Raw genomic sequence first — 111,147 nt, 5'->3', positions numbered from 1 at the left:
CCACCCGCCGGGCGCACAGGGCGAGCACCAACTCCTGTTCGCGGGCCGGGTCCTCGGCGCTGGAGCCGTTGATCAGCAGGGCGCCGTGACTGCGGGCGACTTCCTCGACGGCGCGGTTGAGCGGGCCGTAGAAGGGGTCGGCGAGGTCCTCCAGGACCAGGCCGATGCTGGCGGTGCGTCCCTTGCGCAGAATCCGGGCGGAGTCGTTACGGCGGAATCCGAGGGCCGTGATGGCCTCCTGGACGCGGCGTTCGGTGTCCGGGGTGACGCCTGGTTCGCCGTTGACCACACGGGAGACCGTCTTGAGGCCGACCCCCGCGCGCGCTGCGACATCCTTCATCGTGGGCCGGGTGCCATAGCGGCGGGACGTGCCCCGCGCGGTGTCGCTCACGGTGTGCGGTCCTGATTCTGTCGGCATCGGCGTGTGGCGTCGAGCATAGCCCCTAGACAACGTTGTCAATCGCGGGAAGACTGGCGTTCTCACGCCGGGCCGGTACGCTCGGCCCCCGGGCCCCACCAGGAGATTCCACACCGATGCAGACGGACCTCAGCGCAGCCTTGGACATCGGCGGCACCAAGATCGCCGGCGCTCTGGTGGACCCTCACGGCAGACTGCTCGTACGGGCCGCCCGGCCCACCCCCGCCGACAAGGACGGGGCGACGGTGATGCGTGCGGTGGCCGAGGTGCTCGGCGAGCTGGCGGCGGCGCCGGACTGGGCGCGGGTGGCGGCCGTCGGAATCGGCAGCGCGGGCCCGGTGGGCGCCGCCACCGGCACCGTCAGCCCGGTCAACATCCCCGGCTGGCGCGACTTCCCGCTCGTCGCCGGAGTGCGGGCGCTTGTCGGGGAGCGTCCGGTCGTCCTGGTCGGTGACGGCGTCGCGATGACTGCGGCCGAGCACTGGCTGGGCGCCGCACGGGGCCACGCCAACGCCCTGTGCATGGTGGTGTCCACCGGGGTCGGCGGCGGGCTCGTCCTCAACGGCCGGCTGCACCCGGGACCCACGGGAAACGCCGGACACATCGGCCACATCAGCGTCGATGTCGACGGGGACCCCTGCTCGTGCGGGTCCCGCGGCTGTGTCGAGCGGATCGCCAGCGGCCCCAACATCGCCCGCCGGGCGCTGGCCCACGGCTGGCAGCCGGGACCCGACGGTGACACCAGCGCGGCCGGCGTCGCCGCCGCCGCCCAGGCCGGTGACCCGGTCGCCCTGCGCTCCTTCGAGCGAGCGGCCCGGGCGCTGGCCGCCGGGATCGCCGCCACCGCCACGCTCGTCGAGATCGATATCGCGGTCATCGGCGGCGGGGTCGCGGGCGCGGGCGAGGTCCTCTTCCGTCCGTTGCGGGCGGCTCTGCGGGACTACGCGACGCTGTCCTTCGTGTCGGGCCTGACGGTCGTACCCGCCCAAATGGGCACGGACGCCGGGGTGGTGGGCGCCGCGGCCGCCGCACAACAGTCCCGCCTCGATGCCTTCGTCCCGGCGCCCTGACGTCACCACGGGGCCCCGTGCGCCCCTTAGTGTGGTGCCCATCGCGACGACCACCGTGACGCAGCCGGTGGTTGGCAGGGGCACGGGTAGCGAGGGGATCGGCGACGGTGACAGCGGGGGAGCGTGCGCAGGGCGGAGCGGACGGGGAGCCTGAGGCGAGCGGGGCGAACGGCGGTGAGCCGGCCGGCGAGCCGGCGCGCAGCGCCGACGGCGGGGCGGGCCACGGTGCGCCCGGAGCCGCCGCGGCCGCGAGCGGGCCGCAGCGCGGCGGTGACGCGGATCTGACCGGGCGGCTGCTGGGCGGCCGTTACCGCGTGACCGGCCGGATCGGACGCGGTGGCATGGGCGTGGTCTGCCGCGCCGTCGACGAGGTGCTGGGCCGCGAGGTCGCGGTCAAGGTCCTCCGCGCCTACACCGACGCCTCCGCTCCGGAACTGGCCGATCTGCGCACCCGGATGCAGCGCGAGGCGCGGGCCGCGGCCCGTATCCGGCACTCCGGTGTGGTGACCGTCCATGACGTGATCGACGAGGACGGCCGGCCCGTCATCGTCATGGAGCTGGTCGACGGCCCGTCGCTGGACGATGTGCTGGAACAGCACGGCGCCCTCGACCCGCGGGAGATCGCCCGGATCGGCGCCCAGGTGATGGATGCCCTGGAGGCCGCCCACCAAGTGGGCGTGCTGCACCGCGATGTGAAGCCCGGCAATGTGCTGCTGGACAATTGGGGGCGCCGCCCGGGCCGTTCAGGCACCGGGGGAGCGCGGGTGGTGCTCACCGATTTCGGCATCGCCAGCATCGAGGCCCCGGGCGACGGCGCGACCACGCACCTCACCCGCAGCGGCGAACTGGTCGGCTCGCTCGACTACTTGCCGCCCGAGCGGGCGCAGGGCCAGGACCCCACCCCGGCCTCGGACATCTGGTCGCTGGGGATGACGCTGTATGCGGCGGTCGAGGGCGGCGGCGCGCCGTTCCGCCGTACGTCGGTGTGGTCGACGCTCACCGCGATCGTCACGGAGGCGCTCCCCGAGCCCCGGCGGGCCGGCCCGCTCACCCCGGTACTCCATGCCCTGATGGCCAAGAACCCGGCCGACCGGCCCTCCGCCGCCCAGGCCCGGGACCTGCTGGCGGCGGTGGCCGAAGGCCGCGAACCCATGCCGCCGCCGGCGCCCGGGGCATCGCATCCGCCGACGGTGACCGATGTCCGGGCGGCCGGCGCACCGCCCGCGGTGGGGGAGGGCGGCCCGGGGGCGGGTGCGGGCGGGGCGGACGGTGTGAGTGCCGGTGCGGCGGGTCCCACCGGCCCTGCCGCGCCCGGCCCCGCCGCGCCCGGCGCCACCGGCCCGAGCCCCGCCGGCCCGGCCAACGCCGGTGTACCGCCCGTCGGCCGGCCTTCCGGACCGGGGGCTCAGGGCGGCCCACCGACCGAGCCCACGCCACTGCCAGAATCGCCGCCGCCGACACCGACACCGACATCGACACCGGCACCGGCGCCTCCCGCCCCGCACGCCGGCCACCCCGCCCCTCCCGCGGCGGCCACCGGCCCGTACCCGGCGGGCTCCGGCGAGCGGGACACCGCACGGGTGCCTGCCCGGGGACGGCGTCGGGTCCTCCCGGCCGTGGCGGCGGTGCTCGCCGTGCTCGCGGCAGGTGGTGGGCTGACGTATGCGCTGGTCGGCGGCGGGGCGAGCGAGACGGTCGCGGACCGCGGGCGGCCATCGGCCCGGCCGGCCGGGACGCCCAGCGGGCCGGATGGCCGGGACGCGGCCGAGGGCAAGGCCGGCGGGGAAGACGGCAAGGACACGGGTAACGGCGAGGGCAAGGGCGGCGGGAAGAGCGCGTCGCCGTCCGCGTCGGACCGGCCCTCGGACAGCGGCGGGTCCAAGGGCACCGAGCCCGGTGGCGCGGGCGGGAGTCCGGGCGGGCAGGACGGCGGCTCGGGAGACAGCCAAGGTGGCACCGACGACGGTGGCGGTGCGGACGGTGACCACGGCGGTGCGTCCGGGGGGACCGGCGGCGACGGTGGCAGTGACGGCGGTGAGCCGACGCAGGGGCCGTCGTGCGAGTCGATCGGCGGCGGCAAGGCCAACTGCGACGTGTGGCGCAGCGCGCACTCGTACACCGCGTCCTTCGAGCAGGTCGGCACCCTCAACATGGGCACCAACTACTTCTACTGCCAGGCGAAGCTGGGCCGCCGGGAGACGTACGGGAAGTGGACGAACGTCTGGTGGGCCAAGACCGATGACGACAGCGGCAATTCCGGTGTCTACATCAGCGTCGTCTACCTCAAGGGCGGGGCGAACGACCAGCCGGTCCCCGGGCTTCCCACCTGCTGAAAGCCCGGTAGACGGTTCGGCTGCCGGGCGGACCGGCCGGCCCGCCCGGCAGCAACTGCCGCCTCAGCAGCTGAACGTGGCGTCCGCCCAGTCGGCGTGGTCGTAGTCGATACCGTCCCCGGCGTCGGTCACGACCAGCCGGACGGTCTGCGCACCGGCGACCGGGGCGCTGACGGCCCGGGCGGGATCCGCACCGGTCACTCCGGCGATCCGGGCGACCCGCTTGCCGTCGGCCCACACCTCGAAGTCCACCGAGCCACGGTCGCCCACCTCGTCGTCGAGGCCGGTCCGGGCGGTGAACGCGGAGCACCGCCCGCCCGTGTAGAAGCTCACCTCGCTGGCGGCGTGTACCCCGAGGCCCTTCGCGAAGCCGGTGCCGCCGATGCTGAGCGGCCGGCCGTCGCCGGCCCCCTCTTCCCCGACGCTGGTGTTCTTCTCCACCGGGCCCCAGCCGTTGGCGGCGGTGAGCCAGGGCAGTGCGGCGGCGTCCGCGGTCCCGGCCGGCGGGGGCACCACGACATGGGCCGTGCCGGGCAGTGTGGTGGTGCTCCGTTCGCCGCGCGGTGAGCGGTAGTCGGCGGTGAGCGGCAGGGCGTAGGCACCGGGTGCGGTGCCGGCCGGTGCGGTGATCCGCCAGTTGGTGCGGAGCGTACGGCCGCCGGGCAGGGCGCGGGCCGACGCGGGCGAGGTGGCCTGGACCTGCCAGCCCCGCGGGGCCTTGAGCGTCACCGTGAGGTGTTTGGCGGGGGTGCCGCCCAGGTTGCGGACGGTGGAGCCGATTCCGGCGGCGGTGCCGGCCTCGACCAGCGGCGTACGGTCGGTGCCGGTCTCGACGGCCGGCGGATAGGTGGCCCAGCGCGGGTCGGCGGAGACCCGGTAGACGGTGGTGCCGTGCGCCGGGACGGTCGCGGAGACGGTGCCGGTGGTGTGGGTGTCCCGGTGCTGCCACAGATCGCGCAGCCGGTAGCCGTCGGCCTGCGGCAGACCGATGTCCTTGGCCGTGGTGGAGATCCGCTGCGGCCGGCCGGTCTCGTTGAACAGCGCCACCGCACGGTCCCCGTTGGCCAGTTGCCGGACCACCGTCCAGCGGCCGTCCTCGGACTTCAGCACGGTGGCCTGCTTGCCCAGGGTGTCCTGGTCGATGGCGATGAGGTCCTTGTTGGCCAGGATCTCGAACGTCTCCGGGGTCGCCTTGCGCAGATCGGACCCGATCAGCAGCGGGGCGGCCATCATCGACCACAGGGAGAAGTGGCTGCGGTACTCGGTGTCCGTCATCCCGCCGTTGCCGACCTCCAGCATGTCCGGGTCGTTCCAGTGCCCGGGCCCGGCGTGCGCGGCGAGTGGCAGATTCTGCTTCGCGATGGCGAGCATGCTCGACCACGAGTCACTGATGTCGCCGGTCGTGCGCCACAGATGCCCTACGTCCGACGCCCACTCCCAGGGCTTGTTCTCGCCCCATTCGCAGATGCTGTAGACGATGGGCCGTCCGGTGGCCTTGAGCGCGTCCCGCATGGTGCGGTACCGCTGCTGGGCGTCCACACCCAGGTTGTTGCAGTTGTCGTACTTGAGGTAGTCCACACCCCAGTCGGCGAACTGCTGGGCGTCGGACTTCTCATGGCCCAGGCCGCCGGGGAATCCGGCCGGGTTGCAGGTTTTGATGCCGGCGCTCGTGTAGATGCCGAATTTCAGGCCCTTGGCGTGCACATAGTCGGCGACGGCCTTGATGCCGTGCGGGAAGCGCTGCGGATCCGGTACGAGCTTGCCGTGCGCATCGCGGGTGGGCAGCGCCCAGCAGTCGTCGAGATTGACGTACTTGTAGCCGGCGTCCTTGAGGCCCTTGGTGACGAAGAGGTCGGCGATGCCCTTGACCATCTCCTCGTTGAACTCCGCCCGGCAGTGCGTGGAGTTCCAGTTGTTGAAGCCCATCGGGGGCGTCTGGGCGAGCCCGTCGGGAAGCCGGGGGGCCGGAGCGGTCCCGGTCGTACGGGCGGCGGGGGCCGGGGCGTCGGGTGTCCGGGCCGCGGCGGGCAGGGCGGTCACGCCTGCTGTGCACAGCAGCGCGGCGGACAGCGCTCCGACGATTCTTCGGTGTCCTCGCCGGTGGATGGTGCCGATATGAACGCGCATGCTTCGCGTCCTCCGTCTTCACGAGAGGTGTGGTGGGGGCATGTACCGGTCACTGGCGAGTGTTTACGGTAGGGCTTGTTGGAGTCTGTTGGAAGAGGAGCGGTAACGGTTCCTGCTCCGCCTGCCAAAACCCTTGACGCGCCGTGCCGTTCGGAGTGAGATCCCACCACTCGCGTTCGTTTCTGTTTGGTTCCACCCCTGAGGAGGGGGATATGGTCCCGTCAACGTTCAGCGGCTCGGCTGCACAGGGGGAAGCGGCAGGACGTCGGATGTCCCGCCGGACACTGCTGAGGGGCGCGGCGGTCGGCGCGGGGGCGGTGGCCCTCCCGTCCGTGCTCGCTGCCTGTAGCGGCGGCCCCGGCGGCGTCACGATGGGGTCCAACGCCTCGGACCCGGTGCCGAAGAGGGCCTTCGCCGCGGCCTTCAAGGCGTACGAGAAGAAGTCCAAGACGACGGTGCGGGTCAATACCGTCAATCACGAGAACTTCCAGGAGAACATCAACCGCTATCTCCAGGGCACCCCGGACGATGTCTTCATGTGGTTCGCCGGAAACCGTATGCAGTACTTCGCACAGAAGGGGCTGCTCTCCGACATCAGCGACCTGTGGCGGGACTTCGACGGATTTTCCGAAGCACTGAAGAAGCAGTCGACGGGCCTGGACGGCAAGCAGTACCTGGTGCCGTACTACTACTATCCCTGGGCCGTCTTCCACCGGAAGAGCGTGTTCCGGGAGAGGGGATACGACCTCCCCAAGACCTTTGACCAGTACCGGGCGCTCGCCAAGCAGATGCAGAAGGACGGCCTGGTGCCGTTCGCCTTCGGCGACAAGGACGGCTGGCCGGCGATGGGCACCTTCGACTACCTCAATATGCGCGCCAACGGCTACGACTTCCATATCGCCCTGCTGCGCGGCGAGAAATCCTGGAACAGTCCGCAGGTGAAGCAGGTATTCGACCTGTGGCGCGGTCTGTTGCCCTATCACCAGAAGGGCGCCAACGGCCGTACCTGGCAGGAGGCCGCACAGACCCTCGCGCAGAAGAAGGCCGGTATGACGGTGCTCGGACTGCCGCACCCCGGCCAGCAGTTCAGCGCCGCCGACCGGGAGGACCTGGACTTCTTCCCCTTCCCGGAGATCGACCCGGCCCACGGACAGGACGCGGTCGAGGCACCGATCGACGGATTTCTGATGTCGAAGAAGGCCAAGGACAGGGACGGGGCGAAAGAGCTGCTGAAGTTCCTCGCCACCCCTCAGGCGGAGGACAGCTACCTCAAGTCCGACCCCAACAACATCGCGGTCAACAGCGGCGCCGACACCGCCGCCTACACCCCGCTCCAGAAGAAGGCCGTCCAACTCGTCTCCGGCGCCCGGCAGATATCGCAGTTCCTGGACCGCGACACCCGGCCCGATTTCGCCTCGACCGTGATGATTCAGGCGATCCAGCAGTTCCTGAACAAGCCGGATGACATCGACGGACTGGTGAACGACATCGAACGCCAGAAGAAGCAGATCTTCTCCGCGACGTGACGCGCCGCCGAACGGCCACCGTGAAAAACGGGGAGCGAACCGCCGTGCCGAACCTCCGTGCACGGCGCGCCCGGCGACCGGGACCGCGCCGGTACACCCGCCGCGACCGCCTCGTCCTGGGCGTGCTGCTGGGCCTGCCGATCCTGCTCGACCTCGCCCTGATCTGGGGCCCGACATTCGCCTCCGTCGGACTGTCCTTCACCACCTGGGACGGTATCGGCGATATCCGGTGGACCGGCCTCAAGAATTACGACCACCTCTTCACCGGCTACCCGCAGTTCTGGCCGGCGGTCCGCCACAACCTGCTGTGGCTGGCCTTCCTGGGGCTGCTCGCCGCCCCCTTCGGCCTGCTGCTCGCCGTCCTCATCGACCGCGGTGTCCGCTTCAGCCGCTTCTACCAGTCGACGCTCTATATGCCGGTGGTGCTCTCGCTCGCCGTCGTCGGCTTTATCGCCCAGCTGATCCTCTCCCGAGACCAGGGCGCGCTGAACGCGGTCCTCGGCGACGACAATCCCACCGACTGGCTGGGAAATCCCGGAATCAACATCTGGATGGTGCTGCTGGCCGCCTGCTGGCGGCACACCGGCTATGTCATGATCCTCTATCTCGCCGGACTGAAATCCGTCGACCCGGGCCTCAAAGAGGCCGCCGCCCTCGACGGCGCCAGTGAACGCCAGACATTCTTCCGGGTCGTCCTTCCCACCCTGCGCCCGGTGAACGTCATTGTCGGTGTCATCACCGTCATCGAATCGCTGCGCGCCTTCGACATCGTCTACGCCGTCAACAAGGGTCGTAACGGCCTGGAACTGCTGTCCGTGCTCGTCACCGACAACATCATCGGCGAGGCGAGCCGCATCGGATTCGGCTCGGCGCTCGCCGTCGTCCTGCTGCTGGTCTCCCTGGGATTCATCGTGACCTATCTCGTCCAGGAACTCCGAGGGGAGCGTCGGCGATGACCGCCTCTGCCACCACCGCCCCGCCCGCCCTGCGGCCGGAACCCGCGGCCCCGGCACCGGCGCGCCGCCGCGGCCGGTTCGGTGTCCACCTCTTTCTGGGCGCCGTCTCGCTCGCCTTCCTCGCCCCGTTGCTGCTGGCCGTCTATGCCTCGCTGCGCCCCTACGAAGAGACCGCGCGATACGGCTATTTCTCCTTCCCCCGACGGCTCTCCTTCGACTACTACCGGCAGGCATTCACCGACTCCGGGATGAGCAAGTACTTCCTCAACTCGCTGCTCATCGCCGTCCCCGGGGTGCTGCTCACACTTTTCCTGGCCTCGTTCGTGGCCTTCGCCGTGTCCCGGCTGCGGATTCGCGGCGGCATCATCCTGCTGATGGTCTTCACCGCCGGGAACCTGCTGCCCCAACAGGTGATCGTCACCCCGCTCTATGCCCTGTTCAACCGGATCCCGCTGCCGTACTGGATGTCCGACTCCCTGACGATGTACGACTCCCTCTGGGCCGTCATCGCCGTCCAGACCGCTTTCCAACTCGGCTTCTGCGTCTTCGTCCTGGCCAATTTCATGCGCACCCTGCCGCAGGAAATCCTGGAGGCCGCGATCGTCGACGGAGCCGGCGTCTGGACACAGTTCTGGCGGGTCACCCTGCCGCTGTGCCGACCCGCGCTCGCCGCCCTCGGCACCCTGCAATTCACCTGGATGTACAACGATTTCCTCTGGGGCCTGGTCTTCCTCTCCGACGGCGACAAACTCCCGGTCACCTCGGCCCTCAACAATCTGCGCGGCGAATTCTTCACGGACTACAACCTGCTGGCCGCGGGCTCCGTCCTCGTCGCCCTGCCCACGGTCCTGGTCTTCCTGCTCCTCCAGCGGCATTTCATCGCCGGTCTGACCCTCGGCGCGAGCAAGGGGTAGGCAGGAACCGTACGGACCCGGCCGCCGGGCCCCACGATGGGCCGCCGTCATATGCGACGCCTCGCGGCCCGGCGCGGTTCGAAAACCCGGTATCGGGTGGGGGTTTCGGTACAGGAGGGGCGGGGGAGCGCTTGTTAGCCGGGGGCTACGCGACGGCGGATACGGTGACCGGCATCCGCCGCACGCGGCATTTCTCGATCGGCACGTCCATGGGTGAGCGACTTCCCCTGGCCGGGCCGATAGTCGAATGTGCAACGTTCCCGGTCGTGCGCGCGGCCCCTGGTTCCCGAGCGTTTCCGTGGCAGGGTGTTGCGGGCAACTCACCTGGGGTCTAGGGAAGAGGGGAAACCGTGATCGTCTGGCTGAACGGCACGTTCGGTGCGGGCAAGACCACTACGGCTCAAGAATTGCTCGACCTGCTTCCCGGAAGCACGCTCTACGACCCCGAACTCCTCGGCAGCGGACTGCGGTTGATGCTGCCGGCCAAGCGGTTCGAGGAGATCGACGACTATCAGGACCTGCCGGCCTGGCGGCGCATGGTCGTGGACACCGCCGCCGCCCTGCTCACCGAAGTGCCCGGTCCGCTGGTGACGCCGATGACGCTGCTGCGCCAGGAGTACCGCGACGAGATCTTCGGCGCCCTCGCCGCCCGCCGGATACCCGTACGACATGTTCTGCTGCATGCCGAGGAAACGATCCTGCGAGCGCGGATAGCCCACCGCGCGGAGACCTCCGACGGCCCCGGAGCCCAGGCGTCGATCCGCCGGTGGAGCCTGGAACACCTCACGCCGTACGCGGACGCCCTGCCATGGCTGCGCGGCGACGCCCACGTCGTCGACACCACCCGGCTCACGCCCCGGCAGGCCGCCGAGCAGGTCGCCGAGGCCGTACGCACCGGCGCCGGCACCTGCGACATCGTGCAGACCCCGGAACCGACCGCCGAAACCCTCGCCGCCGGTGTCCTCCTCTTCGACGACCAGGACCGGGTCCTGCTCGTCGACCCCACCTACAAGGCCGGCTGGGAATTCCCCGGCGGCGTCGTGGAACGCGGTGAGGCTCCCGCCCAGGCCGGCGTGCGCGAGGTGGCCGAAGAACTCGGCATCGAACTCCCCCGCGCCCTCAGCCTGTTGGTACTCGACTGGGAAGCCCCCAACCCACCCGCCTTCGGCGGACTGCGGCTCCTCTACGACGGCGGCACCCTCTCCCACGACCGCGTCAGCAAACTACAGCTGCCCGGCGCGGAATTGCGCGACTGGCGCTTTGTGACGGAGACGGAGGCCGAGACGATGCTGCCACCGGTCCGGTGGAACCGCCTTCGCTGGGCGCTGCGCGCGCGGGAGCGGGGGTGCCCGCTTTATTTGGAGGCCGGCGCCCCTTTGGGGTAATCCCCGCGTTTTTGTCTTTCCCGCCGTGGGTGTTGCTCGCCGTTTGTTGCCCGCTTGCGCGGTGCACCCGCCGTTGCGCCTGCGGCGGGCGGTGCCGCTGCGCGGGGCTGTTGGGGTGCGGTGACGGGCCTCCGGGGCAGGGGTGTGGGACTGCTTCGCTTTACGTCCCACACCCCTGCCCCTCCGGCCCGTCCCCTCCCGTGGGATGGGTGGAAAGAAGGCCGGTGGGGGTGCACGTAGCTGGTCCGGTGCGCCTCGTCGGTCGCAGTGACTGGGCTATCAGTGGCCGGCCCCCACTCACCTGTACTCATTCCTCCCACGGGAGGGGACGGGCCGGAGGGGCCTGGTGTGTGGACGTAAAGCGAAGCAGTCCACACACCAGGCCCCGGAGGCCCGTCACCGCACCCACAAACCACCCGCCCGCCGCAGGCGCAACGGCGAGAAACCACCACGACGGGACAGCCGAAAACGTGGGAAGCCTAAGCAAAACGCTGAAGGAAGAGCGCCTCCCCCAACGAAAGCCGCTCAAGTTCCTGCGGAGACACGCTCTCGTTGACCGCGTGGATCTGGGCCTCCGGCTCGCTGAGGCCGATGAGGAGGATTTCCGCGTCGGGGTAGAGCGCGGCCAACGTGTTGCACAGGGGAATGGAGCCGCCCATGCCGGAGGTCTGCATCTCCGCGCCGTCGTAGGCCTCTCGGAGGGCCTCGGCCATCGAGGTGTACGCGGGGCTGGTGGTGTCCGCGCGGAACGCCTGGCCCTGGCCGACCTGTTCGACCGCGACCCGGGCTCCCCAGGGAGCGGCGGTCTCCAGATGGGCGGCCAGCAGCTTGGTCGCCTCGGCCGCGTCGGTGCCCGGCGGTACCCGCAGGCTGACCAGGGCCCGTGCGCCTGCCTGTACGGACGGGGTGGCGCCGACCACCGGGGGGCAGTCGATGCCGAGTACGGTGACGGCGGGGCGGGCCCAGATCCGGTCCGCGATCGTGCCGTTGCCGAGCAGCCCGACGCCGTCCAGGACCTTGGCGTCGTTGCGGAAGTCCTCCTCCGGGTACTGGAGGCCGTCCCAGGTGGCGTCGGCGGCCAGGCCGGTCACCGTCGTCGAACCGTCCTCGGCGCGCAGCGAGTCCAGGATGCGGATGAGTGCCGCCAGAGCGTCCGGGGCCGCGCCGCCGAACTGGCCGGAGTGCAGATTGCCCTCCAGGGTGTCGACCTGGACGCGGACCAGGGTCATGCCGCGCAGTGTCGCGGTCACCGTCGGCAGCCCGACCCGGAAGTTGCCGGTGTCGCCGATGACGATGGCGTCGGCGGCGAGCAGTTCCGGGTGTGCCTCGGCGTAGCGTTCCAGGCCGCCGGTGCCCTGTTCCTCCGAACCCTCCACGATCACCTTGACGTTGACCGGGACGCCGCCGTGCTCCTTGAGCGCGCGCAGCGCCGTCAGATGCATGATCAGGCCGCCCTTGCAGTCCGCGGCACCGCGGCCGTACCAGCGGCCGTCGCGCTCGGTCAGCTCGAAGGGAGGGGAGACCCAGGCGTTCTCGTCCAGCGGCGGCTGCACGTCGTAGTGGGCGTACAGCAGGACCGTGGGAGCACCGGCCGGGCCGGGGAGGAAGCCGTAGACGGACTGGGTGCCGTCCGGGGTGTCCAGCAGTGCCACGTCCTGGAAGCCGTCCGCCCGCAGCGTGTCGACGATCCAGTTGGCGGCGGCCTCGCACTCGCTCCTGGGGAACTGGGCCGGATCCGCAACGGACTTGAAGGCCACCAGTTCGGCCAGCTCGGTCCTGGCGCGGGGCTGGAGTGCGGCGACGGTACGTGCGAGCGGGCTGTCAGGCATGGAACGCTCCTTGTGGGCGCGACGTTGTGCGTACGGGCCGTCCGGCCTCGTGAGCCGGACGGGCCGGACGTACGGGCATCAGTCACCCGATCTTCCCACAGGCCCCTTGCGCAACAGCGGCCCGTAGGATGCGGGTACACGCAGCCAGGCATCGAACGGGAGCAGACGCACAGGTGAGCAGCGAGCGGGCAGCGGAGGACAACCAGCAGGTGTGGGACGTCGTGGTGGTGGGCGCGGGGCCTGCGGGCGCCTCGGCCGCGCATGCCGCGGCCTGTACGGGACGCCGCGTCCTGCTCCTGGAGAAAGCGGAACTCCCGCGCTACAAGACCTGCGGCGGCGGCATCATCGGACCCTCCCGGGACTCCCTCCCGCCGGGCTTCGACCTGCCGCTGCGCGACCGGGTGCATGCGGTGACGTTCTCGCTGAACGGCCGGCTGGCCCGCACCCGCCGCTCCAAGAACATGCTGTTCGGGCTGATCAACCGCCCCGAGTTCGACGCCCGGCTGGTCGAGTCGGCCAAGGACGCCGGCGCGACGGTCCGTACGGGCGTCACGGTCTCCCGGGTGGAGCAGCACGGCGTCGAGGTGCCCGACCGGCGGACCGTCGCGGTGGTGCTCGGCGACGGTGAGGTGGTGCTGGCCCGTTCGGTGATCGGTGCGGACGGCAGCGCGGGCCGTATAGGAGCGCATGTCGGGGTCAAGCTCGATCAGGTCGATCTGGGTCTGGAGGCGGAGATTCCTGTTCCGCCGCCGGTCGCCGAGGACTGGGCGGGCCGGGTGCTCATCGACTGGGGTCCGATTCCCGGCAGCTACGGCTGGGTCTTCCCCAAGGGCGACACCCTCACCGTCGGCGTCATCTCCGCGCGCGGTGAGGGCGCGGCGACCAAGCGCTATCTGGAGGACTTCATCGGGCGGCTGGGCCTGGCCGGCTTCGAGCCGAGCATCTCGTCCGGGCATCTGACGCGCTGCCGCGCCGATGACTCCCCGCTGTCCCGCGGCCGGGTGCTGGTGTGCGGTGACGCGGCCGGGCTGCTGGAGCCGTGGACGCGGGAGGGCATCTCGTTCGCGCTGCGGTCCGGGCGGCTCGCGGGGGAGTGGGCGGTGCGCGTCTCCGAGGCGCATGACGCGGTGGACGCCCGTCGCCAGGCCCTCAATTACGCCTTCGCCATCAAGGCGGGCCTCGGGGTGGAAATGGGCGTGGGCCGTCAGATGCTCAAGGTCTTCTCGCGCCGCCCCGGTCTGATGCATGCCGCGGTCACGGGCTTCCGGCCCGCCTGGCAGGCCTTCGCGAAGATCACCCGTGGGACGACGACGCTGGCCGAGATCGTGCGCACGCATTCGGTGGCGCGGCGGGCACTGGAGGCGATGGACCGCGGCTGAGGCGGGGGCCGGGGCTGCCCGGTTCCTGGTGAGAGCCCGCCGGGCGCCTGGCGTGGGGGCCCGGCTGTTCGTGCGTGGCCTGCGGGATCGCGGGTCGCCCGGCCACCAGGGTCTCGACGGGGGCCGTGCCGTACTCCCGGGGGAGTACGTCCGGTCACCGCGCCGGGCTGACGCCGCCGGGCCCCGTCGCGGACTAGCGTGACGGCATGGAGAACGCACGGCCGCCATGGGCGCGGCGCTCCGGCGGCCCGGCGTGGGAGCGGTGGCCGGCCACCCCGCCCGGGGAACCGCGTGGGCGGTCCGGCACCCGGCTGCCCTGGCTGTCGACCCTCGTCGTGACGCTCGTGGTGACGGTCGGCTCCGGTTTCGCCGGCCACGGTCAGCCGGACCGTGTCCCGCTGGACTCCCTCGGGCGCGCGCTGCTGGTCCTCGGCGGGGCCCTGCTGCTGTTCCGGCAGCGCTTCCCGCGCACCGTCGCCCTCGGCACCGCCACCGCCACCGCCGCCTACCTGGCGGCCGGCTATCCGTACGGCCCGGTCTTCCTCATCCTCGCCCTCGGCGCCTTCGCGGCGGTCGTCGCGGGACACCGCGAGGTCGCCTGGTGGGCGCTGGGCGGGGTGTGGGCCTCCCATGTCCTGGTCGCCCACTGGCTCTACCGGTGGCTGCCGCCCCCGCACGACGGGCCCGCGCCCTGGGGCGAGGAACTGCTGGTCACGGCCTGGGTGGTGGCCGTGGTGGCCCTCTCCGAGCTGGTGCGGGTGCGCCGGGAGCAGCTGGCGAAGGCACGGGCCGAGCGGGCCGCCGCGGAACGCCGCAGGGCGGACGAGGAGCGGCTGCGGATCGCCCGCGAGCTGCATGACGTCCTGGCCCACAGCATCTCCGTCATCAACGTCCAGGCAGGCGTGGGACTGGCGCTGCTCGACAGCGACCCGGAGCAGGCGCGGAGTGCGCTGACCACGATCAAGGACGCGAGCAAGGAAGCGCTCGGCGAGGTCCGTCAGGTCCTCGACACCCTGCGTACGCCGGGCGACGCGCCGCGCTCCCCGGCCCCCGGGCTGGACCGGCTGCCCGAACTCACCGAACAGGCCAGGAGCGCCGGGCTCACCGTGGGCATCACCACCGAGGGCACCCCGGCCACGCTGCCGCCCGGCACCGACCTCGCCGCGTTCCGCATCGTCCAGGAGGCGCTCACCAACACCGTCCGCCACTCCGGCTCCCGTACCGCCCGGGTGCTGCTACGCCACACCCCCGGGGCGCTGGAGATCCGGGTCGACGACGATGGCCCGGCGACCGCCGGCGGGGGCGAGCCGGGCGGCGGCAACGGCCTGATCGGTATGCGGGAGCGGGCCGCCGCGCTGGGCGGCACCATCGAGGCGGGGCCGCGCCCGGACGGCGGCTTCCGGGTCCGGGCCCGTATCCCGCTGTCCGTTACGGGGACACCGGACCCGGGCCAGGGGGCGGATACGGTGGCGCCCACCGCCCCCGAGGAGGAGTCGTGATCCGGGTACTGCTCGCCGACGATCAGCTGCTGGTGCGGGCCGGTTTCAAGGTGCTGCTGGACGCCCAGCCCGATATCGAGGTGGTCGCCGAGGCCGCGGACGGGCAGCAGGCGCTGGCCGCGGTCCGCGAACACCGCCCGGACATCGTCCTGATGGACATCCGGATGCCGGTGGTGGACGGTCTGGTCGCCACCCGCCGGATCACCGAGGACCCGCGGCTGCGGGAGGTGAAGGTCGTCATGCTGACCACCTTCGAGCTGGACGAGTACGTCTTCGAGGCGATCCGCTCCGGAGCCTCCGGCTTTCTGGTCAAGGACACCGAACCGGAGGAGCTGCTACGGGCCGTGCGCGCGGTCGTCGCCGGTGACGCCCTGCTCTCGCCCGGCGTCACCCGCCGCCTGATCGCCGAGTTCGCGGCCCGCTCCAAGGAACCGGCCGCGGCCGGTTCACTGTCCGCACTGACCGAGCGGGAGCGCGAGGTGATGGCGCTGGTCGGCATCGGCCTCTCCAACGAGGAGATCGCCCGCCGGCTGGTGGTCAGCCCGCTCACCGCCAAGACGCACGTCAGCCGCACGATGGTCAAACTGGGCGCCCGCGACCGTGCCCAACTGGTCGTGCTGGCCTATGAGTCGGGGCTGGTGCGGCCCGGTTGGCTGGGGTGAGTCCGGACGCGGGCCCGGGCGGGGGCGCGGGCGGTGCTGCCCGGCGGTGAGCGCAGAGCGGAGGCCGGCGATACGGCCGGCCCGGCGGGGACGGGCGCGGGCCGGACAAGTGGCCGGGCCGCCGCGCCGCCCCGGAGGCTCAGACGCCGCCCCGCTCCTGCCACAGCCGGGGCAGCGTCTCATCGCCGGTGATGGTCAACGCGTCCCACGGCAGACGGTTCCACAGCGCGAGATACAGCTCCTCGGCCGGGCCCTCGATCGTGCAGTCGGCCGGCTTTTCGGCGTCCGGGGCGTCGGCGTCCGGGGCGGTGCGCACCGTCTGCGGCGGGGCGTCGGAGAGGTGGACGGTCCAGTCGGCGCCGGGGGCGTTCACGGCCCGCAGCCGCAGTGTGCGGGGGACGTCCGTACGGACCCGGCTGCGGTCGCCGGCGTGAAAGCCCGTCAGGAGTTCATCGATGCCGTCGGCGGCGAAGGCCGACGGGAGGGGGGTGAGGGAGGCACCGAGCGCCTGTTGGGCGTCCGCGCGGTGCACCGAGGTCTCGTGGGCCTGACGGCGGGCCCAGAACGCCAGGGGGGACGGGGCGGGCAGGAACGTCCAGGCGGACAGGTCCTGCGGCGCGGAGTGCAGCGCCAGGACGAGGTGGTGGTGGCCCTCGCGCAGCCAGGGCACGAGTTCGTCGTCGGCCAGATCCGGGGCCTCGGGGGGACGGCTGGGCTGCTGCACGCCCTGCGTCACGAACTCCGTCGCCCAGCGGTGCACCTGTCCGACATGGGTGACCAGATCCCGCATCTGCCAGTCGGGACAGGCCGGAATCCGGGCATCCGGCCCCGCCTCCTGCGCGGCATCGGCGAGCAGGCCGCCGTCCAGGCGCAGCGTTTCGACGAACTCAGTGATCTCCATACCCACGAGTCTGCCAGCCGCCACTGACAGCGAACCCTCGCGGGTCCGGACGCTGACCGCGCACGGGCGCGGTGGACCGGCGACGGTGCCCGAGGCCGCCCCGGTGCGTCACGTTCGCCCGGTGTGTGACCCGCGGGTGGCGTAGGCGATACCCGCCGCGAGCGCGGCGAGCAGGGCGACCGTGGTCAGTGCGGCGGGCAGTCCGGCCGCCTCGGCGACGAAGCCGATGGCGGGCGGGCCGAGCAGCATGCCGCCGTAGCCGACCGTGGAGGCCACGGCGACCCCGTCCGGGCCGCCGGTCTCGCCGGCCCGTGCCAGGGCGATGGGGAAGATGTTGGCGAGGCCCAGGCCCGCGACGGCGAAGCCCGCACAGGCCCACCAGGCCGTGGGCGCCAGTGCGCCGAGCAGCATCCCCGCGGTCGCCGTCGTGCCGCCCGCGATCAGTGCCCGGGCCGCTCCGAAGCGCTGTACGACCGCCGTTCCGGACAGCCGTCCCACGGTCATCGCCAGCGCGAACACCGCGTATCCGGCGGCGGCCGTACCGGGCCCGGCGCCCAGGTCCTGGGAGAGGTGCAGCGCGCCCCAGTCGGCCATCGCCCCCTCGCCGTACGCGGTGCACAGGGCGATCAGCCCGAACACGAGCACCAGACGGCGCGCCCGGCCCGCCCGGCCGTTCCCCGGACGGTCGCCCTCCGGCGCGGGCAGCCGCTCGGGAACCTCCGGCACCGGGTGCCGGCACAGCGCGCGCCCCGCGACGACCGTCACCAGCAGCCCGATCACGGCGAGCACCAGCAGATGGACGGTGGCGGACAGCCCGCCCGCGAGCAGTCCGCCGAGGCCAGCGCCGAGCATGCCGCCCAGGCTGAAGGCGGCGTGGAAGCCCGGCATCACGGGGCGCCGCAGGGCGCCGATGAGCGCGACCGCGGCGCTGTTCATCGCGACGTTGAGCGCGCCGTACGCGGCGCCGAAGACCAGCAGGACGAGTCCCAGCGCGGTCGCGGAGCGGGTGAGCGGCGGCAGCACGATGCTCAGCGAGAGGGCGGCCGCGGCGGCGACCGTCACGAGGGGGCTGCCGAAGCGCCGGCACAGTCGTCCGGCGATCATCATGAAGGCGACCGCGCCGGCCGACACGCCGAGCAGGGCGAGCCCGAGGGCGCCCGCTCCGGCGCCGGTCTGCGCCTTGATCGCGGGGATCCGGACGACCCATCCGGCGAAGAGGAAGCCGTCCATGGCGAAGAATGCGGTGAGCGCGATACGGGGGCGGGTCAGGTGCGGCTCGGTGGGGACGGAGCCCCGGTCCCCCGTGAGGGCCCTCCGCATTTTGTTTAGCGTCGGCACAAAGTCAGAATAGGGGTGTGACCCAGACTCGGACAACCAGGCTGGAGCGGGGCCGCGGCGCCCTCGGACCCGCACTGGAGCTCGTACACACCGGCCGTGCGCCCACCCGCGCCGTCCTGACCTCCGAACTCGGCGTGACCCGCGCGACCGCGGGAGCGGTGGCCGCCGAGCTCGAAGCGCTCGGACTGATCACTGTCGACTCCCGGCCGACCGCCTCGGCCGGCTCCCAAGGGCGGCCCTCCCACCGGCTGTTCGTCGCCGAGCGAGGACCGGTCGTGCTCGCCGCGCAGATCCACGCGGACGGGTTCCGGGTCGCGCTGGTCGGCCTCGGCGGCCGCATCGTGGCGACCTCGACCGGCTGCGGCGCCATCCCCGCCGACCCGGCGCATGTGCTCGCCGATGTCGTCGCGGCCGGCGCGGAGCTGCTGCGCGAGACCGGACGGCGCTGTCTCGGCGCCGGTCTCGCGGTGCCCTCCGCGGTCGCCGAACCGGACGGCGAGGCCCTCAACCCGCTGCACCTCGCCTGGCCCCGGGGTGCCCCCGTACGCGCCCTCTTCCTGCGCTCGCTCGCCGAGGCCGGCATCCCGGGAGTCACCGAGCAGATCGGCTTCAGCGGCAACGATGTCAACCTCATGGCGCTCGCCGAACACCGGCACGGGGCCGGCCGGGGCGCCCGTGACCTGCTCTGTGTGGCCTCCGGGCACCGGGGTGTGGGCGGGGCGCTGGTGCTCGACGGCCGTCTGCACAGCGGCAGTTCGGGCCTGGCGCTGGAGGTCGGCCATCTGACCGTCCACCCCGAGGGGGCGCCCTGCCACTGCGGCAGCCGCGGCTGCCTGGACGTCGAGGCGGACCCGCTCGCCTTCCTCGGCGCCGCGGGCCGCGAACCGGGCCCCGAGGGCTCCCTGCTCCAGCAGTCCGCGGATCTGCTGCGGGACGAGTACGCCGATCCGGGCGTGCGCGCCGCGGCCGATCTCCTCATCGACCGCCTCGGGCTGGGCCTCGCCGGCCTCGTCAACATCCTCAACCCCGACCGCATCGTCCTCGGCGGACTGCATCGCGCCCTGCTGGAGGCCGACCCGGAACGGCTGCGCGCGGTGGTCGCCGACCGCAGCCTGTGGGGCCGCAGCGGCGGGGTGCCGATCCTGCCGTGCGGCCTCGACCACAACAGCCTGGTCGGCGCGGCCGAATTGGCCTGGCAGCCGGTGCTGGACGATCCGCTGGTCGTTCTCGACCGGTAGCGGTCCCCGGCGGCGGCAGGGAGCGGGTCGGGGCGCGGTGGGGACAGCCCTTAGGGTGCGGTCATGATTCCCGAAGCGGTCGCGCGCAGTCCGTACGTCAGCCTGGTCACCTTCCGCCGGAACGGGACGCCGGTGGCCACCCCCGTATGGGCGGTGGCCGAAGGAACGGAACTCCTGGTGTGGACGCGGGACGACAGCTGGAAGGTGAAGCGGCTGCGGCAGGACCCGCGGGTGACCGTCACCCCGTGCGATGTGCGCGGCCGGATCGCCGAGGACGCCCGGACCGTCGAGGGCACCGGCCGGCTCCTGGAGGGTGCCGACGGACTGGGCCGGGTGCGCAAGGCGATGGCGCGCAAATACGGGCTGCGGTTCCGGCTGATGGACGTCGTCGGCGCGCTGGTGCGCGGCGGCAAACGGCCGCATGTGGGGATCTCGGTCACCCTGTAGCCGCCGGGCGGGCCGCCCGAACGCCGCGCGGCCGGTCCGCCCTGAGCGGCCGGGAAGCGGCCCCGTTCACCGGCTGTGGTGCGACGCCCGCGTCCAGTCGGCGGCGAATGCGCGCGCCGGGTTGGCCGTCAGGAACCGCGTCACCAGGTCCGCGCCCAGGGTGCGGACCAGCCGCTCCCGGTGACGGCGCAGCAGATAGGGCATCCCCGGGCCGCCGTTGACCGATCTGGCGCCGGCCGTGGTGGTGTCCCCGCCCAGCAGGATCCGGTCACCGAAACCCGCTTCGGCGAGCGCGGCCAGCGCCTCGGGCAGCCGCCAGTCGGTCGCGTGATGGGCCCGCGAGGGACCGTCGAAGGCCAGATACGCCCCGGCCCCGGCGGCCGCCCGGTGCACGACGAGGTCCGGCGAGCGGTTGAGATGCCCGAGGATCACCCGGTCCGGCGGGACGGCCAACGCGCCGCACAGCAGGTCGAGTACGTCCAGCGCCCCGGTGCCCAGCTCCAGGTGGACGCCGATGGCGGCGCCGGTCGCCCGCTGGGCCTCGGCGGCGGCCGCCATGGTGTGCCGGGCGTGCCGGTCCAGCCCGTGGAAGCCGCCGGCGACCTTGATCATCCCGGCTCGGGGGCCGGATCCGCCGATCCCTTCGGTCAGCTCGCTGACGAACAGCCCGGCCAGGTCCGCACCGACCCGCGCCAGCAGCTCGGGGGAGTAGTGCGCCGCCTGGTGCAGCCCGGTGGCGGCGACGATCCGTACGCCCGACTCCCGTGCCAGCCGCGGCAGTTCGGCGGCGCGGCGGCCCATGCCGTACGGCGTCCACTGGATCACCGCCGCGCCGCCGGCCGCACGAAAAGCGCTCAGCTCGGCGGCCGCCGCCCCGGCGTCGTCCAGCTCCTGCCCCGGGAGTTGGGGACTGCGCAGGAAGAGATGGTCGTGGGCGTCGCAGATGCCGAGGTCGGTGGGCGCGATGTCGCCGAGGACCGTACGGACGGCGGGGGAGACGGGGGCTTCCGCGGGGGCACGGTTCACCACTGCTGCCCCTCGCCCAGCAGACCGGTGCCCGGGGCGGACAGATGCAGCACCTGGTAGCGGTCGCCCGCGGACCGCGGGGCGCCGTCCGCCCAGAGGGTGAAGTGGACCAGTTCCCACCGCCGCGGGTCGAGGGCCAGCGCGGTGGTGTGCACACCCTCCGTCGTGGCCAACTCCTCGTGTCCGGCGATCGCCTGCGCGATGACGGTGGCGGGGTCGGCGTCCTCGGCGAGCGTCACGGTCCGCCGGGTGAAGGCGCGGGGGAGCGCACCGGCGGCCGGGCCCGGGCGGTGGAACAGCCCCTGCCAGTTCCGGACGGCCGGTCGTCCGAAATCGCGGACCACACCGCGGAATCCGTCGCCGAGGAGGAAGCGGTTCATGGCCTCCGGTTCGGCCCAGAGGTAGAACGGCGCGTACTCGTTGACCGGTGCGCCGTCGACCCCGCGCTCCCGGATCCCGTACGCCTTCAGGCCGAGCCCGGGGAAGTCGTCCAGGAGGTGGCCCCTGGTCCGGACGCGGTCCCGGATGATCTGCATGTCGTAGTCGGCGGGCAGGGTGATCGCGTACTGCATGGCGTGCATGACGGGCTCCGTACGGGTGCGGGGGAGGGGGCTCAGCCGGTGGTGCGGGTGCCGGGCGTGCGCTGTGCGGCGAGCAGCGTCAGCACGCCCTGCACGGCGGCGTCGAAGGGGGCGGGGTCGTCGGCCGCACGGGCCAGCACATAGCCGCCCTGGACAACGGCCGCGACGGCCGCGGCCCCGGCCGCCGGGTCCAGTTCGGGAGCCAGCTCCCCACGGCGCTGCCCTTCGGCGAGCACCTCGGTGATCCGGCCCTGAAGCCAGCCGAACAGCTCGTCCAGCGGCTGCCGCAGCTCCGGGCTGTGCACCACATCGCGGTCCTGCGTCATCCGGCCGATCGGGCAGCCGCGCAGCACCCGCCGCTCGCGCAGCAGATACGCCGCGATGCGGTCGTACGCCGTGCCGGGACCGCCCAGGCATGACTCGGCGCCCTGCTTCAGCTCCTCCGCGGTGCGCCGGATCGCCGCCAGGGCGAGCTCGGACTTGCCCGTGAAGTGGTGGTACATGCTGCCCTGGCCGACGCCCGCGCGCTCCAGGATCGCCTTGGGGCTGGTGCCGACATAACCCCGCTCCCACAGCAGCTCCTGTGTGCTCCGGACGAGGCGTTCCTGTGTGCCGAGCGGTTCCTGAGTGCTCATGCACCGCACTGTACATACTGGTAGTTACAGTGATCAAGAAAGGGCGAGCGGCAAGGGGCGGGCGGCGGACGCGAGGGGGCGCCGGGGCGGGCCGGGAGCAGTCGTCGGCGCCCCGCGTACTTCCCGCGTCGTACGGACGGAGCCGCTGGCCGTACGACGACCGGCGGCCTCCGCAGGGCGAGGCTCGAAGGAGACCGGAAGCACCCGGTTCGGCCGGGACCGAAGGGCCGGCCGACAACTTCCCCCTCCAGCTAGGAGCTGATTGCGATGTTCGAACTCGCCGACCCCTGGTCGGGCGGTGGCCCCGGCCCCTGGATCCTGTTCGTCCCCTTCGTCTGGGCGCTGGTCATCGTCGGCGTGGTGACACTGCTGCGCCGCACCGTAGGGCGCCATGGCGGGCCCGGACGGCAGTTCCGCGGACCGCAGTACTCCGCGCGTACCGACGCCCCCTCGCCCGTGGCCGTCCTCGGACGGCGCTTCGCCGCGGGTGAGATCGACGAGGAGGAGTACTGGCGCCGGCTCTCCGTCCTGGAGGAACACTTCGCCGCAGGCCCCAAGGGGGGCGCGGCATGACCGCCGCCGGCCCGGACGCCGCGACGTCCGGGCCGGCCCGTCAGCCGACCTTGGTGCCCCGTATGCGGGTGTGCGAACCGGCCGCCGTACGGGCGTCCCCCAGCGGCACGGACTCCCCGTATCCGCAGACCGTACGGGCCTCTTCGGGCGGCGTGGTCAGGGCCGGAAGGGTGAACCACACGACCTTGCCGCTGCCGTCCGGGCGCACCCCCCAGCTCTCGCTGAGCGCCGCGATCAGAGCCAGCCCGCGGCCGCAGGTCTCCCAGCTGTCGGCGACCCGGATCCGGGGCAGCCGGGGGTCCTCGTCGTGCACCGAGACCGTCAACTGATCAAGAAGAACGCACAGTTCCACGGTGCATTGCTTGCTGGGACGGGCGTGCCGGTGCACATTGGCGAGGAGCTCGGTCACTCCGAGCGCCGCGGGGTCTATCAGGGCGTCGAGACGCCAGTACCGCAGCTGGGCGGAGACGATTCTGCGCACATGTCCGATGCGAGCCGGAACGGCTTGGAGCTCCACCGTGCAGTGCCTGCTGGGCTGCCTGATCACGACCGCGACTCCCTGATGAGGCCGGGCGCCCCTCGTACCGGGCAGGGGCGAAGATCGGATCCAGCGATGCCGACTGCACCACAGCGTCACCGCTGGTGAACCCTCAGTGATACGAGTCCAGGGTCAGTCAGCCGCAGCGCTCCCGCAACCGCACCTCCTCGGCCGGAGCAGGCCGTCAGCGGTGCGGCGGGCGTGCCGCCTCCAGGGCCTTGAAGAAGAGTTCCGGGGTGCCGAGCGTGAGCGAATAGCGGTGCCCGTTGAGCGTGGCAAGTGCCCGGTCCCGCGCCGCGAACAGCGGTTTATGGGCCTGTACGGCCTGGAGCGGGGCGCTGTCGATCTCCGTGCCGTAGCTGGTCAGCAGCATCAGCCTGCCGTCGCTGATGACGACCTGGCCGGCGCGGGTCAGGGACCGCAGCCATCGCTCGATCCGTACGCCGGTCGCGTTGAACTCAGGCTCCGCCATGCCGGCACCTCCTCGGTAGACGGGCAGCTGCCCTCCACCGCCCCTTGGGGGAAGTCTGCCGGTACCGCGCCCGGCGCACCAGTGGCACCGTCGTGTGGTGCGCACAACAGCCCTGCCCCCTGGCCTCCTTGGGGTATCTCAAAGTGATGTTTATGCAGGTGAGAAGGGTGCGGCGGGTGGTTATAGTCGGAAGCGGCCCGCCGTTTTCCACGGGCCTTCAAAACCCCCGGAGGAGCGCGCCGTGAGCACCGCACAGCAGCCGCAGAGCTCGCCTGGCCACGAGGCCGCGGCCGAAGCCCCGATACCGACCGTCGACGTCGACCGCACGGATCAGGACTACCGAAGCTGGCTCAAAGAAGCCGTGCGCAAGGTCCAGGCGGATGCCAACCGCACCGCGGACACCCACCTGCTGCGCTTTCCGCTCCCCGAGCGGTGGGGCATCGACCTCTACCTCAAGGACGAGTCGACGCACCCCACCGGCAGCCTCAAGCACCGGCTGGCCCGCTCGCTGTTCCTCTACGGGCTGTGCAACGGCTGGATCCGCCCCGGCAAGCCCGTCATCGAGGCATCCAGTGGCTCCACGGCCGTCTCCGAGGCCTACTTCGCCTCCCTCATCGGGGTGCCCTTCATCGCGGTGATGCCGGCCACCACCAGCCGTGAGAAGACCCGGCTGATCGAGTTCCACGGCGGCACCTGTCATCTGGTGCAGGACCCGCGGACCGTCTACGAGGTCTCCGCCCGGCTCGCCGCCGAATCCGGCGGCCACTACATGGACCAGTTCACCTACGCGGAACGGGCCACCGACTGGCGCGGCAACAACAACATCGCCGAGTCGATCTACCAGCAGCTGCGGCTGGAGCGCTATCCCGAGCCCGCCTGGATCGTGGCCACCGCGGGCACCGGCGGCACCTCCGCGACCATCGCCCGCTATGTCCACTACATGCAGTACGACACCCGCATCTGTGTCCCCGACCCGGAGAACTCCTGTTTCTTCGACGGCTGGCGTACCGGCGACGCCAAGACCGACTGCGCCACCGCCTCGCGTATCGAGGGCATCGGGCGGCCGCGGATGGAGCCGAGCTTCGTGCCCGGTGCCATCGACCGGATGATGAAGGTCCCGGACGCGGCCAGCATCGCGGCCGTCCGCGCCCTGGAGACCGCGATAGGCCGCAAGGCGGGCGGGTCGACCGGCACCGGGCTGTGGAGCGCCCTGAAGATCGTCGCCGAGATGGTCGCCGAGGGCCGTACGGGATCCGTCGTCACCCTGCTCTGCGACCCCGGCGACCGCTACCTCGACAAGTACTACTCCGACGCCTGGCTGGCCGCCCAGGGCCTGGACATCACGCCCTACGCGCGCACCATCGACGAATTCCTGGCCACCGGCTCCTGGTCGGCCTGAGCCGCCGGGCGGGACGCGGAGCCGGGCCGGGCGGGACGCGGAGCCGGACTCATGGCGCGGTGAGCCTGCGGTCCAGGGCCCGCGCCGACTGCCGGAAGGCGTGGCCCAGACCGGGCCTGGCCAGCGTCAGCAGAGAGCGGAACGGCGCCGGGCCGTCCGCCGCGAACGTCCACCGCAGGCGGGTACCGCCGCCCGCCGGTGTCAGCCGCCAGTCCTCCAACAGGGCCCGCAGACCAGGGGCGTTGGTGGTGTCGACGCGATACGCGTAGTGCGCGTCGGGCTCGGCCGCCAGGACCGTCTCGGTGAAGCGGGTGCCACCGGTCAGTCGCACCTCCCGGCCCGTGCCGCCCCGCGTCGCCGCCGAGCGCGCCACGCCCGTGAACCAGCACGACCAGCCGGCCACATCGTCCGCCAAGGCCGCATACACCGCCTTCGGCGGTGCGCTGACCTCCGCGGCGAACACCAGCCGCAACGGGGCGGACTCGACGAAGTCGAGCTCTACGGGGCGGAGTCGGCGTGCCATGGGACGAGCACCCCCTACGGGACGGTCGGCGGGCCTGCGCGGCTCACCATAGCTGGCGCCCCGTCAGATGTCTGCGTCGTCCGGCTGCTCGCCCGCCACCACCAGCTCCGGCGGCAGCTCCGCAAACTCCGCACGCGTCTGCGCGGGAATCCCGGCATCCGTCACCAGCACATCCACCTCGTCCAGCGTCGCGAACGAACTCAGGCCGACCGTGCCCCACTTGGTGTGGTCGGCGACCACCACCACCCGCCGCGCGGACCGCACGAAATGCCGGTTGGTCTCCGCCTCCGCCAGATTCGGCGTCGACAGACCCGCCTCGACCGATATGCCGTGCACCCCGAGGAAGAGCACATCGAAATGCAGCGACCGGATCGCGGCGTCCGCCACCGGGCCCACCAGGGTGTCCGACGGCGTACGGACCCCGCCCGTCAGCACCACCGTCGCGGCCCCCGCCCGCGGTCCCGTGCCGCCGCTGGCCGCCGCCCGCTGCGCGGTGTAGAACACATCGGCCACCCGCACCGAATTCGTCACCACCGTCAGATCCGGCACCTCCAGCAGCTGCTGGGCCAGCGCGAACGCGGTCGTACCGCCCGCCAGCGCGATCGCGCTGCCCGGCGCCGCCATCTCGGCCGCCGCCTTCGCGATGTCTTCCTTGGCGCTCAGCTCCAGCCCCGACTTCGCCTCGAAACCGGGCTCATGCGCACTCGGCTCGCTGACCGGGACCGCGCCGCCGTGCACCTTCTCCACCATGCCCTGGCGGGCCAGCGCATCCAGATCGCGACGGACCGTCATGTCCGACACGTTCAGCTTGCGGGTCAGCTCATTGACCCGCACCCCGCCCCGCCGTCTGACCTCGTCGAGAATCAGGGCACGCCGCTGCTCCGCGAGGAGATTCTGGTTGTCGCTCACCCCGGCCCGTCCCTTCCGCCCCGGCTCACTGTGTCGGGTCGTACGCGCTGGCTCCCGCCCGCGATCACTGATGCCCTCATCCTCGCACGAGGCGCTGACAGTGACGGAGTGGTCGGGTGAGAGGGGGCGGGGTTGGTGGGGTGAGGTGGGGTGCCGGGGCGGGGGGACGGCGTGTGCTGGGTGGGGCTTCGGGCCTGGGCGTGGCAGGCGCTGGTCGGCCCCGACCGGTTGCTCCCCCGCCCCCTCCCCCTCTCCCCCTTCGGGGGAGGGGGCGGGGGGTGGGTTCGGGGGTGGGGGGACGCGCGAAGCCGCAAAGCAACACCAACCGCCGCCGTCCCCAAGCCGTCCCCCTCAGAACACCACCCCCCTTTGGTGCTGGATGTCCCCGCGAGGGGAAGAGACAATCCTGGGGGCGTCGCACCGCACGGCGCCGCACCGACTACGGGGGAATTCAGTGGAGACCGCGGACCCGACACCGCACGCCCGCTCAACGGACCGTGACACCACAGCAGATGGGCCACCGCGCACCGCACCACAGCTCTCCCTGGAGCTGCTGGTGCACGGCGTCGGCGGCACCACCGCCCAGGAGATGCTCGGTGACCCACGCGTCCAGCTGATCACCGGCGACGACACCGCCGCCTGCTACCGCCGCACCGATGACGCGGACGCCGAGCAACGCCCCGACGACTACCGGGGCGAGCCGGTCCGCGAGGCGTACTGCTGGTCCAACCTCACCTCGGGCAACGGCGCCCGCGCCCTGTGGCTGATCCTGGTGCCCTTCATGGTCGCCAACCTCGCCCACTGGATGCGCCCGGCCGCTCCGTCCGAGCACCCGGCCCAGCGGATCTACGACCTGCTCGTCCGCATCCTCGCCCTCACGCTGACGGTCCTGCTCGCCGCCGCGGCCTGCGAGGTGGCCCTCGACCTCACCGCCTGGCAGTGCGCCGGCACCACCGTCTGCGCCGCCGGCAAATCCTGGATGGGCTTCCTCAGCCCCGACAACTCCGGCTGGTGGAGCGCCCCGGGCCGCCGTCTCGCGCTCGCGTCCGTGGTGCCGCTGCTCGTCATCGGCTTCCTGTGGGGGCTCTCCCGCCGCACCTGGAGCGCCTACGAATCCGCCTCACCGCCGCCGCGGCTGCCCGGCACCTCCCGCGACACCCCGGTCGCCGAACGCACCGCGCTCAGCCGTGAGGGCTTCTGGTACGGCCGCCGGCTGGTCGCCAGGCTGCGCGCCGCGCACACCACGGCCGGTGTGCTGACCGTGGCCGCGGTGCTGCTCGCCGCCGCCGCGAAGGCCGACGGGGACGGCGGCCACCCCGTCCTCGCGGTCACCGGCCGGGCGCTGACCGCCCTGGTCATCGTGCTCGCCGCCGCCACCCTGATCGTGGTCTGGCGCACCGCCCGCAGTGAGGGTGCACCGGACGTCTCTTCGGACCACCTGGTCGTACGGGCGCTGCCGTTCGCCTCCCTGGCGGTGCTGGCGCTGACCATGGTGCACACCGGCTGGGCCCGCCCCGGGGCGCACAGCCACGGCCCGCTGCCCGGCGCCGACGCCTTCGGCGGGATCGCCGTCTTCCAGGGTGTGCTGGTCCTGGCGCTGGCGGTGACCGCCTGGGTACTACAGCGCGCCGCCCGCGACGACGCCCGCACCGCGCTGCGCGGCATGGGCGGGCCCGCCGTCGCACTGCTGGCGTGTGCGGTCGGCGGGGTGCTGTCCGGGGGCGTCGCCCAGCGCTTCGCGGACTGGCTGGACGGCGGCGCGACCCCCGGTCAGGCGCACGCCCCCATCCCCGGGCCGCCGGTCCTGCTGTCCTGGCAAGCCTCGGTCATCCCCGTGCTGCTGGTCGTCGTCGCCGCGGTCGCGGTGCTCGCCGCCATCCGCGTGGTGATCGTCCGCAACCGGGTGACCAAGGACGTCCCCGGGCTCTATGACCCGCGCGAGCAGCCCGACGCGGGCCGTACCAAACGCATCGCCGCGACCATCGCCGGCGCCGGACTCACCGACTCCGCGCCCGTCCTGATCGCGGCCACCTCCGCCGTCACCCTCGTCCTCGGGGCCGGTGCGGTGATCGGCGCATGGCTCACCGGCCGGGCGCCCGGCCGCGCCACCGAAGGCGCACCGCCCGTCGTGCACGCCGCCGCCGAGACCGCGGAGTCCCTGGGGTCCTGGCTGATGGGCGCCGGCGTCATACTGCTGATCACCATGGGCCGGCGCGCCTACCGCGACCACTCCGCGCGCCGCACCATCGGCATCCTCTGGGACGTCGGCACGTTCTGGCCCCGCGCCGCCCACCCCTTCGCACCGCCCTGCTACGCCGAGCGCGCCGTCCCCGACCTCACCTGGCGGATGGCCACCTGGACCGAGCGGTTCGACGGCCGGCTGGTGCTCTCCGGGCACTCCCAGGGCAGTGTGCTGGCGGCCGCCGCGGTCTGGCAGCTGGACCTGGTCACCCGCAGCCGCGTCGCCCTGCTGACGTACGGCAGCCCCCTGGAGCGTCTCTACGGGCGCTGGTTCCCCGCCTTCTTCGGGCCGCCCGCGCTGACCGGACTGCACCGCGAGATGGACGACTGGCGCAATCTGTGGCGCTTCACCGACCCCATCGGCGGCCCGATCCGGCTCACCTGCGAGGGCGGCCGGCGGATCGACCAGGGGCCGCTGCGCGACCCGCTCTCCTTCGGCCGCACGCTACAGAACCCGCTGCCCGCCCAGATCCTGGGCCATGGCGACTACCAGGCCGACCCGGTCTTCGAGACGGTCCGCGCCGAACTCATCGCCCGGCTCGGCCCGGACCTGCCGGGCCAGCGGCCCGCTGACGAGCGGGCCAAGGGCCGTCAGGATCAGGGGAGTTCGGGCAGGTCGTCCGGGTAGAGGAGGGTCAGGTCGTCGGTGCTCGGGTCGGTCAGCTGCGCCACCCGGCCCGCGTGCCGCTCGACCATCGCCTCGAACGTCTGCCGTGCGGTACGGCCGTTGCCGAAGGAGGGGCCCTTGGGGAGCGCGGTGAAGTACTTCAGCAGCGCCTCGCCGGCCCCCTCGGCGAGGCGGTACTCATGCTCCTCGCCCTGCTGCTCGACGATCCGCAGCAGCTCCTCGGGCGCGTAGTCGCCAAAGGTGATGGTCCGTGAGAAACGGGACGCCACACCGGGGTTGACCGCCAGGAAGCGCTCCATCTCGGCGGTGTAGCCCGCCACGATCACCACCACCGCCTCCCGGTGGTCCTCCATCAGCTTCACGAGGGTGTCGATGGCCTCCTTCCCGAAGTCCCGTCCGGAGTCCTCGGGGGAGAGGGCGTACGCCTCGTCGATGAAGAGCACACCGCCGCGCGCCCGGTCGAACGCCTCCTGGGTACGGATCGCCGTGGAGCCGATGTGCTCGCCCACCAGGTCCACCCGGGACACCTCGACCAGATGCCCGCGCTCCAACACCGCCAGGGACGCCAGGATTTCGCCGTACAGCCGGGCCACGGTCGTCTTGCCGGTGCCGGGGGAGCCGGTGAAGACCAGATGGCGGCGCACCGACGCGGCCTTCAGCCCTGCCTCCTGCCGCCGGCGCCCCACCTCGATCATGTTGATCAGGCTGCGCACCTCACGCTTGACGCTCTCCAGTCCCACGAGGGTGTCCAGCTCGCCCAGCACCTCGTCGGAGGGCCGGCTGCTGACGGCCGGCTCCGCGGCCGCCGGCGCCGGTACGGCCGGCGGCGGGCCCTGCGCCGGGACGTTGCCCAGCAGCCCGGCCGTCTGGGTCATCTGCTGTACCGCGGGAGCCGTCGCACCGGCGGCCGGTGTCTGTACGGCACGGCTCTCGTCGCTGGTGCAGTCCTGCACCGTCGGCCCGTCGCCCTGCCCGGCCCCGCCCTCGGCGAACTCGTAGCCGCCGCGGGCGCACCGCTCCGTACGGCACCGGGTCAGCGTCGTACGGCAGCCGTCGATCACATGGAAGCCGAAGCCCGAACTCCCGGTGACCCGGCAACCCTGGAAGGTGCCGCGGCCCTCCGCGGAGACATAGAAGCCGGCCTCGGCCGGGGAACTGACCGTGCAGCCCTCGATGGTGGGGTCCGCGCCCTTGGTGACGATCACGCCGGTCTGCGCACCGTCGATGGTGCAGTTGGCGAGGGTGCCGCCGCTGCCGTGGTCCCGGAACCAGGCGCCCGTCGCGGCCTCCCGGATCCGGCAGTCGTCCAGCTGCACGGTCGCCCCGTCGCTCACCGACACCGCGGTGTTGCGGACCTGTGCGATATCGCAGTCGACGACATCGGCGCGGGAGCCCCGGTCCAGGACGAACAGCGCGTCCGGGACGTCGTGCACCCGGGTCGCGTCCAGTACGGCGGTGGCACCGTCGCTCACCCACACCGCCGGGTAGTCGCCCGTACTGTCGTGGATCTCGCACTGGTTGGCGTCCACGCGGGTGCCCGGGTCCCAGACGGACAGCCCGTTGCGTCCGAAGTGCCGCACCGTGCTGCGGGTAAGCGTCAGCACCGAACGGGACCGCAGATCGACGGCGTTCTCCGGGATGTCGTGGATATCGCAGTCGGCGAGGGTGAGCACCGCGTCGGTGTCCAGGGTGACGCCGTCGGCCGAGGTGCGGTGGACCGTGCAGTCGGTGAAGTGCCCGGTGGCCCGCGACGCGACCTGGATCCCCGCGCCCTTGATCTCGTACAGCTCGCAGCCCACCGCCTCGACCGCGCTGCCCTCGCCGTGCAGCGACAGCCCGGCCCCCGAGGCGTGGTGGATCCGGCAGTTCTCCAGCCGGGGGTGGGCCCCGCCGCGCACCGCCACCCCGGCCTGCCCGGCTGCCATCACCTCGCACTCCTCGAAGACCCCGCCGGCGCCGTCCAGGACGCTGATGCCCACGCCGCCCGCGTTGTCGACCGTGCAGCGGCGCACCGTGGGACGGGCGCCGCCGCGGACCTCGATGCCGGACGCGGACCGGGTCACCACCCGCAGCCCGGCCAGCTCCGGGGCGCCGTCCTCCACCAGCAGCGCGGGCGCGGCCGAATCCGTCGCCTCCAGATGCAGATCGTGGACGGTCGCCGAGGCACGTACGGTCAGCGCCACCCCGTCGGACGGGGCGATCCGCACCGAACCGCGGGCGCCGTCCGGGCCGCGCAGCGTCACTGCGCGCGCCAGCACCAGATTCTCGCGGTAGGTACCGGCCGGGACGGTCAGCACATCACCGTCCCCGGCGGCCTCCAGGGCGGCGGCGAGCGAGCTGTACTCCCCTGTACGGCGTCGCCAACGGGACGTTCCGGAGTGCGTCACCTGGACCGAGCCCTGTGCCATGGCGCTGTCGTGCCCCCACTTCGTGCGGCTGTTGTCGGCCCGGCACCATCCGTCCGCGGATGTCCGTATTCCGGTCTGCGAGGCCCCAGCCGAGAGGCTGGCGCCACCACCGTAGCGCGCCCGGCGGGCGGCAGTTGACACGGTCGGCCGCCTCGAAAGGCAGCCGCTCAACTGCCCGCGTCGGCCCGGCCCCAGTCCTGGCCGGCCCGCTTCCACTCCTGGTCCCAGCGGCGGAAACGACGCACCATCAGCTGCCAGACGACCATCCGCCGGGCACCCTCGATCATCATGCCGACCCCGGCCGTGGTGCCCAGCCCGGCCAGCACCGCATGGGTGGCCGCCGTACTCGCGTCCATCGGCCGCGGCACCACCCGGCCCCGGTCGTCCGTCCAGATCCGGAACCGTTCACCGGTCTCCACCGGACGGGGCGCGGCGAGCTGCCCGATATGCGCGCTGCCGTCCCGGGCCGTCCAGCGGGCGAGGACCCGGCGGTGCGCATCGCGCTGCGAGGAGGTCTCCGGGTCGGGGTCGAGCGGGGCCCGGGAGAGCAGCCGGTCGACCGTGACCCACACCAGATGCCGCTGCTGGTGCTGTATCCGTACGGTCTCCAGCAGTGCGCCCTGCGCGGCCCGCCCGGTGAGCCAGCCCGCGGAGGTCGCCCCGAGGGCGATCAGGAGGGCCGCGACGAGCGCCACCCAGGCCTCGATCCGATCGGTCCGGCGCCGCAGCGGGTTGCGCCGCCAGCGCCATACGCCTCTCATCGCTCGCATCGTTGCCCCCTCTCCGTGTCCGTGAATACCGCATCGGGGGTGGTCCATGCGAGAGTTCTGCGAAGAGAGAGCAACATCACCGCGTACAAAAGGCAACATCCGGGCGTACGGAACGGGGCTGGGGTCCCCCTCGCCCCGGGCGCGCCGGAACCGGCCTCCTGCCTGGTCAGCGCAGCCGTACGGCTATCGTCACCACGGCGCCCGGCGGGCCCGTCCCCGGTGCCCCGCCCGTCACCGCGAACCGGTCCGCCACCAGGCGCGCCAGCCACAGCCCGCGCCCCTTTGGCGCGCCGTCCAGGCCGGGCAGCAGCTCGGGGATCACCTCCTCACTGAATCCGGGCCCGGCATCGCTGATCCGGCACTCCAGTTCCTCGCCCACCCGCCGCAGCACCAGCCGCCCGGAGCCGCCCGCATGCTCCACGGCGTTGCCCGCGATCTCGTCCACCGCCAGCACGAACTCGCCGCGCCGTGGCTCGCCCAGGCCCTCCCGGGCCGCGCACTCCTCGACCAGCAGCCGCAGTTGCGGCAGCAGCCGGGCGGTGAAACGCCGCTCCAGCAGCCGGTGGCCGGCCCCCTCCGCCGGCACCTCGGCCGGACCGGAGCTCACCACGCGCGCACCACCTCCGTCAGGACCAGCCGTGGCACCGTCCCGGCGCCCAGTCGGCGCAGCAACCGGCACTGCCCGCGGTCGCAGCGCACCTCGATCAGTCCATGGCCCGCGGCGTCCCGGGCCGGCCTGAGCGGGCTGACCGCGCAGCCGACCGACAGGAAGTGCAGGCGGCTCAGATCGACGGTGAGCCGCCGGGCCGCCGCGCGCCGGCCCGAGCCGTACGAACGCCGTGACGGCCTCCTGGCGCACCTCGTCATCGCCGTGACTCACCAAGGCGTGGTCCCCGGGGCGCAGATGCCGGACGGGACACGGACGGTCGCATCCGGGTGTCCCTCGCCGCCATTGGCTCACAGCTCTCCGTCGTCCGCCGGCCTGTCCGTCGGCGCCGCCGGGCGCACACCGCGGACAGGTGGTCACCGGGCCGCGGCGGCCCGCCGGCGGTCGGGAAACCCCACGGCGCGGGGCGCGTGCCGGCCCGTCAGCCGAGTATCTCGAACGGGTCGCCGACCCGGATCGTGCCGACCCCACGCGGTATCAGATTCTGGCCGAAGACCAACCGGTCACCGAAGCGGCGGTGGTGGGCGAGGGTGCGCAGCGGTTCCTTGCCGCGCTCGGCGGTGCGCTGGTCGGTTGTCGTGACCACGCAGCGTGCGCTGGGCTTGGCCACCTCGAAGTCCACCTCGCCGATACGGATCCGGCGCCAGTCGTCCTCCGCCCAGGGCGCGGTGCCGTCCACGACCACATTGGGCCGGAAACGGTTCATGGGCAGCGGCCCCTCGTCGGCGTGATCGCCCTGCGCGATGAGCGAGTTGAGGGCGTCCAGCGACGAGGTGGTGGTCAGCAGCAGCGGGAAGCCGTCGGCGAAGCTGACCGTGTCGCCGGGCGCGGAGTACGCCGGGTCGACGGGCCGGCGCTTCTCCGGGGCGTCGAGATACACCAGCCGGCACTCGACGCCCAGATACCCGCGGAACCACTCGGCCGCCTCCGGGCCCGCGGGCACCGCCTCGACCTCGTCCTTCCAGACCTCGACCGGGACCGGCTCCCCGGACCCGGGCACCGCGACCGTCAGCGGCTCCCTTCCGGGCGCGGTCAGCCCGAGGGCACCGCCTGGCAGCCCCTCGGCGCGCGCCAACGCCAGCAGCGGCTGCTGGCGTTGGGTGAGCTGCCTGCCCTCGGCGTCCACCAGCAGCCAGCGTCGGTCCCCGGCGAGCCCCCACGGCTCCACGACCGCCTCGCCGGGACCGGACCCCGCAATGGATTTGACCGGGTAGAGATGGATCGACTGGAGCGCAGGCTTCGGCATGCCTGCCATCCTGCCAGCCGCCTCGGACAGTTGACCGATGGGCCGGGTCAGTACCCGCGGGGGTACTGGCGGCCGTACGGATCGTCGTAGGGCGAGGCGGGGCGCGGCGCGACCGGCGCGGCCGGGCGCATCGCCTCGTACCCCGTGCCCATGGGCGGGCGCTGGGGCTGCTGCTGTTGCGGGGACTGATAGCCGCGGGAACCCGCCTGCTGCGGGATGTACGGCGCGGGTGCCTGCTGGAGCGGGGCGACCGGCTGGGCGGCCGCTCCCGGGTAACCCTGCGCGGGCGAGGGGTGGGAGGGCGCGGCCGGGAGTGCCGGCAGCGCCGAGGGCAGCGCCGGCAAATAGGACGAACCCGTCTCATAAGGGGAGGGGTTCACCCGGATCGGGGCGATCTGCGGCGTACCGCGCTCTGCGACGAGGCTGTCGTAGATCGGGGTGTCCGGGAAGGAAGGCGAAGCGTAGTAGCCGCCGCCGTAGGTAGAGCGGGGGGAGGTCATGCCTCATAAGTTAAGCCCACGATGTGCCGATTGGGGAGTCTGGAAAGAGGGTTGTTTTACGTGTTCGGAGTGTCCATGGAGCGCCAATGTGAGCGAACTTGCGGAAATCGGTCGCGATCGCCCGTAGGAATCGTGTAAAGACCTCGCTTCTCGCAGGTGAACAAGGGGCGTTCGGAGTGGTGGGGGACAAGTAGGTTGGGGGTGCCACCACCGACGGGGCACGGCGGACGAGAGGAAGGCGCGGCGATGTCGATGCTCAAGGGCAGCAATGTTCCGGTCCCGGCCCCGGCGGTCCGGGTCGAACTGGGCTGGCAGCCGGCCCCGGGGACACCGGACGTGGACGCCTCCGCCCTGCTGCTGGTGTCCGGAAAGGTCCGCGACGACGGCGACTTCGTCTTCTACAACCAGGCCGCGCACGCCTCCGGCGCCGTACGCCACGAAGGCAAGCGCCCGGCCGGCGGCGCGATGACCGACTGCCTCGCGGTCGATCTGGCCGCCGTCGAACCCGCCGTGGACACGGTGGTGCTCGCCGCCTCCGCCGACGGCGGCAGCTTCGGCAGCGTCCCGGGGCTGCACATCCGGGTGCTGGACGCCGCGGGCGGCGCCGAACTCGCCCGCTTCGACAGCCAGGACGCCGGTACCGAGACCGCCTTCGTCCTCGGCGAGCTCTACCGGCGCCAGGGCGGCTGGAAGTTCCGTGCGGTGGGTCAGGGGTACGCCACCGGGCTGGCCGGTCTGGCCACCGACTTCGGCATCAGCGTCGAGGAACCGGCGGCGCCCCCGGCCCCCGCCGCGCCCGCTCCGCCCCCCGCCGCGCCCCCGGCCATGGCGCCCGCCCCGCCGATGGCGCCGCCGCCCCCGGCTCCCGCATCCCCCATGGCGCCGCCGACGGCTCCCGCGCCCCCGCTGCCCACGGCGCAGCCGGCGGCGTCCATCCCGCCCCCGCCGGGGCAGCCCGCCCCCGCGTCCCCGCCCGTGCGTCTGACCAAGGTCACCCTCACGAAGGACGCCCCGGCCGTCTCCCTGACGAAGCAGGGCGGCACCTCCGGCGCGATGCGGGTGAACCTCAACTGGAGCGCCGGTTCGGCGGGCAAGCGGCTGGGCAAGAAGCTCGGCCGCAAGGCGATGGAGGCCATGGGTGCCCGCGGCGCGCTGCTGCCCTCCGGGGAGCTCGACCTCGACCTGTGCGCGCTCTACCAACTCACCGACGGCGCCGCGGGCGTGGTTCATCCGCTGGGCAACAACTTCGGCGCCCTGCATGCCCCGCCGTACATCCAGCTCGACGGCGACGACCGCACCGGCGGCGTCGCGGCCGGCGAGAACATGACCATCAACCTCGACCACCAGGACCGCATCAAGCGCATCCTGATCTTCGTCACCGTCTACGCCGGCGCCCGCAGCTTCGAGGGGCTGAGCGCGACCGTCACCCTCCAGCCCCAGCACGGTGCCCCGGTCGACTTCACACTGGACGCCTGCACGGTGCCCTCCAACGTCTGCGCGCTGGCGCTGATCACCAACACCGGCAGCGAACTCGTCGTGCAGCGTGAGGCCCGCTACCTGGTCCCCGAGCCCGGAGTCAGCCCGCAGCGCACCGTCGATTACGCCTACGGCTGGGGCCTGGACTGGTCACCGGCCCGTAAGTGACGGCGGCACCGGGGATGCCGCTCAGGGCGCCGGGTACGTCCGGCCCTTCCAGGCCGCGCCGCGCCCCCGGTAGTGCTGCACCGCCGAGTCCACCGTCATCAGGAGATAGAGCAGTGCGGTGAAGGGCAGCAGCGGCGCCGCCCAGAGCGGCTGTCCGTAGTAGCGCAGCATCGGCAGATAGGTCCCGCTCATCACCGCCCAGGCCGCCCCGCCCAGCGCCGCGAGCACCGGACCGCCGCCGGCCAGTCCGGCCGCCAGCGCGACGGGCGGCGCCAGATAGACCAGCGCCAAGCCCAGCACCGTGCCGAGCAGCAGCAGGGGCCGGTGCCGCAATTGGGCGTACGCGCTGCGCGAGACCATTCGCCACAGCGCGCCCGGCCGCGGATACGGCCGCACGCTGTCCACCCGGTCCGCCAGCCCCAGCCAGATCCGCCCGCCGCCGCGCTTGACCGCCCGCGCCAGTGTCACATCGTCGATCACCGCATGCCGGATCGCCTCCGGGATGCCCGCCCGCTCCGCGGCCTCCCGCCGCAACAGCACACAGCCCCCGGCCGCGGCCGCGGTCCGCGCCCCGGGCCGGTTGACCCAACGGAAGGGGTAGAGCTGCCCGAAGAAGTAGACGAACGCCGGCACGATCAGCCGTTCCCAGAACGTCACCACCCGCAGCCGCGCCATCTGGGAGACCAGATCCAGCTCCGCGGACCGGGCCGCCGCCACCAACTCCCGCAGACTGTCCGGCTCGTGCGCGATATCCGCGTCGGTCAGCAGCAGATACTCCGGCGCGACACGTTCCCGCGCCAGCGCGATCCCGTGCCGTACGGCCCACAGCTTCCCCGTCCATCCCGGCTCGGGCTCGCCGGGCGCGGACACCGTCAGCGGCAGCCCGCCCCGCGCGGCCGCCAGGCGCCGGGCCAGCGCGCCGGTCCCGTCCGTACTGCCGTCGTCCACCAGGAACACCTCAGCCCGGCCCGGGTACTTCTGCCCGAGCAGCGACGGCAGGCTGTCCGGCAGCACCGCGGCCTCGTCCCGCGCGGGGACCACCACACCGACCGACGGCCAGCGCTCCGGATCCCGGCGGTCCGGCAGCCGTACGTCCGTCCGCCAGAAGAAGCCCTGCCCCAGCAGCAGCCACACCCAGGCCAGCAGGGACCCGGCACCGATCCACTCCATCGCTCCCACGGCCGCAGTCTGCCGCACCGCACCCGGCACGCACCGGCGCGCGACACGGTGTCGGGACGGGAGGAATGACGGGAGGAATGAGAGGACGGGAAGGACGGGAGGGACGGGGAGGAAGGGGCGGCAGGGGAGGGGAGGGGCCGGGAAGGACGGGAGGGACGGGGAGGAAGGGGCGGCAGGGGAGGGGAGGGGCCGGGAAGGAAGCGGGCCGGGGGGCACCGGGGGCGGTCGGCCGCGCCGCCCGGTATGACAAGCCGGACGGGCGGCTGAGTAAAGTGTCCGGGTGAAGATCGCGCTGATGGACTCCGGGACCGGGCTGCTCGCGGCGGCCGCCGCCATGCGGCGACTGCGGCCGGACGCCGATCTGGTCCTCTCCTCCGACCCCGACGGGATGCCGTGGGGCCCCCGCACCCCCGACGATGTCACCGCCCATGCGCTGGCCGTGGCCCGCGCGGCGGCCGCGCACCGCCCCGACGCCCTGATCGTCGCCTGCAACACCGCGTCCGTGCACGCGCTGCCCGCGCTCCGCGCCGAACTGGAACCGCAGATCCCGGTCATCGGCACCGTCCCGGCGATCAAGCCCGCCGCGGCCGGCGGCGGCCCGGTCGCCATCTGGGCGACCCCCGCCACCACCGGCAGCCCCTACCAGCGGGATCTGATCGACCGGTTCGGCCGCGGGCTGGAGATCACGGGTGTGCCGTGCCCGGGGCTCGCCCACGCGGTCCAGGTCGCCGACGAGGCCGCGATCGACGACGCCATCGAGGCCGCCGCCTATCTCACCCCACGGGACGTGCGGACCGTCGTCCTGGGCTGCACCCATTACGAGCTGGTCGCCGAACGGATCCGGGCCGCCCTCCAGCAGCCCGGCGCCCCCGCGCTCGTCCTGCACGGCTCCGCCGAGGCGGTCGCCGCCCAGGCACTGCGCCGTATCGGCGCCGAACCGGCCCCGGCGGCCGCCCCGACCGGCGCCCTCAGCGTGATCCTCAGCGGCCGCCCCGCCGGACTGCCGGCCGTGGCGCTCGCCTACGCCGAGGGCCGGCTGCTCGCCCGGAGCCGTACGGACCTGGCGCCGGAAGACGTGCTGCCGGCTGCCCCCGCGCCCGACGGAGCAGCCGCGACCGCCCGCCGCTGACGTCACCCCTGAGGTCTCCGGTCTCGCAACCCGGGCCGGAATGGGGCCGTCCGACGCACTGCCACGGGGTGCAAAGACGCGTACGCTGCGTTTCATGAGGGACCACCCCCACGAGGGGGCAGCAGCCCCCGGTAACCACGGCAGTACCGACGGTGACGGCAGCGGAGCGCGTCCCGGCGGCGGCTCCCATGCCGAGATCCCCGAGGTCTGGCACGGCAGCGCCACCAACCGCATCCAGTGGCTGCTGGCCGCGATCGGCGCGGCCTGTCTGGCGCTGGGCATCCTGCTCGCGGTCGAGAGCAACTGGACGTCGGGGCGCGCACCCCTGGTGATGTCGGTGGTGGGCTGTGTCGCGGCCGGTCTGCTGGTGCTCTTCGGCACGCTCGCCTTCGTCCATGTCGCGGTACGCGTCGACAAGGAATGCCTGGAAGTACGGTGCGGCCATATAGGGGTGCCACGCCGCCGGATTCCGCTCGACACCGTCGTCGGCGCCGATTTCACCCCCCAGGTCACGCCCCGCCACTGGGGCGGCTGGGGCTACCGCTGGCGCCCCGAACAGGGCACCGCCGTGGTCGTCCGCCGGGGTGAGGGTGTGGTGCTCCGGCTCGGCGACGGGATGACCTTCACTGTCACCGTCGATGACGCCGAGGGCGCCGTCCGGGCGATCCGGGGCCGGCTCCGGCCGCGCGAGGGGACCCCGGCGGGCACCTGACCGCCGCGCGGACGAGTGTGCCGGTGCGCGTACTCCGGGCGGGGCGGGCCCAAGACGTCCCGTAGGGTCGGACCCATGGCAACCCCCGACTTCATCCGTGACCTCCGGAACTCCATCGGCCGGCAGCTCCTCTGGCTGCCCGGGGTGAGCGCGGTCGTCTTCGATGACCAGGGCCGGGTCCTGCTGGGAAGGCGGGTCGACACCGGTGGCTGGTCGGTGATCGGGGGCATCCCCGAGCCCGGCGAGCAGCCCGCCGAGACCGCGGTGCGGGAGGTCTACGAGGAGACCGCCGTACGGGTCGTCCCCGAGGGCATCGTCCTCGTCGAGACCATGCCGCCCACCCGCTACCCCAACGGCGATGTCTGCCAGTTCATGGATGTGACGCTGCGCTGCCGGGCGGTCGGCGGTGCGGCGCGGGTCAATGACGACGAGTCGCTGGAGGTGGGGTGGTTCGCCGTGGACGCCCTGCCGGAGCTCGAGGAGTACGCGCTGACCCGGATCAAGCGGGCGCTGGAGGCCGGGCCGACGTGGTTCCAGAGGATGGACGAGGAGCCGCCGGGCCGGCACCCGGAAGCCTGAACCCCCGGCGGCCGCCTCCGGGGGTTCAGGCTTCCGGGCGTCGGGCGTCGGGCTCATGCGACGGGCGTCGGGGCCGGGCGACGGGCTACAACTCCTCCGTCGACGGCTCGTCCATCGGGTCGGATGTCTCGTCGGGAAGCGGCGGCAGCTCCGACTCGTCCGGGGCACCGGGCTCGTCGGTGTCCCCGCCGGGCGGCTGCTCCGTGTGCATCTCCCGCTCGGCCTTGCGGCAGGTGGTGATCCAGGTGCCGGTCGGGCCGCTCTCGTACTGGCAGATCCAGCCGCGTACGGAGAGCGTGGCCCGGTCGTCGCGGGCGTCCCGCGGCGCCCGCAGAAAGAACTCGGACATCACCGTGCGGGCCTCACCGCAGCCCACCGTGCCCCCGGCCCCGGGGTCGGCGAAGAGCGTGACGTCTCCTTCCGGGCCCAGCGCGTCGGGGAGTTCACCGCAGTTCACCGGTTGGCCGGGGACGGTCGGCGAAGCGGAGCCCGCCCCACCGTCCGGCGTACGGTCCGGCCCGGCGCCTGTGGGGGAGACCGCGGCCGTCGTGTCCTGGCCGCCGTCCGCGTCCCCGCAGCCCGCGGCGGCCAGCGCGAACAGCACCGTCGGTACGGCGATGAGTCTCCGCATGTCGGCCTCCCTGGTGGCGGCGGTGCGCAGACGGCATGCCGCCCCACCGCACAGACCTTAGGAGCCCGCCGGGCGCCGGGCGATCCGGGGCGGCCGTTCGGGTGAACGCGGCGCGGCCCGGGGCGGGGCAGGCCCCGCCGGGGAGTCGTCGGATGCCGGGGATCCGGGCGGCCGCGGTCCGCCGCTGGCGCCCGGCAGGTGCCACCACCACACCCGGGCCCCCAAGTGTGGGGCCCGGCCACATCGGTACCGGTCCGCCCGCTGCCTAGGGTGCGGACATGACCGCGATCGGCACCCCAGGCCCGGTATCCCTCGCTCTCGACGGCCGTACCGCTCTCGTCACCGGTGCGGCCGGTGGCATCGGACGCGCCTGCGCGCTGCGGCTGGCGGCGGCCGGCGCCACGGTGCGCGCGGTCGACCGGGACACCGACGGCCTGGCCCGCCTCGTGACCGACCACCCGAACGGCGCCCGCGGCCGGATCGAACCGTGCCCGCTGGATCTCACCGATTTGGACGCCGCCGAGCGGATCGCGGCCGGCACCGATCTGCTCGTCAACAACGCGGGCCTCCAGCTCGTCCGGCCCATCGAGGAGTTCCCGCCCGAGGTCTTCCACCAGATCCTGACCGTGATGCTGGAGGCGCCCTTCCGGCTGCTGCGCGGCGCGCTGCCCCATATGTACGCGCGGGGCTGGGGCCGGATCGTCAATGTCTCGTCCGTGCACGGGCTGCGGGCGTCCCCCTTCAAGTCGGCGTATGTCGCGGCGAAGCACGGTCTGGAAGGGCTGTCCAAGACCGCGGCCCTGGAGGGCGCCCCGCACGGCGTCACCAGCAACTGCGTCAATCCCGGCTATGTCCGCACGCCGCTGGTCGAACGGCAGCTCGCCGACCAGGCCGCCGCGCACGGCATCCCCGAGGAGCGCGTACTGGCCGACATCCTGCTCGCCGACTCCGCCCTCAAGCGGCTGGTCGAACCGGCGGAGGTCGCCGAGGCCGTCGCCTATCTCTGCACCCCGGAGGCATCCTTCGTGACGGGCACTTCGCTCGCCCTGGACGGGGGATGGACCGCGCACTGAGCGGCCCCCGGGCCGTATCCGGGCGGCGGAGGCCGGCGCACCGCGACGACCCGGAGGTATCCCTGTGACCATGCCCGCCGAACAGCCGGCGCCCGAGCCGGGCTCCGAGTCCGTGAACACCCCGCGGGCGGCGCCCGTTCCGTACGCACCGGAGGGCACCCCGCCCGGCGAAGACGGCCACGACCCGGCCGAGGCCCCCTTCCTCGGTCTGCTGGCCGTCGGCGCCGCGGCCGAGGAGTACGAGCGTCCGGTGCTGCGCGCCCGCGCCGGGGGCGCGTCCGCCGGCCGGCTCGCCGCACTGGAGCGGGCCAAGCTCCGCGCGCTGCGGGTGCGCGCCGAACTGGAGGACCGCCGGCGGCGGGAGGCCGAGCTGTCCGCGCTCTACGCCACCGCGCACGACCTGGCCGGGCTGCGGGACCTCGACGCGGTGCTGCGCGCGATCGTCTGCCGGGCCCGCTCCCTCCTGGGCACCGAGGTCGCCTACCTCACCCTCCACGACCCGTCCGCCGGTGACACCTATATGCGGGTCACCGACGGCTCGGTCTCGGCGCGGTTCCAGCAGCTGCGGCTCGGTATGGGCGAGGGGCTGGGCGGGCTGGTCGCGCAGACCGCCCGCCCGTATGTCACCGACAGCTACTTCCACGACGAGCGGTTCCGGCACACCCGCACCATCGACTCGGGCGTCCAGGACGAGGGGCTGGTGGCGATCCTCGGGGTGCCGTTGATGCTCGGCAGCGGCGTGATCGGGGTGCTGTTCGCCGCGGACCGGCGCGAGCGGGTCTTCGAGCACGGCCAGATCGCGCTGCTCGCCGCCCACGCGGCCCATGCCGCCGTGGCCATCGACACCGCCAACCTCCTTGCCGAGACCCGTAAGACACTCACCGAACTGGAGGCCGCGAACGAGATCATCCGCGACCGCAGCGCGGTCATCGAGCGGGCCTCGGACGTCCATGACCGGCTGACCGAACTGGTGCTGCGCGGCGGCGGGGTCCAGGACGTCGCCGGGGCGGTGGCGGAAGTGCTGGACGGCGAGGTCGAGTTCACCGAGCCCGGCGCGGCACCGGCCGAGGCACTGGACCGCTCGCGCGCCGACGGGCACGCCGTACGGGACGGCGCGGACTGGGTCGCGGCGGTAGGGGCCGGCGGCGAGGTCCTGGGTGCCCTCGTGCTGCGCGGCCATCCGGCCCTCGACCCGGTCGACCAGCGGACCCTGGAACGGGCCGCCATGGTCACCTCCCTGCTCCTGCTCGCCCGGCGCACCGCAGGTGAGGCCGAACAGCGGGTGCGCGGCGAGCTGTTGGACGATCTGCTGAACGCCGCGGACCGCGATCCCCGGCTGCTCCGTGAACGCGCATCCCGCGTCGGCGCCGACCTGGACGTGCCGCATGTCGTCCTGGCCGCCCGGACCGACGGGCCCGACGGCGGGGACGACGACGCCCACTCCCACGGCGCCGACCGTCGCCGGCTCTGGTCGGCGGCCTCCCATCTCGCCGCCACCCGCCGGGGCCTGGCCGCCATACGGGACGGCGGCGCCGTCCTGCTGCTGCCGCTCGATCCCGACGGCGACCCAACGCACGCCGCCAGCGAGGCCGCGGCGCGGCTCGGTGCCGCGCTGCACCTGCCCGTCACGGTCGGCGCCTCGGCTCCGGTCCCGGCCCCGGCCGCCCGCCCCGCGGCGGTCGCGGACGCCTACGCGGAGGCCGGCCGCTGCCGGGAGGCGCTGCGTGTGCTGGGCCGGGCCGGCCAGGGTGCGGCCGCCGCCGACTTCGGCTTCCTCGGCCTGCTGCTCGCCGACACCCGCGATGTGCACGGCTTCGTCCACCGCACGCTCGGCCCGGTCACCGAGTACGACGCCCGCCGCGGTACGGAGCTGCTGCGCACCCTCGGCGCCTACTTCGCCTGCGGAATGAGCCCGGCCCGCACCAAGGAGACGCTGCACGTCCATGTCAACACCGTGGCGCAGCGCCTGGACCGGGTGAGCCGGCTGCTGGGACCCGACTGGCAGACGCCGGCCCGCGCCCTGGAGATCCAGCTGGCGCTGCGGCTGCACCAGCTCTCCTCCGCCGTGGTGGGCGATACCGGCGCGTAGCCGGGAGCGAGGATCCGCGGCGTGCTCCGCCGTCGGTCCGTACCGATGGCCGCCTCCGGGTGCGCGCCGTCGCGACCTGCGGCAGCGTGGTGCCGAAGCTTTCCCCCCACTGACAGAGGAGTGCGACATGGGTGACAAGGGCGCCATGGACAAGATGAAGGGCAAGGCCAAGCAGAAGGCCGGCAAGATCATGGGCGACGAGCGGCTGAAGGGCGAGGGCCGCGCGGACGAGGCCAAGGGCAGGGCCAAGGAAGCCATGAGCGACGCCAAGGAGAACGCCCGCGGGATGAAGGACTCCATGAAGGGCAAGAGCCGCTCCTGACGCCCGGCGGGGGCGTGGCGGACCTGCTGCCCCGTCTCCCGGAGCGTCCCCGGGCCCGCCACGCCCCCGCCGTACATCAGGTATCTCAGGCCCCTCCGGACGGCAGGGCCGACGACGCCCCGCCTTCCGGACCGGCCGTGCCCGGCCCGGCCGTACGGCCCCCGCCGGGCACCGCGTCCCCGTCCACCGCGGCGAGATCCCGGCTGCGGGTCTCCCGCGCCACACCCACCGCGACCAGTGTCAGCAGCGCGGCGACGATGACGTACAGCGCGATCGGCGTCGGGCTGTCGTAGTCGGCGAGCAGCGCGGTCGCGATCAGCGGGGCGGGCGCCCCGGCCGCGACCGAGGAGAACTGGGCACCGATCGAGGCGCCCGAGTACCGCATCCGGGTCGCGAACATCTCCGCGAAGAAGGCCGCCTGCGGCGCGTACATCGCACCGTGGAAGACCAGCCCGACGCTCACCGCGAGCAGCAGCGGCCCGAACCGGCCGCCGTCGACCAGCGCGAAGAACGGGAACGCCCAGACGCCGACGCCGACCGCGCCCAGCAGATAGACCGGCCGGCGCCCGATCCGGTCCGAGAGCGCGCCCCAGGCGGGGATCACCGCGAAGTGCAGCGCCGAGGCGATCAGTACGGCGTTCAGCGCGGTCTGCTGCGACAGCGCGGTGTGCGAGGTCGCGTACACGAGCACAAAGGCCGTGATCACGTAGTACGAGATGTTCTCGGCCATCCGCGCCCCCATCGCGATCAGCACATCCCGCCAGTGGTGCTTGAGCACCGCCACCAACGGCATCTTCTCCACCGCGGCACCCTCCGCCCGCCGGGCCTCGGCGCGCGCCAACGCGGCCTGGAACACCGGCGATTCATCCACCGAGAGCCGTACCCACAGGCCCACGACCACCAGCACGCCCGAGAGCAGGAACGGCACCCGCCACCCCCAGGAGACGAACGCCGCATCCGACAACACCGCCGTCATCACCGACAGCACCCCGGTGGCCAGCAACTGCCCGGCAGGCGCGCCGGTTTGCGGCCACGACGCCCAGAACCCACGCCGCCGCGCGTCCCCGTGCTCCGACACCAGCAGCACCGCGCCGCCCCACTCCCCGCCCAGCGCGAACCCCTGCACCAGCCGCAACGCGGTCAGCAACACCGGCGCCGCCGTGCCCACCGTCGCATGCGTGGGCAGCAACCCGATCGCGAACGTCGCACCCCCCATCAGCAACAGACTCACCACCAGCAACTTCTTGCGCCCCAGCCGGTCTCCGTAATGCCCGAAGACCAACGCGCCTATCGGCCGCGCCGCAAAGCCCACCGCATACGTCAGAAACGACAGCAGCGTCCCGACAAGCGGATCCGACCCGGGAAAGAACAGCTTGTTGAACACCAGCGCGGCAGCGGACCCATAGAGAAAGAAGTCGTACCACTCGACGGTCGTGCCGATGAGACTCGCGGCGACGATGCGCTTGAGCTGGGTGGGTGGCGGCGGGACAGCGGTCGCGGGGGAGGGCATCGGCACCACTTCCTGACGAGGGGCGAAGACGTTCGTGTCGCCACACCGTAGGAACGCGCAGACCGGACGCACATGTGGCGGGCCGCCACACTTCGGGGCCCGACGGTGCGCGCGGGGACCATGACGGGGTGCGGTGGGGGAGCGGGGGCGAAGTAGGCGTCAGACCTGCGTACCCCACGCCGTCCATGTCGCATTCCGGCCGCCGCATGTCCGCCAATGACCGGTTCTCGCCTGGTTGGGGACGGCGGCTCCTGCGAGGCTCAGGGCTCCGCAGAAGGCCCTATGCCGCATAAATTCCCTTTTAGGGAAAGGAATCCGCATGCGCGTCAGACTCGTCACGGCCGCCGTGGCTCTCTCCGTCGCACTGGGGGGCACCGTCCTCGCCGCACCCGCCGCTCAGGCCGCGACGCACCGGCCGTCCGCAGCACCGGCGGCCACGGCGGCCACGGCGGCCGAGGCCGGCTTCAACGTCGGAGGGATCTGGACCCTGTACCAGAGCAATTCCGCCAACGCCACGGTCTCCATGACCCAGGACGGCCAGGGGAACCTCACTGGCATAGCCAGGTCGGGAAGTGCGACGACGGGCACCATCGCGCAGGGCTTCGTGGACGGTTCCTACCTCTACTTCGTCATCGCCTGGAGCGACGGTTCGACGGGCCGCTACATAGGCTCCCGCGGCGCTGACGGCCGCCTCAGCGGAGTCTCCACCGACCTGGCACATCCGTCCAGCCAGGCCACGTGGTACACCACGTGGACGTTCTGACGCTCCATGCCTCCCCTGCCTGGCCCCGGTGCGCCGCACCGGGGCCACGCCTCGTCCGCGAAGGGCTATCGCCCCGGCGCCGTCGGGCATCACGTACTTATGTCACGGATCATCAACAACGCAACCAAAACGGCAGGTTGCCCTCTCTTGCAGGGTGAACTGACAGCCCCTGTCCGTTGCCCGTACCAGCCGAGGAGACATCTGCTGTGTCCGAGACATCCACTTCCGTGCCCCGACGCCTTCGTGGCCGGGCCATGGGACTCGTCGTGGCCGGTACGGCCCTCGTCCTCGCCGCCCCGATCCCCGCCACGGCCGTGGCCGGCCCGGCCCCTGCCGCCTCGGCCGACCCGGTCTCCGTCCTGACGTACACCGCCAAGGAGCGCCGGGAAGCCCTCGCCTACTGGACGCCCGCCCGCATCAAGGCCGTCGGCAAGTCCGTGGACCTCGGTCCGACCGGGCCGAAGGCCAAGCCGTGGCGGGGCACCGCTCTGAAGACCGTGGGTCGGCTCTTCTTCGTCAACGCGAACGGTGCCGATACCTGGTGCACGGCCACCGCCGTGAAAAGCGCCAACCGCTCCGCCGTGATGACCGCGGCACACTGCGTGCGCCGGGGCTCCTCTCCCGTCAACACCAACATCGCGATGGTGTTCGTCCCCGCCTACGGCAAGGGCAAGACGCCCTACGGCACGTTCGCGGTCCGCACCGCCGTAACCCCGCGCAACTGGGAGAACGACTCCACCGACGACCTGTCCACGCTGGTCGTCGACGCCGATAAGAGCGGCCGCAAGCTCACCGACGTCGTGGGGGGCCAGGACATCGCCTTCAACCGTCCCGTGGGCGGCACCATTTCCGCCTTCGGCTACTCGGCCACCCGCCCGCAGCTCGGCGAGGAACTCCTCCACTGTGTCGGTACGGCCAAGAAGAAGGACGGCGTACAGGCCATCCCCTGCGATATGAGCGGCGGCTCCAGCGGCGGCCCGTGGCTGGCCGACTTCAACGCCACTACTGGCAAGGGCACCCTGGTCTCGGTCAACAGCTCACTGGACTCCCTGACACCGACCGAGATGCAGGGAGAAGTACTGGGAGCCACGGCCAGGAAGGTGTACGACCGGGCCCAGCGCGGCTGACGCGGGGCACGGGTACGCAACGTCAGAGGCGGATGCCAGGAGCACTGACGCCCCTCGACGCCTCCGGGCACCGCCTTGGGCATCTCACGAGGTAGGGGGCAGCGCGAGCCAGTCCTGCCAGGTGATGTCGCGGCCCAGGTAACGGGGCTGCTGGAAGGGCCAGTCGGCGGCGATCCACTCCGGCACCAGCGCGTCGAGCGCGCGCTCCGCCTCGCCGCCGACGAGGTCGTCCACCACCCACCAGGAGATCTCTCCGTCGGAGCCGGTGCGCTCGGGCGGGTCGACGTAGACGCAGCCGAGGAGCGCCGTCTCCTCCTCGTCCAGCAGCGCGTAGTTGAACGACTGGTGCGCGGCTATCTCCTTCTCGTGCCGCAGCAAGTCGAGGCGGTCCTCTTCATAGGTCATCGTCTCCTTGGGCCAGCTCCAGGCCGGGCCGAAGATCTCCCACAAGCGCTCTCGGGAGCCCATCACGGCGGGGTAGTCGAGCGCGGTGTCCGCCTCCCGGATCGGCCTCAGGTGAAGCGCGGTGTGCGGCACGGGCACGTACACGGGGTGGACGAAGTCGTCAGGCAGCCAACTCATAAGGGCTGAGGCTACAACCGGTCGGTGTGGGATGGTCCCGAATTCTTCCGGCGGATCAGTGGCGGAACGCTGTCAAGAGGCCCGGGCTCAGGTCGGCCATCTGCGGGTGGTGGGGCCGGGCAGGCAACCGTGGTGCGGTTCATGGCCTCTCCATGGGCGACTTTGTTCTATCGCCACTGGAGGACTGATGGGCAAGGCGAGAACACACCGTGCTGCCTGGGCGGGTGCGGTCGTGGCGGGGGCGGCGCTGGTGGTGTCGGCCACCCCGCCCGCCGCTGCGGTGGTCGGGGGAGACCGGGCCGAGATCAAGAAGTATCCCTGGACCGTGGCGCTGACGTCGCAGGACGTCAAGGAGCCGGAGTGTGCGGGCACGCTCGTCGCGCCGCGGAAGGTGCTGACCGCGTCCCACTGCGTGAGCCCGGCCACCGTCGATGGTGTGCGTGTGGTGGGCGGACGGGAGGACCTACGGGACACCCGTAAGGGCACCGTGCGCAAGGTGACGAAGCTGTGGATCCACCCCAAGGCCGACACCGAAGGGAACGGCGCCACCTACGCGCACGACCTCGCCGTCCTCACCCTCAACGCCCCTATGCCGTACCGCACTCTGCCGCTCGCCACCCCGGCGCAGCAGAAGCTGTACGAGGAAGGCACGCCCAACCGGGTGCTGGGGTGGGGCTCCACTACGGGTCGCGATGACGACACCCGTGTGCCGCCGTTGCAGACCGCGCTGATCCCCAACAGGGGCGATGAACAGTGCGTCACGGCGTATGGCACCCGTAGGTATCGCTCGTCGTACACGATGTGCATCGGCTATCCGGCGGGCGGCGTCAGTGCGTGCTCCGGGGACAGCGGGGGACCGGTCGTGGTGCGGGGGCGGCTCGTCGGCGTCATCAGTGGTGGCGGGAGTTGCACCAGCCGTCTCTATCCGGGCGTCGCGGTGAAGTCGGCCGCCTATTACTCGCTTCTCCAGAGCCGGATCGCCGGATAGCGGGATGGGAGGGAGTATGCGGATGACACGACACAGCTACCTGCGGTGGCCGGTTCTGGTAGGTCTCATGGTGCTCGTCGGCGCCGGCTTCGCCGTGCTGCCGGCCCCCACCGCCCAGGCCGTCGTCGGCGGACAGAAGACCAGCACGGCGGCGGCCCCCTGGGTCGTCGCGATCAACCTGTGGCGGCAGACCGACACTTACCCGCGCTCGGGGCAGTTCTGCGGCGGCACCCTCGTCACTCCGACCAAGGTCGTCACCGCGGCCCATTGCGTCGTGGATGAGGCCCCCACCGATCTGGGGGCGGTCGCCGGCCGTACCGACCTGCGCCGTCACGAGGGCCGGATGCGCAAGGTGACCAAGGTCTGGATCCACCCGCGGTTCGGCCGCCATCTGGAGAACGATGTCGCCGTCCTCACACTCGACAAGCCGATGCCGCCGCAGTACACCCCGCTGCCGATAGCCACCGCTGCCGACACCGATCTGTACCGCCCCGGCACCGGTGCACGGGTGTACGGCTGGGGCCTGCTGGATTACGAGAACCGCGAGGCGCACGTGCTCCGGGCGGCGAACCTGCGGGTGCTCTCCGACCGGACGTGCCAACGGCTCAACCCCGGGGGCGACTTCGATCCCTCGATGCACGCCTGTGCCAACAATCCGGTCACCGGCGCCCACCATGCCGAGGGCGACAGCGGCGGCCCGCTCGTCGCCGGCGGCAAGCTGATCGGGACCGTCAGCTGGCTGGCCAACAGCGACGCCGCCACACCGACGCCGGGTGTCTACGCCCGGGTCGCAGCCTTTTCCCGCGAGATCGCCAAGCAGCTCGGCTGAGGGAGCCGTGGTGAACGGGGCGGTGGCCGGCCGCTCCGCAGGCACGATCCTCCGTCCGGCCCGGCGCGCCGGCGGTCCCGGGCGGACGGAGGCATCGGCAGCTGATCAACGACGAATCAACGACGGGTCAACGGCTGATCCACGCCTGCACTGCGGCTGAACCACGGCTGATTCACGGGGGTGTAGCAGCCGGTGCGACATAAGTGATCAGTAGGTCAGTGCGTCGGACGCCGAGCTCTGCCAGTAGGTGACGGCGGCGTTGTCGTCCTTGTGCGTGCCCGCGGGCAGCGTGAGCTTGGCGGGGGTGCCCACCGAACCGGAGCCGTTCCGCGGAGCGAAGTGCACGGTGAGCTGCTGGGCGGTGCGGCCATGGGTGTCACCGCCGGGCTCGCCGCTGAGCTGGATCGCGGCGTAGGCGGACCGGCCCGGGGCGACGGTCACGACGGACTGCGGCTTGCTGTCCTCGATGATCCGGGTCGTGGACTGGTCGTCGTCGAAGCCCAGGAGGGGCGCGGAGTAGGCGTCGCAGGCACGGGATCCCGTGTTGGTGATCGTGAGGAGCAAGTGATTGATGGGACGCTTGACCTTGCTGACCACGGCCTTGACGTTCGCCCCCGTACAGGCACCCGACGAGCCGCTCCCGGCGCCCTGGTTCGCCCCGGCGCCGCCGGTCTTCCCGGTGCCCTTGCCCTGACCGTTGGAGGCGCCCTGCCCGGAGCCGGAGCCGGAGCCGGAGCCGGACCCGGAGCCGGACCCGGACCCGGAGCCTTCGCCGTCCGCCTTGCCGGTTCCGCCACCCTCGCCGCCCGACTGGCTCGGGGCGCCGGATTCCGGGCGTGCCGCGGACTGGCCGCCGGACGCCGCATCGCTGTCGCTCTCGCAGGCGGTCAGGGACAGAGCCGCGAGAACGACGGCGGTGGCGGCGGCTGCGGTACGGGATCGGATGGTGCGCATGATGATTCGACTTCTCCTAGTGGGGGTTCAACGGCGAATGATCAGCGAGATCACCACCGCGGCACAGATGATCAGCACGGCGACGGCGACAACATCGCTGACACACCAGCGGGTTCGCATTGGGATCTCCCGTCTCGGTGGTGCCGCTCACAGCCTGCGCGGCGGGCGCCCTGGTGCCAACAGATCCGGGACAAAGAGAGAAGCCGGAACGCTGGAACAGGCTCTGACCTGGGGAAACGACCACAGCCTGGAATGCTTTCCTGGAACGGCGGAACGAGCAGGGGAGCAGGGCGGGGACGGAAACGGCGGAGTGCGCACGGCAGTTGCGCCGGCTGACGGAGCGCTCCGGCCGTGGTGATGGCGTCCTCGCCAGGCAGTTGCACATGAGCGTGGCCACGCTGCACCGGTACGGCAACGGTGATGCCGTGCCGGGGGTTCGTCCCCGCCGGCCGTTGAGCCGGGGCGGGAACTGCCCCTTGAGCAGGCGCGGCAACTGCCCTGAGAGCGCCGGGGGAGACGGAGTTGCGGGCCCGGGGGAGGCCCTCGGAAATTTTTTTGACCCGCCACCAATCCGCGGGCGCTGCGGCTCCGAATGACGCGTGACACCTCGCCGAGGTGTTGCTGTCGAACCCGGATGACGTGCGGTCCCCCCTCCTCCGCGGAGGCCGCCGGAAAAGGAACGATCGTGATAGCCAAGCGCACCCGCCACCTCGCCGTAGTCGTCGCTCTGCCCGCCGCCCTGGCCCTCACCGTAGGCGCCTCGTCCCAGGCCGTCGCCCAGGGAGCGTTCCAGATCAACCTGGCGCAGCTGAACGACTCCGGTTCCAAGGGCACGGCGATGCTCAGCCTTCAGGGCAGGCAGCTGACCGTGAAGATCGAGTCCGAGGGGCTCGTGCCCGGTCAGCCGTCCGCCCAGCACCTCCACGGCTCCACCGACGGCCATGACTTCCACTGCCCGGACGCGAGCGACGACACGAACGGCGACGGCGTCCTCAACAACACCGAAGCCACGGTCGATTACGGCGATATCAACATCTCGCTCACCACCAAGGGGCCCACGGACATGAAGAGCGGTCTCGCCGTCGACCGGATGCCCGTGGCGAACGCGCAGGGCAAGCTCTCCTACGAGCGCACCATCCCGGTCTCCCAGGACGTGGTCGACCACATCAAGGATCTGCACATCGTGCAGCACGGCATCGACCGCAACGACAACAAGAAGTACGACTTCGAGGGCGCGGGCAAGAGCGAACTCGACCCGAAGCTCCCCCAGGAGGCCACCGCACCGACCAACTGCGGTGAGGTCCTGGGCGCCGCGGTGGGTTCCATTCCGGTCGGCGGGGTCGAGACCGGCACCGGGCCCGCTGCGGAGGACGGGGTTCCGGCCGCGGTGCTGGGCGCCGGCGGGGCAGCCCTCGTGGCGACGGCCGGTGCGCTGGCCCTCGTGCGGCGCCGGAAGACCGTCCTCGCCGCCGGGCGGGCCGGGGACAACGGGGCCGCCGCGTGAGCCGCCGGAGCGAGGACACCATGAGCGCCGTACGCCGCCGGGGCCACCGCGCCACCGGCTACGCCGTCGCCGCGGCCCTGTCGGCCGTTCTTCTCGCCGGGTGCGGAGGACAGGACGCGGCGCCGCCCCGGTCGCTCCCCGCGGGGCAGCAGCCGGGTGGCGGCGGGCAGTCGTCCGACGACACGGCAGCGGGCGGCGGCTCCGGGAGCAAGGCGGCCGCCAGCATGCCGAAGTCGGCTCCGCAACGGCTCTCCATCCCGTCGCTCCAGGTCTCCTCCACGCTGGAGACACTGGGACAGCAGAAAAACGGTGCCATGGAGACGCCCCGCGACCCCGACAAGGCGGGCTGGTACCAGCCGGGGCCCACACCCGGCTCCCAGGGGCCGGCGGTGATCGCCGGCCATGTCTCCTGGAACGGCAAGCCGTCGGTGTTCCACAAGCTGTCGTCGATGAAGCGCGGGGACACCATCGAGGTCTCCCGGCAGGACGGGAAGACGGCGAAGTTCACCGTCGACCGCATCGCCCAGTACCCGAAGAACAAGTTCCCCACGCTTGAGGTGTACAAGAACCTCGATCACGCCGGGCTCCGCCTGATCACCTGCGGCGGGGAATACGACCAGGGCCAGCACTACTACCCCGACAACGTGGTGGTGTTCGCCAGCCTCACGGGCAGCGCGTAGACCGGAGGCGTGCAGCACCGGCCGGCGGTCCGGCGCCCCCGCACGGGCGGCCGGGCCGCTCGCCGGTGCCCTGGCCGGGGGCCGGGGCGCCGGACCGTCCGTTCGGGGCGACCGCCATACTGCCAGCGATCTTTCCTCGCCCCCGAAGGGAACCTCGCGACGTGTCCTCCACCGCCCCTCTCCCCGTTACGCGCACCCGCGTCGTCATCATCGGCGCCGGTCCTGCCGGGCTCACCGTGGCGAATCTGCTGCGCACCGCCGGAGTCGACTGTGTGCTGCTGGAAGCGGAGAGCAGGGAGTTCATCGAGCAGCGGCCGCGGGCCGGGTTCATGGAGGAGTGGGTGGTGCGCGCACTGGCCCGGCGCGGGCTGGCCGACCGGCTGCTCGAACGGGCCGGCAGGCAGGGCGAGTTCGAGTTCCGGTTCGACGGGGCACGGCACACGATGCGGACCGGGGAGCTGTCGGGCCGCCGTCACTTCGTCTATCCGCAGCCGCTCCTGGTCACCGATCTCGTGGCGTCCTACGTGGACCGGGCGGGCGGCGAGGTCCGCTTCGGGGTACGCGAGGTGGCACTGCACGACATCGACAGCGACCGGCCGGCGGTGTCGTACACCGACCCGGTGACCGGTGCCCGGCACCGGATCGAGTGTGACTTCATCGCCGGCTGCGACGGCGCCCGCGGGGTGTCCCGGGCGGCCGTCCCCGACGGCCGGGCGGTCCTCACCCGCAATGACCACGGCGTCGCCTGGCTCGCTCTCCTCGCCGAGGCACCGCCGTCAGCGGACGGCGTGATCTTCGGTATCCACGAGCGCGGGTTCGGCGCCCATATGGCCCGCAGCGCCCAGGTCACCCGCTATTACCTCCAAGTCGAGCCCGGTGAGGACGCCGGGAACTGGTCGCATGAGCGGGTGTGGGACGAGCTGCGCGTCCGGCTCGCCGCCGACGGCTCCCCGCCGCTCGCCGAAGGACCGCTGATCGAGAAGGTGGTCCTGGACATGCACAACTATGTGGTGGAGCCGATGGTGTTCGGCCGCCTCCACCTGGCGGGTGACGCGGCGCATCTGGTCGCGCCGATCGCCGCGAAGGGCATGAACCTCGCGATCAATGACGCGCTGCTGCTCGGCGACGCGCTGATCGCGCACTACCAGGGCGACGACAGCGGGCTTGCCGGATATTCGGAGGCGTGTCTGCGGCGGGTCTGGCAGTACCTGGAGTTCTCGCAGTGGCTGTTCGACGTGTTGCACGGTGCCTCGTCCGGCGACCGCTTCCGGGCGGGTACGGCGCGGGCGCGGCTGCGGCGCCTGCTGGGGTCGGAGTCCGCGGCGAAGGCGTTCGCCAGGCTGTACATGGGCGAGGAAGCCGATCTGTGACGCCCTGGGGGACCGGGCGGGCGGTGTCTCCGTGGGGTGACTCACAAACCGGGGTGGGGTGGGATCCCGCGGACCTGGGTACGCGGCCTCGTGATCGCCGGGCGAGATACCGTTGAGAAGTGGTAGAAATTCGGCGAAAAGCATCGCTGAGTGAGTGAGTGAGGAGGGAGACGTATGTCATCCAAGCGTCGTCGTAAGAAGAAGGCCCGTCGCAAGAACGGTGCCAACCACGGCAAGCGGCCCCAGTCCTGAACGAAGGCTGTGACCGGACCTCGCCGATGGGGTTCTGGTGGGCTCCGCGTCTCCGCGCTTCAGCGGACGCGCGGAGCCCACAGTGCTGTGCGGCCCCGGCTCATGCCTTCGTCAGGGCCTCGGCTATCCGCAGGGAGACCTGTGCCTGGGTGGCGTCGCGCCGGGTCGGGTTGAACGAGAAGACCGCGCGGCGCTGTTGGTCCCGGGTGGCGAACATGGCCGAGCTGTAGCCGTACTGTTCGCCGGTCTTGCCCCACAGGGTGATGCCGTTCACCGTGACGGTCTGGAGGCCCGCGGCATAGCGCGCCGGGGTGCCGTCCATCATGCGGACCTTGTCCGGCGGCAGCGTGAACATCCGCTCCAGCTCATGGGGCGGCAGGAGTTCGCCCGAGAACAGGGCGGTGAGGAAGCGGTCCAGATCGCCGGTACGGGAGATCATCTCGCCCTCTCCCCAGGCGGCCGACTGGTCGAACTTGGTGATGTCCAGCAGGGAGCCGTCCGTCATCCGCAGATAGCCGTGCACATGCGGCCAGTGAATCCGTGGGTCGTTGCCGGGCACGGCCGTGTGCCGCAGGTCCAGTGGGCGCAGGATGCGGTGCGTGATCGCTTCGCCGTAGCGGCAGCCCGTGAGCCGCTCGATCAGCAGGGCCAGAAGGACGTAATTGATGCCCCGGTACTCCTGCTTGGTGCCGGGGGTGAACTTCATGGGGCCGTGCGACACCTGCGCCACGAGCTGCTCGGGCGTCCACCGGTCGTAGCGGTGCCGGGCGATGTCCTCCGGGGAGGACGGGTCGTAGGGCGGGTCCTGCTCGTCGGGGAGTCCGCTGGTGTGGTTCAGCAGCTGTGACACCGTGATCGGCGGGAACCCCGACGGCAGCAGACCGGGCAGCAGACGCTGCACCGGCTGCTCCGGCGACAGCCGGCGCTCGGCGGCGAGCTGGAGCACCACCGTCGCCACGAACACCTTGGTGATGCTGCCGATCCGGAAGGTGTCCCGCTCGTGAACCGCGCGGCCGGTGGCCCGGTCGGCGACGCCCGTGGTGCCGCACCACCGCCCGGCTGAACCACTCACCCGCAGCTGGGCCGCGGTCAGCTCCGGATGCTCCAGATCGGCGAGGGCGGCCCGCAGCGCGGGCACGTTCAGCGGAGGGACGGGGACAGGGGCGGACGGGCTCCGATGGGCCGGGCCGCCGCCCGGCGACGGGGCCGGGGCCGGGCGGGACGCGGCACCGGCCGGGCCCGCCGTCGCGGCGACCACCGCGCCGGACAGTGCGGCCCCCACAACTGCCCTGCGGGACAAGGGAGAAAGGCTCATGTCGAACAGCTTCGCGGCCGCGCGCCGCGCCGTCGTCAGGGGTCTCCCTGACCCGCCCCTGAACCACCCCGGAGACGCGCCCCGAGCCCCGCCCGATGCCGTGCCCGACGCCCAGCCGGAAACGCCCGCCGGAAGGCCCCGCCCGAGCACCGCTCCCCGCGCCGGCCGCCGTGCCCGACGCCGCCCCGGTCACCGCACCATCCCCGCCGTGGCGCCGCACCGCCCTTCCCTTCCTTCCCGCCCGTCCCGCCGCCGCGCCCGAGTAGAGGGAGCCCAGGCGGCGGTCTAGCGTGGAAGGGAGTTTCGCCTCCCAGGAGGGCCTGTTGCCATGTCTCACGGCCCGACGGACACCGCCCCCGGTGGCCGGCTGTCCCATCTCCTCGACAGCCCCGTCATCGGAATGTCGCCATGGATCGCGATGTCGGTCCTGGTCGGGCCGGGCCGTTTCGAGCTGGCCGTCTCCATAGCCCTGGCCCTTGCCGTGGCAATCGTCATCGCCGGCCGTATACGCCGTCCCGGGTCCTCCTTCAAAATTCTGGAGATTTCCGATGTGGTGTTCTTCGCGGCGATGGCCGTCATCGGCATTTTCGCCTCCCCGGGCACCCACCGCTGGCTGGAGAACTATTCGGGCGAGGTCGCGAACATCGCCCTGATGGCGATCGCCCTCGGGTCCATGGCGTGCCGGGTGCCGTTCACCCTCCAGTACGCCCGGGAACAGGTACCCCGCGAGTTCTGGGGCGAGCCCAGATTTCTGCGGACCAATTACTACATCACGGGTGCATGGGGCGCCGCATTCGCCGTGGCCGCGATTGCGGGGGCCTATGGCGACCTCGTGCTGCACCATTCCAATAACCTGTGGACGGGCTGGATCATCCAAATCGCGGCCATCATCGCGGCCTTGCAGTTCACCCAGTGGTACCCGGACGTCGCACGGGCGCGTTCACTGCGCGAACGGGGCCTGTCCGGCCCGCCCGAACCCCCGCTGAGCAGCCTGCTCATCCCGCTGGCCGGCTATCTGACTGCGGTGGGCATCGTGGTCCTCGTCAGCGGTGCCGGGCCGGTGTGGCTGGGCGTGGCGCTGATCGTGCTGGGCATAGTGCTCGTCAAATCCCTGAGCGGCGACAAAGAGGCCGAGCCCGAGGTATCACGGTGAGGGGTTGACGGCACCCGGTGCCACGTGATCTAGACTCGCTGAATGATCTTTATCGTCGTCAAGTTTCCCGTGAAGCCCGAGTACGCCGAGGAGTGGCCGCAGCACGTCGCCTCCTTCACCGAGGCCACCCGCGCCGAACCCGGCAACCTGTGGTTCGAATGGTCCCGCAGCATCGAGGACCCGAACACCTATGTCCTGGTCGAGGCATTCAAGGACGATGCCGCCGAAGCGCATGTCAATTCCGACCACTTCCGCGCCGCGATCGAGCAGATGCGCCCCCTGCTGCGCCGCACTCCCGACATCGTGAGCACCACCATCGAGGGCGCGGACGGCTGGAGTGCCATGGGCGAGATCACCATCGACTGAAGGACCGGCGACCGACCGCACGGCCACCGGCTGGACGGCAATCGGCTGAAGGGCCGTCGGCCGGAAGGCAATCGGCTCAACCGCCAAGGGCCGAGGGGCCGGAGCGCATCCGCCGCGAGGCCCGCTACTTCACCAAGTGGCTCAGGAACCAGTCCCGGGCGAGGTCGGCGACCTGTTGGAGGGCGCCGTGCTCCTCGAAGAGATGGGTGGCACCGGGAATGATCTCGACGCGGGTCTCGCAGCGCAGCGCCGCCTCGGCCTCCCGGTTGAGGTCGATGACCACATTGTCGTTGCCGCCCACGATGAGCAGCGTCGGCGCCCGTACCGCGACGAGCAGCGGTTCGGCGAGGTCGGGGCGGCCACCGCGGGACACCACGGCGCCGACGTCGGCACCGGGCGTGGCGGCGGCCCACAGCGCCGCCGCGGCGCCGGTGCTCGCGCCGAAGTAGCCGATCGGCAGGGCGGTGCGGTCGCGCAGCCAGCCGGTGGCGGCCGTCAGCCGGTCGGCGAGGGTGCCGATGTCGAAGACGTTCGACCGGTGGGCCTCCTCCGCCGGGGTGAGCAGGTCGAAGAGCAGGGTGCCCAGGCCCGCCTCGTTCAGGGCCGCGGCGACCAGCCGGTTGCGCGGGCTGTGCCGGCTGCTGCCCGAGCCGTGCGCGAACATCACCACCGCACGGGCGCCGGCCGGCAGGTGGAGGTCCCCGGTCAGCCGGACCCCGGCGGCGTCGATCGCCACCTCCTCCTCGACGTCCTTGTCCGCCGTGGCCTCCGCGCCCGGCGCGGACCGCTCCGGCCCGGGGCCGGCCGCGGCCTGCGCCAGCAGCGCCACCACCTCGTCGTCGGGGGTCTGGGAGAAGTCCTGGTACCACTCACCGACGGCGGAGAAGGCGAACGGGGTGGAGAGGCAGACGAATTCATCGGCCGCGGTGCGCAGCCGCTCCGCCGCGTCCGGAGGCGCCACGGGGACGGCGAGCACCACACGGGCCGCGCCCTGTGCGCGGACCACCTGGCACGCGGCCGCCGCGGTGGCGCCGGTGGCGATCCCGTCGTCCACCACGATCGCCGTCCGGCCTTCGAGGGAGAGCCGCGGCCGTCCGGCACGGAAACGCTCCGCCTGACGGGCGAGTTCGGCCGCCTCGGCATGCTCCACGGAAGCCAGATCCGCCTGTTCGAGCCGGCCCCGGCGGACGATGTCGTCGCTGATCACCCGCACGCCGCCCTCACCGATGGCACCGAATCCCAGCTCGCGCTGGTACGGCACCCCGAGTTTGCGGACCACGATCACATCGAGCGGCGCCTTGAGCGCCCGCGCCACTTGGAAGGCCACCGGGACCCCGCCACGGGGCAGGCCCAGCACAACGGGTTCTTCCCCCTCCAGGTGCTGTAGCGCTTCGGCGAGGCGGCGCCCCGCGTCCGCGCGGTCAGTGAACAGCACAGTGTGCACCCCCTAGCCAGGGGAGACGGAAGCTGCGTTCACACCTCACTTCGAAATAACCCCATCCACGGCTCCTTCGCAAGTCGGACGGTGGACGGGACCCGGCCGTCCGCCCGGCCCCGGCCGACCGTGGTTACCGTCGGCATATGGAAGGAATCAGAGCGGTTCTGATCGATATCGACGGTGTGCTCACCGTGTCCTGGAAGGCGCTGCCCGGCGCCGTCGCAGCCATGGCGCGGCTGCGCGCGGCCGGGCTCCCGCTGCTGCTGGTCACCAACACCACCTCACGGACCCGCGCCGTGGTCGCCGGGCGGCTGGCCCGGGAGGGCTTTCCCGTAGGCGTCGACGACATTCTGACCGCACCCGCCGCCACCGCCGCCTACCTGCGCGATCACCATCCGGACGCGCGCTGTCTGCTGATCAACAGCGGCGAGGTCCGGGCCGATCTGGCCGGTGTGGAGCTCGTTGAGGAGGGGGCCGGCGGAGCGGGCCGGGCCGCGCCGGACGTGGTGGTGTTCGGCGGTGCGGGCGAGGAATTCGGCTATGCGGCCCTCAACACCGCGTTTCGCCACCTCCAGCGCGGTGCCCGGCTGGTCGCCATGCACCGCAATCTGTACTGGCGTACGGCGGACGGGCTCGACCTGGACACCGGGGCCTTTCTGCCGGGCCTGGAACGGGCCGCCGGTGTCGAGGCGGTGGTCACCGGCAAACCGGCCGAGGCGTTCTTCGCCACCGCCCTGGCGCAGCTCGGCGCCCCGGCGTCGGAAACGCTGATGGTGGGCGACGACATCGAGTCCGATGTGCTGGCGGCCCAGCGCTGCGGGCTCACCGGGGTGCTCGTCAAGACCGGCAAATATCTGCCGGAAACCCATCGCGCGGCCACCGGCACCCCGGACCGGGTGCTCGACTCCTTCGCCGATCTGCCCGCCCTGCTCGGTCTGCCCGGCGCGCCGGAGCGGCCCGCCCCGTGAGCCGGGGTGCGGTACCGCTCCCCGGAACTCACCCCGCGGCGGCCGCCCCGGCGCGCCGGTAGTGGAGCAGGACGACGCCGTTGCCGAAGGTCCGGGTCCCGGCGAGTTCCAGGCCGGTCCTGGTGTCCGACGCCCGGAACAGGGGCGTGCCCCGCCCGAGGATGACCGGATGGACGTAGAGGCGGTACTCGTCGATCAGATCGTGCTCCCGGAAGGACGCGGCGAGGTCGGCGCCACCGAGCGTCATATCGCCGCCCGGCTGTGCCTTGAGCGCCATGATCTCCTCGGGGACGACCTCCCGCATGAGCGTGGTGTGGTACCCGCCGGCCTGCTCCAGGGTCCGGGAGAACACGATCTTGGGCATGTCCCGCCAGATCCCGGCGAATTCAGCCATGGGGCCGGTGATTGCGGGATCGGCGTCGGCCGTGGGCCAGAATCCGGCCATCAGTTCATGGGTGATCCGCCCGCTCAGGAAGGCGCCCATCTGCCGCAGCTGGTCGTTGACGTACCGGTGCAGCTCGTCATCGACCAGGTGCCAGTCGAGCTCGCGGTCCGGGCCCTCGATGAAGCCGTCGAGGGACACCGACAGCCACACAATGATCTTTCTCATCGCGGTCCTCGCAGAGGTCGTCGGGGCCGGGCCGGCACCGGCCGGACGGCTCCAGTGTGCCCGGCGCCGGCGCGGTGGTGGCCGCAGGCGTGCCTACGGCGTGCCGGGGCGAGGGCGCCGGTCAGGGCGGGCCGGCGAGCAGTGCCGCGATCTCCGGCGCCGTCCAGTGGCCGTCGGCCCCCGGGCAGCCGGCGAGATAGGCGGCGGCCCGGCGGGCGCTCCATCCGTGGGAGGCGACGAGACCGGCCGCGATATGCCGCAGATAGGCGGCCGACGGTGCGTTCATGGTGATGTCCCGGCTGCTCCACGGGGCGGTGAAGGTCAGCACCGGGTAGCCGTCCAGCAGTCCGGCGCACACCAGCGTCTCGTACCGTCCGGGGCCGATCCGGGCCCGCCCGCGGGTGACGGCCTCCGTGAGATCGAGGTCCTCGCCGGGCTCCCGGTACATCTCCTGAGCGGCGATGTCGGAGAACTGGGAGAGCGTCAGCAGGTAGGCACGGGAGGGCAGTTCACCGCCCCGGGTCGGGGTGGCATCGGGGTCGTAGAAGGCCCGGCCGCCGGTCCACACCTCCGATGTGGTGGCGAAGTAGAGCAGCCCCGGCAGCATGACCGGGGCCATGCGCGCGGGGCCGCGGGGGTCCCGGCAGCCCGGGTAGCTGCGCAGCCCACCGGCCGGCCGGCCGCCGGCCAGGTAGGCGGTCAGCCGGTCGAGATGCATGTTGGAGCCGTACGCGGCGTACCACAGGCGGCGGACGGGGGTGCGGCGCCGGACGGCTTCGGGGGAGTCGTCCAGGGCTTCGAGGCGTCGGGGCCTGGTCACGCTCTCACGCTACGCGGACCGGCCCGAGGGTGCGGCGCGGACGGGCGACCGGGCGGCCGCGGTGAACCTGGCTTGATCGTTACCACCCCGGGTTTTGCCGCGGAGGGTCTGGAGATGCGCACTGCACGGACCGGAACGCGCCGGTCCGCAGGGCAACCGGTGGCCGGTCAACGGCCGGATGCCGGGGGACGGAGTCACTATGGCGGACAAGGTGTCAGGGCGCACCGACACGGAGATACCCAGGGGCAGGACGGCGGGCCGCGACCCCGTACCCGCGCCGGACGCGAGCCGGCGCCGGATGCTCGCGGTCACGACAGCGGCCGGGCTCGGACTGCTCACGGCCTGCGCGGGCACGTCCTCACGTGCCGATTCCGCCTCCAGGGCCTCACCGCCGGGGCGGCCGGGGTCCTCCCCGTCGGCCGGGACCGGTTCCCCGGGCCCGTCCGGCTCCGCGCCCCCGGGCCGCCCGAAGAAGCGACGCCATCCGGAACTCCCGCGTGGCGGACGGGAATTGTTCCCGCGATACCGGCTGGCCGGGTTCTGTGGTCTGCCCGGCGCCGCGGCGCTCGGCCGGCTCGGGACCGGTGACCCCGTGCGGCGGGCCGCCGAGGCGGAGAAGGTGGCGCACTCCTTCGCCGCGGGGCGCGAACCGCTGCCGGTCCTCGAACTCCTGGCGACGGTCGCCAACTCCGCGGCAGGACCGGACGGTAAGTACCGCTCACGCACGCCCGCCGCCACCATCCGCCGTTTCCACCGGGTGGCGCGCGACCGCCGCGGGCTGCTGCTGTTGAACATCCAGCCGGGGCGTGCCGCGGTACTCGACGAGGTCAAGGCGCTGCGCGACTGGCTCGTCCACCCGGACGTGGGGGTCGCCCTGGACCCGGAGTGGGAGATGGGCTCCGGCGAGGTGCCGGGCGACACCTACGGGCATACCGACGGCCATGAGCTGACGAAGGTCGCCCGGTATCTGTCCGGCCTGGTCGAGGAGCACGATCTGCCGCAGAAACCGCTGGTGTTCCACCAGGTCGCCACGTCCGTCGTGGGCGAGCAGTCGGCGCTGCGCCCTCAGCCCGGTGTGGCGCTGATCAAGAGCGCCGACGGTATCGGCTCGCCCGGCCTGAAGCGCGGCACCTGGCGCAAGCTGGTCCACGATCTGCCCGACGGTCTGCACACCGGTTTCAAGCTCTTCTACGAGGAGGACGCCGAGGGCAGCCGCCTCATGACGCCGAAGGAGGTACTGGCCCTCCGGCCGCAGCCGGAGTACGTGATGTACGAGTGAGCCGCCCGGAACGCTTCGGGTCCGGACGGCTCGGGCGTGCCCCCAGGGGGCCGACGGTAGCGGCCCGCCGGGCGACGGAACGGGTGCCGTCGCCCGGCGGGCCGTGATACGTCGTCAGTAGGCGTGCCGGTCGGCCCGGTTGGTCCATGCCGCATACGCATGGGCGCCCAGCTCGGGGTGGATCTGTTCGATCTTGATCCGCCGCTCGCCGAGGGGCCGCTTGAAGTCCTCGTACTGGAACGAGTCGTCGAAGCCGATCCGCGCGGTGTCCTCCAGGTCGCAGCTGTAGTACACGGCGTCCATCCGCGACCAGTAGATGGCGCTCATACACATCGGGCAGGGGGCGCCGCTGATGTAGATCGAGCAGCCCTGGAGCATCCGGGCGCGTTCCGGCAGCGGGTCCGGTGAACCCTCGGGCCGGGCGACGTACTCCAGCGTGCTCTCGTTCTGATGCTCCACCGCGATTGACGGAGCCTCAGGGTTGAGGACCTGGATGGCTTTGCTGATGGTCTGCATCTCGGCGTGAGCGGTGGGGTCGCCGGTCAGCAGAACGCGGTTCTGCCCGCGGGCGAGGATCTCGCCGTTGCGTGTGATCACCGCGCCGAACGGGCCGCCCCAGCCGTTCTCCACGGATTCCGTGGCCAGCCGTACGGCCTCTGCGAGGAGTTCTTTGTCTTCCATCACGGACTCTCCGATCGGCATCGATTCCTCAGCGTCCTCTGCGGAACGGACGGCATAAATGCCCAATTTGCCCGGTAATTCCCCTATGAACTAGGCTACTCGATGTGAGTTCCCGTGCAAGCCGTGACCCCATGGCGCTCAACGCCACCGTTGTGACCTCGCAGAAGGTGCGCGAGGGCCGGGCCGACGAGTATCAGCGCTGGCAGAACCGGGTGAATCAGGCGGCCGGTGAATTCAAGGGTTTCGTGGGCGCCGAGGTATATCCGCCGGGCGCCGGCGAAGCCAATGAATGGGTGGCCGTATTCCGCTTTTCCGCCATGGATTATTTGACCGCATGGCTGGATTCGGACCGGCGGCAGGATTTGCTGGACGAAGCGCGCGGACTCTTCGAGAGCCCCCCGACGCACGAGGTGCTCCAGGGCGGCACCCCCGCCCAGCCGGCTCCGGAGGCGGTCACGGCCGTGATCTCCCACGAGGTGAAGCCGGGCTGCGAAGAGGGATTTGTGAGCTGGCAGCAGAAGACTCTCAAGGAGCAGGAGAAGGCGCCGGGCTTCATGGGGTCGGAGCTGTTCGAGCCGGTGGCGGGCGTGCAGGACAACTGGGTTGTGGTCTTCCGGTTCGAGTCGCGTGCCTACCTCGACGACTGGCTCACCTCCGACGTACGCAGCAAGCTGCTGGAGGAGGGGAGCAAATACTTCACCTCCTACGACGTACGCAAGGTGGGTTCGTCGTTCAGCGGCTGGTTCACGTTCGACCACGGCGAGGACCAGAGCGCGCCGCCCAACTGGAAACAGGCCATGTCCGTTCTGCTGGCGCTCTATCCGACGGTGATGGTGCTCAATCTGACCGTGGGATACGGGCTGGAGAAGCTCGGAATCCGGGAGTACATCGGGCTGTTCCTCTCCAATGTGCTGAGCGTCAGCGCACTGACCTGGCTGCTGATGCCGACCGTGAACCGGGCGCTCGCCTTCTGGCTGGTGCCCGCCCGCGCCCGCACCCGCCGGGTGCAGGTGACCGGTGTCGCGGTGATGCTGCTCTGCTACGTGGTGTCCATCGGCGTCTTCGGCCTGATCACCGGCCAGATCTGGTGAGGAGGAGGCGGCGATGCGCCCACGGGCACCGGCGGTTGGGGCGGACATCGAGGGCACGCTGATCCGGCGGGCCGACCGCGGCTACGAGGACGCCCGTACCGGCGCGGTGTGGAACGAGGTCACGCCCCCGCGGTTCCCCGAACTCATCGTGCGGGCCGCCACGGAAGCGGACGTCGTACACGCCGTCACCTGGGCCCGTGCCCAGGGCCTGCGGGTCTCGATGCGCTCCGGCGGGCACAACTGGTCCGGCTCGCCCCTCCGCGACGGGGGCCTGCTGCTCGACCTCTCCGGGCTCCGGCAGTGCGCCCTCACGCCCGCCCAGGGCACCGACCCGGCCACCGCCACCGTCGGCCCCGCGGCCACCGGCCACGACTTGGTCGCCGCCCTCACCCCGCACGACCTGGCCTTCCCCGTCGGGCACTGCCCCACGGTGGCGGTCGGCGGATTCCTGCTCAGCGGCGGTCTCGGCTGGAACTCCCGTGCCTGGGGGGCGTCCTGCGCCGATGTGCGGGAGATCCGGGCCGTCACCGCCGACGGGCGGACGGTCACCTGTAGCGACACCGAGCACCCCGATCTCTTCTGGGCCGCCCGGGGCGCCGGGCCGGGCTTCTGCGCGGCCGTCACCGGCTTCCGCCTCGCCCTGCACCCGCACCCGGCCTCGATGGTGATGACCAGCCTCACCTTCCCGCTGGCCGATGTCAGGCCGGTGACGGAGTGGGCGGAGCCGATCGCGCGCCGCCTCCCGCCGTACGTCGAGACCGCCTTCGTCCTCGCGGCCTCCGGCCCGCCGACCGCCAGTGCTCCCCGGGGGCCCCGGATCACGGTCGCCGCCACCGCGTTCGCCACCACCGAGCACGAGGCCCGGCAGGCGCTGGAGCCGTTCGCCGACTGTCCTTTCGGCGAATGCGCCGTCACCCGGCAACTGCCCACGCCGGTGTCCTTCGCCGCGCTGCACGACGGCGCGGCAGCCATCTGGCCGCCCGCACACCGGTATGCGGCGGACACCCTGTGGTCGCCGGAGAGCCACGCCACCCAGCTGCCCCGGATCGCCGACGCGGTCGCCCACGCCCCCTCCGGGAAGTCCCTGGTGCTCTCGCCCGTGCAGCCGGTCTCCCAGGAACCCGCACTGCTGCGGAACATGGCCTTCGCCCCGCTCGGCGCGTCCTATCTCGTCTGCTACGCGGTCTGGGACGACCCGGCCGGCGACCGGGACCACGCGCGCTGGCTGCGGGACGCCATGGCCGCCGCCGACCCGCGGGGCGAGGGCTGCCACTACATCGCCGAGACGGACCTGGAGGCCGATCCCGCACGGGCCCGGCGCTCCTATACCCCCGCCACCTGGGACCGTCTCCAGGAGATCAAGGCGCAGTGGGACCCGGAAAACCTCTTCCACTCCTACCTCGCCCCCTGACGCCACCGGGGCGGGGCGGGGAACTGCGGTCAGGGGAAGCGGGGGCGGCGCGGTGGGGGCACCATGGCCCTATGCTGCTGGCGCATCTCGCACGGGTATCGGGAGAGGTCGCCGCGACGCCGGCGCGTTCGCGGAAGATCGCGCTGCTGGCCGGGCTGTTCCGGGCCGCGGCACCGGAGGACGTCCCGGTGGTCATCCCGTATCTCGCCGGACGGCTGCCGCAGGGGCGGATCGGGGTCGGCTGGAGCGTGCTGCGCGAACCGGTGCCGGCCGCGGACCGCGCCACGCTGACCGTACGCGACGTGGATATCGCGCTGACCGCCCTGGCGCGGGTTTCCGGAGCCGGGGCGCAGGGCGAGCGGCGCGCACTCGTCCGGGAGCTGCTGGCCGCGGCGACCGCGGAGGAGCAGCGGTTCCTGACCGGTCTGCTCACCGGCGAGGTACGGCAGGGCGCGCTGGACGCCATCGCGGCCGAAGGGCTCGCCGCCGCGACCGAGGTGCCCGCGGCGGACGTACGGCGCGCCGTGATGCTGGCGGGCTCGCTGCCGGACGTGGCGCGGGCGCTGCTCGCCGAGGGACCGGCGGCGCTCGCGGACTTCCGGCTCACCGTCGGCCGGCCCGTCGGGCCGATGCTGGCGCACAGCGCCAAGTCGGTGGCCGAGGCGGTCGACCGGCTCGGGGCCTGTGCCGTGGAGGAGAAGCTCGACGGCATCCGCGTCCAGGTGCACCGCGACGGGCCGGACGTCCGGATCCACACCCGCACCCTGGACGAGGTCACCGACCGGCTCCCCGAGGTCACCGCCGTCGCCCGGGAGCTGCCGGCCGGCCGCTTCATCCTCGACGGCGAGGTGATCGCCCTGGACGGCGCGGGCCGGCCGGTGCCGTTCCAGCGGGTCGCCGGACGGTTCGGCTCGCGGGTGGACGTCTCCGCCGCGCAGGCCGCGCTGCCGCTGTCCCCGGTCTTCTTCGACGTACTGTCGGTCGACGGCCGCGACCTGCTGGAACTGCCCGGCGAGCAGCGGTATGCGGAGCTGGCCCGGCTGGTCCCCGAGCCGCTGCGGGTGCGCCGCCAGGTGGTCGGCGACCCCGCCGACGACGCCGCCCGCGCCGCCGCGGAGGAGTTCTGGGCCGAGACGCTGCGCCGGGGACATGAGGGCGTCGTGGTCAAGGCGCTGGACGCCCCCTACAGCGCGGGCCGCCGCGGCGCCGCCTGGCTGAAGGTCAAGCCCGTGCACACCCTGGACCTGGTGGTGCTGGCCGCGGAGTGGGGCCACGGCCGGCGCACCGGGAAGCTGTCCAACCTCCACCTCGGGGCCCGGGACCCGGACGGCGGCTTCGTCATGCTGGGCAAGACCTTCAAGGGGCTCACCGACGCCACCCTCGGCTGGCAGACCGAGCGCCTTCGGGAGCTCGCGGTGGCGGACAACGGCCATGTCGTGACGGTGCGTCCGGAACTCGTCGTCGAGATCGCCTACGACGGGCTCCAGACCTCCTCGCGCTACCCGGCGGGCGTGACCCTGCGCTTCGCACGGGTGGTGCGCTACCGGGAGGACAAGACCGCGGCCGAGGCGGACACCGTCGAGACGGTGCTCACCGCGCACGACGGCGGGGCCTCGTAGCGCCATGGCCGGGAAGCGCAGTGCCGGGCTGCTGCTGTACCGGGGCACGGCGACCGGGGTCGAGGTGCTGCTGGCGCACATGGGCGGGCCGTTGTGGGAGCGGCGGGACGCGGGGGCGTGGACCGTGCCCAAAGGCGAGTACGTACCGCCGGAGGAGGCGTGGGACGCGGCCCGGCGGGAGTTCGAGGAGGAGCTGGGCGTGCCGCCGCCCGACGGGCCCGGTCTCCCGCTGGGCGAGATCCGGCAGTCGGGCGGCAAGGTGGTGACCGCCTGGGCCGTCGAGAGCGATCTCGATCCGGAGCGCGTGGTGCCCGGCACCTTCGAGATGGAGTGGCCGCGCGGCTCCGGGGTGATCGGCACCTTCCCCGAGATCGACCGGGTGGCCTGGTGGGGCCCGGACGAGGCGCGAGCGCGGCTGGTGACGGGCCAGCGGGTGTTCCTGGAGCGGCTGGCGGAACGGCTCGCGAGCGGGGCCTGACCGCGGGTGCCGCGCACTCCCCGGCTTCACCACCCGCGCAGGCGGCATGCAACCACTCGCCCTGGACACCCCCGTTCCCCACCCGTCAGTCTGGCGGCGGGGGCCGTGCCACCAGGCCCCGAACGGGGGGCCCTGGCCACAGGGTCATGAGCATGCCGCGGGGGCCGCATGTTGCGCATTCACTTCGAAGACCGGGATATCGCGCGGGTACACATCGCGGCCGAACCCGATCCCTTGTGGGAAACGGTGCTCGCCCTGCACCATGTCACCCCACCGGGGCGTGGGGTGCCGGTGTACGCCGCCTGGCGGGCCCGCGCCCGCCGCGAACTGGACGCCCGGGGACTGACCCCCGCCGCCCGGCTGATCAGCGCACTGGCCCCGGCCGACGCCCGCTACTTCCCGGACTTCCTCACCCCCGACGCGGCCCGCGACGGGCTGGCCGCCGGGCTGGCGGCGCTGCGGGAGACCTCCCCGGTCCGGCTGACGGCGGAAACCGCGCGGGCCGCGCTGCCGGACCGGCTCCCGCGCTGGACCGCCGCACTGGCCGCCGGAAGCCGGGAGCCGCTCGACGAACTGGCCCGCGCCTTCCGGGAGGTGCACCGCGCGGTGATCGCCCCCGACTGGACGGAGGCGGCCGCCACCGTCGACTCCGACCGCGGTGCCCGGGCCCGCGCCCTCTGCCGCGGCGGTGTCGACGGCATGCTCAACAGCCTCCGCCCGGCGCTCCGTTGGGAGCCGCCGGTGCTGTACGTCGACTATCCCCAGGACCGCGAGCTGCGGCTGGGCGGGCGCGGGCTGCGGCTGATCCCGTCCCACTTCTGCTGGCGCAGACCCATCGCGCTGGCCGACCCCGGTCTGCCGCCGGTGCTGGTCTACCCCGTGGAACACTCCACGGCGTGGGCACCGGCCACCACCCGCAGCTGTCATCCGCAGGCGCTGTCCACCCTCCTCGGCCGCACCCGGGCCCGCATCCTCGCCGCGCTCGACGCACCGGCCACCACGGGTGAACTGGCCCGCCGCTTACGGGTCTCCGCCCCTTCGGCCAGCGAGCATGTGAGCGCCCTGCGCGAGGCCAACCTGGCCCGCAGCCGGCGCGACGGCGGTTCGGTCATCCACGCCCTCACCCCGCTCGGCACGGCGCTGCTGCACGGTGAACTCGCCCCCGTCCGCCTGCCGAATTGAGAGGTGCCGGGGCAGCGCGCCGCTCAAGGGGGGCTGACGGGTGCCCAGAGCCGGCCGGCGTCGCCCGCGGCCATGCTGCCCCGGTACTTCTCGATCTTGTGGTCGATCATCTTCAGGTTCTCCTGGGTCTCCGCCAGCTTGGCCAGGACGTCGGCGCGGTGGGCTTCCATGAGGGCGAGCCGTTCCGCCTCGTTGCCCGGTCCGGCGGCGACCAGTTCGGCGTACCGGCGGATGCCCCTGATGGGCATGCCGGTGGCGCGCAGCTTGGTGCAGATGACGATCCACTTGAGGTCGAGCTCGCGGTACCGGCGGCGCCCGCCGCTCGTACGGTCGACCGGGCTGACGACCAGGCCGGCACGCTCGTAGTACCGGAGCGTGTGGGCGCTCACCCCGGTGCGGCGGGCCGCCTCGGCGATGGTCACGCCTTCCGCGGGCACCGTCCCGGTGCGCGCCTTCGGTTCGGTGGCACCGGCTGCTGAGTGCTGCTTGATTTCGAGCACGCTCTAAATCCTAGCGTCGGACCATGAGTTCACCCGTGCTTTCCCCCGCCGCGGCTGCCGGACTGAGCCCGCGCCGCAAATCCCTGGTGCTCGCGATCTGCTGCGTGAGCATCGTGGTCGTGGTGATGGACATCTCCATCGTCAATGTCGCGCTTCCCAGCATGGGACGCGACCTGCACGCCTCCGAATCCGGCCGCCAGTGGGCGGTCGACGCCTACACCCTGGTGCTGGCCGCGTTCCTCGTCCTGGCCGGAGCCACCGCCGACCGGGTCGGCCGGCGGCGGGTCTTCCAGGCCGGTCTCGCGGCCTTCGGCCTCGGGTCGGTGCTGTGCGGACTGGCGCCGGACATCGGCTGGCTGATCGCGGCGCGTGCGCTGCAAGCAGTCGGCGGGACCATGCTCAACCCGGTGGCCATGGCGATCGTCGCGACCACGTTCACCGGTGCCGCCGAACGGGCACGGGCCATCGGGGTCTTCGCCTCGATGTCCGGACTGGCGCTGGCGCTGGGACCGGTCCTCGGCGGTGGGCTGGTCGACGCTTTCGGCTGGCGGTCGGTCTTCTGGATCAACGTCCCGATCGTGGCCGTGGCGATCGTGTGCGCCGCGCTGTTCGTACCCGAGTCCCGCGCCGAACGGGCCCGCCGGTTCGACCCCGTCGGGCAGGTACTGATGGTCCTGGTCCTGGGCTGCGTCGTCTACGCGATCATCGAATCCAGCGCGCTCGGCTGGACCTCGCCGGTCATCATCGGGCTGCTCGCCGTCGCCGCGCTCGGCGTGGCGGGCCTCCTCGGATATGAACCGCGCCGCACCGACCCGCTCCTGGAACTGCGCCTCTTCCGCAGTGTGCCGTTCAGCTCCGCGATCGTGATGGCGCTGTTCGCCCTGTGCGGCTTCGGCGCGTTCCTGTTCGTGACCACCCAGTACCTTCAGGACGTGCGCGGCCTGTCGCCGGTGGCGGCCGGGCTGTGCCTGCTCCCGGTCGGGCTGCCCGTCCTGGTGGTGGCGCCGCTCACCGGGCGCGCGGTCGGCGCGCGCGGTCCCCTGATACCGCTGGTGGTGGCAGGGATGGCGCTGGCCCTCGGCGGCGGCATGTCGCTAGGGCTCGGCCCGGAGACTCCTCTGCCGGCCGTGCTGGCGGTCCACCTGGTGTTCGGCGTCTTCCTCGGCGCGGTCAACCCGCCGATCACCAACGCGGCGATCTCCGGGATGCCCCGCTCGATGGCCGGGCTGGCCGGCTCGCTGGCCTCCACCGGCCGCCAGACCGGCACCACACTGGGCGTCGCGATCTCCGGGACCCTCATCGGCCCGCAGCTCGCCCAGGGCGGAACGGCGTTCACGGGCGCGGCGCATCGCATGTGGTGGATGCTCGTCGTACTCGGCGCGGGCATCCTCATCCTCGCTGTGATCAGCTCCGGCCGGTGGGCACGCGCCACGGCCGAACGCGCGGGCACACGGGCCGATTCCCAACCGTGAGGCGGGAGTTGCGCGTGGCGTCGCCGACGGCGAGGTGGGTGGGAACGCCCGCTACTGGCGGGCCAGGGAGCGGGTGATGCCCGTCGCGATCGTCGTGGCCAGCGTCCAGCCCGTGACGACCAGCAGATACGAGAGCCACTGGTACCCGCCCCGCGGCGCGAAGGCCCCCTCCTGTCCGAAGCCGATGATCGGCATCAGCAGATCGAGGGTGTAGAAGAAGGGGTTGAAGTCGGGGGCCTCGTCGGTCTTCAGCGGGCGTGGAGGGTGCAGGGCGAAGGCGAGGGCGCCGGTGAGCAACAGGGCCAGCAACCAGCCGGCGGCGCGCATCGGACGGAAGCCGTAGCCGACGGTGGCGTCCTGGAGGTGACCCCAGACCTTGGCGTACCAGGGCAGGGTGCGGCGGTGGCGGCGGAGTTTGGCCAGCTGGACGGTGCGGGCGGCGGCTTCGTCCCCGGCCGTACGGTAGGCGCCGGCGAGCTGCTCGTACGAGTACGACACATAACCCGCGCGCTCGCGCTCCAGCACCGGGAGCCGTTCCTCGGCGGGAAGGTGCGGGAGCAGCGAGCCGTAGGTGAGCCGGTCGAGCTTGACCTCGTCCGGCCAGACCTCCGGCGGGACGTACAGGACGTCGAACTGGGCGCGGCGGAGATTGACCGTGCCCACCACCGGCTTCGCCTCGCGCAGCCACATCTCGCCCGCGACACAGCTGCTGACGCGTAACGCCACCCCACCCGGGTTGGCGAGGGCGGCGTAGGCGAGGTTGAGCTGGCCCCCGATCCGGGCACCGCGCAGGTCGACCCGGCCGTGGGCCCGCAGCCGCATGGCGTGCACGTCGGTGCCGACGCTGAGTGTCTCGGCCTCCAGCGCGTGACCGCCGGGGGCGTTGAGCCGTGCGTCGTCGAGCGTGACCTGTCCGCCGACGGTGGCGCCGTTCAGCCGGATCCGGCCGTGGGCGACCAGGCCGGGAGCCCAGAGGTCGGTGCCGATGTCGGCGTGGTTCAGCTGGAGAACGGGTTCCTCGGGCGGCTCCGTGGCGGCCGGATCGCCGAAGTGGGCTCCGTTGGCGAAGACCGCACCGGATATCTGCGCGCCGGCCAGCCGCACCGGCCCCTTGATACGGCAACAGGTGAGCCGCAGCACCCCATCGACGTGGAGGTGTCCGGCCGTGAGACCCGGCAGGACCGAGTCGTTCAGCGCCAGGATGCGCAGCGTCGCGCCGTACAGATCCGGGGTCTCCTCGAAGGAGCAGGACCGCAGTCGTACCGGGTGCTCAACCCGGCCGTACTTCAGGTTCAGCTCCCCGGTGATCCGGGCGCCCCAGAGTTTCAGCCCCGCTATCTCGCCGTCCCGTGACGGCCCGTTGAGCAGCAGCCCCCGGAGCACCGCGGCGCGCACCGTCCGCTCGGGGCCCCAGGTGGCGCCGGCGGCGGGGTCTTCGTCGGCGTTCTCCCGGAAGTCGACGCCCTCGCCGAGGGGGAACGCCTGCCGGACACGGCGTTCCGCTGGGGTCAGCTCGGTGATCTCCACCGGCCGGATGCTGTCGCGCGGGTGTACGCACTGTCAACCAAGAACTGTGCGGCCAGGCCTGCTGCCCGTTCCCGCGCTTCTCCCAGGAGTTGGCGCCCGCCCGTCCCCGGGGCGGCCCCAAGGACCGCCCCGGGCTCCGCTCACGGCCGTACGAGGATCTTCCGCCCCTCGCCCGCCCGGAAGCGGCCCAGCGCCTCCGCGTAGTGGTCCAGCGGGAGCCGGTCGCTGATGAAGACCTCCGGGTCCAGCACGCCCGCGGCGAAGAGTTCCGCGGCGCGTTCATAGCTGTGCAGGACGGCCATCGAGCCGGTGATGGTGATCTCCTGGTTGTAGATCCGGTAGGGCTCGATGGTGGCGCGCGCCGCGTAGTCGGCGACGCCGAACTGGAGGAAGGTGCCGCCCTTGCCGACCCGCCCCAAGGCGTCCTGGATGGCGTGCTCGTTGCCGGTGGCGTCGATCACCACGTCCCAGCCGCGCGGGCGGTCCAGCTCATCGGCGGAACCGGCCGCGGCGCTGCATCCCAGGGTGCGGGCGGTGGCCAGCCGATGCGGGTTGATGTCGACGACATCGACCCCGGCGGCACCGGTGCGCTTGGCGAGTTCGAGCATCATCAGGCCCATGGTGCCCGAGCCGTAGATGAGGACCCGGGTGCCCAGTTGCTGGGAGCGCAGGATGTCGTAGCCGCGTACGGCGCAGGAGAGCGGCTCGATCAGTGCCGCGTCCTCGGTGCTGATGTGCTCGGGCAGCTTGACGCAGTTCCCGACCGGGGCCACGGCGAACTCGGCGGCGCCGCCCGCCGTGGTCACCCCGATGGCGGCCCAGCGCTCACAGAGGTTGTTGCGCCCGGTGCGGCAGTAGTGGCACTCGAAGCAGTAGAGCGACGGGTCGACGGCGACCCGGTCCCCCTCGGCGAGCTCGGTGACCGCGCTGCCGGTCGCCACGACCGTACCGGCGAACTCATGGCCCGGCACGACCGGCAGGGTGGGCGCGAACTCGCCCTGGAGGATGTGCAGATCGGTGCCGCACAGCCCGCAGGCGGCGACCGAGACCACGACCTCGCGGGGGCCGGGCGCCGGGTCCTCGACGGTGGCGACCTCGACGGTCCCGGGGGCGCTGATCACTGCGGCTTTCATTTCACGGCTCCAAGCGACAGGCCCTGGACGAGTTTGTCCTGGGCGGCGAACCCGGCGACGATCACCGGGAGGGAGATGACGGTGGCGGCGGCGCACACCTTGGCCAGGAACAGGCCCTGGCTGGTCACGAGTCCGGTCAGGAACACCGGCGAGGTCCCGGCCACGATCCCGGTCAGGACCCGCGCGAACAGCAGCTCGTTCCAGCTGAAGATGAAGGAGATCAGGGCCGTGGCCGCGATGCCCGGCATGGCGACCGGTGCCACGATCCGGGTCAGGGTGCAGGTCAGCCCCGCACCGTCGATCGAGGCGGCCTCCAGCATCTCCACCGGGACCTCGGCGAGGAACGAACGCATCATCCACACCGCGATCGGCAGGTTCATCGAGGTGTAGAGCAGGACCAGTAGCCAGATGCTGTCGAGCATCCCGGTGTTCTGCGCGAGGAGGTAGACCGGCAGCAGCCCGGCCACCAGCGGCAGCATCTTCGTGGACAGGAAGAAGAAGAGGACATCGCTCCACTTGCGCACCGGCTTGATGGCGAGGGCGTAGGCGGCGGGCACCGCCAGCAGCAGCACCAGCACGGTGGCGACGACGGAGGCGGTCAGCGAGTTGATCAGCGGCGGCCAGGGGCTGACACCGCTGCCCGCGCCGAAGAACTCGCGGTAGCCGTGCAGACTCAGCCCGGCGCCGACGCTCGGCGGGTTGGTCGCCGCGTCCGTCTCGCTGTGGAAGGACGTCAGCACCATCCAGGCGACCGGCAGGAAGAAGCCGATCCCGCACAGCCAGGCCACCAGGCCCAGCAGGGTGCCGGTGTGGCGACGGCGCCGGGTGGCGGGGGAGCCGGGGCGGCGCGGGGCCAGGAGCGGGCGGTTCATCGGGTGACCTCCTCACGCAGCAGGGACGAGACGGTGCGCAGCGCGAAGGTCGCCACCAGCAGCGAACACAGCACCACGACGACGCCCTGCGCGGACGCCCGTCCGTAGTCATGGGCCTGGTAGAAGGTCTGGTAGATGGTGTACGGCAGGTTGGCCGTGCCGAGGCCGCCGGACGTGATGGTGAACACCGCGTCGAAGTTCTGCACGACGTACACCGTGCCCAGCAGCGCGGCGAGTTCGAGGTAGCGGCGCAGATGCGGCAGGGTCAGATAGCGGAAGATGTCGAAGGCCGAGGCGCCGTCCATCCGGGCCGCCTCGATGGCGTCGGTGGCCCGGCTCTGTAGCCCGGCCAGCAGGATCAGCATCATGAACGGCGTCCACTGCCAGATCAGCGACACCTCCACCGCCGCCAGCGGTGAGTCGGTCATCCAGTCCGGCTGCGGTGGGTCGTCGCTGCCGAACAGCCGCCAGATCCAGGTCAGCGAGCCGTTCAGCAGCCCGTACGAGGCGTTGTACAGCGCATGCTTCCACAACAGTGCGGAGGCGACGGGTACGACCAGGAACGGCGTGATGAGCAGGGTGCGGACGATGCCGCGCCCGCGGAAACCACGGTCGAGCAGCAGCGCCAGCCCCAGCCCGAGCAGCAGGCTGACCAGCACCACGGTGACGGTCAGCAGCACCGTCGTGCCCACCGAGGCCCGCATCGCGGGATCGGTGAAGACCGCCCGGTAGTTGTCGAAGGCGGCGAAGCCGCGGTTCTCGGGCGCCAGCGCGTTCCAGCGGGTGAAGGAGATCACCACGGTCGCCACGAACGGGAGTTGGGTGACGATGACGAGGAAGACCAGCGCGGGAAGCAGCGGGGCGCGGCGGGCCCAGTTCTTCGCCCGCTCGGTGCGGCGGGCACGGGCCGCCGGGTCACCGCCGCGGTGCACGGCGGCCACCTCGGCCGCGGGGGCCGGCTCAGTGGTCCGTATAGGCATCGGACACCTCCTGTGCCGGTCGCCGGCTGTTCTTCAGGGCCTCGGACACGCTCTGCTTCCCGGCGATGGCCGAGCTGATCTCGTGGGACACCTTGGTGCCCAGGTCGGCGAACTCGGGGATGCCGACGAACTGGATGCCGGGGGCCGGGCGCCGCTGGACGCCGGGGTCGCCGGGCCGGGCCGAACGGATCGCCCGCTCGGTCGGGCCGGCGAAAGCCCCGGACGCCTTGACGTAGGCCGGATCGCGGTAGAGGGAGGCCCGCTTGCCGCCGGGCACGTTCGACCAGCCCAGCTCGCGGCCCACCAGCCGCTCGTAGTCCTTGCCCGAGGCCCAGCGGATGAACTTCCAGGCCGCGTCCTGGTGCGTACTGGCCTTCTGCACGCCCCACGCCCAGGTGTAGAGCCAGCCCGCGTCCCGGGTCCGCTCCACCGGCGCGGGTGCGTAGCCGACCTTGCCCGCGACCTTGGAGTCGGCCCCCTCCAGCGAACCGGCGCCGGCCGTCGCGTCGTACCACATGGCGACCTTGCCCTGCTGCATGTCGTTGAGGCACTCGGTGTATCCGGCCTGCGGGGCGCCCGCCTCACCGTGCTTGCGGACCAGATCCACGTAGAACCGGGTGGCCCGGGTGAATTCCGGGCTGTCGACCCGCGGCTGCCAGTCCTTGGTGAACCACGTCCCGCCGAAGGTGTTGACGACGGTGCTCAGCGGGGCGGCCAGCTGGCCCCAGCCTGGCTGGCCGCGCAGACAGATCCCCTTCATGCCCTTGCGGAAGCCGTCCAGCTTCGCCGCCAGGGCGGCCACCTGGTGCCAGGTGGGCCGGGCGGGCATGGACAGCCCGGCCTCCTTGAGGAGGTCCTTGCGGTACATCAGGAACGAGGACTCGCCGTAGAAGGGCTGGGCGTAGATCTTGCCGTCGGCGGCCGTGAGGGAGGAGCGGACCGGGGGGAGGATGTCGCCCTGGTCGAATCCGCGGTCCTTGGCGGCACGGGTGCCCAGTTCGGCCAGCCAGCCGTTGCGGGCGTAGATGGGCGTCTCGTAGTTGCTGACGCTCGCCACGTCGTACTGCCCGGCCTGGCTGGAGAAGTCCTGGCTCATCTTGTCGCGCAGATCGTCCTCCGGCAGCACGGTGAAGTTGACCTTGATGCCGGTCTCCTTGGTGAAGTGCTCGGCGGTGAGCCGCTGGAGATCCACCATCTGCGGGTTGTTGACCATCAGGACGTTGATGCTGTGGCGGCTCTCGTTGCCCGCGTCGCCGGCGCCGCGGTAACAGCCGGCGGTGGACAGGGCCAGGGCCACGGCGAGGGCGGTCAGCCCTAGGGAGCGGGCGCCGCGGCCTGGTCCGGGGGGTCGTGCTCTCACGGCTCGTACCTTTCTGGGGACAGGGGACGTGCGTGTCCGGCGAATGCCGCACAAGCGGCGGTTTTGGGGCGTACGACGCCGTTTCGCGGGTACGCCCGGGAGCCGTCCGACGGCCGGCGGTGCGGGCCCGGCCTTCGGCGGTCAGCTGTGGGGGATGTGGTGCCGCGGTGCGGGGCCGGTCGTCCGGCGGCCCCGGCCGCGGTCAGACCCGGAGCACCTGCGGCCCCAGGAGCGAGTAGCGATGCGCCTCCGGCGCGGACAGCCCCGCGTCGGTGACGATCGTGTCGAAGTCACGTACCTCGGCGAACCGGCAGAAACTGCTGGCGCCGAATTTGCTGTGCACCCCGACCAGCACCCGCCGCCGGGAGGAGCGGACGGCCTGCTCCTTCACCTCGGCGACCGCCGGATCCGGGGTGGTCAGACCGTGCTCCCGGGAGACGCCGTTCGCCCCCAGGAAGGCCAGGTCGATCACGAACCGGGCGAGCATCTCCCGGGCCCAGGACCCCACCGTCGCCTGCGTCCCGGAGCGGACCCGGCCGCCGGCCAGCAGGACGGTGGTGGATTCGGACGCCGCGACCAGGGAGGCGGTGCGCAGCGATGCGGTGATCACGGTCAGCGGGCGGTCGGTGGGCAGCAGCGTGGCGACCAGCTCCGGGGTGTAGCCCTCGTCGACGAAGACCGTCTCGGCCTCGCCGACCAGCGCCGCGGCGGCCGCCGCGATCCGGCGCTTCTCGTCCACCTGCTGGGTCTCCCGCCGGGCCAGCGTGGTCTCGAACCCGGCGCTCTCGACCGGGTACGCCGCGCCGTGCGTACGCCGGACCAGGCCCCGGCGCTCCAGCTCACTCAGATCGCGCCGGACGGTTTCGCGGGCGACCCCGAATGCCGACGCGGCCTCGGCGACCTCGATCCGGCCGGACTGCCGGGCGAGCGCGAGGAGGCGATGCTGGCGTTCCTCGGCCCTCATGGTTCACTCCTGCCGCTTTCTGTGTGCTTCCGGTCTGCGTTCGGTCACGAGGTTGCCCGTTTCCGCCCGCATCAGGTTTATAGCAACCGGGGCGGCGCCGCAGGCTGCCCGTCACAGCAAAAAACCTGACCGTTTCCGCCCGCTTCCGAGCACTGTCAGCTTGGCCCTACGCACGAACGGGTGCCCGTATGGCGCGTGGGGAGGGTCCGTCCGGGCGCGACGGGCCGGGGCGGCGTCGGGGGCGGTCCATTGTGTGCCGGTGGGCCATCGCGGTGGTGCAGCCATCGGCGGCGCTTAGTCTGGACGGCATGAGCTCGGAGATGCGGTCGTTGGCGGTCACTGCGATCGTGCAGGCGGAAGAGTGTGCGGTGTTGCGGGTGAGTGGGGAGCTGGACCTCCGCACCGAGCAGGCCTTTCTGGCCGAGGCCCGGGAGGTGGTCTCGGCCGGACACCGCTATCTGGTGCTCGATCTGACCGCGCTGCGCTTCTGTGACTCACGGGGGCTGAGCTGTCTGCTCGCCCTGGAATGGCTCTGCCGGCGCCTGGAGGGCAGGCTGCTGCTGGCCTCGCTCGGCGTACGGATGCTGCGGCTGCTGGTCGGCACCCAGTCCCTCGGCGTCTTCTCCTGCTACCCCACCGTCGGGCATGCGCTGACCGCGGTCCCCGACGCCAGCCGCCCGGCGTGGCCGCCCGCGGTGGCGGACCCGGTCGCGGAAGCCGACGACATCTGAGCCCGGCGGCCCGCCGTCCGGGCAGCGGGCCGGCCCGGACGGGCGCGGGCGCGCGGCGGGTGGCTACTCCGCCCGGCCCAGGTCCCGGACGAGCGTGGGGGAGGGGCGGGGGATCTCGCCGAAGTCCTCGTCGTCGCTGTCCACGACGAGACGGTTGATCACATTCTCCAGCGCGGTCGGCAGGGTCGGGGCGAGCCCGCTGTGCCACTGGACGAGGAGGTTGTGCCGGGCCGAGTCCGGCAGCAGCTGTTTCTCGTCGAACGCGGCCACCGGGGGGCGCTCCTCGTCCGGCGCGTGGGCGGCCTGCTCGCGCCAGTAGGCGGCGTCGCGGTACTCGCCGTTGCGGCGGTGCGAGAGATACAGGCAGTAGGCGGCCGTCCGGCTGCCAGCGCCGGCGCCGAAGTGCCACCAGAAGTGCGCCGCGTCGGTGCGCCCGGTGATGTGCAGCAGACAGGCGAAGACCAGCGCGCCCTCGGGGTCGATGTGATGGTCGTTGACCAGCCGTTCCAGACTCGCCGCGGCCGCCGCGGCATTGACGACCAGCGCACAGGCCAACTGGAGCTCATGGGTGGCCTCGTCCCGGGCGCTGGGATAGGTGCTGGGCGCGCCCTGGTCGGCCCGGACCGTCCGCACCGCTGTCGGACGACCGTCCGCGGCCGCCGTCCCCGCGAGCAGGGACGCGCCGAGGCAGCTGAGCGCGCCCGCGTCATCGAGGTCGCGGAATCCGGCCAGATCATCGATGCCGGACACCGCCGCGGCCGCGCTGAGCAGCGTCTCGACGGTTTCCCGGCGGTCGGCGGGACGGGTGTGCCACATGGTCAGTTCCCCCTTGCGTTTCCCTGATCGATACCGAGCGCGGCGGCGAGCTTGCGCTTGCCGCGGCTCGCATAGGAGCGGACGGTGACTTCGTCGACGCCCAGCAGCGAGCCGATCTGGGCGTCGCTGTACCCGATGACATGGCGCAGCACGATCACATCGCACTGCCGCTCCGGCAGCCGGGCGATGGCCGCGTACAGCCCCAACTGGCTTTCCAGCATCGCGAATTGCTGCTGGCACTCACGCAGCAGGGCATGGGTGACGACGGCGAACGCGGCGGTTTCGGTGAGCGCGGTGGGCTGGTGGTGGTCGTACAGCCACTCCACGACCCGTTCCTTGAGGACCGACCAGGCGTACGCCTCCACCGACGCCTGCCGCAGCGCGTGCGGCCACAGCCGGCCGAGCTGCCCGTACGCGGCCCGGGTGACCTCACGGGCCGCGGCCTCGCTGCCCGTGTGCAGATAGGCGTAGGTCAGCCACTTCCGCGCGTGCGTGGCCAGAAACGCCTCGAAGGTGATCGACAGCCGGTGGTCGAACGGGTCCGACGCGGAGGCCGGGAGCGAACAGTGGGGGAGTGGCGATAACTCCGCGGCACGGACATGCGCCGGAGCGCACGCCGGCAGCGGTCGGTCCCGGTCTGCGCTCACAAGCCGTCCTCGTTCCGTTGGGCATGCACCGAACCGGGCGCCGAGGCGCTGCCGGCAGCGGGAGAGCGGTTGCTCTCACCTTCCAATGAACCGGAAAGTGAGCCCGTTTGTGGCATCGGCAGGGCAAAAATCTGCCGCTGCGTATTCATATGACTACGCATGACAGTGGCATGTGACGGCGCATGACCGTGGCATGGCCGCCCGTCATGGGACGCGTCGGGTGTGCTCCGGCATGATCCGTGACATACGGGGCACCGCGCCCCAACGACCGGGCGTGCGAGGGAGTTTGACGCGCTCTCCGCGGCGCGTGGCGCACGGAACGGGCATCATGGTGCGCGGGGGAGGCGCCGGGCAGGAGGGCGAATTGGGGAGGCAGCGCACGATGGGCGAGCACGATTCCGTGGTGGACCTACAGCTGGACCGGGCCCACTCGTCCCGGATCTATGACTATTTCCTGGGCGGCAAGACCAACTTCCTGGCCGACCGGATGGCCGCCGGGAGCGTCCTGGGCGTCTTCCCCGCCGCGCTGGTCGCCGCCCGCATCAACCGCGAGTTCATGCACCGCGCCACCCGGGTCCTCGCCGTCTCCGGTCTCCGGCAGTTCCTCGACATCGGCACCGGCATCCCCACCCCGCCGAACCTCCACGACATCGCCCAGGGCATCGCCCCCGACGCCCGGGTCGTCTACACCGACAACGACCCGATCGTCCTCGCGCACGCCGCGGCGCTGCTGATCGGCACCGCCGAGGGCCGCACGGCGTATGTCCAGGCCGATGTCAACGACCCCGAGAGCATCCTCGGCGCGCCCCAGCTCCTGGACACCCTCGACCTGACCCGCCCGGTCGCGCTCAGCCTGAACGCCCTGATGCACTTCGTCCCCGACGACGGCGAGGACCGCGCCCACACCATCGTCGAGACCCTCAAGGCCGCACTGCCCAGCGGCAGCACCCTGGCGTTGAGCCATGCCACACCGGACTTCAGCCCGGAGGCGATGCGGAAGATCATCAAGATCTACGGCGATACGGGCACCCGGCTCCAGTTCCGCTCCCGCGCCGAGGTCCTGCGCTTCTTCGACGGCTGGGAGCTGCTGGAACCGGGCCTCACGCTCTCCCATCAGTGGCGCCCCGACCGCCCCGAGGACGCCACCCATGTCACCGACGCGGAGGCCGCCTGCTACGCGGGCGTCGCCCGCAAGCCCTGAGCGGGCGCGGCCGGCAGCCTCCCACGCGGCGTTCCTATTCCTTGCGGTAGCCGTACGCCTCCCCGGCCGCCGCCGCGACCGCGTCCAGATCCGCCCCGGCCGACGCGGTGACCACGGCGGCCACCGCACCCTCCACGAACGGCGCGTCCACCAGCCGGGCGCCCTCGGGGAGTTCGTCCCCCTCGGCGATCAGCGCCTTCACGGTCAGTACGGCGCTGCCCAGGTCGACCAGGACCGCCACCCCCGCACCGCGGTCCACCGACCGCGCCGCCTCGGTGATCAGCTCCGCACTCGTACCGAGACCGCCGTCCGGGGTACCGCCCGCGGCCGCCACCGGCACCGTGTCCCCGCCGCCGGCCAGCCCGACCGCCAGCGTCGCCACCGACTCCGCGACCGGCCCGCTGTGCGACACCAGCACCACCCCGACCCGCGCGCCCTCGCCGCCGGCCGTCCCGTTCGCCGTCCCCGTGCTCACTTCGCCACCTCCGCGAGGGCCGCGAACAGCAGTGCCGAGGACGTGGCCCCCGGATCCTGATGCCCGATGCTGCGTTCTCCCAGATAGCTCGCCCGGCCCTTTCTGGCCTGCATCGGTACGGTGGCCAGCGCACCCTCCGCGGAGGCCGCGGCCGCCGCGTCGAAGGAGTCCGCCAGCGCCACCACCCCGGGCGTCAGCGCGTCGAGCATCGTCTTGTCGCCCGGCGCCGAACCGCCAAGCTGCCCCACCGCGGCCACCCCGGCGGCCAGCGCCGACCGCAGCTCCGCCGCCGAGGTCTGCGGCGCCTCGCCCAGGGTCTTGCCGGCGCGCCGCAGCAGCGTGCCGTAGAGCGGCCCGGACGCCCCGCCCACACTGGAGATCAACTGCCGTCCGGCGGCGGTCAGGACGCCACCGGGCGTCGCCGGCGGCTCCGTCTCCAGCACCTTGACCACGGCCGCGAAGCCGCGCTGCATATTCCTTCCGTGGTCGGCGTCACCGATGGGTGAGTCCAGCTCGGTGAGCCGGTCGGCCTCCCGGTCGATGACGGCGGCGGCCGCCGTCATCCAGCGTACGAAGAACGCGGTATCCAGCACCGTTTCGGACACGGACTACTCCTTGGTTGTTCAGGTACTGAGAAAAGAAAGCGATACGGGCACGGGTCCAAAGGCCCGGTCACCGTCCCCAGCGAAGCCCCGCCGTCTGCACCGGCGCGTCCCACAGCCGCAGCAGCTCCCCGTCGACCTGGCACAGCGTCACCGAGCAGCCCGCCATGTCCAGCGACGTCACATAGTTGCCGACGAGCGTACGGGCCACCGCCACGCCCCGCTCGTCGAGCACCCGGCGGACCTCCGCGTTGAATCCGTACAGCTCCAGCAGCGGGGTCGCCCCCATGCCGTTGACGAGCACCAGCACCGGCAGCCGCGGATCCAGGTCCTCCAGGATCGCGTCCACCGCGAAGTCCGCGATCTCGTGCGAGGTCATCATCGCGCGGCGCTCCCGCCCCGGCTCGCCGTGGATCCCGACCCCCAACTCCAGCTCCCCGGTGGGGAGATCGAAGGTGGGGCTGCCCTTCGCCGGGGTCGTACAGGCGCTCAGCGCCACCCCGAAACTGCGCGAGGACGCCACGACCTGCCGGGCCAGCGCCTCCACCCGCTCCAGCGGCATGCCCTCCTCGGCCGCGGCACCGGCGATCTTCTCCACGAAGAGCGTCGCCCCGGTGCCGCGCCGCCCCGCGGTGAACGTCGAGTCGGTCACCGCGACATCGTCATCGATGAGCACACTGGCCACCTGCACCCCCTCGTCCTCCGCCAGTTCCGCCGCCATCTGGAAGTTGAGGACGTCCCCGGTGTAGTTCTTCACGAGGAACAGCACGCCGTGGCCGCTGTCCACGGCCGCCGCGGCCCGCACCATCTGATCGGGTACCGGCGAGGTGAAGACCTCGCCGGGACAGGCGGCGTCCAGCATGCCGGGCCCGACGAACCCCCCGTGCAGCGGCTCGTGCCCACTGCCACCCCCGGATACCAGCGCCACCTTGTCCGCCACCGGAGCGTCCCGCCGCACGATCACCCGGTTCTCGGCATCCACCACCAGCTCGGGGTGGGCCGCGGCCATCCCGCGCAGCGCATCCGTGACCACGGTTTCGGCGACGTTGATCAGCATCTTCATGGGTACCTCCTGGTGAGCTGGCAATCGGGTCGCTGACCGGCGTTTGCCCAGGTCAGGCTGTGGTGATGCACGACTATCGATCTTGGCGGTCCGGGGGCGGCGAGGGAAGGGGCAGGGCAGGGCGAAGGACGGCCGCAGCCCTCTTTCCTGACGGTGCGTCCGGCACTCCGCAGCGTGCGCGGAGCGGAGGTGGGGCCGCCCCGAGGGCAGTATCCGTGCTCAGATCCTCCAGGTCACGTGACGCGGAAAAGGCGAGTGTCCGCGTCTCCGGCCCGGGCGGCCCCGGCCGGCCGATGGGGGGCCGGGCCGCCCGGTAAAGGCAGGCCCGGGATGTCGTGTGAGGGAGACGACGGGAATTCCGCGCGGCTCGGGCGCAACCATTTCCGGTCACCGGTTGTCCCACTGCCAGTCACGGAAACTTCCGGCCCGCGTCGTGCGGCCGACACCTTCGAGGAGCAACCCCGCCATGCCCGAGACGGGCCTCAGAGCCGCCCCGCGGTTCAGCATCATCGTTCCCGTTTACAACGTGCAGGGCTATCTTCGCGCGTGCCTGAACTCGCTGCTGGCGCAGGATTTCACCGACTTCGAGGTCATCGCGGTCGACGACTGCTCGCCGGACCGCAGCGGCGAGATCCTGGCGGAGTTCGCCGCCCGCGACCCGCGGGTGATCCCTGTGCGCCACGAGGAGAACGGCGGCATCGGCGCTGCCCGGAACACCGGCGTACAGCGTGCGCGCGGGGACTATCTGCTGTTCCTCGACAGTGACGACACCTTCACCGCGGGCGCGCTGCGGGCCATGGCCGACCGGCTGAGCGCAGCGGAGGACCCGGACCTGCTGCTCTTCGACCATGTACGGACCTACTGGTGGCACGCGGTCCAACCGAGTGCCGTCCGTGAACTCCTCGCCGAGGCCGGAACGGAGGTCTTCAAGCCCACCGAGCGCACCGAATTCCTGCATATGTTCGCGGTGGTGTGGAACCGGGCCTTCCGGCGCGACTTCTTCGTGGACAACGGATTCCGGTACACCGACGGGCTCTACGAGGACGCCCTCATGGTCTACACGACCATGCTCACCGCCGAGCGTGCCGTGTGCCTGGACCACGCCTGTGTGGAATACCGCCAGCGCCGGCACGGCAATTCCATGAAGACACCGGGCCGCAAGCACTTCACGATATTCGACCAGTACCAGCGGCTCTTCGACTTTCTCGACGGCCGGCCGGACCTCGACCCGCTGCGGCCGCTGTTCTTCGAGCGTATGGTCAGTCACTTCCTCTTCACCGGCGCGCGGGAAAGCCGGGTGCGCGTCCAGGACCGGCCGGAATTCTTCCGCCGTTCCGTGGCGATGTACCGGCGGCACAAGCCCGCGGGATTCACCCCGCCCCCGGAGGTCGACGCCCGCCGGTTCCAGGCACTGGAACGTGGTTCGTACCGCGTCTTCCAGGCCCTGGATCTGATGAGCCGTACCCGGAAGAGCGGGCAGCAGCGCCTGCGCAAGGCCCAGCGCGCCATGAGCAAGCGGGCCGCGACGAGCTTCTACCGGATGCAGCTGAAGCGCCCCATCGACCAGAACCTCGCCGTCTTCAGCGCCTACTGGAACCGCACCCCCTCCTGCAATCCGCTGGCGGTCTACGAAAAGGCCAAGGAGCTGGCTCCGCAGCTGCACGGGGTGTGGGTGGTACGCGAGGACGTCGTGGACACCGTGCCGGACGGTATGGACCACGTCGTCGTCAACAGCCGGCGCTACTGGGAGCTGATGGCGCGCGCGAAGTACTTCGTCAACAACGTCAACTTCGCCGACGAGGTGGTCAAGCGCAAGGGCCAGGTCCATCTCCAGACCCATCACGGCACCCCGCTCAAGCGCATGGGCATCGACCAGCAGAAATACCCGGCTGCCGGCAAGGGAATGAGCATGCGCAAGCTGCTCGAACGCGCCGACCGCTGGGATCTGTCGGTCTCCGCCAACCAGCACACGAGTGAGCAGTGGGAGCGGGTCTACCCCTGTGGCTTCGAGTCCGTCGACGCCGGCTATCCGCGCAATGACGTCTTCTTCCGGACCGGTGCCCGGGAAATCCTGGACATCCGTGAGCGGCTGGGGATCGCCCCCGGCCGCACCGCCGTCCTCTACGCCCCGACGGTGCGCGACTACCAGGTCGGCTATGTGCCACAGCTGGACCTGGAGAAAATCACCCGCGAACTCGGCCCGGACATCGTCCTGCTGGTCCGTACGCACTACTTCTACGGCCAGAACCCGCACCTTCAGAAGCTCCAGGAGGAGGGGGCGCTGATCGATGTCTCCCGGCATCCGTCGGTCGAGGAGCTGTGCCTCGCCGCGGACGCGCTGATCACGGACTACTCGTCGATCATGTTCGATTACGCCAACCTCGACCGGCCGATCATCAACTACGCGGACGACTGGGAGACGTACGTCCGCTCCCGCGGGGTCACCTTCGACCTGCTGTCAGGAAAGCCGGGAGACACCCCGGGGATCGTCGCCACCAGCGAGGACGAGCTGATCGAGGCGTTCCGCAGCGGCCGCTGGAACGGCACCGAAGCCGGCGAGCTGCGGGCCGCCTTCCGCGCCCGCTTCTGCATGTGGGACGACGGCCACGCCGCCGAGCGGGTGGTCAACCGGGCCTTCCTCGGCAACCCGGAGCTGGTCCCGGCCCCGCTTCCGCTGTCCGAGCGCACCGTCGCACCGTCCCCGGCCGAGGCCGCTCGCGCCGTGCGGGGCGTGGTCCTCGCCTCCGGGGCGGACACCTCCTCCGGCCGGCCGGACGTCGAGCTGACCGGCTGACTGCGGGAGGCGCCGGCCCGGACTCCGGGCCGGCGCGGCGCCCAGGTGTGAGCGGACGCGGACGGGGCACCCGCAGCCGTGAACCACGAGGCGACCGGAAGGAGCCGACGCATGCCGCACCACGAGGTACCGGATCCGCCACCGCCGGGCCCGCTGGATCCCGTGCACCCCAAGCCCCAGCCGCCGCCGGTCCCCGACCCGGACCCCGAGCCCGCACCACGGCCCGGCGGCCCTCGCCCCGACCGGGGCTCGCGCGCCGCTGAGTCGCCCGGCGAGGCACGCCACGGTCGACCGGCGTAACTCCCCGGTACGGCGCCGGCCGGCTGCTCCCCGGCCGCGCGCCCCACGTCGTCAGCCGCCCTCCCGCAGGCCCGCGGAGGGCCCGCCCCGGCAGGGCGGAGATGCGGATGATCCCGTTGGCCCTCAGCCTGGAGGTAACGGGAGTCTCCGACGCAGGCGACGCAGGAGCCGGCCCGGCCTGCGCATCGCGTCCAGAGGCCGTGCGCATGGCGAGGGCGGCGCGCCGTTCCGCGTGCACAGCGTGGCCCGATGGCGACCGTCGGCTGCGCGCAACGTAGGGAGCAGCAGTGACCAGACACCGCAAGTCCTCGCACCCGAAGATGGGCGAGGGCCACAGCATGCACAAGGGAACCGAGCAGCACGGCTGGTCGCCCGACGTCGACCAGACCGAGCAGCAGAAGAACGAGAGCGCCGGCCGGTCGTTCCGCCCGGAGGAGTACGCGCCCGAGAAGGACCGCAGCAAGGAGTCCGGCGGCCAGGAGAAGGTCCCTCCGGCGAGCGAGACCAAGAGCGAGACCCGTTCCGGTGAGCGGCGCGCTGCCGAAACCGAGGAGAAGGGCATGCGGGACATGGGGCCCAAGGGCCCCTCGCGCCGGCCCAGCGGCGGCAGGGACGCGGAGGCACACACCGGTGTCGACCCGCAGGAACCCTGAGGTCCCGGCGCCCCGGCGCTGAGGTCACGGCTGCCCGACGTGCGGCGGGGCGGATTCCGTCGTGAGTCCGCCCCTTTCTCCTGAGGAGCGAAGATGAGAGCCCTGACGTGGCACGGCAAGCGCGATGTACGCGTGGACACGGTCCCCGACCCCACCATCGAGGAACCGACCGACATCGTCGTCCGCATCACCTCCACCGGTATCTGCGGCTCCGACCTGCATCTTTACGAGGTCCTCGGCCCCTATCTCGACCCCGGTGACATCCTCGGCCACGAGCCGATGGGCATCGTCGAGGAGGTCGGGCCCGAGGTCACGGAGGTGTCCGTCGGTGACCGTGTGGTGGTGCCGTTCAATGTCTCCTGTGGCACCTGCTGGATGTGTGGGCAGGGGCTCCATTCGCAGTGTGAGACCACGCAGGTCAAGGACCGGGGGATGGGTGCCGCCCTCTTCGGGTTCTCCAAGCTCTATGGTCAAGTGCCGGGCGGGCAGGCGGAGTTGTTGCGGGTCCCGTTCGGCAACACGCTGCCCGTGAAGGTGCCGCACGGCCCGCCGGACCAGCGGTACGTCTATCTCTCCGATGTGCTGCCCACCGCCTGGCAGTCCGTCGTCTATGCCGACGTCCCGCCCGGCGGCACGGTCACCGTGCTCGGACTCGGCCCGATCGGTGACATGGCCGCCCGGATCGCGCTGCACAAGGGCGCGAGCAAGGTCATCGGCGTCGACCTCGTCCCCGAACGCCTCGCCCGCGCCCGCGAGCGCGGGGTGCACACCCTCGATCTGAACGAGTACGGGAAGAACCTGGGGGAGGAGATCCGCGGGCTCACCGCGGGACGCGGCACCGACGCCGTCATCGAGGCGGTCGGCATGGAGGCCCATGGGGCTCCGCTGGCGCGGGCCGCCCAGAATCTGGCCGGTCTGCTGCCCGATGCCGTGGGGGAGAAACTGATGGGCCGTGCGGGGGTGGACAGCATGGCGGCGTTCAACACCGCCGTCGACGCGGTCCGCCGCGGCGGCACGATCTCGCTCATCGGTGTCTACGGGGGAAGTGTCGACCCGGTGCCGATGCTGACCCTGTTCGACAAGCAGATCCAGCTGCGGATGGGCCAGGCCAACGTCAGACGGTGGGTCGACGACATCATGCCCCTCCTCAACGACGCGGATGTGCTCGGTGTGGACGGTTTCGCCACCCACACCCTGCCGCTCGAAGACGGGCCGCGGGCCTACCGGACCTTCCAGGCGAAGGAAGACGGCATGATCAAGACCGTGCTCACGCCCTGATCTCAGGCAGGTGCGGCGGCGGAAGGGATGTTCCGCCGCCGCAGCGGCTGGGGGCAGCAGCCCGGCTACCAGTAGTGTTTGCGGCCGGCGACCGCATGCCCCATGGCACCGAGGACCCAAAGGATCAAGCCGATGACGGCGAGAATGATGCCGATGGTCCACAGAATGCCGATGCCGGTCAGGAACCCGACGACAAGCAGAATGATTCCGAGAACGATCACGATGCGCTCCCATCTGGCATGCGTGTGTATTCATCACTTTGATCCTGTATTGCCTCCCGGGCAACCGCTGGTCGGCGGAGGGCAGCCGTAGCGGCCCGCCGCACCGGAGTGCCCGGTTGGCCGCCGCTGCCGGGGGCGGACGGGCGTACCGCTCAGGAGGCCGGGCCAGGGAGCGCGCTCTACGCTGGGTGAGGAAGCCGGCGACCGAGTGCGGTGAGGCGGTGAAAGGCTCGTGGCCGTACGACACCAGCTGATCAGGAGGTCGCCCGAGGAGCTGTGGGCGGTGCTCGCCGACCGCTCCCGCTACCAGGACTGGGTGGTCGGCACCGCGCGTTCGCGGCCGAAGGACGGCAACTGGCCGGAGGTCGGCGCCACGCTCGAATACACCGTGCGCCTGGGGCCCTGGGAGGCCGTCGGGCACACCGTCGTGCGCCACAGCGATCCGCCGCGCACCCTCGAACTGGAGGTGGACAGCGGTCGGCTGGGCACCGCCCGGATCGCTCTCGAAGTGCGTCCCTGGGGCGCCGACTCCCTGGTCATCGTCGACGAACACCCACTGGCCGGACCGGGCGGACGGCTACACAACGGGGCGCTGGACGTCCTGCTTCAGCTGCGCCACCGCAGCATGCTCAGCAGGCTCGCCGCCGTGGTCGAAGAGGCCCCGGCCCGGGCGCCCACCGGAACCTGACCGCCGTCCCGTCCGGTGGTGCACCGGTATCGGGGCCCGGTCCACCACCGGGGCGGGTGAACAGGAGGCAGCGATGCCGGACGCAGTGGTGATCGGTGCCGGACCCAATGGACTTGTCGCGGCGAACCTGCTGGCCGACGCCGGGTGGACGGTGGAGGTGCTGGAGGAGCAGGAAGAGCCGGGCGGCGCGGTCCGCAGCGACCGTGCGGTGCACCCCGACTTCGTCAACGACCTGTGCAGTTCGTTCTATCCGCTGGCCGTCGCCTCCCCGGTCCTCGCCGCCCTGAACCTGTACGAAGACGGACTGGTCTGGAGCCATGCGCCCCAGGTGCTGGCCCATCCGCTGACCGACGGCCGCTGTGCGCTGCTGGGGCGCGCCACGGCCGGCACGGTGGCGGGCCTGGAGACGTTCGGCACCGGCGACGGCGCGGCCTGGCAGGAACTGTGCGACGTCTGGGACCGGGTCGGCGGCGACCTCCTCGACGCGCTGTTCACCCCTTTCCCGCCGCTGCGTGTCCTGGCCCGGCTCGCCGCCCGGGCCCGCGGTGCCGGCGGGTTGCGGCTGGCGCGGATGATGCTGCTGCCCGTACGGCGCCTGGGCGAGGAGGAGTTCCACGGCGAGGCGGGCCGGCTGCTGCTGGCGGGCAACGCGCTGCACGCCGACCTCGCCCCCGAGGCCACGGGCAGCGGCGGCTTCGGATGGCTGATGTCGATGCTCGGCCAGCACTACGGCTTTCCGGTACCGGCCGGTGGTGCCCAGTCGCTCACCTCGGCCCTGGTACGGCGGCTGTACCGCCGGGGCGGGGTGCTGCGCTGCGGGGAGCGGGTCGACGAGATCGTCGTACGCTCCGGACGCGCGGTGGCGGTGCGCACCGCGATCGGTGAGACCGTACCGGGCCGCCGCGCCGTGCTGGCGGATGTGTCCGTGCCCGCCCTGTACGGCCGGCTGGTCGACGCCCGGCACCTCCCCGGACGGCTGACGGCGGACCTGCGGCGCTTCCAATGGGACTTCGCCACCTTCAAGGTGGACTGGGCGCTCGGCGGCCCGGTGCCGTGGACCGCCGAGGCCGCCGCCACCGCGGGCACCGTGCATCTGGCCGACGGCATGGACGAACTCACCCGCTTCACCGCGCAGATCGCCGCGGGCCAGGTGCCCGACCGGCCGTTCGCGCTGTTCGGCCAGATGACCACCGCGGACGCCACCCGCTCCCCGCCGGGCACCGAATCGGCCTGGGCCTACACCCACGTACCCCACCGGATCCGGGGGGACGCGGGGGAGGACGGGATCGGCGGCGCCTGGGGCCAGGGGGACCAGGAGGCGATGGCGGACCGGCTGGAGGAGCAGGTCGAGCGCTTCGCGCCGGGCTTCCGGTCCCGGATCAAGGCGCGCCGTATTCTCGCCCCGCCGACGCTGGAGGCGCTGAACGCCAATCTGCACGGGGGCGCCCTCAACGGCGGTACGGCCGCCCTCCACCAGCAGCTGGTGTTCCGTCCGCTGCCGGGCCTCGCCCGTCCGGAAACCCCTGTGGCGGGCCTCTACCTGGCCTCCGCCGGGGCCCATCCGGGCGGCGGGGTGCACGGCGCCCCCGGCGCCAACGCGGCCCGCGCGGCGCTGCGCACCCGCGCACCGGGCCGCGTCCTCAGCCGGGCGCAGCGCGCACTCCACCGCGGCGCGTCACTGCGGGCGCCGATGAGCTGAGGTGACGGGGCATCAAAATCCCTCTGCTGCATCCCACTTCGGCGCCCCACCGCTGCCTCCCACCGGCCCCGGCGCTCAATCGGGGGTGACCGGCCCGGCCGGCAGCGCCGCCAGCAGCATGAGGGCCACATCGTCCTGCCGGTCCGCGTCGCCGTGCCGGTTCTCCAGGAGGGAGTCGGCCAGCCGGTCCGGACCCAGTGGCGGCGCGTCGTTGAGGCGTCCGGCGAGGTCGGCGACGGAGAGATCCGGATCGGTCCCCGGCGTTTCGATCAGGCCGTCGGTGTAGAGCGCCAGGACGGACCTCGGCGGCAGGGTGATCTCCGTGGCGGAGTACCGGGCCCCGGGCTCGATGCCCAGCAGCAGCCCCGGAGGCACATGCAGCACCGTGGTGTGCCGGTCGGGGTGGCGCAGCAGCGGCGGCGGATGCCCGGCACAGGCCAGGCGCGCCCGGCGGGTGCGCAGGTCGATGTGGACGTACAGACAGCTGGTGAACAGCCCCGGGTCCAGATCGGTCAGCAGCCGGTTCGTCCGGGCCAGCACCTCGTCCGGTGCGGCCCCGGCGGTGGCGTAGGCGCGGACGGCGGTGCGGACCTGCCCCATGAGGGCGGCCGCCGCCGCGTTGTGGCCCTGAACGTCACCGATGACGGCGGCGACGCTGTGCTCGTTGAGGCGGATCAGATCGTAGAAGTCGCCGCCGATGTCCATACCGCGGGTCGACGGCAGGTAACGGGCGGCGACAGCGAACCCCGGTACCGAGGGCAGGCCGTGCGGCAGCAGGCCGGCCTGGAGATCGTGCGCCAGCTGCTGCTTGGTGTCGTACAGGCGGGCCCGGTCCAGCGCCTGGGCGATCAGCCCCGCCAGCGAGGTCAGGACCTGGCGTTCCTCCAGACTGAAGGTGCGGGCCCGGGTGTACGAGAGGATGCAGCAGCCGACGGGGCGGCCGGACACGACCAGCGGCAGTACGGCCCGCGCGGCCTTGCCGGTCAGCCGCGGCAGCCCCGGGTAGTCGCGTTCGATCTCCTCGGGGGACGAGAAGAAGCTGGGCTCCCCGGTGGCGAGGGCGTGGACGGCGGGGCTGTTGGCGGCGCCGAGGGCCACCCCTTCGAAGGCGGCGACCGCCTCGGCGGAGTAGCCGCGGTGCCCGATGGTCCGCAGCCGGCCCGCCTCCGCCACGTACATGATCATGCCCTGGGCGCCGAACGCCGGCACGATCTGGTCGGCGACGAGATCGACCACATCCTGCGTTCCCACGGCCTCCGTGAGGGCCGCCGCGAGATGCAGCACGTGGTAGATCTGCCCGGCCCGCACCGGCACGACCTCCCCTTGCGCGGGTGCGGCCGCCACCGGGCCGTAGTCCTTGTCCGACGGGCTGATCCACACGCTCAGACCTCTGCTGTCCGGGAAGAGCCGGAAGGTGAGCCAGTGGTGCGGGGGCCGGCTGGCGGTGAACGACGTCGGCCGGCGGCTGATCACCGCGGCCCGGTAACGGTCCTCGAAGACCGGGTCGCGCAGCCACGGCAGAGCCTCCCAGGGGCGTGCGCCGATCAGCCTGCTGCCCTTCTCGCCGAGCAGCTCCACCGCGCCCCGCGTGACCAGGGTGATACGTCCTTCCAGGTCAAGGGCGCAGCAGCCGCCGGGCAGCCGTTCCAGGTAGTCGGCCGCCGCCAGCGCCTCGGCCGGGCCCACGGCGCGCGCCGGCGGCGGCGTGAGGACCCGCGGCGCCTCGCACGGACCGGAGCCGTCGGGCCGGGGGTGCCGTGCCAGCAGCGCCGCCAGACGCCGGCACGCGGCCGTCACCGCATCGCGTTCCGCCGTCGACAGCTGGGACGCATGGCCGGCGGGCCACAACAGCAGCAAGGCGCCCAGGCTGCCGGCCGGGCTGCTGACCGGGGCCGCCGCCAGCGAGAAGTCGTAGGGCACCGCCACCGCCGTCCGCGGGAAGTCACGGGCCATCTGCTGCTGGCCGCCCGCCCACACCAGACGCTGTTCGCGGGTGGCGACGGCGACCGGGATCGGGGCTGCCAGCGCGACCCGGTCCCACGGTGCCAGGAACGGCGCCGGTACCCCGCTCATGACGGTCAGCTGGAGGACCGGCGCGTCGGCCGCCAGCACATAGACCCCGCCGACGGACGCCCCGGTCTCCTCCATCGCGCGCAGCAGCGCCCGGCCCACCGGGTCGCCCGCCGGGCCGGGCCCGTTCCCGCCGGTCATCGCGCACCTGCGCACTGTCGTCGTGCCATCGAGACCCACTCCGGCCCGCCGCATTTCTCCCCGTGCCGAGACCGTCATGACGTCTCTCCCGGGACAGTGCCGACGTTACGCCGCCCACCGGGCCCCGGCACTCGCTGCCGGGCCGGGCCGGCGGCCCCGGGACCAGGCATTTCGGCTCCGAGATGCGCTCAGCTCAAGCCGCGTATCATGAAGTGGCGCCTCTTTGTAGCGGCGCGGGCAGCATGTCGCCTCCGATTTCGGAGAGGAACATGGCCACAGGCGAAGAGGACGAGACCGAACGAGTCCGGCGTCCGTCCGGTAAGAAGACCGCCAAGAAGACCGTCAAAAAGACCGCCAGAAGCGCCGGCAGTGTCCGGGCCGGCCACCGCGGGAGCGAAAGCGACGGTGAACCGCCGCGCGCGGGCCGTCGTGTTTCGGCGTCACGTGCCATGCGGTACGCGGCGGACCAGCTCAAGGAACTGCTGGGGCGGGCTCCCGAGTCCGTCTCCGCGGTGCAGCCGACAGAGGACGGCTGGCAGGCGGACGTGGAAGTTCTGGAGCTGGAACGTGTCCCCGGGACCACCAGCGTGATGGCGACCTACCGGGTGATGCTGGACAAGGAAGGCGAACTGGTGGCGTACGAGCGCACTCGCCGCTACACCCGAGGCCAGATCGACCGTCGCTAGGGCCCCGGGAGGCCACGCAAGACCGTTCGCCGGGCGAACGATACGGCCACTCCGAAAGGCCGGAGTGAGCCGGTGAAGGGAGGCACCGTGACTGTGGTGCCGCAAAGCGGAGGAACCGTTGCCGCAGGTGGCGGCGGAGGCTCCGGAAACCTCTACGACATTCTCGATCTGATCCTGGACCGCGGTCTGGTCATCGACGTCTTCGTGCGTGTGTCGTTGGTGGGCATCGAAATCCTCAAGATCGATGCCCGCATCGTCGTCGCGAGCGTCGACACCTACCTGCGCTTCGCCGAGGCCTGCAACCGCCTCGACCTGGAGGCGGGACGCAAGGCACCCTCCCAGCTGACCGACATCGTCGGTGAGGTGACCGAGGGCGGCTCGCACGGCAAGGCCAAGGGCGCGCTGTCCGGGGCCGCGGAAGCGGTGACCGACGCCCTCAAGGGCGGCAGCGATGACGACGAGGAACACGAGTCGAGGCACAAGGAGCCCGCCGAGCGGCGCGAGCGGCCCGCTCGCCGGCCGGCCCGGCGCCGAAAGGAGTGAGGGATGTCGGTCTACGTCTACTCCATCGTCGCGACCACCCATCCGCAGAACCTGGAGGGCCTCCAAGGGGTGGGAAACCCCCCGTCCGACCTCCGTACGGTGCAGAGCAAGCAGCTGTCCGCCGTGGTCAGCGACGCCCCGGAGGAGCTGCGGCCCAAGCGCCGGGACCTCGGCGCGCACCAGGCCGTCCAGGAACGGCTGATGGCCGACGGCACGGTCCTGCCCTTGCAGTTCGGCTTCACGACCACGGACGACGAGGCCGTACGGGCCGTCCTGAAGGAGCGGGCGGACGAATTCACCGAGCGGCTGGAGGCGTTGGAGGGCTGCGCCGAATACCACCTGAAGGCCGCCCAGGACGAGGATGCGCTGCTGCGGCAGATCCTCACGGAGTCGGATCAGGCACGACAGCTCAACGAGCAGATCAGAAGCGGCAACGCCGGGCCCGAACTCCCGCTCGCCCTCGGTGAGATGGTCTCCCAGGAAGTGCAGGCACGGCAGGAACAGCTCGCCGCCGGAGTCCTCGATGCGCTGCGCGGATTCGCGCGGGAGGAGCGCACCTCACCCCCCACCGGGAACGACTTCGTGAGCGTGTCCTTCCTGGTGGAACAGGACAACGAGAAGAGCTTCCTCGGCGCGGAGCGGGATCTCGCCAAGGAGCTGGGGGAGGACTTCGACCTCCGGCTGCTCGGCCCGCTGCCCGCCTACAGTTTCGTCTAGGAGTCCCCATGGGCCTGTTGAGTCAACTTGCCACCCTTCCGCTGGCACCGGTGCGCGGCGTGGCCTGGGTCATGGAACGCGCCCTGGAGGCCGCGGAGAACGAGTACTACGACCCCGAACCCGTCGAGCGGGAACTCGCCGAGCTCGAACGAGCGCTGCTGGCGGGAGACATCTCCGAGGAGGCCTTCGACCGGCGCGAGGACGAGCTGCTGGACCGGCTGGACGAGATCAGGGCCCATGCCCAGGGCACCGACAGCTGACCGCGGTGGCCGCCGCGGAACGGGAGCGCCGCCCCGCGCTCCCGTCGCAACACCGGGAATCGAGGTGCAGCGGTCGTGAACGAACCCGTCAGGAGGATGGGCGACTATCCGTCCCGGGCCGGCCCGTACGGCGGGCAGGGCTCGTCGGCCAACCTTGCCGACATCTTGGAGCGGGTGCTGGACAAGGGCATCGTCATCGCGGGCGACATCCAGATCAATCTGCTGGACATCGAACTGCTCACCATCAAACTGCGCCTGCTGGTCGCTTCGGTGGACAAGGCGAAGGAGATGGGCATCGACTGGTGGGAGCACGACCCCTCGCTCTCGTCCCGCGCGTCCGACGGCTACCGCTCGCTCGCCGACGAGAACAAACAGCTGCGCGCCGAGATCCGGGCCCTGCGGGAGGGCGAGGAACTGCCCGCGGCCGAGGAGGAGGACGAGGAGGAGTACGAGTACGAGGATGAGGGGGAGGCCGAGGAGGAGAAGCCCCGGCCCGCCGCCCGCCGCGCCACCGCTGCCCGCGGCACCCGTGCCAAACGGCCCGAGCCCCGCCCCCGTACCAAGAAGCGGCGGAACACCTCATGACCGAGGTCATCAGCTATGCGTACGCGGTCGCGCGGGATGCCGGCGGATCGCTGACGGAGGCGCTTGCCGGTCTGCCGGGGGTCGCGGACGCACCGGTGCATCTGGTGCGGGCCGGGGAGCGCGGCGACGTGGTGGTCGCCGTGAGCCCGGTGCCGGAGGAGGACTTCCACGAGGCCGCGCTGCGCGCCAACTTGGAGGATCTGGAGTGGCTGGAGTCGGTGGCCCGCGCCCATCACCGGGTGATCGAGGCGCTGGCCTCCCGCACCACCGTTCTGCCGCTCCGGCTGGCGACGGTGTATCTCGACGACGAGCGGGTGCGGCGCATGCTGGAAGCCCGCCAGGAGGCGTTCGCCGGCCGGCTGGCCGAGCTGGCCGCGCACACGGAGTGGGGCGTCAAGATCTACGTCGAGGCGCCCGCGCCCACCGACCGGCCGGCCCCGCCACCCGCGGACGCGGACGCGGGCCTGAGCCCCGGACGGGCCTACCTCAGCCACCGCAAGGCACAGCGGCACGCCCGGGAGGACGCCTACCGCGACGCCGAAGAGGTCGCCCGGCGGGTCGAGGCCGCCGCCCGCGGCCATGCGGTCGACCGGGTCCAGCACCGGGTGCAGCAGGGCGAACTCGCCCGCGGGCCGGGCGAGAACGTCGTCAACGACGCCTACCTCGTGCCGCTCGGGCAGGCCGAGCGCTTTCGCGCGGACGTCAGCCGGGCCGCCGAGGGGCTGTCCGGGGTGCGCGTGGAGGTCACCGGGCCCTGGGCTCCGTACTCCTTCGCCACGCCGCCCGAGACCGAACCGGTGCCGGGAGCCGCTCCATGAGGCCGGCGGGCGGGCCGCCGGCAACGACGGACGAACCCCTGCCGGACCGGCAGATCGCGCTGATCGATCTGCTGGACCGGCTGCTCAGCGGCGGCGTGGTCCTCACCGGCGATGTCGTGCTCTCCATCGCCGATATCGACCTCGTCCGGATCTCGCTGCGCGCCCTGATCGTCTCCATCAGCGAACACAACCCCTCCCCGTGGTCCGCCCTCGCACCCTCGGTACGGGACGACCATGACGGCTGAGGACCGCCGGCCCGGCAACCGCTTCGACGATGTCGCCGACGCGGCCGACCGGGCGTTCCGGCTGCTGCCCGCGGCACCGCAGGACATCCCGCCGCCCGGCGGCCCGGCGGCCCGGCATCCGGCGCACCGGATCAGCGCCGACCCCGACACGGTGGAGCGTGACCTGATCAAGCTCGTGCTCACCCTGGTCGAGCTGCTGCGCCAGCTGATGGAACGCCAGGCCCTGCAACGGGTCGACGCCGGGGACCTCACCGAGGAACAGGAGGAACGTCTGGGAGCGACGCTGATGATTCTGCACGACCGCATGGTGGAACTCTGCGCCCGCTATGAACTGACGATGCAAGACCTCAATTTGGATCTCGGGCCGCTCGGGACCCTGTTGCCGCCCGCCGAAGAACCCTGAAGGGAGCACACCATGGGCATCGCGAAGAAGACCAGGAACCTCGGCCATATCGTCGAGGGAAAGGCCAAGGAAACGACCGGGAGGGCCCTCGGAAACAAAGCCCTGCAAAGGCGGGGCAAGGCGGAACAGGCCATGGGAAAAATGAAGCAGGCGGTGGAAAAGCGCCGGGAGACCTTCAAGCACTGACCGCCGCGGCCCCGCTGTCGCCTTTCGCGACGGCGGGGCCGCGCCCTCGGGTGGGCCACCTGAGGTGCCTCGGTCAGGGCTGCCGGCGCGCCTGCTCGGCGGCAGCCCGGCCCGCCTCGGACAGCCCGTTGGCCGAGCCGGTGCTGAGGGTGCCGCCGGCGCTCTCCAGATGCGCCCGGACGAACCACTGGAAGAGTTCCAGGGACCGCAGATGCTCGATGAGCAGGTCCTGGGTCACCGGGTCGATGCCCTCGGTGGCGGCCACCGCCGCCCGGTGGTCCTTGATGACGCCGGAGTAGACGACGTCCAGCGCCCCGAGGTGCTCGATGGCCTGCGCCCGTCCGACGGAGTAGTCCTCCCAGTTCCGTTCGGCGGCCAGCGCGCCGGGCGTGCCGGTGGGGGAGCCGCCGAGCGTCGCGATGCGCTCCGCGGTCGCGTCGACCATGGCACGGACCGCATCGACTTGCGGATCGAGCATTTCGTGGACGGCGATGAAGTGCGGCCCCACGACATTCCAGTGCACATGCTTAAGAGTGAGGGCCAGGTCATTGAGCGCATGCAGCCTCATCCGCAGCCGTCCGATGACCTCTCCGCCTTCGGCCTCGGTCATCCCGGGAACGGTATAGGCGGGGGAATTGCTCGCAGCCACGATGCATTCTCCTTTCACCACAGGTCGGCTCTTCCTGTCGTGCCAGTCCGCGTGCCCGGCAACCCGGCCCGGAAACACCGGGACGCCGCGCTTTCCGCATTCCGCCCCCGCGGTCCCGGCCCGTTCCGAAGTGCCCGTGCGGGCCCTCACCGCTGATTGAAGCGGTCGGCCGCCCGTTCGTTGAGGGCGCCGAGGACACCGCGGAGCCGACGGGCCGGTGGCTGTTCCCCGGCGGCGACCGTCGAACCGTCGACGGTGCCGCGCGCACCGTTGCGCGGCAGCACCCGGGCGACCGCGGACGCCAGCCGGGTGGTGGTCACCGGGGCCAGCCCGTGCGCCGTGGCGCCGAGTCTGGCCGCCGGCGTCAGCACGATCCGGGGCCGCCGCCGCTGGAGCGCGGTCACGATGCGCTCCGCCGCCCGCTCGGCGTTCATGGACAGCACCGGGGCCCCGGCCAGCGCCGAGAACCAGGCGTACTCCCGGCGGCGGTCCCCGCCGAAGAGGGCGTGCAGATGCGACCCGGTCCGCATCAGACCGGGGTGGACCGCGGTCACCGTGACACCGTGCGGGGCCTCTTCCGCATGCAGCCCTTCGGCCAGCGCGGCCACCGCGGACTTGGCGCAGGAGTACGGCAGCAGATGCGGCACCGCCAGCAGGCCGCCGACCGACCCGACGAGCGCGAGCCGGCCGCCGGCCGGGCTGCGCCGCAGGTGGGGGAGGGCGGCGAGCGCGGTGTTCAGGGCCCCGTTGAAGACGGAGTCCATCGCCTCGTCGAAACCGTCGGAGCCCAGCGCGTCGGCCGGGCCGACCTGGATGATGCCGGCGTTGGCGATGACGATGTCCAGCCCGTCGTGCTCCGCGGCGATCTCCGCGAGACGGTCCTGCACCGCGGCGCGGTCCCGCACATCGCACACCACGGCGCGCACCGTCCCGCCACCCCACTGCCGCAGCTTCCCGACGGCCCTGCCGAGTTCGGCCTCGTCCCTGGCCAGCAGCACGACATCGCAGCCCCGCCGCAGCAGCTGGCGGCCCATGAGCAGCCCCAGCCCCCGCGAGCCGCCGGTGACGACAGCGCTGAGCCCTTCGATCGGGGGAGCGGCCGGAAGCACACGCATGATGAGCCCTTCCACTGGACGCGGATCGGCACGGACGGGCGCGGCCCCACGGGGCGGGACCGGACGCGCACGCTCTTCGACGGTAGCGGGCGGCGGTCGGCGGCGGGCCCGGCACACGGCCGCTGAGCAGGGCGTTCGCGCACCCGCACGGGAGGGAATCCCGGGCGGGCAGGGGCGGGTGAGGCCTGCGAGGGGGCGCGGCACCCGCGAGGGGGCGTTCGGCCAGTCGGGCGGTGGCGGGGTGCGCTGCCTGGATGCGCTGCCTGGATGCGTCCGCGGCGGGGCGGTCCGGCGAGTGCCCGGCCCGGCCACCGGGGGCGGAGCGGCGAGTGCCGGTTGCCCGGCCCGGAGCACGCCCGCGAACGGCTCAGCCCGCGCCGGGCAACCGCACGTAAACGGTGCCGTCACCCTCCACGCTCACCCGGAAGGAGGGCTGGGGAGCGGTCGCCGGTCCGGCGATGTTCGCGCCGTCCGACAGCCGGAAGACGCTGCCGTGCCAGGGGCAGGTCACACAGCCGTCGGCGAGGGTGCCGTCCGTCAGTGGCCCGGACAGATGGCTGCACCGCCCGGCCAGCACATGGATCTCACCGCCCGTCTGACGCACGACCAGCAGGGGCACTTCACCGAGCTCCCGGCGTACGGCCTCGCCGACCGGGAAGTCCTCCACCCGGCCCACGGGGTGCCAGCCCTCTTCCAGCAGACGGGGTACCGGCTCCGCCTTGTTGGCGCCCGCGGCCTGCCGGAAGGAGAGGTGCCCGCCGAGCATGGCCCCGGCGCCGGCCGCGGACAGCCCGGCGAACCCGAGCAGCTTGCCGTGCGCGGTGCTGCCGCGGCCGCGATGCACCCAGGATCTCGCGTACAGGCCGATGGCCAGGGCCATCGACCCCGCATGCACCAGCCCGGTACGCATCTGGTCCTCGTGCTGCTCGGCCCAGTCCACCCAGCCGGCCCATGCGGCCGGTACGGCCGACAGGACGCCCACCCCCACCAGGAGGCGGGCGCCGCGCCGGTTACCCGGGACGGTGTCCAGCACCGCGGCGGACATCCAGGCGCCGATCGGCAGCTGCACCAGTGCCGGGTGCAGCGGATGACCGATCGGCAGGCCGTGCAGCACATCGCGGAAACGCCCCAGGGGCAGGCCGCGCACCACCCGCTGCACCGGGCCGATCACGGCGTCCAGCTGCTCCCAACCGCCCAGCGCGTCGAGTGATTTCACGAGTGCGGAGCTCATTCCTCCTCTTCCTCCTCGTCTTCCTCTTCCTCATCCCCTTCGCCGTCCTCGTCCTCCTCTTCTTCCTCTTCCTCCTCTTCGCCTTCCTCGCCTTCCTCGCCTTCTTCGTCTTCGTCCGCGGCTTCGTCCTCGTACTCGCCTTCCTCGTCGTACTCCTCTTCCTCCTCGCCCTCGCCTTCTTCGCCCTCGCGTTCCTCGGCCTCTTCTTCCTCGATGGCCTCTTCGTGTGTCCGGACGACCTCGCCCTCGCGGATTTCGCCGCGCCAGCCCTCCGGCGGCTCGTCGGTGAGCGTGACGTAGCGCTGGAAGTGCTTGAAGTCCAGCCGCAGCCGGCGTCCTTGGGCGCGCCAGATATTGCCGGTCTTCTCGAAGAACCCCGAGGCGTAATACTCGACGACCAGCACGATGCGGGTCAGATTGGGCGCCAGTTCATGGAAGCTGACGGCACCGCGGGTCGATCCCTTGGCACCCTCGGACGTCCAAATGATGCGTTCGTCCGGCACCTGCTCCTGGACGGTGGCCTTCCAGCCGCGCGTCGACGGACCGACCTTGGCCTTCCAGTCACTGGTCGTCTCATCGTGCAGCGACACATTGCGTACGCCCTTGGTGAAGCTGCTGAACTTCTCGTACTGCGTCCAGTGGTCGTACGCGGTGCGCAGCGGCACCCCGATATCGAGGACCTCGATGATGTTGGTGACCTTCTGGTCTCCCGATTTGCGCTTCCCCTTTCCGCCGCCGAAGAGCTCCTTGGCCTTTCCGGTGACGGTGTCCTTGACGTTCTCCGCTGTCCCCTTGACAGCGGCTTTGAAGGGCGAGTCACCGCCCATGATATTGGACGCGATCTTGGACAGCGATCCGCCGTTCTCGGCGACATCGGTGAGCTGTCCCGTCACATCCATCAGTTTGTCGCCGGCCTTTTCGGCCAGGTGCCCCACCCATTGCGTCGCGTAGTTCCCCAGTTCGTCTCGCAGCCGATCGAGGCCCGAGCCCGCGTTGTCCTGTCCCGTCTTGGCCATGACCGGTTACCTCCGGCGCTCGACGCGCGATGATGTCTTCTTGGCGCTCTTCTTCGCAGGAGCTGCCTTCTTCTGTGCGGCAGTCTTCTTCGCAGGAGCCTTCTTGGCAGTGGCCTTGGTGGCCGACTTCTTGGCGGCGGTCTTCTTTCCTGCGGTCTTCTTCGCTGCCGTCTTCTTCGCGGCGGTTTTCTTTGCCGCCGTCTTCTTGGCCGGGGCCGCCTTCTTGGCGGGTGCCTTCTTGGCCGTCTTCTGTGCTGTGGTCTTCTTCGCCGCCGTCTTCTTGGCTGCGGTCTTCTTGGCGGGCGCGGCCTTCTTCGCCGCGGTCTTCTTCGCGGCAGGCCGGCCTGCGGCAGCCTTCTTCCCTGCGGTCTTCTTGGCGGGCGGCTTCTGCCCACCCCGCTTCTGTGCAGCCGCTCGTGGCGTACGCCGACGGGGCCGCTCCTCGGGCTCCTCTTCCTCTTCCTCTTCTTCCTCCTCCTCGGGCCCTTCCTCTTCACCCTCGTCGTACTCCTCTTCGGGCTCCTCTTCCTCCTCGGGCTCCTCCTCTTCTTCCTCTTCCTCCTCCGGCTCTTCCTCCTCGTCGTACTCTTCTTCCCCCTCCTCTTCCTCCCCTTCTTCTTCCTCTTCCGGCTCTTCTGCGCCGAATTCGAGCGCGTGGGTACGGTCGTGGAGCGTGTCGGCAAGCGTCGACAGACGGCGGTTGGCGGCGGTCGTCAAGGCCTTCTTGCCGACGTCCAGCACTTCTCCACGCAGTTGTTCACCCAGCTCTGCTACCTGGGGGATCTCGCTGAGTTTGCGCATCCCCTGGGCCACGAGCTGGCGCGGTTCAAGCCCGAATTGACGCCCGGCGATATAGGACGCCGCGGTGAGGGCGAACCGGCCCTTCTTCGTGCGGCCCAGCACATAGCCGCCGGCCAGAGCGGCGGCCAGCAGGACCTTGGTTCCGTCATTCATGGGTGCGTCACCTTTTCCCGGACGTGCAGCCGATGGGCGTCTGTGCAGGGGGCCGCCGCTTGGCGGCATCATTTGTGCCCTATCTCCAGAGTGATCGGAGTCGTGACCGCCGCATCTTGAGCGGGCCGAAAAGCCCTCCGGGACCACGCTGTGAAAGGAGCCGGTCCCGCTGTGTGGCCGGGTCATGGCGCCGTGACCGTCGGTTGCCGCCGCACGGCCGGTGTTCCACGGGTGGCGCTCCACGGCAGGTGTGCGGGAGCGGTGCAACGGCCCTAGGCTCGGAATATGCCGGGAACACGCCGTGCACCGTCTCGTGTGGGAGTAGGGGGAGCGCGGTGTGTTCGCCGGTGCGTGACAGCACTGCGGCTGTCGGCCCTGGCGGCGGCGGTGGCGCTGCTCTGCGTCTTCGCGGGAACTCCGGCCGCGGGGGCCGTCGATGACCCCGAGCCGGCGCCGTTCTACCAGCAGACGCTGTCCTGGGAGCCCTGTGGCCAGGACCTCCAGAGCGGCGCGCAGAGCGACGGCGCCTCCCAGCCGCCCGGCTTCCGGGAACGCCTGGAGTGCGCCCGCATGGACGTGCCGCGGGACTACGCCCACCCCGCCCGGAGCACGATGCAGGTCCAGCTGATCCGGCTGAAGGCGACCGGGCCCGGCGAACACCTCGGCTCACTGGTGATCAATCCCGGAGGGCCGGGTGCTTCCGGCGTCAACTATCTGATCGACAGCGGGAACGCCTTCGCCCGGCTGAATCAGCGCTACGACATCGTCAGCTTCGATCCGCGCGGCACCGGCCACACCGAACCCATCTCCTGCGGCAGCAAACTCGCCACGGGCGGCGACGACAGCCTCGCCACGAAGGAGAAGCGCATCAACGAGGCCTGCGGCCGGTACTCCGGCGGCCTGCTGCGCTGGGTCGGCACCCCCGATGTCGCCCGGGACATGGACGTACTGCGCGCCGCCGTCGGCAACGACAAGCTCAACTACCTGGGTTTCTCCTACGGCAGCAAACTGGGCGCGGTCTACGCCCATGAGTTCCCCGACAAGGTCGGCCGGATGGTCCTGGACAGCGTCGAGGACCCGACCAAGAACACCTGGCAGACCGCACTGGCCCAGGCCCGCGGCTTCCAGCGGGCGCTGGACGACTTCGCCGCCGACTGCCTCCAGAGCGCGGACTGCCCGCTGGGCACCGACAAGCGCGGGGCGCAGGAGCAACTGCGCACGTGGTACCAGGAGTTGAGTGAACGGCCGATGAAGGTGAAGGGGGAGACGGTGGATGAGACCACCTATGTGTACGCGTTGCGGGAGGCCCTGTACAGCAGAAGCGACTGGCCGGCGCTGCGCCAGGCGCTGGCGCAGCTGCGGCGGGGCGACGCCGCCGGGATCCTCCGCCTGAGCGAGAGCGGCGGCGGCAGCGCCGCCCGTACGGTCCCGGCACCCCAGGTGGGGCGGGACGAGCTACCGCCGCAGGACCAGCTGGCCCTCCGGGCGATCTCGTGCCGGGACACCTCGGAACGCTATGGCGCCGACGACTACCCCCGGGCGGAGCGCGAACTCACCAAGGCGTCCCCGCTCTTCGGCCCGGACATCGCCCCGCTCCTGCTGGACTGCTACGACTGGCCGGTGGCGGGCGACGACTCCTCCCGCGAGGTCGCGGCGCCCGCTGCGCCGCCCCTGCTGCTCGTCGCGACCAGCAACGACCCGGCGACGCCCTATGAGGGTGCCTTCAACATGGCCCGCGAGCTGGGCAATTCGAGTGTCGTGCTGACCTTCCACGGTGAGGGACATGCCGCCTACACCACCGGAGACCTCTGTGTGCGGCGCCATGTCGACGACTTCCTGCTGAACGGGGTCCTGCCGAAGTCCGGTACGTCCTGCGGCTGAAGGACGGGCCGACGGCGGAACGAACACCGCCTGGCCGGGAACTACTTGTAGTAACGGGTGTCCTCGACATCGACGACCGGGGCGCCCGGGGACGGCGGCTGGGTGCGGCGCCGCTTCAGAATGCTCACATAGGTCGCGAGCCCGATGATGCCGACGATCATCATGATGATGCCGACCAGGTCAACGTTGATGCCGGCCATGTGCCAGTCCACCGCGAAGGTGAGAATCGCCCCCACCGCGAGCAGACCGATGCATCCGCCGATACCCATGGCGTCAGCCTCCATAACTGTATTGGCAGTAAGGCCTGATGACGCTCGCGTACCCCGCGGCGGACGCCTTATGTCCGCAGGCAGGCCAGGGCGGCCACCGGCAGCCGGGTTCCGTGGGAGGCTCAGCCGGCCCGCCGCCCGCCCCTGCCCGCGGTCTTCTTCGCCGCGGTCTGCTTCTTGGCGGCGGCCTTCGTGGCGGTGGACTTCTTCGCCGTGCTCTTCTTCGCCGTGCTCTTCTTCGCGGTACGGCCGGACCCGGCCTCCTCGTCCTCGCCGCGGGACCTCTTGGCCGCCCGGACGCTGTCCTGGAGTGCCGCCATCAGGTCCATCACCTCTCCGGCGGGCTGCTCCTCGCCGGCCGGGAACTCCGGCTCGCGGTGCGCCAGCTTCGCCGCCACGATCTCTTCGAGTGACTCCCGGTAGTGATCGTGCAGATCGTCCTCGGACAGCTCACCGAAGGAATCCATCAGGGCCTCGGCGGCCGACACCTCGTTGCGGGCGACCTCCGCCTGCCGCTCGGGCAGCACTCCGTCCATCGAACGGATCTGGTGCGGCCACAGCAGCACCTGCATGACCAGCGCGCCCTCCATCGGGCGGATCATCGCGAGGGTCTCCCGCCCGTGCAGCGCGATCTTGCCGAGCCCGACGCGCTGATGCCGCTCCATCGCCTCCCGCAGCAGTACGTAGGGCTTGGCCGCGGCGGGGCTGTCGATGCCCAGGTAATAGCCCTTGCCCATCTGGAGCGGGTCGATGTCGCCGCCGGCGACGAAGGCCAGGATCGTCAGGGTCTTCGCGGTGGGCAGCGGCAGCGCGTCCAGATCCTCGTCGCTCAGCGGCACGACCGTGTCGCCGTCGCCGGGCTTGTAGCCCCGGCCGATCTCGTCCGGGGTGATCTCGACGCCCTCCAGCGAGCACACCGGCTGATTGCGCACCCGTCCGCCGTCCGCCGTGTGGATCCGCACAAAGCTCACCGACGCGGAGGTGTCCGTGGCGTTGTACGCGGCGACCGGGATCGTGACCAGGCCGAAGCTGATGGAGAACTTCGCCGTGGGGCGCATGGGGGCCGCCTTCATCGGAGCCATTCGGCACCATGCTAGGCGGGGCGGACGGACCGTACATCCCGGGCGATACCAGGTGAGCCGACCGGGTGGCGGCGGCAGCGGGCGCCCCTCGCCCCTGGGCGCCTCCCGCCGGTTCAGCCCGGCCGGGCGGTGACCCGGCCCTCCCGGACCGCCTCCACGAGCGCCTGGTGATCGCGCTCGTTCTGGTCCGCGTAACGCTCCGCGAACCGCGCCAGCGCCTCGTCGAAGACCGTTCCCCGCCCCAGGTAGGCGGCGATCGCGATCCGGTCGCCGGAGCGGGCGTGCGCGCGGGCCAGCGTGGCACCGCAGCGCACCGCGAAGCGCCGCATGCCCACCGGCACCATCATGTCCGCGGGCATGATGCCCTTCCAGTCGCGCAGCTGGCGTACGTAGAAGTCGCGGGTGCGGCCGTCGATCCCGGTGACCCGGTCCCAGCCGAGGAAGATGTCACTGGCGGCCTGCATCAGCCGCTGGCCGGCCACCACGCGTTCGCCCTGGTTGCGCTGGGCGGCCGCGCCGGCGTACGGGGCGAGGACCGACTCGTCGGCCTCCTTGGCCTGGAGCAGCAGCGGGTCGTCCGCGTCCTTGCCGAGCAGCAGCACGATCCAGCAGCGGGTGCCCACACTGCCGACGCCCACGACCTTGCGGGCCATGTCGACCACCCGGTACTGCTCCAGCAGCCGCCGGTGGTCCGACCGCAGACTGGCGGCGTAGCCCTGGATCAGCCCGCGGAGCCGGTCCTCCAGCTCGTCACGCTCCGCGTCCGGCAGCAGATCCGCCAGCGGCACGATCAACGGGGGATCGGCGGCGATCCGGACCCGGCCGCCGCTCTTCCGGGTCAGCTTGCGGAACGCCTGCACGGTGTCGTGCGTACGGGCTTCCGCGATGACCCGGGACAGCCCCGCCCGGCCCCTGCTGCCCAGCTCCTGCGCCTCCTCGGCCTGCACATCGGCCATATCGGCATGGGCGTACCAGACCTCCAGGGTCCGCAGGTCCGCGTACTGGCGCATCCGGTCGCGGTAGGACGCACAGGCGGCCCGGACGATGCCGGCCCGGACCGTCTCGCTGAAACCGTTGCCGCGGCCCGCGATGGCGAAGCTGGCCGCCAGCCGTTTGACGTCCCACTCCCACGGACCGGGCAGGGTCTCGTCGAAGTCGTTGATGTCGAACATCAGATGCCGCTCGGGGGAGGCCAGCAGCCGGAAGTTCAGCAGATGGGCGTCCCCGCACAGCTGGGCCCGCAGCCCCGTCGACGGGGTGGTCGCCAGATCCGCCGCCATGATGGCCGCGGCCCCGCGGTAGAAGCGGAACGGCGACTCCAGCATCCGCCCGTAGCGGAGGGGCACCAACTCCGGTACGCGGACCGCCGATTGCCGCTCGATGAGGTCCACCGGATCGGCACGGGAGGCGGTGGGCTCGAACTCCGCATGACGGGAGCGGGGCACTTCGGAGCGAAGTGCCCTGCCCTGTTCCGCGCGTTCCTGTGCGGTGGGTCCGGTGGCCATTGCCGGCGCCGGAGGGTTCAGCTCACCTGGTGGCGGCGTGGCGGTGGTTGTCCGTACACAGCGCCCAGATGATGAAGATGTCGATGGCGATCAGCACGATGGCCCAGAACGGGTAGTGCGGAATCCACAGGAAGTTCGCGAGCGCACCCAGGCCGGCCAGGATCACACCGATGACCCGTGCCCACGTCGCCCCGGTCGCGAGCAGTGCGACGCCCGCGAGCAGGATGATGATGCCCAGGATGAGATGGATCCAGCCCCAGCCCGTGAGGTTGAAGGAGAAGACGTAGTTCTGTGTGGTGACGAATACCTGGTCCTTGGCGATGGCGGAGATGCCTTCCAGGAAGGCCATCGCACCACCGAAAATCATCAGGACCGCGGCGAACGCCGTCCAGCCGCCCACATATTTCTTCTGAGTGGCCATGGGTCACTCCTCACTTGAGAAACCTGGCCGTCCAAACCGGACCCGCAGGTGGCCATGCAGTGCATTCCACGTTTACACAGGGTCCGGTCGGCCGCATGTCAGGGACGTTCGAAGGCCTGGAGCACACCGGCCACCGCGAAGCACAGGGCTCCCGTGAGAGTTCCCCAGTTGGCGACGCCGACGCTGACCTCACTGCCGGTCTCCGGGCGGGTGAACGCGGCCACCGCGGAGACCATGAAGAGCACCGAACCCAGCTGATTGACCGCGACGATCCACCACCCGAGGCTGCGCCGGTGGATGCACGGCCGGCCGTGGCAGATCTCGGCGACCGCCAGATGACCCGAGATCAGGAACAGCAGACACCCGATCATGTCGGGCGCCCAGACCAGCCGGTTCAGCTGCTGGGACGTGAGCCCCTGGAGAAAGGAATCCAGCAGATTGACACCGAACACCAGCGTCCCCGCGAACAGCACGAACGTACTGAGCCAGTCGATCCGGCCCGGCTCGTAGCTCCACCACCGGAAGCGGTGTGTGGCCAGCGAACCGGCCGTGCTCTCCCGCCGCGGCGCGTTGATGGCCTGAACGAGTGAGGCATAGCCGCCCAGGGTGAAGAACACCCCGCCGACGAAGTAGATCGTGGCGCTGGTGGCCGGGCCCGAGCTCCACTGGGCGAGCGCCGCGCCGAGGGCGAAGAGGGACCCGCCGATCGTGAAGGAGACCGCGGCCACGCCGTTGAGTCTGCGCAGCCGGTCGAGCGCCGCGGCGCCGGCCCGCCGCGTACTGGTCTCGGCGGCCCCCGCGGGCCGTACTGCGAGCGTCCCGCGCTTACGGGCCGCCCGCGACTCCCAGACGGCCGTGCCGCCCTCTTCGAGGCGCCAGGTCAGCCGGGTGATGAACGGTCCCGCACCCTCGGCACGCTCCTCGGAATTCCGCACCCGCCGAGCGTAGAACCTGTCCGGCGGGCCGGCGCGGGCGCACGCCGACCCACGCGGGCCCTGGCGATCCACCGTGGATCGGCCAGGGCCTGCCTCGTCAGCGTGGTGCGGGCGTTCCCCGCGGCTCCGTCGACGGCGAGCCGGGCGCGGCTCCGGGCGACCCGGAGGCGCCCGGTGGCACGGCCCGTCCCGCGGCGCCCGGGGCCGGGAGCGGATCGGGCGCGGGGCCGGGCTCCGGGCCCGGCGTAGGCGGCGCCGGATGGGGCGGGACCGGGTCCGGCTCGGGACGTGGTGGCTGCGGGGGCACCGGATCGGGGCCCGGTGCGGGGACCGGGCCGGGGCCCGGGCCCGGCGTGGGGCCTGGTGGCCCGGGTCCCGGGCCCGGGGTGGGCGGGACCGGGTCCCGATGGGTGATGCCCGGCGGTCGTGCTGGCTGTCGCACCGTCATGAGCTCCTCACACGTCGCTCCTCCGCGGCCGGGCGCCCGGCGCCCGCTCCGCGCGGCATGCTGGTTCTCCTTGCCGATCCCGGGCCGGCCATGCGGCATACGGCGTACGGACTCCGCGAGGTACCTCCTCACTCTGCGACGCCCCGGACCGCCCGGCGACACGGACGGCGAACGGCCGCACCGCGCCCCGCACCACCCGGACGCGCGAGCGTACGACGGCCCGGAGCGGGTACCCCCGCCCGCATGAACGCCACAGATACCGGCACCGGCACGGAGACCGTGCGCGCCGGCCGCCGCACGGTGCGGATCCACCGGCCGGAGAAGGTCCTCTTCCCCGACGACGGGCTGACCAAGGCCGATGTCGTCGGCTACTACCGCCGGGTGGCCGTGGCGATGGTCCCGCAGCTCCGGGGACGGCCGCTGATGCTGGAACGGCTTCCGGAGGGCCTCGGCGGCCCGCAGTTCATGCAGAAGGACACCCCCGGCCACTACCCCGACTGGATCCGGCGGGCGGAGGTCACCAAGGAGGGCGGCACCGTCACCCACACCGTCTGCGACGACAAGGCGACCCTGCTGTTCCTCGCTGACCAGGCCTGTCTCACCTTCCACCGCTGGCTGTCCCGCGCCGGCCGGCCCGACCACCCCGACCGGCTGGTGTTCGATCTCGACCCGCCCGGCCCGGACTTCGAAGCCGTACGGGAAGCCGCCCGGCGGCTCTGCGGACTGCTCGACGAACTCGGGCTGCCGGCCGCCCTGATGACCACGGGGTCGAAGGGCCTGCACGTCATCGTGCCGCTGGACGGCAAGAGCGACTTCGACACGGTCCGCGGCTTCGCCCAGGACGCCGCCGAGGTGCTGGCGGCGCGTCACCCGGACCGCCTCACCACCGCCGTACGCAAGAAGTCCCGGGGCGACCGGCTCTACCTCGATGTGCAGCGCAACGCCTATGCCCAGACGGCCGTCGCGCCCTGGTCGCTGCGGGCGAAAGCGGGCGGTCCGGTCGCCGCGCCGATCAGCCGTCAGCAGCTCGACGATCCCCAACTCACCGCGCGGAGCTGGACGGTGAAGGATGTCGCGGGCGTGCTGGAGCAGGTGGCGGCGCGGCCGTGGTCCGGGGCGCCGGCCCGCGGGCGGTCGCTGCGTACGGCGCGCCGGCGGCTCGACGCGCTGCGGTGAGCGACGCGGCGGCCGGCGGGAGCACACCTCCGGCGCCACCTCACCCCTGGACCTCCGGCGGCTTCGCCCCGGGCCCCTCGCCGCCCGCGCTCACCGACTCGTCGAGCTGCCGCCGCTCCCGCCGCGCGCGCTCCCGGTCCCGCGGCGTGGCCTCCGTGACGTCCAGGAAGACCTGGTCGGCGATCGGCCATTGCTCACGGACGGCCGCCTTCACCCGCACCAGGACCTCTTCGACCTCCTCGCTGTCCAGCCCGCCGACGAGATCGACCCGGGCCGCGATCAGCGTGGAGCGGGTGCCCAGCCGCATGGTCAGCAGGGTGGTCACCGTGTCGATCTCCGGCTGCTCCTCCAGGAACGTCCGCAGGGCCC

Annotated in this window: 110 protein-coding genes (2 of these 110 only partly in view); 57 read left to right on the top strand and 53 right to left on the bottom strand. The window is 72.0% G+C overall.

Going from position 1 to position 111,147, the window contains the following annotated elements:
* On the bottom strand, nt 1–391 hold the start of the coding sequence (locus TU31_RS30365) for a LacI family DNA-binding transcriptional regulator (protein ID WP_042160473.1). Its footprint begins 650 nt before the window's first position; the window shows 391 of its 1,041 coding nt (coding positions 1–391); the start codon lies at nt 389–391; the stop codon falls past the left edge of the window.
* A 143-nt stretch (nt 392–534) separates the two neighbouring features.
* Between TU31_RS30365 and TU31_RS30360 the strand changes: the two genes are divergently transcribed.
* Entirely contained in the window at nt 535–1,488 is a 954-nt protein-coding gene (locus tag TU31_RS30360; RefSeq protein WP_042160471.1) for an ROK family protein, read from the top strand.
* A 281-nt stretch (nt 1,489–1,769) separates the two neighbouring features.
* A complete protein-coding gene (locus TU31_RS30355; protein ID WP_042160697.1) occupies nt 1,770–3,821 on the top strand; it encodes a serine/threonine-protein kinase in 2,052 nt (683 codons plus the stop codon).
* 63 nt (nt 3,822–3,884) lie between these two features.
* On the opposite strand, the gene TU31_RS30350 is transcribed toward TU31_RS30355, so the two are convergent.
* Nucleotides 3,885–5,948, bottom strand: a complete 2,064-nt coding sequence (locus TU31_RS30350; RefSeq protein WP_181018703.1) for an NPCBM/NEW2 domain-containing protein — start codon at nt 5,946–5,948, stop codon at nt 3,885–3,887.
* A 269-nt stretch (nt 5,949–6,217) separates the two neighbouring features.
* Between TU31_RS30350 and TU31_RS30345 the strand changes: the two genes are divergently transcribed.
* The 4 genes from TU31_RS30345 to TU31_RS30330 all read left to right on the top strand — a co-directional run bounded on the left by TU31_RS30345 (nt 6,218) and on the right by TU31_RS30330 (nt 10,729).
* Nucleotides 6,218–7,474 (top strand): ABC transporter substrate-binding protein, encoded by a 1,257-nt coding sequence (locus tag TU31_RS30345; protein ID WP_042160470.1) that lies wholly within the window; start codon nt 6,218–6,220, stop codon nt 7,472–7,474.
* 44 nt (nt 7,475–7,518) lie between these two features.
* A complete protein-coding gene (locus TU31_RS30340) occupies nt 7,519–8,430 on the top strand; it encodes a carbohydrate ABC transporter permease (RefSeq protein WP_042160468.1) in 912 nt (303 codons plus the stop codon).
* Complete coding sequence (locus TU31_RS30335; protein WP_042160466.1) at nt 8,427–9,344, top strand: carbohydrate ABC transporter permease; 918 nt, start codon at nt 8,427–8,429, stop codon at nt 9,342–9,344. The genes TU31_RS30340 and TU31_RS30335 overlap by 4 nt, the downstream gene beginning before the upstream one ends.
* A 350-nt stretch (nt 9,345–9,694) precedes the next feature.
* On the top strand, nt 9,695–10,729 hold the full coding sequence (locus tag TU31_RS30330) for an NUDIX hydrolase (protein ID WP_042160464.1): 1,035 nt from the start codon (nt 9,695–9,697) through the stop codon (nt 10,727–10,729).
* A 479-nt stretch (nt 10,730–11,208) separates the two neighbouring features.
* On the opposite strand, the gene TU31_RS30325 is transcribed toward TU31_RS30330, so the two are convergent.
* The gene (locus TU31_RS30325; RefSeq protein WP_042160461.1) at nt 11,209–12,558 is read right to left on the bottom strand and encodes a dipeptidase; all 1,350 of its coding nucleotides are present in this window, start codon (nt 12,556–12,558) and stop codon (nt 11,209–11,211) included.
* A 173-nt stretch (nt 12,559–12,731) separates the two neighbouring features.
* Here TU31_RS30325 and TU31_RS30320 point away from each other — a divergent pair, with 173 nt between their 5' ends.
* The 3 genes from TU31_RS30320 (at nt 12,732) to TU31_RS30310 (ending at nt 16,098) form a co-directional block, all read left to right on the top strand.
* Nucleotides 12,732–13,937 (top strand): geranylgeranyl reductase family protein, encoded by a 1,206-nt coding sequence (locus TU31_RS30320; RefSeq protein WP_042160458.1) that lies wholly within the window; start codon nt 12,732–12,734, stop codon nt 13,935–13,937.
* Nucleotides 13,938–14,143: 206 nt separating this feature from the next.
* Nucleotides 14,144–15,436: a sensor histidine kinase gene (locus TU31_RS30315; RefSeq protein WP_042160456.1), complete on the top strand. Its 1,293-nt coding sequence runs from the start codon at nt 14,144–14,146 to the stop codon at nt 15,434–15,436.
* Nucleotides 15,433–16,098, top strand: a complete 666-nt coding sequence (locus TU31_RS30310) for a response regulator (protein WP_042160455.1) — start codon at nt 15,433–15,435, stop codon at nt 16,096–16,098. Before TU31_RS30315 ends, TU31_RS30310 begins: the two co-directional genes overlap by 4 nt.
* Before the next feature lie 139 nt (nt 16,099–16,237).
* Here the strand turns inward: TU31_RS30310 and TU31_RS30305 are convergent, their stop codons facing one another.
* Both TU31_RS30305 and TU31_RS30300 read right to left on the bottom strand, forming a co-directional pair.
* Nucleotides 16,238–16,999 (bottom strand): maleylpyruvate isomerase family mycothiol-dependent enzyme, encoded by a 762-nt coding sequence (locus TU31_RS30305; protein ID WP_042160453.1) that lies wholly within the window; start codon nt 16,997–16,999, stop codon nt 16,238–16,240.
* A gap of 108 nt (nt 17,000–17,107) precedes the next feature.
* Complete coding sequence (locus TU31_RS30300) at nt 17,108–18,337, bottom strand: MFS transporter (protein WP_042160451.1); 1,230 nt, start codon at nt 18,335–18,337, stop codon at nt 17,108–17,110.
* A gap of 17 nt (nt 18,338–18,354) precedes the next feature.
* Between TU31_RS30300 and TU31_RS30295 the strand changes: the two genes are divergently transcribed.
* Nucleotides 18,355–19,575 carry an ROK family protein gene (locus TU31_RS30295; protein ID WP_042160449.1) on the top strand — a complete coding sequence of 407 codons (1,221 nt, stop codon included), beginning with the start codon at nt 18,355–18,357 and terminating at the stop codon, nt 19,573–19,575.
* Nucleotides 19,576–19,638: 63 nt separating this feature from the next.
* Entirely contained in the window at nt 19,639–20,022 is a 384-nt protein-coding gene (locus tag TU31_RS30290; protein ID WP_042160448.1) for a PPOX class F420-dependent oxidoreductase, read from the top strand.
* 66 nt (nt 20,023–20,088) lie between these two features.
* Here the strand turns inward: TU31_RS30290 and TU31_RS30285 are convergent, their stop codons facing one another.
* From TU31_RS30285 to TU31_RS30275, 3 genes are read right to left on the bottom strand one after another with little or no spacing between them, the layout of a single operon-like run.
* Complete coding sequence (locus TU31_RS30285) at nt 20,089–21,048, bottom strand: phosphotriesterase family protein (RefSeq protein WP_042160694.1); 960 nt, start codon at nt 21,046–21,048, stop codon at nt 20,089–20,091.
* Entirely contained in the window at nt 21,045–21,629 is a 585-nt protein-coding gene (locus TU31_RS30280) for a DUF4865 family protein (RefSeq protein ID WP_042160446.1), read from the bottom strand. The genes TU31_RS30285 and TU31_RS30280 overlap by 4 nt, the downstream gene beginning before the upstream one ends.
* A 32-nt stretch (nt 21,630–21,661) precedes the next feature.
* Nucleotides 21,662–22,264 carry a TetR/AcrR family transcriptional regulator gene (locus tag TU31_RS30275; protein ID WP_042160444.1) on the bottom strand — a complete coding sequence of 201 codons (603 nt, stop codon included), beginning with the start codon at nt 22,262–22,264 and terminating at the stop codon, nt 21,662–21,664.
* Nucleotides 22,265–22,531: 267 nt separating this feature from the next.
* Here TU31_RS30275 and TU31_RS30270 point away from each other — a divergent pair, with 267 nt between their 5' ends.
* Entirely contained in the window at nt 22,532–22,837 is a 306-nt protein-coding gene (locus tag TU31_RS30270; RefSeq protein WP_042160442.1) for an SHOCT domain-containing protein, read from the top strand.
* 40 nt (nt 22,838–22,877) lie between these two features.
* On the opposite strand, the gene TU31_RS30265 is transcribed toward TU31_RS30270, so the two are convergent.
* Both TU31_RS30265 and TU31_RS30260 read right to left on the bottom strand, forming a co-directional pair.
* Entirely contained in the window at nt 22,878–23,384 is a 507-nt protein-coding gene (locus TU31_RS30265) for an ATP-binding protein (protein WP_042160440.1), read from the bottom strand.
* Between the two features lie 175 nt (nt 23,385–23,559).
* Nucleotides 23,560–23,847 carry a hypothetical protein gene (locus TU31_RS30260; RefSeq protein WP_042160438.1) on the bottom strand — a complete coding sequence of 96 codons (288 nt, stop codon included), beginning with the start codon at nt 23,845–23,847 and terminating at the stop codon, nt 23,560–23,562.
* A 241-nt stretch (nt 23,848–24,088) separates the two neighbouring features.
* Between TU31_RS30260 and TU31_RS30255 the strand changes: the two genes are divergently transcribed.
* On the top strand, nt 24,089–25,246 hold the full coding sequence (locus TU31_RS30255; protein WP_042160436.1) for a PLP-dependent cysteine synthase family protein: 1,158 nt from the start codon (nt 24,089–24,091) through the stop codon (nt 25,244–25,246).
* A 49-nt stretch (nt 25,247–25,295) separates the two neighbouring features.
* Here TU31_RS30255 and TU31_RS30250 read toward each other — a convergent pair whose 3' ends face one another.
* Both TU31_RS30250 and TU31_RS30245 read right to left on the bottom strand, forming a co-directional pair.
* The gene (locus TU31_RS30250) at nt 25,296–25,769 is read right to left on the bottom strand and encodes an SRPBCC family protein (RefSeq protein WP_042160434.1); all 474 of its coding nucleotides are present in this window, start codon (nt 25,767–25,769) and stop codon (nt 25,296–25,298) included.
* Nucleotides 25,770–25,832: 63 nt separating this feature from the next.
* Nucleotides 25,833–26,678: a DeoR/GlpR family DNA-binding transcription regulator gene (locus TU31_RS30245; protein WP_042160432.1), complete on the bottom strand. Its 846-nt coding sequence runs from the start codon at nt 26,676–26,678 to the stop codon at nt 25,833–25,835.
* Between the two features lie 454 nt (nt 26,679–27,132).
* Between TU31_RS30245 and TU31_RS30240 the strand changes: the two genes are divergently transcribed.
* The gene (locus tag TU31_RS30240; RefSeq protein WP_181018702.1) at nt 27,133–29,547 is read left to right on the top strand and encodes a hypothetical protein; all 2,415 of its coding nucleotides are present in this window, start codon (nt 27,133–27,135) and stop codon (nt 29,545–29,547) included.
* Here the strand turns inward: TU31_RS30240 and TU31_RS30235 are convergent.
* From TU31_RS30235 to TU31_RS30210, 6 genes are all read right to left on the bottom strand, one after another.
* On the bottom strand, nt 29,517–31,955 hold the full coding sequence (locus TU31_RS30235) for a right-handed parallel beta-helix repeat-containing protein (protein WP_042160428.1): 2,439 nt from the start codon (nt 31,953–31,955) through the stop codon (nt 29,517–29,519). The two genes, TU31_RS30240 and TU31_RS30235, sit on opposite strands and share 31 nt — an antisense overlap.
* A gap of 167 nt (nt 31,956–32,122) precedes the next feature.
* Nucleotides 32,123–32,725 carry an Rv1733c family protein gene (locus TU31_RS30230; RefSeq protein ID WP_042160426.1) on the bottom strand — a complete coding sequence of 201 codons (603 nt, stop codon included), beginning with the start codon at nt 32,723–32,725 and terminating at the stop codon, nt 32,123–32,125.
* A gap of 166 nt (nt 32,726–32,891) precedes the next feature.
* Nucleotides 32,892–33,335, bottom strand: a complete 444-nt coding sequence (locus TU31_RS30225) for an ATP-binding protein (RefSeq protein ID WP_078886059.1) — start codon at nt 33,333–33,335, stop codon at nt 32,892–32,894.
* Nucleotides 33,329–33,592: a hypothetical protein gene (locus TU31_RS30220; protein ID WP_042160424.1), complete on the bottom strand. Its 264-nt coding sequence runs from the start codon at nt 33,590–33,592 to the stop codon at nt 33,329–33,331. The genes TU31_RS30225 and TU31_RS30220 overlap by 7 nt, the downstream gene beginning before the upstream one ends.
* 221 nt (nt 33,593–33,813) lie before the next feature.
* Entirely contained in the window at nt 33,814–34,638 is an 825-nt protein-coding gene (locus TU31_RS30215) for an MOSC domain-containing protein (RefSeq protein ID WP_042160422.1), read from the bottom strand.
* 47 nt (nt 34,639–34,685) lie between these two features.
* Nucleotides 34,686–35,138 carry a DUF6643 family protein gene (locus TU31_RS30210; protein WP_042160420.1) on the bottom strand — a complete coding sequence of 151 codons (453 nt, stop codon included), beginning with the start codon at nt 35,136–35,138 and terminating at the stop codon, nt 34,686–34,688.
* Nucleotides 35,139–35,384: 246 nt separating this feature from the next.
* On the opposite strand from TU31_RS30210, the gene TU31_RS30205 reads away from it, so the two are divergent.
* A complete protein-coding gene (locus TU31_RS30205; RefSeq protein WP_042160418.1) occupies nt 35,385–36,782 on the top strand; it encodes a TerD family protein in 1,398 nt (465 codons plus the stop codon).
* Between the two features lie 21 nt (nt 36,783–36,803).
* Here TU31_RS30205 and TU31_RS30200 read toward each other — a convergent pair whose 3' ends face one another.
* The gene (locus tag TU31_RS30200; RefSeq protein WP_042160417.1) at nt 36,804–37,952 is read right to left on the bottom strand and encodes a glycosyltransferase; all 1,149 of its coding nucleotides are present in this window, start codon (nt 37,950–37,952) and stop codon (nt 36,804–36,806) included.
* Between the two features lie 289 nt (nt 37,953–38,241).
* Here TU31_RS30200 and TU31_RS30190 point away from each other — a divergent pair, with 289 nt between their 5' ends.
* The 3 genes from TU31_RS30190 (at nt 38,242) to TU31_RS30180 (ending at nt 40,381) form a co-directional block, all read left to right on the top strand.
* Nucleotides 38,242–39,090, top strand: a complete 849-nt coding sequence (locus TU31_RS30190) for a glutamate racemase (RefSeq protein WP_042160412.1) — start codon at nt 38,242–38,244, stop codon at nt 39,088–39,090.
* A 94-nt stretch (nt 39,091–39,184) separates the two neighbouring features.
* Complete coding sequence (locus TU31_RS30185; protein WP_181018701.1) at nt 39,185–39,802, top strand: hypothetical protein; 618 nt, start codon at nt 39,185–39,187, stop codon at nt 39,800–39,802.
* Between the two features lie 75 nt (nt 39,803–39,877).
* Nucleotides 39,878–40,381: an NUDIX hydrolase gene (locus TU31_RS30180; protein ID WP_042160410.1), complete on the top strand. Its 504-nt coding sequence runs from the start codon at nt 39,878–39,880 to the stop codon at nt 40,379–40,381.
* An 85-nt stretch (nt 40,382–40,466) separates the two neighbouring features.
* Here the strand turns inward: TU31_RS30180 and TU31_RS30175 are convergent, their stop codons facing one another.
* A complete protein-coding gene (locus TU31_RS30175; protein ID WP_042160408.1) occupies nt 40,467–41,012 on the bottom strand; it encodes a hypothetical protein in 546 nt (181 codons plus the stop codon).
* Between the two features lie 278 nt (nt 41,013–41,290).
* On the opposite strand from TU31_RS30175, the gene TU31_RS30170 reads away from it, so the two are divergent.
* From TU31_RS30170 to TU31_RS30160, 3 genes are all read left to right on the top strand, one after another.
* A complete protein-coding gene (locus TU31_RS30170) occupies nt 41,291–42,085 on the top strand; it encodes a 3-hydroxybutyrate dehydrogenase (protein WP_042160407.1) in 795 nt (264 codons plus the stop codon).
* A 70-nt stretch (nt 42,086–42,155) separates the two neighbouring features.
* The gene (locus tag TU31_RS30165; RefSeq protein ID WP_245698888.1) at nt 42,156–44,174 is read left to right on the top strand and encodes a helix-turn-helix domain-containing protein; all 2,019 of its coding nucleotides are present in this window, start codon (nt 42,156–42,158) and stop codon (nt 44,172–44,174) included.
* Between the two features lie 127 nt (nt 44,175–44,301).
* The gene (locus TU31_RS30160; protein ID WP_042160405.1) at nt 44,302–44,496 is read left to right on the top strand and encodes a CsbD family protein; all 195 of its coding nucleotides are present in this window, start codon (nt 44,302–44,304) and stop codon (nt 44,494–44,496) included.
* 85 nt (nt 44,497–44,581) lie between these two features.
* Here TU31_RS30160 and TU31_RS30155 read toward each other — a convergent pair whose 3' ends face one another.
* Nucleotides 44,582–46,006, bottom strand: a complete 1,425-nt coding sequence (locus TU31_RS30155) for an MFS transporter (protein WP_107070779.1) — start codon at nt 46,004–46,006, stop codon at nt 44,582–44,584.
* A 319-nt stretch (nt 46,007–46,325) separates the two neighbouring features.
* Between TU31_RS30155 and TU31_RS30150 the strand changes: the two genes are divergently transcribed.
* Complete coding sequence (locus tag TU31_RS30150) at nt 46,326–46,769, top strand: hypothetical protein (protein WP_042160400.1); 444 nt, start codon at nt 46,326–46,328, stop codon at nt 46,767–46,769.
* Nucleotides 46,770–46,975: 206 nt separating this feature from the next.
* Entirely contained in the window at nt 46,976–47,896 is a 921-nt protein-coding gene (locus tag TU31_RS30145; protein ID WP_042160397.1) for a trypsin-like serine peptidase, read from the top strand.
* Nucleotides 47,897–47,980: 84 nt separating this feature from the next.
* On the opposite strand, the gene TU31_RS30140 is transcribed toward TU31_RS30145, so the two are convergent.
* The gene (locus TU31_RS30140) at nt 47,981–48,478 is read right to left on the bottom strand and encodes a GNAT family N-acetyltransferase (RefSeq protein ID WP_042160395.1); all 498 of its coding nucleotides are present in this window, start codon (nt 48,476–48,478) and stop codon (nt 47,981–47,983) included.
* Between the two features lie 187 nt (nt 48,479–48,665).
* On the opposite strand from TU31_RS30140, the gene TU31_RS30135 reads away from it, so the two are divergent.
* Together TU31_RS30135 and TU31_RS30130 are read left to right on the top strand one after the other, a co-directional pair.
* Nucleotides 48,666–49,466: a S1 family peptidase gene (locus tag TU31_RS30135; RefSeq protein ID WP_042160394.1), complete on the top strand. Its 801-nt coding sequence runs from the start codon at nt 48,666–48,668 to the stop codon at nt 49,464–49,466.
* A gap of 22 nt (nt 49,467–49,488) precedes the next feature.
* Nucleotides 49,489–50,295 (top strand): S1 family peptidase, encoded by an 807-nt coding sequence (locus TU31_RS30130; RefSeq protein ID WP_042160392.1) that lies wholly within the window; start codon nt 49,489–49,491, stop codon nt 50,293–50,295.
* Nucleotides 50,296–50,502: 207 nt separating this feature from the next.
* On the opposite strand, the gene TU31_RS30125 is transcribed toward TU31_RS30130, so the two are convergent.
* On the bottom strand, nt 50,503–51,249 hold the full coding sequence (locus TU31_RS30125) for a DUF4232 domain-containing protein (RefSeq protein ID WP_042160390.1): 747 nt from the start codon (nt 51,247–51,249) through the stop codon (nt 50,503–50,505).
* 685 nt (nt 51,250–51,934) lie between these two features.
* Between TU31_RS30125 and TU31_RS30120 the strand changes: the two genes are divergently transcribed.
* From TU31_RS30120 to TU31_RS40690, 4 genes are all read left to right on the top strand, one after another.
* Entirely contained in the window at nt 51,935–52,753 is an 819-nt protein-coding gene (locus TU31_RS30120; RefSeq protein WP_078886055.1) for a GVDTG sorting domain-containing protein, read from the top strand.
* Between the two features lie 20 nt (nt 52,754–52,773).
* A complete protein-coding gene (locus TU31_RS30115) occupies nt 52,774–53,433 on the top strand; it encodes a class F sortase (RefSeq protein WP_042160386.1) in 660 nt (219 codons plus the stop codon).
* Nucleotides 53,434–53,594: 161 nt separating this feature from the next.
* Nucleotides 53,595–54,803 carry a 4-hydroxybenzoate 3-monooxygenase gene (locus tag TU31_RS30110; RefSeq protein WP_042160384.1) on the top strand — a complete coding sequence of 403 codons (1,209 nt, stop codon included), beginning with the start codon at nt 53,595–53,597 and terminating at the stop codon, nt 54,801–54,803.
* 174 nt (nt 54,804–54,977) lie between these two features.
* Nucleotides 54,978–55,055: a 50S ribosomal protein bL37 gene (locus TU31_RS40690; protein WP_370454205.1), complete on the top strand. Its 78-nt coding sequence runs from the start codon at nt 54,978–54,980 to the stop codon at nt 55,053–55,055.
* A gap of 100 nt (nt 55,056–55,155) precedes the next feature.
* Here TU31_RS40690 and TU31_RS30105 read toward each other — a convergent pair whose 3' ends face one another.
* Complete coding sequence (locus TU31_RS30105) at nt 55,156–56,370, bottom strand: serine hydrolase domain-containing protein (RefSeq protein ID WP_042160382.1); 1,215 nt, start codon at nt 56,368–56,370, stop codon at nt 55,156–55,158.
* A gap of 328 nt (nt 56,371–56,698) precedes the next feature.
* On the opposite strand from TU31_RS30105, the gene TU31_RS30100 reads away from it, so the two are divergent.
* Both TU31_RS30100 and TU31_RS30095 read left to right on the top strand, forming a co-directional pair.
* Nucleotides 56,699–57,523 carry a hypothetical protein gene (locus tag TU31_RS30100; protein ID WP_042160380.1) on the top strand — a complete coding sequence of 275 codons (825 nt, stop codon included), beginning with the start codon at nt 56,699–56,701 and terminating at the stop codon, nt 57,521–57,523.
* A gap of 42 nt (nt 57,524–57,565) precedes the next feature.
* The gene (locus tag TU31_RS30095; RefSeq protein ID WP_042160378.1) at nt 57,566–57,889 is read left to right on the top strand and encodes a putative quinol monooxygenase; all 324 of its coding nucleotides are present in this window, start codon (nt 57,566–57,568) and stop codon (nt 57,887–57,889) included.
* A 124-nt stretch (nt 57,890–58,013) separates the two neighbouring features.
* Here the strand turns inward: TU31_RS30095 and TU31_RS30090 are convergent, their stop codons facing one another.
* Entirely contained in the window at nt 58,014–59,324 is a 1,311-nt protein-coding gene (locus TU31_RS30090) for a phosphoribosyltransferase family protein (RefSeq protein ID WP_042160686.1), read from the bottom strand.
* Between the two features lie 146 nt (nt 59,325–59,470).
* Here TU31_RS30090 and TU31_RS30085 point away from each other — a divergent pair, with 146 nt between their 5' ends.
* Nucleotides 59,471–60,295 (top strand): TIGR01458 family HAD-type hydrolase, encoded by an 825-nt coding sequence (locus tag TU31_RS30085; RefSeq protein ID WP_042160376.1) that lies wholly within the window; start codon nt 59,471–59,473, stop codon nt 60,293–60,295.
* Nucleotides 60,296–60,323: 28 nt separating this feature from the next.
* Here the strand turns inward: TU31_RS30085 and TU31_RS30080 are convergent, their stop codons facing one another.
* Nucleotides 60,324–60,905: a dihydrofolate reductase family protein gene (locus TU31_RS30080; protein WP_042160374.1), complete on the bottom strand. Its 582-nt coding sequence runs from the start codon at nt 60,903–60,905 to the stop codon at nt 60,324–60,326.
* 121 nt (nt 60,906–61,026) lie between these two features.
* Nucleotides 61,027–61,725, bottom strand: coding sequence for a histone deacetylase (locus tag TU31_RS30075; RefSeq protein ID WP_181018700.1), 699 nt, complete (start codon nt 61,723–61,725; stop codon nt 61,027–61,029).
* Nucleotides 61,726–62,236: 511 nt separating this feature from the next.
* On the opposite strand from TU31_RS30075, the gene TU31_RS30070 reads away from it, so the two are divergent.
* Nucleotides 62,237–63,004, top strand: a complete 768-nt coding sequence (locus TU31_RS30070) for a hypothetical protein (protein ID WP_042160373.1) — start codon at nt 62,237–62,239, stop codon at nt 63,002–63,004.
* A 114-nt stretch (nt 63,005–63,118) separates the two neighbouring features.
* Here TU31_RS30070 and TU31_RS30065 read toward each other — a convergent pair whose 3' ends face one another.
* The gene (locus tag TU31_RS30065; RefSeq protein WP_042160682.1) at nt 63,119–63,685 is read right to left on the bottom strand and encodes a nucleoside deaminase; all 567 of its coding nucleotides are present in this window, start codon (nt 63,683–63,685) and stop codon (nt 63,119–63,121) included.
* Between the two features lie 104 nt (nt 63,686–63,789).
* On the opposite strand from TU31_RS30065, the gene TU31_RS30060 reads away from it, so the two are divergent.
* From TU31_RS30060 to TU31_RS30040, 5 genes are all read left to right on the top strand, one after another.
* A complete protein-coding gene (locus TU31_RS30060; RefSeq protein WP_245698882.1) occupies nt 63,790–64,776 on the top strand; it encodes an antibiotic biosynthesis monooxygenase in 987 nt (328 codons plus the stop codon).
* 13 nt (nt 64,777–64,789) lie between these two features.
* Nucleotides 64,790–66,187, top strand: coding sequence for an FAD-binding oxidoreductase (locus TU31_RS30055; protein WP_042160370.1), 1,398 nt, complete (start codon nt 64,790–64,792; stop codon nt 66,185–66,187).
* A 71-nt stretch (nt 66,188–66,258) separates the two neighbouring features.
* Nucleotides 66,259–67,806: an ATP-dependent DNA ligase gene (locus TU31_RS30050; protein ID WP_042160368.1), complete on the top strand. Its 1,548-nt coding sequence runs from the start codon at nt 66,259–66,261 to the stop codon at nt 67,804–67,806.
* A 4-nt stretch (nt 67,807–67,810) separates the two neighbouring features.
* Nucleotides 67,811–68,284 carry an NUDIX hydrolase gene (locus TU31_RS30045; RefSeq protein WP_042160366.1) on the top strand — a complete coding sequence of 158 codons (474 nt, stop codon included), beginning with the start codon at nt 67,811–67,813 and terminating at the stop codon, nt 68,282–68,284.
* Between the two features lie 168 nt (nt 68,285–68,452).
* Entirely contained in the window at nt 68,453–69,466 is a 1,014-nt protein-coding gene (locus tag TU31_RS30040; RefSeq protein ID WP_042160364.1) for a winged helix-turn-helix domain-containing protein, read from the top strand.
* Between the two features lie 23 nt (nt 69,467–69,489).
* On the opposite strand, the gene TU31_RS30035 is transcribed toward TU31_RS30040, so the two are convergent.
* Complete coding sequence (locus tag TU31_RS30035; protein ID WP_219819233.1) at nt 69,490–69,966, bottom strand: MerR family transcriptional regulator; 477 nt, start codon at nt 69,964–69,966, stop codon at nt 69,490–69,492.
* Nucleotides 69,967–69,989: 23 nt separating this feature from the next.
* On the opposite strand from TU31_RS30035, the gene TU31_RS30030 reads away from it, so the two are divergent.
* Entirely contained in the window at nt 69,990–71,438 is a 1,449-nt protein-coding gene (locus TU31_RS30030) for a DHA2 family efflux MFS transporter permease subunit (RefSeq protein WP_042160362.1), read from the top strand.
* 51 nt (nt 71,439–71,489) lie between these two features.
* Here the strand turns inward: TU31_RS30030 and TU31_RS30025 are convergent, their stop codons facing one another.
* From TU31_RS30025 to TU31_RS30000, 6 genes are all read right to left on the bottom strand, one after another.
* A complete protein-coding gene (locus tag TU31_RS30025; protein WP_042160361.1) occupies nt 71,490–72,965 on the bottom strand; it encodes a hypothetical protein in 1,476 nt (491 codons plus the stop codon).
* 140 nt (nt 72,966–73,105) lie between these two features.
* A complete protein-coding gene (locus TU31_RS30020; RefSeq protein ID WP_042160360.1) occupies nt 73,106–74,098 on the bottom strand; it encodes a zinc-dependent alcohol dehydrogenase family protein in 993 nt (330 codons plus the stop codon).
* The gene (locus tag TU31_RS30015) at nt 74,095–74,970 is read right to left on the bottom strand and encodes a carbohydrate ABC transporter permease (protein WP_042160359.1); all 876 of its coding nucleotides are present in this window, start codon (nt 74,968–74,970) and stop codon (nt 74,095–74,097) included. The genes TU31_RS30020 and TU31_RS30015 overlap by 4 nt, the downstream gene beginning before the upstream one ends.
* Complete coding sequence (locus TU31_RS30010; protein ID WP_181018699.1) at nt 74,967–75,950, bottom strand: carbohydrate ABC transporter permease; 984 nt, start codon at nt 75,948–75,950, stop codon at nt 74,967–74,969. Before TU31_RS30010 ends, TU31_RS30015 begins: the two co-directional genes overlap by 4 nt.
* On the bottom strand, nt 75,931–77,310 hold the full coding sequence (locus tag TU31_RS30005; protein WP_107070777.1) for an ABC transporter substrate-binding protein: 1,380 nt from the start codon (nt 77,308–77,310) through the stop codon (nt 75,931–75,933). Before TU31_RS30005 ends, TU31_RS30010 begins: the two co-directional genes overlap by 20 nt.
* 202 nt (nt 77,311–77,512) lie before the next feature.
* A complete protein-coding gene (locus tag TU31_RS30000) occupies nt 77,513–78,274 on the bottom strand; it encodes a DeoR/GlpR family DNA-binding transcription regulator (protein WP_042160358.1) in 762 nt (253 codons plus the stop codon).
* A 308-nt stretch (nt 78,275–78,582) separates the two neighbouring features.
* Between TU31_RS30000 and TU31_RS29995 the strand changes: the two genes are divergently transcribed.
* Entirely contained in the window at nt 78,583–79,005 is a 423-nt protein-coding gene (locus TU31_RS29995) for an STAS domain-containing protein (protein ID WP_245698880.1), read from the top strand.
* 63 nt (nt 79,006–79,068) lie between these two features.
* On the opposite strand, the gene TU31_RS29990 is transcribed toward TU31_RS29995, so the two are convergent.
* Together TU31_RS29990 and TU31_RS29985 are read right to left on the bottom strand one after the other, a co-directional pair.
* Complete coding sequence (locus tag TU31_RS29990) at nt 79,069–79,821, bottom strand: hypothetical protein (protein WP_052719113.1); 753 nt, start codon at nt 79,819–79,821, stop codon at nt 79,069–79,071.
* Nucleotides 79,822–79,823: 2 nt separating this feature from the next.
* On the bottom strand, nt 79,824–80,468 hold the full coding sequence (locus tag TU31_RS29985) for an RNA polymerase sigma factor (protein ID WP_042160354.1): 645 nt from the start codon (nt 80,466–80,468) through the stop codon (nt 79,824–79,826).
* A 382-nt stretch (nt 80,469–80,850) separates the two neighbouring features.
* Here TU31_RS29985 and TU31_RS29980 point away from each other — a divergent pair, with 382 nt between their 5' ends.
* Complete coding sequence (locus TU31_RS29980) at nt 80,851–81,669, top strand: SAM-dependent methyltransferase (protein ID WP_042160352.1); 819 nt, start codon at nt 80,851–80,853, stop codon at nt 81,667–81,669.
* 34 nt (nt 81,670–81,703) lie between these two features.
* Here the strand turns inward: TU31_RS29980 and dhaM are convergent, their stop codons facing one another.
* From dhaM to dhaK, 3 genes are all read right to left on the bottom strand, one after another.
* Nucleotides 81,704–82,144 carry a dihydroxyacetone kinase phosphoryl donor subunit DhaM gene (dhaM, locus tag TU31_RS29975; protein ID WP_042160350.1) on the bottom strand — a complete coding sequence of 147 codons (441 nt, stop codon included), beginning with the start codon at nt 82,142–82,144 and terminating at the stop codon, nt 81,704–81,706.
* Complete coding sequence (gene dhaL, locus TU31_RS29970; RefSeq protein ID WP_042160675.1) at nt 82,141–82,737, bottom strand: dihydroxyacetone kinase subunit DhaL; 597 nt, start codon at nt 82,735–82,737, stop codon at nt 82,141–82,143. Before dhaL ends, dhaM begins: the two co-directional genes overlap by 4 nt.
* 79 nt (nt 82,738–82,816) lie before the next feature.
* Nucleotides 82,817–83,809 (bottom strand): dihydroxyacetone kinase subunit DhaK, encoded by a 993-nt coding sequence (gene dhaK / locus TU31_RS29965; RefSeq protein WP_042160347.1) that lies wholly within the window; start codon nt 83,807–83,809, stop codon nt 82,817–82,819.
* Nucleotides 83,810–84,275: 466 nt separating this feature from the next.
* Between dhaK and TU31_RS29960 the strand changes: the two genes are divergently transcribed.
* The 3 genes from TU31_RS29960 to TU31_RS29950 all read left to right on the top strand — a co-directional run bounded on the left by TU31_RS29960 (nt 84,276) and on the right by TU31_RS29950 (nt 88,834).
* The gene (locus TU31_RS29960) at nt 84,276–86,603 is read left to right on the top strand and encodes a bifunctional glycosyltransferase/CDP-glycerol:glycerophosphate glycerophosphotransferase (protein WP_042160346.1); all 2,328 of its coding nucleotides are present in this window, start codon (nt 84,276–84,278) and stop codon (nt 86,601–86,603) included.
* Between the two features lie 587 nt (nt 86,604–87,190).
* A complete protein-coding gene (locus TU31_RS29955; RefSeq protein WP_042160344.1) occupies nt 87,191–87,556 on the top strand; it encodes a hypothetical protein in 366 nt (121 codons plus the stop codon).
* A 93-nt stretch (nt 87,557–87,649) separates the two neighbouring features.
* Nucleotides 87,650–88,834, top strand: coding sequence for a zinc-dependent alcohol dehydrogenase (locus TU31_RS29950; RefSeq protein ID WP_042160342.1), 1,185 nt, complete (start codon nt 87,650–87,652; stop codon nt 88,832–88,834).
* Between the two features lie 65 nt (nt 88,835–88,899).
* On the opposite strand, the gene TU31_RS39250 is transcribed toward TU31_RS29950, so the two are convergent.
* Entirely contained in the window at nt 88,900–89,055 is a 156-nt protein-coding gene (locus TU31_RS39250) for a DUF6131 family protein (protein ID WP_181018698.1), read from the bottom strand.
* A gap of 232 nt (nt 89,056–89,287) precedes the next feature.
* Here TU31_RS39250 and TU31_RS29945 point away from each other — a divergent pair, with 232 nt between their 5' ends.
* Together TU31_RS29945 and TU31_RS29940 are read left to right on the top strand one after the other, a co-directional pair.
* Nucleotides 89,288–89,743 (top strand): SRPBCC family protein, encoded by a 456-nt coding sequence (locus TU31_RS29945; RefSeq protein ID WP_042160340.1) that lies wholly within the window; start codon nt 89,288–89,290, stop codon nt 89,741–89,743.
* Nucleotides 89,744–89,816: 73 nt separating this feature from the next.
* Nucleotides 89,817–91,442 carry a phytoene desaturase family protein gene (locus TU31_RS29940; RefSeq protein ID WP_042160337.1) on the top strand — a complete coding sequence of 542 codons (1,626 nt, stop codon included), beginning with the start codon at nt 89,817–89,819 and terminating at the stop codon, nt 91,440–91,442.
* A gap of 75 nt (nt 91,443–91,517) precedes the next feature.
* On the opposite strand, the gene TU31_RS29935 is transcribed toward TU31_RS29940, so the two are convergent.
* Nucleotides 91,518–93,653: a SpoIIE family protein phosphatase gene (locus TU31_RS29935; protein WP_042160335.1), complete on the bottom strand. Its 2,136-nt coding sequence runs from the start codon at nt 93,651–93,653 to the stop codon at nt 91,518–91,520.
* 269 nt (nt 93,654–93,922) lie between these two features.
* Here TU31_RS29935 and TU31_RS29930 point away from each other — a divergent pair, with 269 nt between their 5' ends.
* From TU31_RS29930 to TU31_RS37385, 9 genes are all read left to right on the top strand, one after another.
* Nucleotides 93,923–94,339, top strand: coding sequence for a gas vesicle protein GvpO (locus tag TU31_RS29930; RefSeq protein WP_042160333.1), 417 nt, complete (start codon nt 93,923–93,925; stop codon nt 94,337–94,339).
* 87 nt (nt 94,340–94,426) lie between these two features.
* A complete protein-coding gene (locus TU31_RS29925) occupies nt 94,427–94,882 on the top strand; it encodes a gas vesicle structural protein GvpA (protein WP_107070781.1) in 456 nt (151 codons plus the stop codon).
* A gap of 3 nt (nt 94,883–94,885) precedes the next feature.
* Nucleotides 94,886–95,599, top strand: coding sequence for a GvpL/GvpF family gas vesicle protein (locus TU31_RS29920; RefSeq protein WP_042160331.1), 714 nt, complete (start codon nt 94,886–94,888; stop codon nt 95,597–95,599).
* Between the two features lie 8 nt (nt 95,600–95,607).
* Nucleotides 95,608–95,859, top strand: coding sequence for a gas vesicle protein GvpG (locus tag TU31_RS29915; protein WP_042160329.1), 252 nt, complete (start codon nt 95,608–95,610; stop codon nt 95,857–95,859).
* A gap of 96 nt (nt 95,860–95,955) precedes the next feature.
* On the top strand, nt 95,956–96,444 hold the full coding sequence (locus TU31_RS29910; protein ID WP_042160327.1) for a gas vesicle protein: 489 nt from the start codon (nt 95,956–95,958) through the stop codon (nt 96,442–96,444).
* Nucleotides 96,441–97,262: a GvpL/GvpF family gas vesicle protein gene (locus TU31_RS29905; RefSeq protein ID WP_042160325.1), complete on the top strand. Its 822-nt coding sequence runs from the start codon at nt 96,441–96,443 to the stop codon at nt 97,260–97,262. Before TU31_RS29910 ends, TU31_RS29905 begins: the two co-directional genes overlap by 4 nt.
* Entirely contained in the window at nt 97,259–97,507 is a 249-nt protein-coding gene (locus TU31_RS29900) for a gas vesicle protein (protein ID WP_042160323.1), read from the top strand. The genes TU31_RS29905 and TU31_RS29900 overlap by 4 nt, the downstream gene beginning before the upstream one ends.
* Nucleotides 97,497–97,910: a gas vesicle protein K gene (locus TU31_RS29895; protein ID WP_042160321.1), complete on the top strand. Its 414-nt coding sequence runs from the start codon at nt 97,497–97,499 to the stop codon at nt 97,908–97,910. The genes TU31_RS29900 and TU31_RS29895 overlap by 11 nt, the downstream gene beginning before the upstream one ends.
* A 12-nt stretch (nt 97,911–97,922) precedes the next feature.
* A complete protein-coding gene (locus tag TU31_RS37385; RefSeq protein ID WP_078886053.1) occupies nt 97,923–98,096 on the top strand; it encodes a CsbD family protein in 174 nt (57 codons plus the stop codon).
* A 73-nt stretch (nt 98,097–98,169) separates the two neighbouring features.
* Here TU31_RS37385 and TU31_RS29890 read toward each other — a convergent pair whose 3' ends face one another.
* The 5 genes from TU31_RS29890 to TU31_RS29870 all read right to left on the bottom strand — a co-directional run bounded on the left by TU31_RS29890 (nt 98,170) and on the right by TU31_RS29870 (nt 103,061).
* On the bottom strand, nt 98,170–98,706 hold the full coding sequence (locus tag TU31_RS29890; RefSeq protein ID WP_042160671.1) for a Dps family protein: 537 nt from the start codon (nt 98,704–98,706) through the stop codon (nt 98,170–98,172).
* Nucleotides 98,707–98,891: 185 nt separating this feature from the next.
* Nucleotides 98,892–99,860, bottom strand: coding sequence for an SDR family NAD(P)-dependent oxidoreductase (locus TU31_RS29885; protein ID WP_042160319.1), 969 nt, complete (start codon nt 99,858–99,860; stop codon nt 98,892–98,894).
* Nucleotides 99,861–100,227: 367 nt separating this feature from the next.
* Nucleotides 100,228–101,091, bottom strand: a complete 864-nt coding sequence (locus tag TU31_RS29880; protein ID WP_042160317.1) for a Rieske (2Fe-2S) protein — start codon at nt 101,089–101,091, stop codon at nt 100,228–100,230.
* A complete protein-coding gene (locus TU31_RS29875; RefSeq protein WP_042160315.1) occupies nt 101,088–102,107 on the bottom strand; it encodes an SRPBCC family protein in 1,020 nt (339 codons plus the stop codon). Before TU31_RS29875 ends, TU31_RS29880 begins: the two co-directional genes overlap by 4 nt.
* 6 nt (nt 102,108–102,113) lie before the next feature.
* Complete coding sequence (locus tag TU31_RS29870; RefSeq protein WP_042160313.1) at nt 102,114–103,061, bottom strand: histone H1-like repetitive region-containing protein; 948 nt, start codon at nt 103,059–103,061, stop codon at nt 102,114–102,116.
* 351 nt (nt 103,062–103,412) lie between these two features.
* Here TU31_RS29870 and TU31_RS29865 point away from each other — a divergent pair, with 351 nt between their 5' ends.
* Nucleotides 103,413–104,942 (top strand): alpha/beta hydrolase, encoded by a 1,530-nt coding sequence (locus TU31_RS29865; RefSeq protein WP_052719112.1) that lies wholly within the window; start codon nt 103,413–103,415, stop codon nt 104,940–104,942.
* Between the two features lie 41 nt (nt 104,943–104,983).
* Here TU31_RS29865 and TU31_RS29860 read toward each other — a convergent pair whose 3' ends face one another.
* The 5 genes from TU31_RS29860 to TU31_RS29840 all read right to left on the bottom strand — a co-directional run bounded on the left by TU31_RS29860 (nt 104,984) and on the right by TU31_RS29840 (nt 109,154).
* Nucleotides 104,984–105,211 (bottom strand): DUF6458 family protein, encoded by a 228-nt coding sequence (locus TU31_RS29860; RefSeq protein WP_042160310.1) that lies wholly within the window; start codon nt 105,209–105,211, stop codon nt 104,984–104,986.
* 122 nt (nt 105,212–105,333) lie between these two features.
* Nucleotides 105,334–106,269 (bottom strand): non-homologous end joining protein Ku, encoded by a 936-nt coding sequence (ku, locus tag TU31_RS29855; protein WP_042160308.1) that lies wholly within the window; start codon nt 106,267–106,269, stop codon nt 105,334–105,336.
* Between the two features lie 137 nt (nt 106,270–106,406).
* A complete protein-coding gene (locus tag TU31_RS29850; protein ID WP_042160306.1) occupies nt 106,407–107,798 on the bottom strand; it encodes a DUF2252 domain-containing protein in 1,392 nt (463 codons plus the stop codon).
* Between the two features lie 22 nt (nt 107,799–107,820).
* Nucleotides 107,821–108,219 carry a DUF7144 family membrane protein gene (locus TU31_RS29845; RefSeq protein ID WP_042160304.1) on the bottom strand — a complete coding sequence of 133 codons (399 nt, stop codon included), beginning with the start codon at nt 108,217–108,219 and terminating at the stop codon, nt 107,821–107,823.
* Nucleotides 108,220–108,317: 98 nt separating this feature from the next.
* Nucleotides 108,318–109,154: a hypothetical protein gene (locus tag TU31_RS29840; protein WP_042160302.1), complete on the bottom strand. Its 837-nt coding sequence runs from the start codon at nt 109,152–109,154 to the stop codon at nt 108,318–108,320.
* Between the two features lie 691 nt (nt 109,155–109,845).
* Here TU31_RS29840 and ligD point away from each other — a divergent pair.
* Nucleotides 109,846–110,778: a non-homologous end-joining DNA ligase gene (ligD, locus tag TU31_RS29835; RefSeq protein ID WP_042160300.1), complete on the top strand. Its 933-nt coding sequence runs from the start codon at nt 109,846–109,848 to the stop codon at nt 110,776–110,778.
* 40 nt (nt 110,779–110,818) lie between these two features.
* Here the strand turns inward: ligD and TU31_RS29830 are convergent, their stop codons facing one another.
* A protein-coding gene (locus tag TU31_RS29830; protein WP_042160299.1) for a cation diffusion facilitator family transporter crosses the window boundary here: on the bottom strand, nt 110,819–111,147 show its final stretch. It continues 760 nt past the right edge of the window; only the last 329 of its 1,089 coding nucleotides appear in the window; the start codon falls outside the window, past its right edge; the stop codon is at nt 110,819–110,821.

This window comes from Streptomyces lydicamycinicus (assembly GCF_000829715.2).
GTDB classification, from domain to species: Bacteria; Actinomycetota; Actinomycetes; order Streptomycetales; family Streptomycetaceae; genus Streptomyces; species Streptomyces lydicamycinicus.
Note: the sequence above shows the minus strand (reverse complement) of the source record. Positions and strands in the feature narration are given on the sequence as shown.

Excerpts from the sequence above, each read along its gene's own strand:
- TU31_RS30055 (WP_042160370.1), top strand. The coding sequence starts at position 64,790 with ATGCGCCCACGGGCACCGGCGGTTGGGGCGGACATCGAGGGCACGCTG.
- TU31_RS30305 (WP_042160453.1), bottom strand. The coding sequence starts at position 16,999 with ATGGAGATCACTGAGTTCGTCGAAACGCTGCGCCTGGACGGCGGCCTG.
- TU31_RS30210 (WP_042160420.1), bottom strand. The coding sequence starts at position 35,138 with ATGACCTCCCCCCGCTCTACCTACGGCGGCGGCTACTACGCTTCGCCT.
- TU31_RS30020 (WP_042160360.1), bottom strand. The coding sequence starts at position 74,098 with ATGAAAGCCGCAGTGATCAGCGCCCCCGGGACCGTCGAGGTCGCCACC.
- TU31_RS30215 (WP_042160422.1), bottom strand. The coding sequence starts at position 34,638 with ATGCCGAAGCCTGCGCTCCAGTCGATCCATCTCTACCCGGTCAAATCC.
- TU31_RS29905 (WP_042160325.1), top strand. The coding sequence starts at position 96,441 with ATGACCGAGGTCATCAGCTATGCGTACGCGGTCGCGCGGGATGCCGGC.
- TU31_RS30115 (WP_042160386.1), top strand. The coding sequence starts at position 52,774 with ATGAGCGCCGTACGCCGCCGGGGCCACCGCGCCACCGGCTACGCCGTC.
- TU31_RS29860 (WP_042160310.1), bottom strand. The coding sequence starts at position 105,211 with ATGGGTATCGGCGGATGCATCGGTCTGCTCGCGGTGGGGGCGATTCTC.
- TU31_RS30140 (WP_042160395.1), bottom strand. The coding sequence starts at position 48,478 with ATGAGTTGGCTGCCTGACGACTTCGTCCACCCCGTGTACGTGCCCGTG.
- TU31_RS30015 (WP_042160359.1), bottom strand. The coding sequence starts at position 74,970 with ATGAACCGCCCGCTCCTGGCCCCGCGCCGCCCCGGCTCCCCCGCCACC.
- TU31_RS30010 (WP_181018699.1), bottom strand. The coding sequence starts at position 75,950 with ATGCCTATACGGACCACTGAGCCGGCCCCCGCGGCCGAGGTGGCCGCC.
- TU31_RS30030 (WP_042160362.1), top strand. The coding sequence starts at position 69,990 with ATGAGTTCACCCGTGCTTTCCCCCGCCGCGGCTGCCGGACTGAGCCCG.
- ku (WP_042160308.1), bottom strand. The coding sequence starts at position 106,269 with ATGCGCCCCACGGCGAAGTTCTCCATCAGCTTCGGCCTGGTCACGATC.
- TU31_RS30335 (WP_042160466.1), top strand. The coding sequence starts at position 8,427 with ATGACCGCCTCTGCCACCACCGCCCCGCCCGCCCTGCGGCCGGAACCC.
- TU31_RS30080 (WP_042160374.1), bottom strand. The coding sequence starts at position 60,905 with ATGAGAAAGATCATTGTGTGGCTGTCGGTGTCCCTCGACGGCTTCATC.
- TU31_RS29920 (WP_042160331.1), top strand. The coding sequence starts at position 94,886 with ATGTCGGTCTACGTCTACTCCATCGTCGCGACCACCCATCCGCAGAAC.
- TU31_RS30235 (WP_042160428.1), bottom strand. The coding sequence starts at position 31,955 with ATGGCACAGGGCTCGGTCCAGGTGACGCACTCCGGAACGTCCCGTTGG.
- TU31_RS30290 (WP_042160448.1), top strand. The coding sequence starts at position 19,639 with ATGATTCCCGAAGCGGTCGCGCGCAGTCCGTACGTCAGCCTGGTCACC.
- TU31_RS30095 (WP_042160378.1), top strand. The coding sequence starts at position 57,566 with ATGATCTTTATCGTCGTCAAGTTTCCCGTGAAGCCCGAGTACGCCGAG.
- TU31_RS30250 (WP_042160434.1), bottom strand. The coding sequence starts at position 25,769 with ATGGCACGCCGACTCCGCCCCGTAGAGCTCGACTTCGTCGAGTCCGCC.
- TU31_RS30175 (WP_042160408.1), bottom strand. The coding sequence starts at position 41,012 with ATGCGGAGACTCATCGCCGTACCGACGGTGCTGTTCGCGCTGGCCGCC.
- TU31_RS30360 (WP_042160471.1), top strand. The coding sequence starts at position 535 with ATGCAGACGGACCTCAGCGCAGCCTTGGACATCGGCGGCACCAAGATC.
- TU31_RS30155 (WP_107070779.1), bottom strand. The coding sequence starts at position 46,006 with ATGCCCTCCCCCGCGACCGCTGTCCCGCCGCCACCCACCCAGCTCAAG.
- TU31_RS30000 (WP_042160358.1), bottom strand. The coding sequence starts at position 78,274 with ATGAGGGCCGAGGAACGCCAGCATCGCCTCCTCGCGCTCGCCCGGCAG.
- TU31_RS30135 (WP_042160394.1), top strand. The coding sequence starts at position 48,666 with ATGGGCAAGGCGAGAACACACCGTGCTGCCTGGGCGGGTGCGGTCGTG.
- TU31_RS30325 (WP_042160461.1), bottom strand. The coding sequence starts at position 12,558 with ATGCCTGACAGCCCGCTCGCACGTACCGTCGCCGCACTCCAGCCCCGC.
- TU31_RS30040 (WP_042160364.1), top strand. The coding sequence starts at position 68,453 with ATGTTGCGCATTCACTTCGAAGACCGGGATATCGCGCGGGTACACATC.
- TU31_RS30200 (WP_042160417.1), bottom strand. The coding sequence starts at position 37,952 with ATGGAGTGGATCGGTGCCGGGTCCCTGCTGGCCTGGGTGTGGCTGCTG.
- TU31_RS30270 (WP_042160442.1), top strand. The coding sequence starts at position 22,532 with ATGTTCGAACTCGCCGACCCCTGGTCGGGCGGTGGCCCCGGCCCCTGG.
- TU31_RS29915 (WP_042160329.1), top strand. The coding sequence starts at position 95,608 with ATGGGCCTGTTGAGTCAACTTGCCACCCTTCCGCTGGCACCGGTGCGC.
- TU31_RS30350 (WP_181018703.1), bottom strand. The coding sequence starts at position 5,948 with ATGCGCGTTCATATCGGCACCATCCACCGGCGAGGACACCGAAGAATC.
- TU31_RS29850 (WP_042160306.1), bottom strand. The coding sequence starts at position 107,798 with ATGGCCACCGGACCCACCGCACAGGAACGCGCGGAACAGGGCAGGGCA.
- dhaK (WP_042160347.1), bottom strand. The coding sequence starts at position 83,809 with ATGAAGATGCTGATCAACGTCGCCGAAACCGTGGTCACGGATGCGCTG.
- TU31_RS30150 (WP_042160400.1), top strand. The coding sequence starts at position 46,326 with ATGCGCGTCAGACTCGTCACGGCCGCCGTGGCTCTCTCCGTCGCACTG.
- TU31_RS30100 (WP_042160380.1), top strand. The coding sequence starts at position 56,699 with ATGTCTCACGGCCCGACGGACACCGCCCCCGGTGGCCGGCTGTCCCAT.
- TU31_RS29910 (WP_042160327.1), top strand. The coding sequence starts at position 95,956 with ATGGGCGACTATCCGTCCCGGGCCGGCCCGTACGGCGGGCAGGGCTCG.
- TU31_RS30045 (WP_042160366.1), top strand. The coding sequence starts at position 67,811 with ATGGCCGGGAAGCGCAGTGCCGGGCTGCTGCTGTACCGGGGCACGGCG.
- TU31_RS30160 (WP_042160405.1), top strand. The coding sequence starts at position 44,302 with ATGGGTGACAAGGGCGCCATGGACAAGATGAAGGGCAAGGCCAAGCAG.
- TU31_RS29890 (WP_042160671.1), bottom strand. The coding sequence starts at position 98,706 with ATGACCGAGGCCGAAGGCGGAGAGGTCATCGGACGGCTGCGGATGAGG.
- TU31_RS30345 (WP_042160470.1), top strand. The coding sequence starts at position 6,218 with ATGTCCCGCCGGACACTGCTGAGGGGCGCGGCGGTCGGCGCGGGGGCG.
- TU31_RS30050 (WP_042160368.1), top strand. The coding sequence starts at position 66,259 with ATGCTGCTGGCGCATCTCGCACGGGTATCGGGAGAGGTCGCCGCGACG.
- TU31_RS30180 (WP_042160410.1), top strand. The coding sequence starts at position 39,878 with ATGGCAACCCCCGACTTCATCCGTGACCTCCGGAACTCCATCGGCCGG.
- TU31_RS29885 (WP_042160319.1), bottom strand. The coding sequence starts at position 99,860 with ATGCGTGTGCTTCCGGCCGCTCCCCCGATCGAAGGGCTCAGCGCTGTC.
- TU31_RS30065 (WP_042160682.1), bottom strand. The coding sequence starts at position 63,685 with ATGGAAGACAAAGAACTCCTCGCAGAGGCCGTACGGCTGGCCACGGAA.
- TU31_RS30165 (WP_245698888.1), top strand. The coding sequence starts at position 42,156 with ATGCCCGCCGAACAGCCGGCGCCCGAGCCGGGCTCCGAGTCCGTGAAC.
- TU31_RS29960 (WP_042160346.1), top strand. The coding sequence starts at position 84,276 with ATGCCCGAGACGGGCCTCAGAGCCGCCCCGCGGTTCAGCATCATCGTT.
- TU31_RS29875 (WP_042160315.1), bottom strand. The coding sequence starts at position 102,107 with ATGGCCAAGACGGGACAGGACAACGCGGGCTCGGGCCTCGATCGGCTG.
- TU31_RS40690 (WP_370454205.1), top strand. The coding sequence starts at position 54,978 with ATGTCATCCAAGCGTCGTCGTAAGAAGAAGGCCCGTCGCAAGAACGGT.
- TU31_RS29990 (WP_052719113.1), bottom strand. The coding sequence starts at position 79,821 with ATGTGGCACACCCGTCCCGCCGACCGCCGGGAAACCGTCGAGACGCTG.
- TU31_RS30085 (WP_042160376.1), top strand. The coding sequence starts at position 59,471 with ATGGAAGGAATCAGAGCGGTTCTGATCGATATCGACGGTGTGCTCACC.
- TU31_RS30275 (WP_042160444.1), bottom strand. The coding sequence starts at position 22,264 with ATGAGCACTCAGGAACCGCTCGGCACACAGGAACGCCTCGTCCGGAGC.
- TU31_RS30260 (WP_042160438.1), bottom strand. The coding sequence starts at position 23,847 with ATGGCGGAGCCTGAGTTCAACGCGACCGGCGTACGGATCGAGCGATGG.
- TU31_RS30125 (WP_042160390.1), bottom strand. The coding sequence starts at position 51,249 with ATGCGCACCATCCGATCCCGTACCGCAGCCGCCGCCACCGCCGTCGTT.
- TU31_RS30220 (WP_042160424.1), bottom strand. The coding sequence starts at position 33,592 with ATGACGAGGTGCGCCAGGAGGCCGTCACGGCGTTCGTACGGCTCGGGC.
- TU31_RS29940 (WP_042160337.1), top strand. The coding sequence starts at position 89,817 with ATGCCGGACGCAGTGGTGATCGGTGCCGGACCCAATGGACTTGTCGCG.
- TU31_RS29880 (WP_042160317.1), bottom strand. The coding sequence starts at position 101,091 with ATGAGCTCCGCACTCGTGAAATCACTCGACGCGCTGGGCGGTTGGGAG.
- ligD (WP_042160300.1), top strand. The coding sequence starts at position 109,846 with ATGAACGCCACAGATACCGGCACCGGCACGGAGACCGTGCGCGCCGGC.
- TU31_RS29980 (WP_042160352.1), top strand. The coding sequence starts at position 80,851 with ATGGGCGAGCACGATTCCGTGGTGGACCTACAGCTGGACCGGGCCCAC.
- TU31_RS30185 (WP_181018701.1), top strand. The coding sequence starts at position 39,185 with ATGAGGGACCACCCCCACGAGGGGGCAGCAGCCCCCGGTAACCACGGC.
- TU31_RS30280 (WP_042160446.1), bottom strand. The coding sequence starts at position 21,629 with ATGCACGCCATGCAGTACGCGATCACCCTGCCCGCCGACTACGACATG.
- TU31_RS29995 (WP_245698880.1), top strand. The coding sequence starts at position 78,583 with ATGAGCTCGGAGATGCGGTCGTTGGCGGTCACTGCGATCGTGCAGGCG.
- TU31_RS30130 (WP_042160392.1), top strand. The coding sequence starts at position 49,489 with ATGACACGACACAGCTACCTGCGGTGGCCGGTTCTGGTAGGTCTCATG.
- TU31_RS29930 (WP_042160333.1), top strand. The coding sequence starts at position 93,923 with ATGGCCACAGGCGAAGAGGACGAGACCGAACGAGTCCGGCGTCCGTCC.
- TU31_RS29845 (WP_042160304.1), bottom strand. The coding sequence starts at position 108,219 with ATGGCCACTCAGAAGAAATATGTGGGCGGCTGGACGGCGTTCGCCGCG.
- TU31_RS29870 (WP_042160313.1), bottom strand. The coding sequence starts at position 103,061 with ATGAATGACGGAACCAAGGTCCTGCTGGCCGCCGCTCTGGCCGGCGGC.
- TU31_RS29950 (WP_042160342.1), top strand. The coding sequence starts at position 87,650 with ATGAGAGCCCTGACGTGGCACGGCAAGCGCGATGTACGCGTGGACACG.
- TU31_RS37385 (WP_078886053.1), top strand. The coding sequence starts at position 97,923 with ATGGGCATCGCGAAGAAGACCAGGAACCTCGGCCATATCGTCGAGGGA.
- TU31_RS30105 (WP_042160382.1), bottom strand. The coding sequence starts at position 56,370 with ATGAGCCTTTCTCCCTTGTCCCGCAGGGCAGTTGTGGGGGCCGCACTG.
- TU31_RS29900 (WP_042160323.1), top strand. The coding sequence starts at position 97,259 with ATGAGGCCGGCGGGCGGGCCGCCGGCAACGACGGACGAACCCCTGCCG.
- TU31_RS30315 (WP_042160456.1), top strand. The coding sequence starts at position 14,144 with ATGGAGAACGCACGGCCGCCATGGGCGCGGCGCTCCGGCGGCCCGGCG.
- TU31_RS29935 (WP_042160335.1), bottom strand. The coding sequence starts at position 93,653 with ATGACCGGCGGGAACGGGCCCGGCCCGGCGGGCGACCCGGTGGGCCGG.
- TU31_RS29895 (WP_042160321.1), top strand. The coding sequence starts at position 97,497 with ATGACGGCTGAGGACCGCCGGCCCGGCAACCGCTTCGACGATGTCGCC.
- TU31_RS30170 (WP_042160407.1), top strand. The coding sequence starts at position 41,291 with ATGACCGCGATCGGCACCCCAGGCCCGGTATCCCTCGCTCTCGACGGC.
- TU31_RS30230 (WP_042160426.1), bottom strand. The coding sequence starts at position 32,725 with ATGCGAGCGATGAGAGGCGTATGGCGCTGGCGGCGCAACCCGCTGCGG.
- TU31_RS30205 (WP_042160418.1), top strand. The coding sequence starts at position 35,385 with ATGTCGATGCTCAAGGGCAGCAATGTTCCGGTCCCGGCCCCGGCGGTC.